This window comes from Micromonospora sp. NBC_01699, from assembly GCF_036250065.1.
Classification (GTDB): Bacteria; Actinomycetota; Actinomycetes; order Mycobacteriales; family Micromonosporaceae; genus Micromonospora_G.
In genome coordinates this window covers 1,610,840-1,726,182 of sequence record NZ_CP109199.1, presented here as the reverse complement: position 1 = coordinate 1,726,182, position 115,343 = coordinate 1,610,840, and the positions used below count along the sequence as shown (strand labels likewise).

The window sequence follows — 115,343 nt, the reverse complement described above, 5'->3', positions numbered from 1 at the left end:
ACCTGCCCTGCCTGGCCGACCTGGGGCTGCGACCGCGCCGGCTGTTCGACACCGAGTTGGCCGCGAGGCTGGCCGGTTTCGAACGCGTCGGACTGGCCGCGCTGACCGAGCAGTTGCTCGGTTACACCCTGGAGAAACATCATTCGGCCGCCGACTGGTCGAGTCGACCGCTGCCGGACTCCTGGCTGACCTACGCCGCGCTGGACGTGGAACTGCTCACCAACCTGCGCGACAGTCTCGCCCTCGAACTGGAGCAGCAGGGCAAACAGGAGTGGGCGGCGGAGGAGTTCGCCTCGCTGGTGCTCTGGGGGGCGCAGCCGCTTCGGCCACGGCCCGACCCGTGGCGCCGTACCTCCGGTATCCACCGGGTCCGGGGCGCGCGCGCCCAGGCCCGGGTCCGGTCGATGTGGTATGCCCGGGACGCGATCGCGTCCCGGCGCGACTCGGCGCCGGGACGGGTCCTGCCGGACGCGGCGATCATCGCCGCGGCCGAGATGGATCCGAAGGACGAGCGGACCCTGCTGATGCTGCCCGGGTTCGGTGGTCGTTCGGTCCGCCGGCTCGCCCGGACCTGGCTGGAGGCGCTGGCCGAGGCTCGGACGCTGCCCGACGACGCGCTGCCGGTCAGCCCGGCGGTCGACGGGCCACCGCCACCGCACCGGTGGGCCGAGCGGGACCCGACGGCGGCGGCCCGGCTGGCCCGCTGCCGGGAGGTGGTGACCCGGATCGCGGCCGAGCACAACCTGCCGCCGGAAAACCTGATCACGCCGGACTCGGTCCGTCGGTTGGCCTGGACGCCGCCGGACGAGATCAGCGAGGCGACCGTGGTCGAGACGCTGTACGGCTACGGCGCCCGGCACTGGCAGGTCAACCTGATCGGCGGGGAACTGACCCTGGCTCTGCCCGAGCCGGCCTGACGCACCGCCACCGCCCCACGTACGCCGGGGCGGTGGCGGCCTTCTTCTCAGTCGTCGAGTACGTCGTCGCGGCGGGCGGCCCACTGGAGCGAGTGCCGGATGCCGTCCTCCAGGGTCAGTTCCGGCTTCCAGTCGAGCAACTGCCGGGCCCGCCCGGTACGGGTGTAGGAGCCGGCCGAGTCACCCGGCCGGCGGCCGGTTTCGCGTACCCGCAGGGGGCGGTCGCTGACCGCGTTGAAGGCGGTGACGAACTCCTTGACCGTGGTGCCGTTGCCGGTGCCGAGGTTGATCACCTCGGCCGTCCGGGCGGCGCCGACCGGCAGGATGTCGTCGAACCGGCGCAGCGCCTGTACGTGCGCCCGCGCCAGGTCCCAGACGTGGATGTAGTCGCGGATCCCGGAACCGTCGCGGGTCGGCCAGTCGACACCGGTGACCGTGAACTCGTTGTCGCTCTCCAGCGCGCTGATCATCATCCCGAGCGCGTGGCTGGGCCGGCGCAGCTGCAACCCGGTACGCATGGTCGGGTCGGCCCCGATCGGGTTGAAGTAGCGCAGCGACAGCGCCCGCAGTCCGCTGGCGGCGGCGGTGTCGGCGAGGATCGTCTCCAGCATCGCCTTGGTCCGGCCGTACGGGCTGGTCGGCTCCAGGGCGGAGTCCTCGTCGACGGAGAAGTCATCGCCGGGGCGGTAGATCGCGGCCGAGGAGCTGAACAGGATCCGTTGGCAGCCGTTGCGCAGCAGGTGGTCGAGGAAGTCGACCGACTTGGCGACGTTCTCCCGGTAGTAGCGCAGCGGTTGGGCGACCGACTCGGGCACCACGATCAGCGCGGCGGCGTGCACCACGGCGTCGATGTCCGGGTGCTCGGCGAAGATCCGGTCGATCAGCGGCCCGTCGGCGATGTCGCCCTGGTAGAAGATCCGGTCGCGGGTGAACTCCCGCCGGCCGGTGTTCAGGTTGTCCAGGACCACCGGCACCAGGCCGTCGTCCAGGCAGGCCGACACCACCGTGCTGCCGATGAACCCCGCACCGCCCGCTACCAGTACCTTCAACGCCGCCTCCGTATCGCCCCATCCGGTCCCGATCAACCTACCGGACCGGGATGAACCGCCGGACGGGCGCGGTGTGGCCCGGACCACAGACAGCGCACTGACAGCCCTAGTTACCGGCGAGTAGCATCCGGGGTACACGCCCCGCCGCCAAGGAGGCTCAAGTGCCCCGAGAAGTCAGGGAAGTCGTCTTCGTCGACGGCGTCCGTACCCCGTTCGGCAAGGCGGGTGGGATGTACGCCAACACCCGTGCCGACGACCTGGTCATCCGCTGCATCCGTGAACTGCTGCGACGCAACCCGCAACTGCCACCGGAGCGGGTCGACGAGGTGGCCATCGCCGCCACCACCCAGATCGGTGACCAGGGGCTGACCATCGGCCGTACCGCCGCGCTCCTGGCCGGGCTGCCGAAGACCGTACCGGGCTACGCCATCGACCGGATGTGCGCCGGTGCGATGACCGCGGTGACCACGGTGGCCGGCGGCATCGCCATGGGCGCGTACGACGTGGCCATCGCCGGCGGGGTCGAGCACATGGGCCGGCACCCGATGGGCGAGGGCGTGGACCCCAACCCGCGCATCCTGGCCGAGAAGCTGGTCGACCCGTCCGCCCTGGTGATGGGCTCCACCGCGGAGAACCTGCACGACCGGGTCCCGCACGTCACCAAGGAGCGCTCGGACGCCTTCGCGCTCGCCTCCCAGCAGAAGACCGCCAAGGCGTACGCCAACGGCAAGCTCCAGGACGACCTGGTGACCGTCGCGATCCGCGACCCGGAGACCGGCTGGGCCCTGGCATGCGTGGACGAGGCGCCCCGCGACACCTCACTGGAGAAGCTCGCCGGGCTGAAGACCCCGTTCCGCCCGCACGGCAGGGTCACCGCCGGCAACGCCGCCGGACTCAACGACGGCGCCACCGCCAGCCTGCTCGCCGCCGAGGAGGTGGCCCGCGAGCTCGGCCTGCCGATCGGCATGCGCCTGGTGTCGTACGGCTTCGTCGGGGTCGAGCCGGAGGTGATGGGGATCGGCCCGATCCCGTCCACCGAGAAGGCGCTGCGGATCGCCGGGCTGACCATCGACGACATCGGCCTGTTCGAGCTGAACGAGGCGTTCGCGGTCCAGGTGCTCACCTTCCTCGACCACTTCGGCATCGGCGACGACGACCCCCGGGTCAACCAGTGGGGCGGGGCGATCGCCGTCGGCCACCCGCTCGCCTCCTCCGGCGTACGGCTGATGACCCAGCTCTCCCGGCAGTTCGCCGAGCAGCCGCAGGTGCGCTACGGCCTCACCGCCATGTGCATCGGCATCGGCATGGGCGGCACCGTGATCTGGGAGAACCCGAACTGGAACGGGGCAGCGTGAGCGCGAGGAGTGAGCCGATCTTGCGAGCCCCGCAGTCGGGAACGAAAGGTGTGACAGCACAATGACTTTGCAGAATCCGGACGAGGTTGTCACGAAGGCGCTGTTGCGGCTGGTGAACGTACCGGGGCTGGATCGGCCGGCGGCGCTGATCACGCTCGACAACGGCTTCGACCACAGGAAGCCGAACAGCCTCGGGCCGGCCGGACTGGCCAGCCTGGACGAGGCGATCACCGCCGCGCTGGCCGCCGAGCCGGCGCTGGTCGCGGTGACCGGGAAGCCGTACATCTTCTGCGTCGGCGCGGACGTGACCGGCATCCCGCTGGTCACCGACCGGGAGCAGGCGCTCGACATCGGCCGGCTCGGCCACCGGGTCTTCGCCCGGCTGCGCGACAGCACGGTGCCGACCTTCGCCTTCGTCAACGGCGCGGCGCTGGGCGGCGGCCTGGAGTTGGCCCTGCACTGCCACTACCGGACGCTCTCCGGCGGCGCGGGAGCGCTGGCGCTGCCCGAGGTCTCGCTGGGCCTGGTGCCCGGCTGGGGCGGTACGCAGTTGCTGCCGAACCTGATCGGCATCGCGGCGGCCACCCAGGTGATCATTTCGAACCCGCTGATGCAGAACCGGATGCTCAAGCCGAAGCAGGCGGCCGAGCTGGGCATCGCCGACGTACTGCTCGAACCGGCCGACTTCCTGGAGCGGTCGCTGGAGTGGGCGGCCGGTGTGGTCTGCGGCACCGTCACGGTGACCCGCCCCGAGGTCGACCGGGAGATGTGGGACGGGGTGATGTTCTTCGCCCGGCAGACGCTCGACCAGCGGCTGCACGGTGCGGTGCCGTCCGCGTACCGGGCGTTGGAACTGCTCGGCCTGGCCGGCGAGGCGTCGTTCGAGGACGGTACGGCGGCCGAGGACGAGGCCCTGGCGGACCTGATCCTGAGCGAGGAACTGCGCAGCGGCCTGTACGCGTTCGACCTGGTCCAGCGCCGGGCCCGCAAGCCGGTCGGTGCTCCCCCGGCGACGCTGGCCCGTCCGGTGACGAAGGTCGGCATCGTCGGCGCCGGCCTGATGGCCTCCCAGTTGGCGCTGCTGTTCGCCCGCCGGTTGCAGGTGCCGGTGGTGCTCACCGACCTCGACCAGAACCGGGTCGACAAGGGCGTCGCCTACGTGCACGGCGAGATCGAGAAGCTGCTCGGCAAGGGTCGGCTGGACGTCGGTACGGCCGCCAAGCTGCGCGGCCTGGTCACCGGTTCGGTGGACAAGTCCGTCTTCGCCGACGCCGACTTCGTGATCGAGGCGGTGTTCGAGGACCTCGGCGTGAAGAAGCAGGTCTGGGCCGAACTGGAAAAGATCGTCTCACCGGAGACGGTGCTCGCCACGAACACCTCGTCACTGTCGATCGGTGCGATGGCCGCCGACCTGGAGCACCCGGAGCGGGTGGTCGGCTTCCACTTCTTCAACCCGGTCGCGGTGCTCCCGCTGTTGGAGATCATCCGGGGCGAGCGGACCGACGACGCCACCCTGGCCACCGCGTTCGCGGTCGGCAAGGAGCTGCGCAAGTCCTGCGTACTGGTCTCCGACGCACCGGCGTTCGTGGTCAACCGGCTGCTCACCCGCTTCCTCGGGGAGATCTTCGCGGCGGTCGACGCGGGCACCCCGCTGGAGGTGGCCGACAGCGCGCTGGACCCGCTCGGGCTGCCAATGCGCCCGCTGGCCCTGCTGCAACTGGTCGGACCGGCGGTGGCGTACCACACCGGGGCGACGCTGCACGCCGCCTTCCCGGACCGGTTCGGCCTGAGCGAGAACCTGAAGCGGCTCGCCGACGCCGGTCGGCCGCTGCTGGTCGACGACGAGATCGACCCCGAGGTCGCGGCCCTGCTCCAGGTCGGCGACCAGCCACTCGACACCGAACAGGTACGCCAGCGCGCACTGGACGCACTGGCCGGGGAGATCCGGCTGATGCTGGACGAGGGCGTGGTCGCCGCCGCGCCGGACATCGACCTGTGCCTGATCCTGGGCGCCGGCTGGCCCTTCCACCTGGGCGGCATCACCCCGTACCTGGACCGAACCGGCACCTCCGACCGAGTCACCGCCCAACGCTTCCTCCCGTACGGCATAGCCAGCCTCCCCGCCTGACCCCATAACCCCCCACCTCCCGCTCACCCTCCCGCTCACCCTCCGCTCACCCTCCCGCGATCTAGGGCAAATGGTGGTAATTGGAGATCCACTAGCACGTATTTGGCCTAGATCGCGGGCGGGTGGGGGGCGGGGGGCGGGGGGCTAGGCGGCGGTGCGTTCGGCGGCGCTGCGTTCGACGCAGAACTCGTTGCCCTCCGGGTCGGCGAGGGTCACCCAGCCGGCGCCGTCCGGCCGGCGGTGGTCGGCGACCTGGGTGGCGCCGAGCCCGATCAGCCGGAGGACCTCCTCGTCCCGGCTGCGGTCGCTCGGTTGTAGGTCGAGGTGGAGCCGGTTCTTGACCGTCTTGCCCTCGGGGACCCGGATGAAGAGCAGGCTCGGGCCGGCCCCGTCCGGTGCCTGGGCGATCGCCTCCGGGTCGCCGGGGTGGTCGTCGGTGCTGCGGGGGTAGCCGAGCGCCTCGGCCCAGAATCCGGCCAGGGTGTAGGTGTCGGCACAGTCGACGGTGATGTGATTGATGCGGGAACTCACTGGGTGTCCTCCAGGACGGCTGTGCGCCCCGCGACCGGACGGGTCAGCGGGAACCGGGACGGGGCGCGGGAAGGTTCGAGTAACTCATCGACCGCACCTCCCTCCCACCGCTGGCTGACCGGAAACGAGCCTGCCACACACCGACGGATCGAACAACACCATTTCGGCCTACCGCCCCGGCGGGTTCGAGCCGTCCGCCGGCCCACTCTCCGACGGGGACGCCACGGTCGGGGTCGGGGTCGGCGGCGCGGCCGGCACCGTGACCGGGGCGGGCAGCACCACGGCCGAGGCCGCCACCACCGGGGTCGCGTCGGCGGCCGGCAATGTCACGGTCACCTCCAGCCCACCGCCGGGCTGGGCCACCGCGGTCACCGCCCCGCCGTGCGCGTCACAGACCGCCGAGACGATCGACAGCCCGAGCCCGGAGCCGCGCGCCCCGGTCCGTTCCCGGCCGCCGCGCCGGAACGCCTCGAACAGCCCCGGTACGTCGGCCTGGTCCACCTCGAAGCCGGTGTTGCCGACCACCAACCGGACCTGCGCCGCGTCCGAACTGGTACGCACCCACAGCCGGCCGTGCAGGTGGTTGTAGCGGACCGCGTTCTCGATCAGGTTTCCGGCCAGCCGCTCCAGCAGGCTCGGGTCACCGACCACCGGTGCCGACTGGAGCGACGCGCTCACGTCCAGCCCGAGCCGTTTCATCTCCGCGCCCATCGCGGACAGCGCGGCGGCGGCCCCGTCGGCCAGATCGGTGGGCGCCTTGCGACTGAGCCGGCGCCCCGACTGGGCCTCGCTGCGGGCCAGCACCAGGAGCGAGTCGACCAGCCCGTTCGCCCGTTCGGAGGCGTCCCGGACCACGGTCGCCATCCGGCGGTACTCGGCCACGTCCGCGTCCGGGTCGGCCATCGTCACGTCGATCTCCGTACGCATCACCGCCAGCGGCGTACGCAGCTCGTGCGAGGCGTTAGCGACGAAGCGTTTCTGCGCCTCGAACGCGCCGCCGATCCGGTCCAGCATCGCGTCGAAGGTCCCGGCCAGCTCGGCCACCTCGTCGTCCGCCCCGGAGTAGCGGATCCGCTGGTCGAGGGTGGCCTCGCCGAGCCGGCGGGCGGTGGAGGTGACCTGGTGCAGCGGGCGCAGCGCCCGACCGGCGACCGCGTACGCGCCGGCCACCCCGACCACGCTGATCGCCAGCAGCGCGACCAGCCCCTTGGCGAGCAGTTGCCGGGTGGCGTCGGAGGCCATCTGCTCCTGCCACCGTACGGCGTCCATCCGGGTGTTGTCGGCGAGCACCACGGTGGTGCCGGGCAGCAGGTCGTCGGTGGGCCGCAGTGCGGCGGTGACCAGCAGCCAGGCCAGCACCAGCAGGATCGCCCCGGCGCCGATCAGCAGCACCCCGTTGAGCAGGGTCAGTCGCAGCCGCAGCGTGGGGCGCAGCCGGGCCCGTCGGCGGGTCAGGTAGACGGTCACGCGCCGACCTGCTCGGGCAGGTAGCGCTCCGGCACCCGGTAACCGGCGCCGACGACGGTCTCGATCAGCGGCGGATCACCGAGCTTCTTGCGCAGGGTCATCACGGTGACCCGGACGGTGGTGGTGAACGGGTCGGTGTTGGCGTCCCAGACCCGCTCCAGCAGCTCCTCGCTCGACACCACCGCGCCCCGGGCCTTGAGCAACTCCTCCAGCACCCCGAACTCCTTGCGGGTCAGGTCCACCGGCGCGCCCGCCCGGGTGGCCACCCGGCGGGCCGGGTCGACCACCAGGTCGGCGACGGTGAGCACCGGGGGTGCGGCCGGGGTGGCCCGCCGGCCGAGCGCCTGCACCCGGGCGACGAGTTCGTCGAAGGCGAACGGCTTGGGCAGGTAGTCGTCGGCGCCGAGTTGCAGCCCCTCCACCCGGTCGGCGACCGTACCGCTCGCGGTGAGCATGAGCACCCTGGTCAGCGCCCCCGACTCGACCAGGTCGGCGCAGATCTGGTCACCGTGCACGCCGGGCAGGTCCCGGTCGAGCACGACCACGTCGTACCGGGTGATCATCGCCATCTCGTGCCCGGCGGTGCCGTCGTAGGCCACGTCCACCGCCATGCCCTGGCGGCGCAGCCCGCGAACGATCGCGTCGGCCAGATTCCGCTCGTCCTCCACCACCAGTACCCGCACCGCGACCTCCCGACCCTCGACCGTTCCCGGTGTCTGGAAACAACCTAGCCGCGCCGACCAAACCGCAGCTCAGCCCGACCCTCGCCGGGCCCGGCCGGGTCAGCCCGGCAGCCGCCAGACGCCGATCGCGCCGGTGAGCCGGCGGCAGACCAGCAGGCCGGCCACGGTCTGGCAGTCACCCGACACGTCGGGCAGCACGGCCAGCCGCCGGGCCGAACCCGACGCCGGGTCGAGGTCGGCGACCCAGGCCCGGCCGTCCGAACCGATCCGTACGCCGATCAGCCGGGTGCCACCGGCCGGCTGCCGGTGACCGGTCCCGGTCTCGCCGTCCGGCGAGCGCCCGAGCACCTGCCAGGAGCCGAGGTCGCCGAGCACCCGACCGGTGGCCGGGTCGAGCACGCTCAGCCCGGCGGCCAGCATCGGCCGGGCCTCGCCGCTGCCGAGCAGGTACGGCCCGACCGGCAGCAGGCTGCTCCACCGGGGATCGCTCCAGCGGATCGCCCCGGTGTCCCGGTCCAGCACCCGTACGCCGCCCTGTGGGCGGAACGTGCAGAGCAGTCGGCCGCACGGCTGCGGCCAGGGTTCCCGGTCGACGTCCCAGTCGATCGTCCAGCGCCGGTCGAAGGAGTCCAACCCGTACGCGGTGAGGCTCTGCGCGCCGTCGGGGACCAGCAGCAGGTTGCCGACGACCTGGGGTGGCCACTGCCCGCTGCCGAGCGTCGGCGGGCGGGGCAGGTTGGCCGACCGGACCACCGCACCGGAGGTCAGGTCGCGTACCTCGATCCGGCCGGTCGGCCCGCGGGTCACCACCGCCTCCGGCAGCGGTCCCTCGGGTCCGGGGTCGGTCGGCGCGTCGGGTCCGGCGTAGCCGCGTACGGCGCCGGCCGGCAGGGCGAGCGACCAGCGCACCGCGCCGGTGTCCGGGGCCACCGCCTCCAGGGTTCCGGGGGACAGCACACCCCAGCCGTTCGGGGAGTCGTCCCAGCCGGGCTCACCGGCCCCGACGTCGGTGTCCTGCACCCAGAGCAGGACGTCGCCGTCGGCGCTGGCGGTCTCGTAGCTGGCGGTACGCAGCCAGGAGACGGCTCCGGTGGCGGTGTCCACCCCGACCGTGCGACGGGGTGCCACCGACCCCCAGTCGGAGGTGAGCACCAGCGTGTGTCCGATCAGGGTGTGCCCGCCCAGCGGTCCCGGCACCGGCATCCGGACCCGCCACAGCGGCGCGCCGTCGGGCAGCCGGTAGGCGCTGACCTGCTGTCGGGGCTCCGCTGTCGGGTCGACGGGGTCGATCACGAAGATCCGGTCGGTGCCGGTCACCACCGACGCGCCCAGCCGGGCCGGGATGGTCGCCGCCGACAGCCGGGGCGGCCCGACGCCGGCCGCGGTCATGGTGGCGAGCAGCACCGCCAGTACGGCGGCGATCCGCACCCAGCGGGCGGTGAACCAGGTACGGACCAGCGGCCGTTCCCCGACCGGCGGTTCGGTGAGCCGGTCCCCCAGCTCGATCTCGATCACCGGCCACTCCCTCGTCCGCGCCCCGTGCCGCCGTCCGGGGCGGTCGTCTTACCGGCGGTCGGATCCGTGGTCCGCGAGTCCATTCTCAACCGGCTGACCCGGATCGCTCCGGCGCTCGCCTGTACGATGTCGCGTCGTGGCAATCCCGGTAGTAAATAACAATTCGGACACGGGTTCCGCGTCGGAGGTACGCACCGGCACGGAGGTCGCCCCCGCACCGGCGGCATCCGACCCACCGCGCGTACGCCGACCGTACCGGAAGCCGGCCCGCGCCGACCTGCTCGCCATCGGCGCGTACGTGCTGCTCGGCATCCTGGTCTGCGCCAACTACTGGGTGGACATCCAGCACCGGGTGTCGTCGCACCTGCCGACCGACCACAGCTGGTTCGAGTGGCTGCTGTCACACGGCGCCTACTCGGTCCGACACTGGGAGAACCCGCTCTTCTCGGCCCGGCAGAACGCCCCGGCCGGGGTCAACATGATGGCGAACACCTCGGTGCTCGGCATCAGCCTGCCACTGGCGCCGCTGACCATGCTGCTCGGCCCCCAGGTCACGTACGCGATCTACCTCGGCGGGGCGCTCGCGGCCACCGCCGCCACCTCGTACTGGATGCTCTCCCGGCACCTGGTCACCTCGCGCGGGGCGGCGTTCGCCGGCGGTGCGTTCCTCGGCTTCGCGCCGGGCATCGTGCACCACGCCAACGGCCAGCCGAACTTCGTCTCGAACTTCCTGCTCCCGCTGATCGTGGTCCGGGTGCTGCGGCTCGGCGAGCCCGGCCGCTGGCTGCGCAACGGGCTCGTACTCGGGCTGCTGGTCGCGTACCAGATCTTCATCAACGAGGAGATGCTGCTGCTCACCGCGCTCGCCATGATCGTGGTCGTGGCCGCGTTCGCGGTGCAGCGGTGGTCGGCGACCAGGGCGCAGGTGGTCCCGTTCCTGCTCTCGATCGGCGTCGGCGGCGGGCTCGCCCTGCTGCTCGCCGGCTACCCGATCTGGTACCAGTTCAATGGCCCGCAGTCCTACCGGGGCTTGCAGGGTGGCGTGTTCCACAGCTGGGGCGAGGACCTGTCCGCGTTCGTCACCTACTCGCGGGACACCATTGCCGGCTCGGAGGCGGTGGAGAAGACCATCGGCATGACCGAGCAGAACACCTGGTTCGGCTGGCCGCTGGTCGGCCTCGCCCTGCTGGTGATCGTGCTGCTCTGGCGTACCTCGCTGGTGGCGCGCACGGCCGCCGTACTCGCCCTGGTGTTCGGCGTCGCCTCGATCGGGCCGTTCGTCCGGCTCGACGGGGTCGAGACCGAGGTCAAGGGCCCGTGGAGCTACATACCGGACGACCTGCCGCTGGTCGAGATGATGATGCCGACCCGGCTGAGCCTGGTCGTCGCGGCCGTGGTCGGCGTGCTGATCGCGCTCGCCTGGGACGCGGTGGCGACCACCGCCGCCGGCGACGGGCCGCACCGACGGAAGGTCAGGATCATGGCGTACGCGGCGATCGCGCTCGCGCTGCTGCCGCTGGTGCCCAAACCGCTGCCGGCGAAGCACATCGACCCGCCGCCGACGTTCATCACCGGCGACCGGTGGCGGCCCTACGTGCCGGCCGGGCGCACCCTGGTCCCGGTGCCGGTGCCCAGCAACGTGCACGGCCTGTCGACGCTGCGCTGGAGCGCGCTGACCGGCCACGCGTTCCCGGTGCCCGGCGGCTACTTCATCGGCCCGGACGCGGAGGGCAACGGGGTGTTCGGCGCGTCGACCCGCCCGACCGCCATGCTGATGTACGTCACGATCGACACCGGCGAGGTCCCCGCCATCACCCCGGAGCAGCGCACCCAGGCCCTCGACGACCTGCGGTTCTGGCGTGCCTCGGTGGTGGTGCTCGGCGACCACCCACGGGTGGAGCAGCTACGGGCCCTGATGACCGCGCTGATCGGGCCGCCGCAGCGGGTGGACGACGTCTGGCTCTGGGACGTACGCACCCTGGTCGGCTGAGCGTCCGTCGGGTCGGGCCGCCATCCCGGTGCCCCGACCCGGCGTCCGGCTGTTCCACGCGTCGGCGTGAGGCTAGGGCACCCGGTCGCGGACGTCCCAGACCCAGGCGCCGGAGATCATCTGCCCCGGCCCGAGCAGCAGGTCGACGGTTTCCTTGACCGGGCCGCCCCGGTGCAGGCCGCCCTGTACCACCACCGCGGCCCGCCAGTGCCGCAGGTCCTCGATCGCCTGCCGCCGCTGCTCGTCGCCGATCGGCGGCACCTGCCCGGTGAACGCCACCCCGTCCAGCAGTACGGCGGTCGGCCGGTCCGGTGCGCCCCACCGGGCCTGCCGGTCGTCCGGGGTGGTCGGGCCGATGAAGTAGCCGCCCGGCGCGGTGAAGGCCAACCCGGTCCGGGCCGACCAGTACATCCCGGCGGTCGCCTCGGCGCCCCGGGTCGGCGGCACCGGCACCAGGGTCCGCCCCGGCGGCACCCAGGACCGCCACTCCCCGGTCGCCACGAACTCCGGCACCGGCCAGGCCGGCACCGTACGCAGCGGCAGCGGCGCTACCGGCAGCGCCACCGCGACCAGTGCCCCGGTCCAGAGCAGCCGCACCGGCAGCCCATCGGTCCGGGTCGCCGGACCCCGGCGGAACACCTCGTCGGTGGCCAGCGCCAGCAGGACCGCCAGCATCGGCAGGCAGACCAGCGGGAACCGGGCCGGCACCGCCAGGTCGAGCAACGGCAGGTCGGCGACGAGCCGGTACGGCCCGGTCAGCCCGGTCAGCCGGCCGTCCAGCCGGATCTCGTCGCCGAGCGACAGGGTGGCGAAGACGAGCACCCCGACGGCCAGCGCCTTCACCGCCGGCCGGCGCCACAGCCAGAGCACCACCACGGCGCAGAGGACCAGCAGCGGCAGCCCGAAGAACGAGTTCTCCTCGGTCGGGTTCGGTGACAGCAGCCCCGGCACCGAGTCGTGCCCGGTCAGCGACTGGCGGGCGGACGAGGTGAACGAGCCGACGTCCAGCGCGTACGCGCCGGGGTCGAACGGCAGGCCGCGATAGTGCCCCGGACCGAGGAACTGGAACCAGAGCGGGTACGCCAGCAGCACCCCCGCGACCAGCGCACCGGTCCCGAGCCGACCGAGAAAGGCCGGGCCGAGCCGGCGTACGGCGGTCGGGCTCGCCCCGGCGTAGCCGACCGTGAACAGGCCGCAGGCCAGCACCAGGAAGACCAGCACCTCCTCGCCGAGGAACACCTGGTACGCGACCAGCGGCCCGAGCAGCACGCCGCGCCGGAGCACCCGGTCGGTCGCCGGGGTGAACACCAGCGCGAGGATCGCCGGGACCAGGAACTGGGAGATCATGTGCAGGTGGCCGGTGGCCTGGGAGATCATGCCGGGGGCGAAGCCGCAGAGCAGCCCGCCGACGCAGGCGGCGAACCGGGAGCGGACCAACCGGCGGGAGAGGAAGAGATACCACGCGGCGGCGGTGCCGGCGAGCGAGCCGACGATCGCCAGCAGGAACGTGGTGTGCGAGCCGAACAGCAGGGTCACCGGGGTGAGCGGCAGGCCGAGGCCGAGCACCGAGGTGTTGGCCATCAGGTTGACCCCGTCCGGGGCGTTGAGCGCGCTGCTGTAGAGCGGGTTCTCCAGGTGGGTGACCGCGTGTGCGGCGCGGGCCAGCATCCACTCGAAGAGCATCTGGTCGTTGCCGGCCCGGGTGGTGTGGTCCGGATTCAGCCAGAGCCGACCGGTGACGTAACCGGCGGCGAGCAGGTAGCCGACCACCACCGCCAGGTCGACCGGCCATCGGCGGCCCCGCCACGCGGCGGTGATCCGGGCACCCGTACGGCCGCCACCGGCCGGGGTCGGGTCGGCGGTGGGGGCGTCGGCGGTCGGCGTACCGGGAGAGGTGTCCTCGACCGCGGTGACCACCGCGGTCCGGGCCGGTTCCGCTCCCCCGGTCGGATTCATCCGACCGGTACCGGTGTTCCGCCGCCGGCCCAGCCGGCCCCGGTCCGCCGCATCAGCTGGTCGGGGCGGTCAGGGTACGGATGTCCCACAGCCACACGTCGTCCACCCGCCGGCCGGGGCCGACGATCTGCTCCACGGTCCGGCGCAGCGGCTCGGCGTGGTGCTCCCGGACCGGCAGCACCAGGATCGCCGCCTGCCAGTGCCGCAGCTCGTCCATGGACCGGCGCCGCTCGCGGTCGGTCAGGGTGAGCACCCGGCCGGTGGTCGACACCTCGTCCAACAGTTCGCTGACCCCGCTCGGGCGCCCGCCGAACCGGCCCGGATCGCCGGTGTTGCCGTTGCGCGGGGCCAGGAAGTAGCCGCCGGGGATCTTGAAGTCGAGGTCGGTCGAGGCGGCCCAGCGCATGCCGTTGGTGTGCCCCATCGCCGGCACCGGCACCGGCACCAGCGACTGGTCCGGGCCGACGAACTGCCGCCAGTGGCCGGACGAGATGAAGTTCGGTACGGGCGGCCGGGAGCTCATCTTCAACGGCAGCGGGACCAGCGGCAGCAGCACGACGGCCAGCGCGGTGACCACCCCGACCCGGCGGACCCGGCGGTCGACGCTCTCCAGGGACCAGGCCCGGTCGACGGCCAGGGCCAGCAGCAGGCCGATCGCCACGGTCGTGATCAGACCGAACCGGGTCGGCACCACCGCGTCCAGCAGCGGCAGCTTGACCAGCCACTCCCACGGACCCCAGAACAGGTCCCGGTTCCAGTAGGAGACCCGTTCGCCGAGCGACAGGACGGCGAAGATCAGGCCGGTCGCGGCGAGCGCCCGGACGATCACCTCGCGCCGCAGCCAGATCACGATGCCCAGGGTGAGCAGGGCCAGTCCCCAGCCGAAGAACGCGTTCTCCTCGGAGTAGTTGGGGGCCAGGTTGGCGTTGGCCCGCTCGTTGCCGCCGAGGGTCGGCGAGCCCGGACTGACGAACGCGGCCAGGTCGTTGCCGTAGTCGCGGACCGCGTCGCTGAGCCCGTGGTACGCCTGCCGCCCGGCGAACTGGACGTAGAGCGGGTACGCGAGCAGGGCGACGGCGAGCACGGCGCAGACCGCCAACCCGCCGGCCAGTGGCCGCCACGCCGTACGGAACCTGCCCGGCTGCTGGACCAGCACGGCGGCCAGGAAGACGCCGCAGGCCAGGGCGGTGAAGAGCAGGATCTCCTCGTTGATGAACGCCTGGTAGCTGACCAGCAGCGCGAGGATGATCCCGTCCCGGACGACCCGGGTGGACCGGGTCAGCAGGATGACCCGCCAGACGATGAACGGCAGCAGGAACTGGGAGATGATGTTCGGGTGCCAACTGGCGTGCGAGAGCAGCGCCGGGGAGAACCCGCAGAACCAACCGCCGACGATCGCCGCGATCGGGTTGCGGACGACGTACCGCGAGAGCACGAAGTACCAGGCCGAGGCGGTGCCGGCGAGGCCGAGCGTCACCAGGACCACGAAGGACACCGCCGGCCCGAACAGCAGTGTCACCGGGATCATCGGGATGCCCAGCCCCAGGACGGCGGTGTTCGCCATCAGGTTGACCCCGTCAGGATAGTTCAACCGGTCGGTGAAGAACGGGTATTCGCCGTGCAACACCACCCGTACGGAGTGGGCCAGGAAGAACTGCACCTGGGCCGGGTCGCTGCTGTAGAGCGACGCCACCCGACCGGCCGGGTCGAGCCAGATCTGGCTGGTCACCCAGAACGCCGCGAGCAGGAACGCGCCGAACACCAGCAGGTCCCGGCGGCGGGTCGGCCAGCGGCGCACGGGCGTACCCGGATCGCCGGACCGGTCCACGGTGCCCTGGTCCGAACCGGAGGGCGGCGGTGTCCGTCGCGTACCGGCGCCATCGTCCGGCCCGACGGACCCGCCGCCGGCATCGACGGAAACCGGGCCCTGCTCACCGGTCGGATCAATGGCAGCGGGCCCGCCGGACCCGGGAGCCTCCGGATCCGGCATGGTTTCGAGACGTGGCTCGGCAAGCGTCACAGTCGGCGGAGTCTACCGGAGCGTCACGGACGTATCGGACGGCACGTACGGGTTTGCGCAACGAGATCCGTACGCCAGGCGTGGGCCGCCAAAAGCTGGGACGGCTTTGCGAGGTGACGCCCGAGCCCCGCCCGAGATCTCGTAAGATGTGGCTTCCGCAGCACGCCGACGGGATCGGGGGCTTACAGGTGGTTTCGGTCCGTCGTGGCGGTGTACTGGCTGCGGTGCTGACATTGGCCCTGGTCAGCACGGGTTGCGGCCCGAGCACGGTGGAGCCGTCCGACCCGCTGAGGGTCGGTGCCGACTCCCGCGACGGCGCGTTGGAGACCTGGCCGGCCCGGGGCGGTCTGGTCACGGATCCACAAGCGACCGCCGCCGTCACCCGCGCGGTGGCGCGCTGGCGCTCCCCGGTCGACGACCGGGTGCACATCTCCTCGTCCGGCATCCTCTGGCTCGGGCAGCTCGAAGGTGGCGGCCCGCTGGCCCTGGTCGCCGCAGACGTGCCCGGTGACGCGGCCTCCTGGTTGCTCCAGCTCACCGGGCGGGGCGCGGAGTTCGAGGTCACCAACGCCGTCGACTACTCCGATCCGGGCTACCTGATCTATTCCGACGTGCTGCCGGTGGTGGTGCCGGAGGGCCGGCGCTACCTGACCTCCACCCGGGTCGAGCGGCTACTCGGCCCGAACGGCAAGCCGCTGCCGGTGACCGACGGGGTCAGCGCGCCGGTCGCCGTACCGCGCTGCGGTGCGGTGCCGATCACCGCCCGGCTGCGCAGCACCGAGTCGCTGCCCCAGGGCAGGGCGAACGACCGGCTGCTCGACCTGGGCACCGGGATCGCCGGGCCGCGCTATCCGCTGGTGGTCGACGAGTCCGGGTCCGGGCTGAGCGCCCTGGAGGGTCTGGACACCTGTGTGCTGGCCACCGCCACGGGTCCGTTCGGCAGCGTTCCGCGCCGGATCCACGACCGGGACCACCTCGGCTCCGTACCGACCTCGTGGCCGGCCGACCGGGTCGCCACCAAGCCACTCGGTCAGGTCCGCTTCGGTACGGAGAAAGCCGGTCGCCTCGACCAGCTCTCCTGGCACACCGACGCGGGCATGATGAACGCCGTCGTGCTGCGGCCGGCACAGGGCGACCCGGTGGTCTCCGAGGCGGACCGGGTGAACCCGTTGCAGGCGTACGAGCTGCCCACCCCGGACCGGAACCTGGTGGTGCTGGTCTGGCGGGCCAACTCGGAGACCAGCCTGGCCCTGCCGGCCGGGGTGACCCGCCTGGTGGACCGGCCGGGTCTGGCCGTGGTCGAGAAGCCGGCCACCCGCGTGACGTTCACCCTCAACTCCGCCGACAAGTCCTACCAGCGCCAGATGGGCGGTCAGTAGGCGCGCATCGCGCGTCACCCGCACGGCACCGGCGAACGAGACGAACCACCGGGGAGACGACCGGCGCACAACACGAACCGCCGGCGGGAACGACCGGTGACCGGTCATCCCGCCGGCGGCGGAGTTTGCGCTCGTCAGGAGCGGCTGCTGTGGCCCTTGGTGCGCTCGCCGGTGGCCGGCCGGTCGCCGCTTCCGGCGGAGATCCGGACCGGCTCGATCGGCGCGTCCAGGCGGGACACCCAACCGGTGACGTCGCGGGCCACGTCCTGGGCGGTCAGCCCGAGGTCGGCCAGGATCTGCGCGCGGGTGCCGTGCGGCTGGAAGACCGGCGGGACCCCGAGGTCGCGCAGCGGCACCAGCAGGTCGGCGTCGCGCATCGCCTTGGCCAGCGCGTCACCCACCCCACCGGCGCGTACGCCGTCCTCGACGGTCACCACCAGGCGGTGTGAGCCGGCGAGCGTCACCAGGTCCTCGGGGATCGGACGGATCCAGCGCGGGTCGACCACGGTCACGCCGTAGCCCTGCTCGGCCACCCGGGTCGCGACCTCGACGCCGAGCGGTGCGAACGCGCCCACGGCGACCAGCAGCACGTCCTTGCGTGCCGACTCGGCCAGCACGTCAACGGTGCCGAACCGGCGCACCGCCGGCAGGTCCTTGGCGATCGAACCGGTCGGGAAACGCAGGATGGTCGGGCCGTCGTCGACGGCGACCGCCTCGCGCAGTTCCGCGCGCAGCGTGGCGGCGTCGCGGGGGGCGGCGATCCGCAGGCCGGGCACCACCCCGAAGACGGACATGTCCCAGATGCCGTAGTGGCTCGGCCCGTCCGGGCCGGTGATGCCGGCCCGGTCCAGCACGAAGGTGACCGGCAGCTTGTGCATCGCCACGTCGAGCAGGACCTGGTCGAAGGCGCGGTTGAGGAAGGTCGCGTAGACCGCCACCACCGGGTGCAGGCCACCGAGCGCGAGCCCGGCCGCCGAGGTGGCCGCGTGCTGTTCGGCGATGCCGACGTCGTAGACCCGCTCCGGGTACTTGCGGGCCAGCGAGGCGATGCCGGTCGGCTCGGCCATGGCGGCGGTGATGCCGACCACGTCGGGCCGCTCGTCGGCGATCGCCACCAGCTCGTCGGCGAAGACGTGGGTCCACTTCACCGACGGCGCGGCGAGCAGCTTGCCGGTTGCCACGTCGAACGCGCTGCTCGGGCCGTGCAGGCAGTCCGCCTCGTCCTCTTCGGCCGGCCGGTAGCCGTAGCCCTTGCGGGTGACCGCGTGCACGATCACCGGACCGCCGAAGCCCCGCGCCCGGCGCAGGGCCGACTCGACTGCGGCCACATCGTGCCCGTCGACCGGGCCGACGTACTTGATGCCGAGGTCCTCGAACATGGCCTGCGGCGTGACCGCGTCCTTGATGCCCTTCTTGACCGCGTGCAGCACCTCGTACATCGGACGGCCGACCAGCGGCGTCGAGCCGAGGGCGTCCTTGACCACGTCGAGCACCCGCTCGTAGCCGGGGTTGAGCCGCAGCGTGGAGAGGTGGTCGGCCAGGCCGCCGATGGTGGGCGCGTACGACCGGCCGTTGTCGTTGACCACGATGACCAGTGGGTTGCGGGCGGCGGCGATGTTGTTCAGCGCTTCCCAGCACATGCCCCCGGTGAGCGCGCCGTCGCCGACCACGGCGACCACGTCGCGGCGTTCACCGCGCAGGGCGTATGCCTTGGCCAGCCCGTCCGCGTAGGAGAGCGCGGTGGAGGCGTGCGAGTTCTCGATCAGGTCGTGCTCGCTCTCGGCCTGGCTCGGGTAGCCGGAGAGCCCGCCGCGCTGGCGGAGATTGTCGAAGCCGTCCTGCCGGCCGGTCACCATCTTGTGCACGTACGCCTGGTGCCCGGTGTCGAACAGGAACCGGTCCCGGGGCGAGTCGAAGACCCGGTGCATGGCGAGGGTCAGCTCGACCACGCCGAGGTTGGGGCCGAGATGGCCACCGGTGCGGGACACCTTGGCGACCAGAAAGTCCCGGATCTCGGCGGCGAGCAGGTCGAGTTCCTCGGCCGACATCCGCTTGACGTCCTGGGGGCTGCGGACGGTAGCCAGCAGCCGACCAGGGGTGGCCGCACCCTCTTCAACTCTCATGACCGGAGAGTCTATCGGCCCCGGCGGCTACCGCAGCCCGGGCCGAGATCGTGCTCGGAGATTCGTCCGAGGGCGGGAGCGCTGCCGTCCGGGTCGGCCCGTACGCCGATCAGGCAGCGCCTTCCACCGGATCGGCGACAACCACGGGCAGTAATGACACAGGCACTCCGAGCAGGGACGACGTTAATATGGCGGTAACACCCTCCTCTGTCAGAGGTGTTACAGATGTCGCCTCCCGGTAGTCACCCGCACTGGTCCGGCCCGAACGCCCGGCCGAGCCGGATGTCCGGCCGGTACGCCACCGGCCAACTCCTGGCACTGATCGTCGTCGTCCTGGTCGGCCTGCCGCTGCTTCCCCTGCTCCTGGTGATCATCGCCTGGATCCGGCTCAGGGACCGGACCCAGGCCCGCGCCGAACGGCGGGCCGCCGGCAGCCCGGCCGCTCCCGTACACCACCTGCTGCCGCACTGAGCCACCGCGCGGCAGCGGATCCGATTCGACCGGTCAGGCCGGGGTGAACAGCCCGACACACTCCACGTGCTGGGTCATCGGGAACATGTCGTACCCGCGCAGCGCCACCAGCCGCCAGCCGGCCTCGGCGAAGATCCGTACGTCGCGGGCGAACGCCGCCGGGTCGCAGGCCACGTACGCGATCGCCCGTGCGCCGACGCCGGTCAACGCCCGGACCACCTCGGCCCCCGCACCGGTCCGCGGCGGGTCCAGCACCACCAGGTCCACCGGTCCGGTGATCCGGCGGCGGGCCAGTGCGGTCTCCACCTTCGCCGACACCACCTCGACCTGCCCGAGGTCGGTCAGGTTCTCCCGGGCCGCCGCGACGCCGGACGGCGCCGCCTCGACCATGGTGACCCGCCCGGTCGGCCCGACCCGGCCGGCGAGCGCGGCGGCGAACAACCCCGCGCCGCCGTAGAGATCCCAGGCCCGTTCACCGGTACGCGGTTCGAGCAGTTCCAGCACCGTGTCGACCAGGGTGTCCGCGGCGGCCGGGTGGACCTGCCAGAACGCGTCCGGTGGCAGTTGCCACTCCCGTCCGGCGGCCAGCTCGCGGACCGTCGCCGGCCCCCGCTCGGCGACCGGGGTGCCGTCCACCACTGTCTGCACGGCGACGTCACCGCCGGTGGAGGCGACCGTCTCCACCGCCTCGGCGGTCGGCCACCGCTGCCCGTCGGTCGAGAGCACCGGCAGGAGTTGGATCGCGGGGTGGGCGATCAGGCACCGGTCGACCGGCACCACCTCGTGCGAGCGGTGCTTGAGCAGACCGGCCCGACCCGCGGCGTCGACCGCGTACCGGACCCGCGACCGCCAGCCGAGCGGTCCGCCGGGCAGTGTCTCGACCCGTACGCCCAGGGCGTCGATCTCCTCCGGGGTGAGCCGACCGAGCCGGCGCAACTGCTCGCGTACGACGTCGGCCTTCCAGTCGAGCTGGGCGCTCGGCTCGACGTGTTGCAGGTCGCAGCCACCACACCGGTTCGGACCCGCGTACGGACACGGCGGGGTGACCCGAGACGCCGAGGGTTCGAGCACGGTCACCGCGTCGGCCCGCAGGTATCCCCGGTTCACCTCGGTGATCTCTGCGATCACCCGCTCGCCGGGGAGCGCGTGCCGGACGAAGACGATCTGACCGTCGAGCCGGCCCACGCAGTGCCCGCCCGGCGCCACCGCGTCGATGGTCAACTCGACCAGCTCCGCCTCGCCCGGACCGGAGTCCGCCGCCCGGCTCCCGGCCACGCCCGACTCAGCCTGCTCCACCCGCTCCGCCTGGTCCACGAACTCCACCCGCCTTACCCGCTCCGCCGAATCCGTTTGGTCCACGAACACCACGAACTCCGCCCGCTCCACCGACTCCGTCTGGTCCGGTGCCGCGCCGGTCGGCGCCTCGGTCCGGCTCATCGGGGCCGCTCCGTCGGGTCGGGATCGGTCAGCGTCGGCGCGACCGCCGGCGGCTGGGCCGGGGCCGGGGTCAGCGGGGCATGGCCGACACTGGCACCGCGCGGGCCACGGGCCGGGCCACGGCTGAGCGTGGCGTCGTACCGGTCCAGGTCCTTGGTCGCGGTCGAGGCGAGCTGCCACGGCACGCTGGTCACCATCACGCCGGGCTCGTAGAGCAGGCGGCCCTTGAGCCGCAACGCGCTCTGGTTGTGCAACAGGTTCTCCCACCATCGGCCGACGACGTACTCGGGAATGAAGACGGTGACCACGTCGCGGGGTGCGTCGCGACGCACCGAGGCGACGAAGTCGAGGATCGGCCGGGTGATCTCCCGGTACGGCGAGTCGATCACGGTCAGCGGGACCGGCACCTCACGCCGCTCCCACTCGTCCTGGATCGCCCGGGTGTCCTTCTCGTCGACGTTGACCGTGACCGCGGTCAGCGTGTCCGGTCGAGTCGCCTGAGCGTACGCGACCGCCCGCAGGGTGGGTTGGTGCACCTTGCTGACCAGCACGATGGCGTGGTTGCGGGCGGGCAGCATGGGCCGCCCCTCGGCCGGGGTCAGCTCGGCCGCGACGGTGTCGTAGTGCTTGCGGATGCCGAGCATGAGCAGGTAGATCACGGCCATCGCGGCGATCGCGATCCAGGCACCGAGCAGGAACTTGGTGATCAGCACGATCACCAGTACGACGCCGGTCAGCCCCATGCCGAAGCCGTTGATTCCCCGGGACCGGATCATCTTCCGGCGCCGCTCCGGATCGCGTTCCACCCGCAGCAGCCGGTTCCAGTGCCGGATCATGCCGGCCTGGGAGAGGGTGAAGGAGACGAAGACGCCGACGATGTAGAGCTGGATCAGTCGGGTGATCTCGGCCTGGAAGCCGACGATCAGCACGATCGCGGCGACGGAGAGGAAGACGATGCCGTTGGAGAAGGCCAGCCGGTCGCCCCGGGTGTGCAGTTGCCGGGGCAGGTAGCGGTCCTGGGCCAGGATCGAGCCGAGCACCGGGAACCCGTTGAAGGCGGTGTTGGCGGCCAGGAAGAGGATCAGCGCGGTGACCCCGGCGACGATGTAGAGCAGGAACGAGCCGCTGCCGAAGACCGTCTCACCGAGCTGGGTGGTGACCGTCTTCTGCACGTACCCCTCGGGTCCGCCGATGATCTGCCGGGCCGGGTCCTCGACGAACTGCAAATGGGTCAGGTGGGCCAACGTGACGATGCCGACCAGCATGGTGATCGCGACGATCCCGAGCCACAGCAGTGTAGAGGCCGCGTTCTTGCTCTTCGGCGGCTTGAACGCCGGTACGCCGTTGGAGATCGCCTCCACCCCGGTCAGCGCGGCGGCGCCGGAGGAGAACGTCCGCAGCAGCAGGAAGATCAGGGCGAAACCGGTCACGCTGTGCTCGGCCTGGATCTGCAACCCGGCGCTGGGCGCCTGTAGGTCGTGACCGAGCACGAAGATCCGGATCAGACCGGTGAGCACCATCCCGATGATGACGATCATGAAGCCGTAGGTCGGGATGGCGAAGGCCGTACCCGATTCACGCAGGCCACGCAGGTTGATCGCGGTCAGGATCACCACCGCCGCCACCGCGACGCCGACCTTGTGGGTGGCCACGAACGGCACCACCGAGCCCAGGTTCGCCACCCCCGAGGAAACCGACACCGCGACCGTCAGCACGTAGTCGACCAGCAGCGCGCTGGCCACCCCCACCCCGAACTTCGGGCCCAGGTTGACCGTGGCCACCTCGTAGTCGCCACCACCCGACGGATATGCGTGCACGTTCTGCCGGTAACTCGCCACCACGGTGAGCATGACCACGACGACGGCCAGCGCCACCCACGGCGAGAAGACGAACGCCGAGGCACCGGCGATCGACAGGGTCAGCAGGATCTCGTCCGGCGCGTAGGCCACGCTGGAGAGCGCGTCGGAGGCGAAGACGGGCAGAGCTATGCGCTTGGGTAGGAGGGTGTGCTGCAACCTGTCGGACCGGAACGGTCGACCGAGCAGCAGCCGCTTCATCAGAGAGGTGGGACTGGCCACAACCGGTAAGAGTACGACCGGGACCGGCTCATCGGCATCGGGTGGCGATCAACCTCTCCCCCCGGCGAACCGGTACGGTCGGGCGGCGTGAGCTGCCACCGGCATGGCACGCTCTGGGAGTCCCCCGGCCGCCGGGTGGAGCACACGGTTCACGCCAGGAGGAAGCACCGTGCACATCGTGATCATGGGGTGTGGGCGGGTCGGCTCGACGCTCGCCCACAGTCTGGAGTCCCGCGGTCATTCGGTGGCCGTGATCGACCAGAACTCGGACAGCTTCCGCCGGCTCGGCCCCGACTTCGGCGGGATCACGGTCACCGGGATCGGGTTCGACGGCGACGTCCTGCGCCAGGCCGGCATCGAGCGGGCCGACGCCTTCGCCGCGGTCTCCAGCGGCGACAACTCCAACATCATCTCGGCCCGGTTGGCCCGGGAGACGTTCGGGGTGTCGCGGGTGGCGGCCCGGATCTACGACCAGAAGCGGGCCCAGGTCTACGAGCGGCTCGGCATCCCCACCGTCGCCACCGTCCGGTGGACCGCCGACCGGATGATCCGCCACCTGGTGCCGGAGGGGAACGTGGAGATCTTCCGCGACCCCACCAGCACGGTGTCGATCATCGAGGTGCCGGTGCACAAGGACTGGATCGGCCGCCCGATAAAGGCGATCGAACAGGCGACCGGCGCCCGCGCCGCGTACGTCATGCGGTTCGGCATCGGCACGCTGCCCACCGCGTCCAGCGTTCTACAGGAGGGTGACCAGCTCTTCATGCTGGTCACCGACGACATGGCCGGCGGGGTCACGACGGTGGCCGGCGCGCCGCCCGAAGGGGGACAGTGACATGCGGGTCGCCATCGCCGGTGCCGGCAACGTGGGCCGGTCCATCGCCCAGGAGCTGATCGACAACGGCCACCAGGTGATGCTGGTGGAACGCCAGCCGAGGATGCTGCGCCCGGAACGGGTGCCCGCCGCCGAGTGGGTGCTCGCCGACGCGTGCGAGCTGGCCAGCCTGGAGGAGGCCGACCTGGCCAGCTGCGACGTGGTGGTCGCGGCGACCGGTGACGACCAGGTCAACCTGGTGGTGTCGCTGCTGGCGAAGACCGAGTTCGCGGTGCCCCGGGTGGTGGCCCGGGTGAACCGGGCGGAGAACGAGTGGCTCTTCACCGACCAGTGGGGGGTCGACGTGGCGGTGAGCAAGCCCCGGGTGATGGCCGCGCTGGTCGAGGAGGCGGTCACGGTCGGCGACCTGGTCCGGCTGATGACCTTCCGCCAGGGCGAGGCGAACCTGGTCGAGATCACCCTGCCGAAGGCCGCGCCCTACGTCGGGCACCCGATCCACGCCGTACCGCTGCCCCGCGACGCCGCCCTGGTCGCCATCCTGCGCGGGCGACGGGTGCTGGTGCCGAGCCCGGACGACCCGCTTGAGGCGGGCGACGAGCTGATCTTCGTCTGCACCACCGAGGTGGAGGACGCGGTCCGCGAGGTCATCCTCGGCCCCGACAGCGTCGAACGGACCCGGGCGGAAGGCTGACCGGCAGAACCGGAACCGCGGTCAGCTCGGGCTGGCCGCGGTGGCCGTACCGGCCGGCGGCGAATCCCGGGTCACCCGGCGCACCGTCCAGACCGTGATCGCCAGCAGCAGCAGGTACGGCGGGTAGCCCAGGGCCAGCCGGGCCACCCCGAGCGCGGTCTCCTGGTCGGCGAGGTACAGCGCCGCCTGAACGCCGACCTTGGCCAGCCAGACCACACCCCAGAGCACGGTGAGCCAGGTGAAGGTACGCACCAGCCGGGCGTCGTGCCGCCACTCCGACTTGCCCTTGGCCACCAGCACCGACCAGATCCAGCCGACCAGCGGCTGCCGGATCGCGGCCGACGCCAGCAGCGCCAGGCCGTACGCGATGCCGTAGAGGATGCCGGGCAGGTAGAAGTCCTTCGAGTCACCGCTGCGGAAGGCGATGAAGGCGCCGACGCCGATGCCGAACAGGCCGTTGACCGCGTGCCGGATCGGCCGCCGCTGCACCAGCCGCAGCACCGCGATGGCGACCGCGACGGCCAGCGAGGCGATCAGCGCGGGGCGCAGCTCGGCGAGCACGTTGACCAGGACGAAGACGAGCACCGGAACGCTCGACTCGACCATCCCTCGCCAGCCGCCGAGCTGCTCGGCCACCTGCTCGGCCATGCTGGGCAGCGGGGCTTCGTCCGCCGGGTCGGCGTCGACCTTGGCGGCCGGCTGTGGTCCAGTCGTCATCTGCGCGTCTTCCGTTCGGGGCGGCGGCTGCCCGGCCTCGTACTCAACGGGGCAGTTCCAACTCGTAGTGCGGGTTGTAGATGACTTTACGGTCATCCCGGATCGCCACGCGACCACGAACGGTCAATTGCCGCCCCGGCTCGATGCCGATGATGTGCCGACGCCCCAGCCAGACCAGGGTCACCACGTCGGTGCCGTCGTAGAGGTCGGCCTCCAGGGTGGGCAGGTTCGTCCGTGGGGTGTACACCACCGTACGGAGCCGCCCGGAGATCGACACCAGCTCGCCCCGACGGCAGAGCCCGGCCGGTGTGGCCCCGCACTGCGCGCTCTCCCGGCGCAGCTCCTGCGCCTCGATCTCGGCCTCGCTCGCGGTCAGCCGCTGTAGGAGGTTGCGCAGCGACCCCCGACCCTCGTCGGTCGCCATGACCCCGTGCCACCCTCCTCGAACCGCCCCGGATCATCCGGTCGCGGCCAGTTCCAGCCGGTCCCGACGGGGACCGTGCCTTCAGCGTACGCCGCCGTGCCGGACCGCCGCGGACCGGCGGAACACCGCTCAGGCCGACCCGCGCGGCCTCGGTGAGGGCTTGCCCCGGCGGGCCTGTGGCTGGTCCGGGCCGCTGCCGTTGACCCGCGCCACGGGCGTCGCGCCGGCCCCGTCCGGGCCACCGCCGTCCGCCCGGATCACGGATTCGCCGCCCGGTGCGGTACCGGCCGCGGCGGCCTCCGCCGCCTGCCGCTCGGCGATCTCCTTGGGCAGACGCAGCGGCAGCGGCTCACGGACCGGCTTGGCCTCCTGGCCACGGTCCACCACGAGACCGTGCAGGCAGTCGGCGAGCGGACCGGCGGCGTCCGGGTCGCTGGCCACCCGGCCCTGGTAGACACCGCGGACCATCCAGCGCGGCCCGTCGATGCCGACGAACCGCAGGTCGGTCAAACCCTCCGGGGTACGGACCCGGGCCCGCAGCTCGACGCCGTACTCGCCGTCGCTCTCCTCGACCGCGGTGCCCTCCTTGAACAGCGACTCGCGGATCTCCTGGCGCACCTCGTCCCAGATGCCCTCGGACCGGGGCGCGGCGAAGACGCCGAGCTGCAACGCGTTCTCCCCGTGCAGCAGCACCACCTGTTGGACCACGCCCTCCGGGTCCGCCTGGACCCGGATCTCGACGTCGGCGATCGCGGGGATCTTCAAGCTGCCCAGGTCGAGTCGCTCCACCCCGGACGGGGCCTCGGAGACGTCGTACGGGCCCCCGGCGCGGACCGGGGCGTCGGACAGGTCGTCCACGGGCTGGTCGACCGACGCCGGCTCGGACCCACCGGCCCGCTCGTCACGCGCGTGCCGTCCGCCGCGTCCTCGGGAAAAGATCACCGTGCCGACCTTTCGTTCGCGACTGCGGGGCTCGCAAGCTCACTCCTCGCGCTCACCGTGCCGACCTTTCGTTCGCGACTGCGGGGCTCGCAAGCTCACTCCTCGCGCTCACCGTGCCGACCTTTCGTTCGCGACTGCGGGGCTCGCAAGCTCTACTCGCATTCCGGCGCAGCCGCGTCCCACGCGGGCCGCCCCGGAACGCTCGCTCCTCGTGCTCACCGTGCCGACCTCTCTGCCTGCTGCTCGCTTGCGTCGCGTGGCGGGACCAGACCCGCGTGCCCGCCCGTCGAACCGTGTCCATTCTCGCCCCGCGCGGTGGCGGGAAGTTCGTCGACGGGATGGAAGCGGACGTGTTCCACCCGCTGCACCACGAGTTGCGCGATCCGGTCGCCACGAGAGATCTTGGCAGGGTTCTCCCGGTCATGGTTGATCAGGTTCACCAGGATCTCGCCGCGGTAGCCGGCGTCGACCGTACCGGGCGCGTTGAGCACCGTCACGCCCAGCCTGGCGGCCAGCCCCGAGCGCGGGTGGACCAGCCCGACGAAGCCGTCCGGCAGGGCGATCGCGATCCCGGTGGGTACCAGCGCCCGAGCCCCCGGTGCGAGCTCCACGTCCCGCGCCGCCAGCAGGTCGGCACCGGCGTCGCCGGGATGGGCGTACGCCGGCAGCGGTAGTTCCGGGTCGAGCTGTCGGACGGGTACGGGCACGGCCTGGGTCACGGTGTCACTCTTTCCGATCCGTCGGGTGCGTGGCGCTGGCCTCTATCCTGCCGGGTCACCCCGCCGCGCCGCGCCGTACCCTCACACTGTGGCACCAACTCGTCTCACCTCCGCCGCCGCGCCGGCCCTGACGGACGCCGACGGCTATCGCGAACGGCTCCTCCTGCCCTGGTGGGGGTGGCTGGCCGGGATGGTGGCCGGCGCCCTGCTCGCGATGGAGATCTGGATGGGCTCGGACGGCGCACGGGCCTGGGTCCCGTTCGCCGTACTACTGCCGTTGATCGCGCTCGGGCTCTGGCGGGTGGGGCGGATCACGATCCGGGTACGCGACGGCGAGCTGCTGGTCGACGACGCCCGGCTGCCGGTCGGGTACGTCAGCGACGCGATCGCCCTGGACGCGCAGGGACGCCGCGAGGTCCTCGGTGTCGGCGCGGACCCGCTCGCCTTCGTGGTGCAACGCCCCTGGGTGGCGGGTGCCGTCCAGGTGGTTCTCGACGACCCGGCCGATCCCACCCCGTACTGGGTGGTGAGTTCCCGGTACCCGGTGCGGCTCGCCGAGGCGATCCTGGCCGCTCGTGGCCCCGCCGGGACGACCGCCCCGGTGGCTCGTGGCCCGGCCGGCACGACCGACCCGGTGGCTGGTGACCCGGCCCGGACGGCCGATCGGTCCGACGCCGGTAGCGCCACCAACACCGCGCCGGCGGCCGGTTAGGCCCCGCCCGGCTCAGCCCCGCCCGGCCGGTCCGGTGCCGATTCGGGTCGGTCGCCGATGGCCAGCTCCGGCGGGCCGGTGATGGCCCGGAACTGCTTGCGCAGGTCGGTCCGGATCGCGTCGCCGAGCTGGAGGGTCGCCCGCCGGTTGAGATAGCCGGCCACCGCGGCGCCGGTCAGGAACGGGGCGAGGGTGGTCAGGTTGCGGCCGAACCGCCGCAGCAACGTCTCCCGGAGCTGCTTGCGCACCGCCGGGCCGAGTACGGCGCTCACCCCCATGCCGGGCAGGAACGGGTTCACCCCGCGCCGGCTCGCCCAGGACTGGATCATGGCGCTGGCCCGCTGGGTGGTGCTCCCGGCCAGCCGCACCCCGTACGCCTCGTGCAGCTCGCCGATCAGCTTGATCTCGATGGTCACCACCGCGACCGTCTCGGCGGCCAGCAGCACCGGTGCGGAGAGCAGAGTCGGCGTGACCGCCCACTCCACCGCCGCCACCCCACCGCCGGCCGCACCCACCCCGGCGGTGGCCCGAGCCGCGTTACGGATCAACCGCTCGGCGAGCGCGTCGCCGTCGAGGCCGTCGTAGTGCCGCCGGAGCGTGTCCCGATCCCGGATCGGGATGTGCGGGACCACCTCACCGACCACGTCGCTCATCCAGCGGATCGCCGCCCTGGGCCGGAACAGGTCGCCCAGACCGCGGGCACGAACCTGGCCGACGAGCCGGCCCAGCAGCCGGCGGCGCCGCGCCGGACCGATGTCGTCCTCGGCCAACGCGGCGATGGTCGCACCGAGGTCACCCTCGGCGCTCTCCAACTCGGTGTCCGGTGGATTGCCCACCGGACCGGTCCCCCCAGTCGGCGCCGGCACCCCCGCAGGGGTTTCCGGCGCCTGCTCGGAGCGGGTCATGCGCTGACCTCCAGCCGTGGCGATCCGTCCAACGTCGAGTCGGTCGGATCGAGTCAAGCAGGTCGGTGCCACCCGCGCATCTCGAATCGAACGCGGCCTACCCTTGCCGCGTTCCCGTACCGCCGCCCCCCGGCGTCGGTGTCCAGCTCAGGCGCACTCGCGGCAGATCAGCTCGCCGTTGCGCTCCACGGCGAGTTGACTGCGGTGGTGTACGAGGAAGCAGCGAGCGCAGCGGAACTCGTCCGACTGCATCGGCAGCACCTTGACCGTGAGCTCCTCGTCGGCCAGGTCGGCACCCGGAAGCTCGAAGCTCTCGGCGACTTCGGCCTCGTCGACGTCCACGGCGCCCGACTGTGAGTCGACGCGCCGGGCCTTCAGCTCTTCCAGGCTGTCCTCGCCGAGGTCGACCTCGTCGCGACGCGGGGCGTCGTAGTCGGTGGCCATCGGTTTCACTCTCCCATATCGATATAGTCGCTTCCGGTTGTAACGCCGGAAGACACTGTTTCGGTTCCCGCTGGCCGGTCATCTTTTTCCGGTCGCCGACCCCGGCTCGGTGCCCGGGCCACGGCCGCCAGGAGAACACCCCTGGCGAGCGCGGTACCTTACCCCCCATCGGGCGAGGCATGTATACCGCCCTCGCGGCATGCATGTACGCCCGAGCGGCCAGAGTTGTTCCCAATGTGACTCAGGCGACACGAAGATAGGGGTAGCGGTAGGCCGAACGGCGTCGGCACGCCGGCAGGTTTGCCGGTTTCCGCGCCGGGCCGGACAACGGCTAGCCTCACCGGCATACTCGGTAGCCGACGGCGGCCGGTTCTCACCAGCCGACCGGCACCACGGACCACACCTGTACGGGAGCCAACCAGATGAGTTTTGCCCGGGTGCGCGCACTTGTCGTCGTCGGGGTGCTGGCGGTGCTCGCCCTGGTCTTCGTCGGTACCGCCCTGCTCCGTGACACGCAGCGGGGCTCCGCCGCCGACGATGCCTGCCCGGCCGGCTTCAAGCGGGCCAACATCGCGCTCCGCGAGGCCAAGGACGTCAAGATCGCTGTCTACAATGCGACCGACACCCCCGCCCTGGCCGCCAACGTCGCGACGGACTTCAAGAACCGCAAGTTCCAGGTCGTCAAGCAGGGCAACGACAGCAAGCCGGTCGAGGGGGTGGCGGTGCTGCGGTACGGCCCCAAGGGGATCGCCTCGGCGCACCTGCTGAAGGCGTACTTCCTGGACGAGGCCGAGCCGGAGTACGACCCCAACCGCGAGGACGACACGGTCGACGTGGTGATCGGCAACAGCTACACCCAGCTCGCCACGAGCACCGAGGTCAACCAGGCCCTGACCGGGCTCGGCTCGCCGAAGCTGGAGCCGGGTACCTGCCCGGCGAAGGAAGACGCGAGCTGATCCGGCCGTACCGACCGGAACCGGCCCCGCCCCCGCGACCAGCGGGAGTGGGGCCGGTTCGGTTTCCACCGAAGGGGTGGATCGGTTTCATCCGAACAGATGGATTCGTCCACCCGGCAGGGCACGCTCCGCTCCGCGGGTCACGGTCCCCCGGCGGCGTCGAGCCGGGCCAGCCGCTCGTGCAGCGGCTCGAACAGGGCCGGCGGCGCGGCGATGACCAGATCCGGTCCGGGCGCCGCACCGGCCAGCCCGGCCACCCGCAGCCCCGCCTCGGCGGCGATCAACCCACCGGCCGCGTGGTCCCAGTGGTTGAGCCCCTTCTCGTAGTACGCGTCGACGGCGCCCTCGGCGGCCAGGCAGAGGTCCAGGGCGGCCGCACCGAACCGGCGGACGTCGCGTACGGCGGTGATCAGTCCGGCCAGCACCCCGGCCTGGTGGGCGCGGCGGGCCGGGTCGTAGCCGAATCCGGTGGCGACCAGCGCCTGACCGAGATCGGTTTCGGTCGAGCCGCCCAGCCGGCGGCCGTCCCGCCAGGCCCCACCGCCCAGGGTCGCGGTCCACTCGTCCCCGGTCGCGGCGTTGCGCACCACTCCCGCGACGATCTCGCCGTCGACCTCCGCGGCCAGCGACACGGCGTAGTGGGGCAGGCCGTACAGGTAGTTCACGGTGCCGTCGATGGGATCCAAGATCCACCGGACGCCACCCGGGCCCGTTCCGGCGGGACCGGCGGCGGCGCCGTACTCCTCGCCGAGCACCGCGTCGTCCGGCCGTGCCGCCCGCAGGGCCGCGACGACCTGCCGTTCCACCGCCCGGTCGGCGGCGGTGACCACGTCGGTCGCGGTGCTCTTGGTGGCCACCGCGGAGACCCCCTCGGCGCGCATCCGGCGGGCCGTACCGGCGGCCGCCCGGGCCACCTCCAGCGCCAGCTCCAGCAGTTCTTCGGCGGTCGGTCGGCTGCTACCCATCGCGTCCCCTTCTCGCACGGCTGCGACGTCCGCGCCGGACACGAGTATCATCCTTACAAAGTCCACATGCGCTCCGAGTCGGCGGCCTCCAGCCGCCGTTTCGGCGTGCGGCGCGGGAGGAACCCCGCAGACGGCGTTACAATTCACGCCTGCCCACGCGCCACGGACCGCCGACACCGGCCGGCCCGGGACTCGGGGGTCCCTCAACCACATCGGTCCGGCACGACGCCTAGCGCTGCGCTGGCCGAATCGGCCGTGCTCGCTCATCGCCTCCGGAAGGTCATTCGTGACAGAACCCCGCCACACCGGCGCCGACGTACGCTCCCTCACCGACACCCTGATCGCCCATGCGCAAAACGCCGGCGGCCAGCTCACGTCGGCTGAGCTGGCGCGCACGGTCGAGTCCGCTGAGGTGACTCCGGCCCAGGCCAAGAAGATCCTACGGGCGCTCTCCGACGCGGGCGTGACCGTCGTGGTCGACGGCTCCGCGAGCACCCGCCGCCGGGTCGCCGCGGCCCGATCGGCCACCCCCGCCTCGCGGGCCACCACCGCCAAGGCCACGGCCAAGAAGGCGGCGCCCGCCCCCAAGCAGGCCGCGGGCTCGGACGAGGCCACCCCGGCCCGCAAGGCGGCTGCCGCCCCCCGCGCCGCCGGTGAGGCCGGAAAACCCGCTGAGACGGCCGCCAGGCCCGCAGCGCGGGTGGGTAGGGCCACGAAGGCGGCCGGCGCCGCCACGGGCGCCACCGGGGCCGCGAAGGCCACCAAAACCGCGGTCAAGCCGAAGTCGGCCGAGGACGGCGGGGTCGACGGCGAGATCGATCCCGAGGCGCTCGCCGCCGAGATCGAGGATGTCGTCGTCGAGGAGCCGGCCGAGCTGGCCCAGGCGGCCGAGACGGACGCGGCCAGTGCCGCCACCGACAACGACTTCGAGTGGGACGACGAGGAGTCCGAGGCGCTCAAGCAGGCTCGGCGCGACGCCGAGCTGACCGCCTCCGCCGACTCGGTCCGGGCGTACCTCAAGCAGATCGGCAAGGTCCCGCTGCTCAACGCCGAGCAGGAGGTCGAGCTCGCCAAGCGGATCGAGGCCGGCCTCTACGCCGCCGAGCGCCTGCGCGCGGCCGAGGAGGGCGAGGAGAAGCTCGTCGTCCAGATGACCCGCGACCTCGGCTGGATCTCCCGCGACGGGGAACGGGCGAAGAACCACCTGCTGGAGGCGAACCTCCGACTGGTGGTCTCGCTGGCCAAGCGTTACACCGGGCGCGGCATGGCCTTCCTCGACCTGATCCAGGAGGGCAACCTCGGCCTCATCCGCGCCGTCGAGAAGTTCGACTACACCAAGGGCTACAAGTTCTCCACCTACGCCACCTGGTGGATCCGCCAGGCCATCACCCGCGCCATGGCCGACCAGGCCCGCACCATCCGCATCCCGGTGCACATGGTCGAAGTGATCAACAAGCTGGGCCGGATCCAGCGCGAGCTCCTCCAGGACCTGGGCCGCGAGCCCACCCCGGAGGAACTGGCGAAAGAGATGGACATCACACCTGAGAAGGTGTTGGAGATCCAGCAGTACGCGCGGGAGCCGATCTCACTCGACCAGACCATCGGTGACGAGGGCGACAGCCAGCTCGGCGACTTCATCGAGGACTCCGAAGCGGTCGTCGCGGTCGACGCGGTTTCCTTCTCACTGCTACAGGACCAGCTCCAGCAGGTGCTCCAGACCCTCTCCGAGCGGGAGGCCGGGGTGGTGCGGTTGCGCTTCGGACTCACCGACGGACAGCCCCGCACCCTGGACGAAATCGGACAGGTGTACGGCGTCACCCGCGAGCGGATCCGGCAGATCGAGTCGAAGACGATGTCGAAACTGCGCCATCCGTCCCGTTCCCAGGTCCTCCGGGACTATCTTGACTGACCCAAAACGTCAACTAGTTGTGTCGCTTTGATCACCAGGTGTACAACACCCGATAGCGATCGGCCGGTTTCCCGGTTGTGATCGTTGACGTGGCACCCTTGGTGCACGGCACACTGTCTCTACCACGTGTGACCTCGGTCCCCCGCGGGCACACTGGGAAGGCCACACCCCGCCAGGGTGTTGCAGGATAGGTGAGCAACGACCGAAGAGAGTGTTCATCGGTGACGACCCGAGGAGGAAGGCGATGAACCCGACCCTCACGCCGCCGCCCGCAACGGCGGCTCCCCCAGCCGCCGATGAACGGTGCGACCGCTGCAACGCCGCCGGCAAGCTCCGGATCACCCTCGCGGGTGGGAGCGAGCTGGTGTTCTGTGGACATCACGCGAACAAGTACGCCGAAGATCTGGTGAAGATCACGGTCCGGTTCGCGGCTGACCCAGATTTCACGTGGCGTGGCGCCGATCTGATGGCGAACTGATACGAAACCCCATATAGACGACCGGAGGGGCCCCTGACGGGCACCTCCGGTCGTCTATCTCATCCCGATCCCCTGCCGGTGCCACCGGCACGAACGGGACACCAGGCCCAGCGGCGTTCGTACCACCCGATCGGGTGGTGGGACGGTCAGAGGGTCTGGATCGTGGCGATCCGCTCTTCCAGCTGCTCGATGGTGGCCTGGGCGCTCGGCGGGCCGCCACAGAGCCGGCGCAATTCTGCGTGGATCTTTCCGTGCGGCAGGTTGGTCCGGTGGTGGTGCGCCGCGACCAGGGTGTTGAGCTGTCGCCGCAGCGCGACCCGTCGCTCCGCCGCGCTGCTCGGGCGGGACGGCTCGCGGGGCGCTGGCACCGGCTCGTTCGCCGCCTGGCGCCGCTTGGCGGCCAACTGTTCGGCCTGACGCTTGTTCAGCAGTACCGACACCTGGTCGGCGGTGAGCAGGCCGGGCAGGCCCAGATACTCCTCCTCCTCCGGCGTACCGGCCTGGGCGGTGGTGCCGAACGACGCACCATCGAAGATCACCTGGTCCAGGTGGGCGGTCGCCTCCAGCACCTCGAACCGCTTGTCCAGCTCACCGCTGGCCTTCTCCTCGCGCTGGGCCCGTTCGAGCAGGTCGTCCTCGAAGCCCTCCCGCTTCTTCGGCTCGCCGATCACGTGGTCCCGCTCGGCCTCCAACTCGCTGGCCAGCCCCAGCAGGTGCGGCACGCTCGGCAGGAAGACCGAGGCCGTCTCCCCCGGCCGGCGGGCCCGGACGAACCGGCCGATCGCCTGGGCGAAGTAGAGCGGGGTCGAGGCGCTGGTCGCGTACACGCCGACGGCGAGGCGGGGAATGTCGACCCCCTCCGACACCATCCGTACGGCGACCATCCAGCGCTGGTCCGACTCGGCGAAGGAGGCGATCCGGGCCGACGAACCCACGTCGTCGGAGAGGACCACCACTGCCTTCTCCCCGGTGATCCGCTCGATCAGCCGGGCGTACGCCCGAGCCGCCTGCTGGTCGGTGGCGATCACCAGCCCGCCCGCGTCGGCCATCCCGCCGGCCCGGAGCACCTGAAGCCGGGCGTCGGCGGCCCGCAGCACCTGCGGCATCCAGTCACCGGCCGGGTCCAGCACCGTCCGCCACGCCTGCGCGATCAGGTCCGGGGTCATCGGGTCGCCCAGGCGGGCGGCCAGTTCGTCGCCCGCGTTGGTACGCCACCGGGTCTCGCCCGAGTAGGCAAGAAAGATCACCGGGCGCACCACGCCGTCGCGCAGCGCGTCGGCGTACCCGTAGATCGAGTCGGCCCGGGAGCGGGGCAGCCCGTCACCGCCGCGCTCGTAGGTCACGAACGGGATCGGGTTGTCGTCGGAGCGGAACGGCGTACCGGTGAGCATCAACCGGCGTACGGCCGGCTCGAAGGCCGCCTTGACCCCGTCGCCCCAGGTCCGGGAGTCCCCGGCGTGGTGCACCTCGTCCAGGATGACCAGGCTGCGCCGGGTCATCGTCCGCCGCCGGTGCACCTGCGGCGCCATGCCCACCTGCGCGTACGTCACCACGGCGCCGTGGAAGTCGGTGGCGGAGTGCAGGTCGGCGTTGCGGAACGCGGAGTCGAGCTGGATCCCGACCCGTGCGGCGGCCTGCGACCACTGGGTCTTCAGGTGCTCGGTCGGGGCGACCACGGTGACCGCCTCGACCGTGCCGTCGGCGAGCAGCTCGGCGGCGATCCGCAGGGCGAAGGTGGTCTTGCCGGCGCCGGGCGTCGCCACCGCCATGAAGTCCTCGGACCGCCGTCGCAGGTATCCCACCAGCGCCTTGCGCTGCCAGTCCCGCAGCGCCGGGAAGGTGTCGATCGCCGGCAGTCGGGCACCCACGCGAGAATCTCCCCTTCGGCTACCGGGACCGCGCTCTCGCGGGCCGGAGGGCCGCGGCGCGGCGGTGGCAGCGATGACGGTGGACCATGAAAACGCCTCCGCGACCCAGGTGGCGCGCGAAGGCCGTCCCAGCATAACCAGCGGAGGCGGGCCGCCCCAGGCGACACCACCGCACCGTTGGTCACACTCCCCGGCGCTCGCCTCCGCGCTCCGACGACGGCCGGATGGTGTCACCGGTTCCCGGATCGTCGACCAGTGGGACCGGCGCCGACCAGCGCCGACGCAGTGCCACCAGGCGCAGGCCGAAGATCAGCACCACCGCCGCGACCAGGGGCAGTGGTCCGGTCACCCCGGCGTAGTCCAGGGCGACCACCACGATCGACCCGGCCAGCGCCGCCACCGCGTAGATCTCCCGCCGCAGCACCACCGGGATCTCCCCGGTGAGCAGGTCCCGGCCCAGCCCGCCGCCGATCGCGGTGAGCATGCCGATCAGCACCGCACCCACCGGCGGCACGTCGGCCGCGAGCGCCTTGAGCGTGCCGGTGACGGTGAACAGGCCGAGGCCGGCCGCGTCGAGGACCAGGACCGCCGTACGCAGCCGCGCCAGTTGCGGGTGCAGCCAGAAGACCGCCGCCGCGGTGAGCGCGGCGGTGACCGCGTACCGCCAGTCGGCGAAGGCCAGTGGTGGGACCTCGTCGATCACCAGGTCACGGAAGATCCCACCGCCCAGCGCGGCGACGAAGCCGACGAAGACCACTCCGAACAGGTCGAGCCGCTTCACCACCGCGGCCGACGCCCCGGACGCGGCGAACACGGCCACGCCGGTGAGATCGGCCAGCAACAGGGCGGTCGCGGTGGTCACCGCAGAATGTTACGCGCTCGGGTGGATCCCGTCGGCGGGTCAGGCACGCATCGACTCGTAGATCTCCTTGCACTGCGGGCAGACCGGTGAACCCGGCTTGGCCGCCTTGGTCACGGGGAACGTCTCGCCGCAGAGGGCGATCACGAAGGTCCCCATGACCGCACTTTCAGCGATCTTCTCTTTCCGGACATAATGAAACATCTCCGGCCCGGTGTCCGCGTCCTTCAACTCCGGACGTTCGAGAACCTCGGTGCTCACGTCGGCATTACCTCCCAGAATGACCCCGCAACTTTCCAGTTTGGCAGGTCACTGCCCCAGGGTCCACCGGAACGCCCGCCGGTCGGCCCCGTACGGTGATCAACGTGACCAAGTTCAACATCCGCTACGGCGCCGAGGTGGCCGACGCCCGACGCGACGGGCGCCCGATCGTGGCGCTGGAGAGCACCATCGTCTCGCACGGGCTGCCCCGGCCCGACAACCTCCGGGTCGCCCGGGAGATCGAAGCGGCCGTACGGGCCACCGGTGCCGTACCCGCCACCATCGGCATGGTCGAGGGCGCACTGGTGGTCGGCCTGGACGACGCCCAGCTCACCCGACTGGCCAGCACCGACGGGGTGGCCAAACTCTCCGTACGCGATCTCGCCGTGGCCGCCGCGATCGGCGCCGACGGCGCCACCACGGTCGCCGCGACCAGCGCGGTCGCCGCCGCCGCCGGGATCGGCGTCTTCGCCACCGGCGGGCTCGGCGGGGTGCACCGCGAGGCGGCACAGACCTTCGACGAGTCGGCCGACCTGACCGCGCTGGCCCGGACCCCGATCGCGGTGGTCTGCGCCGGGGTGAAGTCGATCCTCGACGTCGGCGCCACCCTGGAACGACTCGAAACGCTCGGCGTCACCGTGCTCGGCTACCGGACCCTCCGCTTCCCCGGCTTCTTCATCACCGACAGCGGGTTCGACCTGGACTGGTCGGTGCAGACGCCGGAACAGATCGCCGCGGTCCTGGCCGCGCGGGCGGACCACGGCGTACAACCCGGCGGGGTGATCGTGGCGAACCCGCTGCCGGTCGACGAACAACTCGACCCGGACCTGCACGACCGCACCCTGGCCGACGGGCTGGCCCGGATGGCCCGCGACGGGGTGACCGGCAAGGCCGTGACGCCGTTCCTGCTCTCCCACTTCCACTCCTCCACCGGCGGCGCCAGCCTGGCGGTGAACGTACGGATCATCCTGCGCAACGCGACGCTCGCCGGCCGGATCGCGGTGGCGGCGACCCGCGACGGCAGCACCGCCGGATGAGCGGGGCGGCACGGATCATCGCGGTCGGCGACATCGTCACCGACGTGCTCGCGGTGCTCTCCGGGCCGCTGGCGACCGGCTCGGACACCCCGGCCGGCATCCGCCTCACCGGCGGCGGCCAGGCCGCCAACACGGCGGCCTGGCTGGCCGCGCGCGGCCACCCGGTGACCCTGGTCGCCGTCGTCGGCGACGACGAAACCGGGCGTACGCGGGTGGCCGAGCTGGCCGCCGTCGGGGTCGACTGCGCCGTACGCCGCTGCGCCGACGCGCCGACCGGCACGGTGATCGTGCTCGCCGGTGCCGACGAGCGGACGATGGTCAGCGAACGGGGCGCCAACCTGCGACTGGCACCGGCCGACCTGGACGCCGCCCTGGCCGGCGCACCCGACGCCCGGCACCTGCACCTGTCCGCGTACACCCTGTTGGACGCCGGGTCCCGCGACGCCGGCCGGCACGCGCTGGCCGCCGCCCGCGAGCGCGGCCTCACCACCAGCGTCGACGCGGCCTCCGCCGAGCCGCTGCGGCAAGTCGGCGCGGCGGCCTTCCTGGACTGGGTACGCGACGTCGACCTGCTCCTCGCCAACGCGGACGAGGCGGCGGTGCTCGCCGGCCCGGCGGGTCCCCATGCCCAGGCCGAAGCGTTGACCACGGTGGTACGGCACGCGGTGGTGAAACGGGGCGGGGACGGAGCGGTCTGGGCTTCGCGGGGCGGCCCGACGGTCGAGGCGGCCGCCCGACGGGTGCTGGTGCTGGACGCGACCGGGGCGGGGGATGCCTTCGCGGCCGGTCTGCTCGCTGCCTGGACGGGCGGGGCGGGGGCGGCGGAGGCGCTGGCCTCGGGTGGCGAGGTTGGCGCTTTGGCGGTATCCCTTGTTGGTGCGCGGCCGGTTCATTGAGTCTTGGGTTTCGGGGGCGGCGTGGGGGGTTTCGGGGGCGGCGTGCCCCGCTCTGGGCGGTCAGGCTTGATCCCGACGCGGGGCACGCCGCCCCCGAAACCAGACACCCGCACTCTTTCAGTGAGTGAGTGGTTATCCCGTCCGGGATAGCCACTCTTTCTCTGTATTAGTGGTCTGTGTGGGTGGGGTGTCGGGGGTGCGAGGTTTTTGGGGTTGATCGACTCGGGTCGGGGGTCGGTTGGCGGAATGTTGGCGGGGTCGGGTCGGTTATACATCGCGTACGACCGGAGCAGCGCCGGGGCATGATCCCCCCGCCTCGTGTGTGCTGTGGCCTCGTACTTCTCACCTGAGCGCAGGCGCCTTTCCCCTTGTGGGCGCGCGTCGGGTACCCCCGAATGAAAGGTGAACCATCGTGAAGACGACTTTCACCACTTTTGCTGAGACTTCGTTTGTTCGTAAGACTGCTCTGGGTGTTGCCGGCCTGGCCTTTATCGGTGGTGCTGTTGCGGGGCCGGTGGGCCACGCGTTCGCGTCTCCGGCGGAGCGTGCCGCCCCGGCGATGACCACGGTCGCGCAGGTGACCTCGGACAAGCCGGGCATGGACAAGCTCGTGCCGCACGGTACGCAGGGTGCGCAGTCGAACATCAGCCTGAGCAAGGACCAGCGTGATAACGCCAAGGCGATCACGGATACGGCGAAGAAGCTGGGTATGGGTGAGCGTGGTGCGGTGATCGCGGTCGCTACTTCGATGCAGGAGTCGAAGTTGGAGAACCTGGGTCATCTGGGTGACATGAACGACCACGACTCGCTGGGCCTGTTCCAGCAGCGGCCGAGTTCGGGTTGGGGTACGCCGGAGCAGATCACGGACCCGGCCTACGCTACGACCGCGTTCCTGAAGAATCTGAAGCAGGTTGATGGTTGGCAGGATATGCCGTTGACGGATGCGGCGCAGAAGGTTCAGGTGTCGGCGTTCCCGGATGCGTACGCGCAGTGGGAGAACCAGGCCGCGCACATCGTGCAGGACGTCTGGACCAAGTAAGTAATACGAACAGCGAATACGGAAGCCGGGTCCCCGAGAGGGGGCCCGGCTTTTGTCGTGGTCGGGTCAGGGTTCGACGTCGATGACGGGGTGCGGACGCTCGGCGGGGAGGCTGCGCGGCGGGGTGTCGTCCAGGTGGCGCAGGCGGCGGCGGGCGCCGAAGCGGTGCTCTTCCTTGGGCGGCCGGTCGTTGGCGAGCAGCACGGCCAGCCACGGTACGAGGACCATGCCGACGGCGCAGAGCGGCAGCCAGAGCCAGAGCAGGGGTGCCTTGACACCGACCAGGACGGCACCGGCGACGATGCAGACCACCCGGATCGACATCATCACGACGTAGCGCACCTGGCGGCTGTGCAATTGGTCCTGCTGGCTCTGTGAGGCGTCGGTGATCAGGATCGGCTGGTACGCCTGGTGCTTCACCACGGTCCTCCTCCGCATGGGATGCCTGCCCATCCTCGCACTTCGCCGGCGGTGTCGGCGAAAAGCGAATGGACTCGTCCGTGTTACGTACGTGGTACGCTCCCCCGCGTGGGCAGCAGGTTCAGCTTCACCGACGAGGCGTTGGGCAACCTGAGGGTCTACGGCGTCACCCCCGGCGAGGTCTGGGAGGCCCTGCACAGTTCGCGGCGGGTCATCCGGCACCTCGGCGACGACGTGATGGTCATGTACGCGACCGCACGTCGCGGGCGCCGGTTGGCCATCCTGCTGGCCGAGGCCGACCACAGCGACAACGACTGGGACATCCTCTCCGCACGCGACCTCAGCGACAGCGAGTCCAAGCGCTACGACGAGGCGATCCGGGGATGGCGACGATGAGGGGGCGATGACGATGAACCGACACGACGCGACCAAGTACTTCCACGAGGGCGGCGACCGGCTCGCGGACCTGATCGACGAGAGCCAACCGGTCGAGTTGCCCACGCCCGACACCGATGTGCCGATGGTCAGCCGGTCCGTACGGCTGCCGTTGGACACCTACGAGCGGGTCCGTGCCGCCGCCGACGCGCGGGGCATCGGGGTCACCACCCTGATGCGGCAGTGGATCGAGGCCGGGCTGGCCGACCTGGACGACTCGGCGACGGTGTCGCTGGCCGACGTACGCCGGGCGTTGGCGGCGCTCGCCCACCCGACCGCAGCCTGAGCCACCACCGGACGGGTCGAGGTCAGACCTTGGCGGCGGCCTTCATCTCCTTCTTGTAGGCGCGCACCTTCGCCAGCGACTCGTCGTCGACGATGTCCGCGACCGAGCGGTACGCGCCTTCCTCGCCGTAGCCGCCGGCCGCCTCGCGCCAACCGGCGGGCTGTACGCCGTACTGCTTGCCGAGCAGGGCGACGAAGATCTGCGCCTTCTGCTTGCCGAAGCCGGGCAGGGCCAGGATCCGCTTGAACAGTTCCGCACCGTCGGCCGCGTCCCGCCACAGGGCGGCGGGGTCACCGCCGTACTGCTCGGAGATGACCCGGCACACCTCCTGGACCCGGGCGGCCATCGCCTTCGGAAAGCGGTGCAGGGCCGGTGGCGTCGCGAAGATCGTGAGCAGTTCGTCCGGGTCGAAGTCGGCCAGCTCGGCCGCGGTCGGCTCGTGCCCGAGCCGCTGCACCAGTACGTGCGGCGAGGTGAACGCCTTCTCCATGGTCACCTGTTGGTCGAGGGTCAGCCCGATCAGCACCGCCAGTGGATCCCGGTCAAGCAGCGCGTTCGCCTCCGGGGCGATCGGCAACGAGAAGCTCATGCCACCATCATGCCGGTTGTGACCCCGGCCGCAGGTGACCGGGCCGGGGCGGTACCGGTCGGGCGGCGGTGCGCACCAGGCGCGCCGTCGGACTCGTCCACCGCCCGGCCCCGCTCCTCGCCACGTTCCGGCCGCGCCACGGTCCCGGTTCGGCCCCCGCCGGCTAACCTCGGGACGGCCGGTCGCCGCTACCCCGACCGGTTCGTCCGCCACCCGGTCCGCTGCCGGACCCGCGCCAACCCGGTCCGGCGCCGGACCCGCACCGGCCGGGCCGTGGCGGACGGTAGTCGTACCGGAGGAGGAGACCGACCCGTGACCACGCCGTCCCGGCCCGACCTGGCCGCGTTGCTCGACCTTTCACCCCACCCCGAGGGTGGCTGGTTCCGCGAAACCTGGCGGTCCGCGCACAGTTTCCACCCCGAGGGGTACGCCGCGGCGCGCAACGCGGCCACCGCGATCCACTTCCTGCTCGCTCCGGGTGAGGAGTCCCGCTGGCACCTGGTCCGCTCGGACGAGCTGTGGTTCTGGCACTCCGGCGGACCGCTGACGCTGCGCTTCGGCGGCACCGGGGCGGAGCCGGCGGCCGACCCGGACGAGGTGCTGCTCGGTGCCGACGTGGCCGCCGGCCAGCGGCCGCAGGTGCTGATTCCCGGCGGGGTGTGGCAGGCCGCGGTGCCGGCCGGCGACGAGCCGGTGCTGGTGAGCTGCGTGGTGGCGCCGGGCTTCGACTTCGCCGACTTCCAGTTGCGCTGACCGGCGGAGACCGCCCTCGGGCCGGACGGCCGGCGACCCGCCGGTACGGGTTCTGCCGGGGTTGCGCCCGGCCGACTCGGGCCCAACCGGCAGGATGGCGGGGTGGACGAAAACGAGATGCTCCTCTCCGCGGCCGGCGTCGACCAGCTCCGCACGGCACTGACCAACGCCGGTTACACGTCCAGCGGCATCGCCGGGCGACTCGGTCCGCAGGCGACCAGCGGGATGGCCCGCAATGACTTCCGGGCGGCGCTGCGGATCACTGCCGACCGGGACCCGCTCGGCACGCTGATCAGGCTGTTCGTCTGTGCGCAGACCGAACCGGAGGCGGCGGTCGCGGCGGCCCTGGCCCCGCTGCCGCTGGCCGACGCCCTCGCCGCCGGCCTGGTCGAGCGCGCCGACGGCGGCCTGCGCCAGGGCATCGACCTGGAGCCGTACGGGGACGCCTGGTGGGCGCTGTCCGACGTGCCGGCGAGCGCCCGGCCGGGCCGCCCGCTGGCCGCCGACCATGTGCTGGGCATCGGTGGCGCGTCGACCACGCTGGTCGGCGCCACCCTCCGGCGGCCGGTCGACACCGCCCTCGACCTCGGCACCGGCTCCGGGGTGCAGGCGCTGCACCTGGCCACCCACGCCGGCCGGGTGACCGCCACCGACGTCTCTCCCCGTTCGCTGCGGTTCGCCGCGACCACCGCGGCCCTGAACGGCCAGCGCTGGGAGCTGTTGCACGGCGACATGACCGCGCCGGTCGCCGGTCGCCGGTTCGACCTGGTGGTGAGCAACCCGCCGTTCGTGGTCGGGCCGGGCACCACCACGCACAGCTACCGTGACTCGGGCCGGGTCGGTGACGGGATCGCGGCGGAACTGGCCGCCGCCGCGCCGGACCTGCTGACCGAGGGCGGCACCATGCAGTACCTCGCCAACTGGGTGCACGTCGCCGGGGAGGACTGGGGCGAGCGGGTCGCCGGCTGGTTCGCCGGCACCGGGCTGGACGCCTGGGTGATCCAGCGTGAGGTGGCCGACCCGATGGCGTACGTCGACCTGTGGCTGGCCGACGCCAGCGAGGCGACCGACCCGCACCGGATCGCGGCCTGGCTGGACTGGTTCGACTCGCAGAAGGTGGAGGCGGTCGGCTTCGGGGTGATCAACCTGCGCCGGGCCGGGCACGACCACCCGGTGGTCCGGGTCGAGGACCTGCGCCAGCCGGTGCAGCCGCCGATGGGCGACCAGATCGCCGCCTGGTTCGACCGTCAGGACTGGCTCCGGGCGCAGGATGCCGAGGCGCTGCTGGCGACCCGCTACCGGATCGCGGAGGGCCTGCAACTGCGCCAGGAGGCGACCATGGGTCCGGACGGTTGGGCGGTGGACCGTCAGGTGCTCGCCAACCCGCACGGGCTGCGCTGGAGCGAGGAGGTGGACCCGCTGGTGCTGGCCCTGGTCAGCGGCGCGGACGGGCGGGTGCCGCTGCGCGAGCAGCTCGCGGTGCTGGCCATCGCGCACGAGGTGCCGGCCGAGGATCTCGCCGAGGCGGCCGGGCCGATTATCGAGCACCTGGTGGAGCGGGGTCTGATCGCTCCCGAGACGGACTGACCGTCCCCCGGACGGTCCTGCCGGACCGCTGAGCGGTCCCGGCCCCGTCCCGCCCGGCAAACGGCGGGCGGGACGGGCGGGGCGTGCGCGCGGTTAGAAGAACAGGCCGCGCTGGCTCATCGACTGGCGCAGCCAGCCGTCGAGCTGGGTGACCCAGTCGGTCCGGTCGGCGGTGGCGTAGTCGACCGTGAACCGGCCGAACGCGTCGCGTCCCTCGGTGAAGACGCCACCCCGCTTGTCGATCTCCAGGACGAGCTGGAGGTGCTGGGGCGTACCGATGAAGGTCAGTTCGAGCTGGTTGATGGCGCGGGCGTACTGCGGCGCCGGGTAGAACTCGATCTCCTGGTAGAACGGCAGCGTCTGCTGCACCCCGTAGATCCGGCCGCGCTCGACGTCGGCCCGGGTGAAGCGGAAGCCGAGCCGCAGCAGGGCGTCCAGGATGCGCTCCTGCGCCGGCAACGGATGTACGGCAACCGCGTCGAGGTCGCCCTTGTCCACCGCGCGGGCCACCTCCAGCTCGGTCCGCAGCCCCATCGTCATGCCGTGCAGGTGCTGGCCGTAGACCTCGGTGATCGGCGTCTCCCAGGGCACCTCGAAGCGGAACGGGATCTCGTGCCGTTGCCCGCCCTCCAGCCGGAACGCGCCGGTGGCGCGCTGGCGCTGGAACTCCTGCGTGGTGTCGTACTCGCCGTCGCCGCTCTCCACCTCGACCCGGGTGACGAGACCGAGCGCGACGTACTCGATGTCGACCGGGTGGTCGCCCCCGCTGATCTGGATACGTCCCTCAAGCTGGCCGCCCGGACGGCAGTTCGGGTTGTTCAGCACGGTTTCCACGGATGGGCCGCCCACACCCATCGCCTGCATGAGTCTTTTGAAGACCACGCCGTCCTCCTGGCTTTCGTTCGCGTTCGTCGGTGGCCCGGTGGCCAATCGGTGGCACAGTAACCGGCCCCGGCAAGCCCCGGTTACCGACCGAACGCCCAGAACATTATCGACTTAAGCCATCAAAACCGGTAAGCCACCGCCCACAACTCCCGGTTTCATGCCACGTGGACGATCGCCTCACCTCCGCTTCACGCCCCGCCCGCCAAGCTGTTCCCATCGGCGCCACACGGCCGCCGGTACGCGCCACTTAGTCGACGCGGGGAGGCGACTGAAGATGGTCCTTGAGATGATCCAGAACGAACTGCACCCGGCCGCCGTCATCGGGCCCGATAACAGCAAGATTGCCGACAGCCCGGTTGTCGACAGCACCACCACCGACGTGCTGGTCGACCTGGACGCCACCGACGAGCGGGGCGTCTCGGCCGACCTGGTCCGCGCCTACCTCAACGGCATCGGCCGGACCAAGCTGCTCACCGCCGTACAGGAAGTCGATCTCGCCAAGCGGATCGAGGCCGGCCTCTACGCCGAGGAGAAGCTCACCGGCGACCTGCCGGTGGCACTGCGACGGGACCTCGAAACCGTGGCCACGCAGGGCCGGCTGGCCAAGAACCACCTGCTGGAGGCGAACCTCCGGCTCGTCGTCAGCATCGCCAAGCGCTACACCGGGCGCGGCATGGCCTTCCTCGACCTGATCCAGGAGGGCAACCTCGGCCTCATCCGCGCCGTCGAGAAGTTCGACTACACCAAGGGCTACAAGTTCTCCACCTACGCCACCTGGTGGATCCGCCAGGCCATCACCCGCGCCATGGCCGACCAGGCCCGCACCATCCGCATCCCGGTGCACATGGTCGAGCAGGTCAACCGGATGGTCCGGGCCCGCCGCGACCTGGCCACCACGCTCGGCCGCGAACCCAGCGTCGCCGAGGTCGCGGTCGCGCTGGGCGTACCGGAGTTCCAGGTGATCGAACTGATCTCGTACGACCGGGAGCCGGTCAGCCTCGACCAGGCCGTCGGCGAGGACGGCGAGAGCGCCCTCGGGGACTTCGTCGCCTCGGTCGACCCGCGCGAGGAACCGGGGGACGCGGTCTCCCGGGGCCAGTTGCGCAACGAGGTGGAGATCGTACTGGCCACCCTGTCGCAGCGGGAGGAGGCGGTGATCCGGCTCCGGTTCGGGCTCGACGACGGCCGGCAGCGCACCCTGGACGAGGTGGGACGGGAATTCGGTCTGTCCCGCGAACGGATCCGGCAGATCGAGAAGGTGACCCTGCTCAAGCTGCGCGACCCGTCCCGCGCCGACCGCCTGGAGGCGTACGCGAGCTGACGTCACGGCGTGTGGAAGGACCTTCGGTCGACAGCGGTTCGCGTCGACCGGGGGTCCTTCGCTCGTCCGGGTGCACCGACCGGGGCCGTTGTCCGGGGACGGGGTGAGAGAGTTCGGGAATGAGAATCGCCAACCTCTGCCTGCGATTCCTGCTCGAACTCTGCGCGCTGGTCGCACTCGCCTACGGCGGCTGGCTGGCCGGCGGGCCCCAGCTGTGGCAACGGCTGCTGCTGGCCGTGCTGTTCCCGGTCGCCGCCGCGCTGATCTGGGGCCGCTGGGTCGCACCACGATCGGACCGGAAGCTGGCCGACCCGGCGCGCCTCATCCCGGAGTGGGTGGTCTTCGGCGGCGCGACCGCCGTACTGGTCGCCAGCGGTCACCCGTACCTGGGGGCCGCCCTGGCGGTGCTCGCCGCCGGCAACCGGCTCCTGCTGTGGCGACTGGGCAGCGACACCGACGGCCGGGTGGTCCGCTGAGCCGGTGACCCTCCGGGGCCGGTCAGCGGCGGTGGAGCGGTCAGAGGCGGCGGGGGCCGGTGTCGGGGCGGATGGTTGTATCGCCGAGCCGGACCTCGGCGTGCAGGACCGCCACCCCGTCGGGGCGCGCCAGCACCGGGTTGAGGCGCAGCGTGCGTACCCGTGGTTGTTCGTCCACCAGCCGGCCCACCCGCTGGAGCAGGTCGACCAGCGCGGCCCGGTCGACCGGCGCCGCCCCCCGGTAGCCGTGCAGCAGCGGCGCCGCCCGTGGCCCGTCGATCAGCGCGGCGGCATCCCGGTCGGTCAGCGGCGCCGCCCGCCAGGCCCGGTCACCGAGCAACTCGGTCGCCACCCCGCCGAGCCCGAACCCGACCACCGGGCCGAACACGGCATCCTCGGTCGCCTCGACCACGCAGGCCACCCCCGGCGCCACCATCGGCTGGACCAGCACCCGGTCCCCGAACGGCGCCGCGATCTCCCGGTACGCCCGGCGCACCGCCTCCTCGTCGGCCAGGTCCAGCCGGACCGCGCCCAGGTCGAGCCGGTGCCGCAGCCCCTCGGTGGCCGACTTCAGCACGACGGGGTAACCCCGGACGTCCGCCGCCGTCACGGCCGCCCGCTCGGAGCCGACCACCGTCGACGGCACGACCGGGATCCCGTACGCGGCGAGCAGCCGCTCGGCCAGGTCCGGCCCGTCGTCGTGCAGGGCGTCACGTGCCGCGTCCCGGTCGACACCGGCCGGTTCGGCCAGCTCACCCATGGGCTCGCGTAACCAGTCGGCGTAACCGATCATCCGGGCCAGCGCCCGTACCGCCTCCTCCACCGACGGGTACGACGGCACCCCGTCCGGCGGGCGGCCGACCGGGAAGGTCACCACCGTCGGCCGGTCCCCGGCCAGCGCCACGCTCGCCACCGCCGAGGTGAAGTCGGCGTCGTCGCCGACGAGCTGACCCGGCAGCGGCGGGGCGAAGTGCACCAGCAGGGCGTCCACCGCCGGGTCGACCGCGACGTCGGCGAGCGCGTCGGCGAAGTCGTGCGCGGTGGCCTGCGGCTCGACGTTGCGCGGGTAGCCGGCGGCAACCGTGAGCCCGTACGCCCGGCAGGCGATCGCGGCGAGGTCGGCCAGGGCGGTGGAGTTGCCGACGATCCCGATCCGGCGGCCGGCCGGCAGCGGTTGCTGCGCCAGCAGCACCCCGACGTCGAAGAGTTCCGCGACGGTGTCCACCCGGATCACGCCGGACTGGGCGTACAGGGCGGTGACCGCGGCAACGTCCGGACCGGTGGGGACGGGGTCGGGGTCGGGCACCCCGGTCGACGGTGGCACGGGCAGCCGGGCCGACGAGGCGAGCGCCACCACCGGTTTGGTCCGGCCGATCCGGCGGGCCAGCCGGGCGAACTTGCGCGGATTGCCGAAGGTCTCCAGGTAGAGCAGGATCACGTCGGTGCCGGGATCGTCCTGCCAGTACTGCAACAGGTCGTTGCCGGAGACGTCGGCCCGGTTGCCGGCCGAGACGAAACTCGACAGGCCCAGCCCACGGCGTTCGGCCTCGGCCAGCAACGCCACCCCGAGCACGCCGGACTGGCTGAAGAAGCCGACCCGACCGGGCGACGGCAGCCGGGGCGCGAGGGTGGCGTTGAGGCGTACCCGCTCGTCGGTGTTGGCCACGCCCAGGCAGTTCGGCCCGACCACCCGCATACCGGCGGCGTGCGCGGCCCGGATCAGGTCACGCTCGGCGGCGGCGCCGGTCGGCCCGGACTCGGCGAACCCGGCCGAGACCACCACCAGGCCGTGCAGCCCGGCACCGGCCGCGTCGGCCAGCACATCGGGTACGGCCTCCGGCGGCACCGCGACGACGGCCAGGTCCAGCGGTACGCCCGCCTGCGCCGCCGCCGGGTACGCGGGCAGCCCGCCGACCGTCGCCGCGCTCGGGTGCACCGGTACGAGATGTCCGGTGAAACCGCCGTCGCGCAGGTGCCCGAGGATGGCGGCGCCGATGCCCTGCCCGGTGGCGCTGGCCCCGTACACGGCGATGCCGGTCGGGGCGAGCAGGCGGGCAATCGACCGGGCCTCGGTCAGGTGCTCGCGGCCCCACTGCACCCGCAGCGACTCACGGGTGGGGGCGATCGGGAAGCTGAGGTGGACCACGCCGTCGGCGTACCGGCGCGCGACCTGGTAGCCGAAGTCGGAGAAGACCCGCAGCATGGTGGCGTTGGACGGCAGCACCTCGGCGACGAACCGGGTGATCCCCTCCCGGCGGGCCGCCTCGGCGAGGTGCTCCAGCAGCACCGGCCCGATGCCGCGCCCCTGGTGGGCGTCCTCGACCACGAACGCGACCTCGGCGTCGGTGGCTCCCGGCCCGAGCTTGTCGAACCGGCCGACGGCCAGGATCCGCTCCCCCGCGACGACCACGAACGCCTCCCGGTCGTGGTGGTCGACGGTGACGAACCGGTTCAGGTCCCGCTCCGGGATCCTCGGGTACGGCGAGAAGTAGCGCAGGTAGCGGGTCCGGTCGGAGAACCGGGAGTGCATGGCGACGATGCCGTCCGCGTCGTCTGACCGGATCGGTCGCAGGTGGACGGTGGTGCCGTCGCGCAGCAGCACGTCCGCCGAGCGGTCCGGTGGGCCGTCGACCACTGCGCGCTCGCCTCCGATCACTGCGGGCTCGCCTCCGATCACTGCCTCGGGTGTCAGTCCCTGGGGTCGTGCGGGTCCAGCCCGTGCAGCGGGAAGACCGCCTTGCGGGTGGCCAGGATGGACCGGTCCACCCCGTCCGGTTCGCCGGTCGGCTGCCACGGCTCGTACGCCGGGTCGACGTCGTCGGTCATCCGCAGCGGCACGTCCCGCTCGGGTCGCCGGGTCTTCGCCAACGCCCGCCAGGCCGGCGGGGTGAGCGCGGCCGGTGCGATCGGCTCCCCGGTGGCGATCGCCAGCAGGTGGGTCCAGGCCCTAGGCACGACCTCGACCAGGGCGTACCCGCCGCCGCCGGTGGCCACCCAGCGGCCCTCGCAGAGTTCGTCGGCGAGCGCCCGCAGGGCCAGGTAGCTGGCCCGCTGCCCGTCCACGGACAGCCGCAGGTCGGCAAGCGGGTCCAGCCGGTGGCTGTCCGCGCCGCACTGGGTGACCAGGATCTGCGGCCGGAACGCCCGCAGCACCGACGGCACGATCGCGTGGAACGCGCGCAGCCAGCCGGCGTCACCGGTGCCCGGCGGCAGCGGCACGTTGACCGCGCTGCCCCTGGCCGCCGGACCCCCGGTCTCGTCGGAGAAGCCGGTGCCCGGGAAGAGCGCCAGTGGGGTCTCGTGCAGGCTGACCGTGAGCACCCGTGGGTCGTCGGCGAAGATCTCCTGCACCCCGTCGCCGTGGTGTACGTCGACGTCGACGTAGCCGACCCGCTCGGCGCCGAGGTCGAGCAGCCGGGCGATGGCGACCGCCGGATCGTTGTAGACGCAGAACCCGGCGGCCCGGCCGGCCATGGCGTGGTGCAGGCCACCGGCGACGTTGACCGCCCGCCGGGCCTCGCCACGCCAGACCGCCTCGGCAGCGGCCAGGGTGGCTCCGGCGATCAGGGCGCTGGACTCGTGCATGCCGTCGAAGATCGGGTTGTCCGGGGTGCCGAGGCCATACCCGGAGAAGAACGGGTCGTCCGGTGCGGCCCGGACCGCGTCCAGGTAGTCCGGCCGGTGCACCCGGGTCAGTGCCGCCTCGTCGGCCGGGGTCGGGGCGACCACCCGGACACCGGCCCGGTCGAGGATGCCCAGCTCTCGCGCCAACGCGACGGTCAGCTCGACCCGGACCGGATCGAGCGGGTGCTCACCCAGGTCGTAGGCGAGCAGGGACTCATCCCACACCACCACCGTGCCATCCGACATGGCGCCATCGTCGCATGCGGCGGGGCCCGCTCCCAGACTCAACCGCCCTCGGCGAGGGTGGACCGGGCCCCGGCCGACGGTGGGATCAGGTGCCGGCGCCGGTGGCCACCGGGCGGTCCGGGTCGGTCACCCACTGGCTCCACGAGCCGACGTAGAGGGCGGCGTCGGGGTGCCCGGCGAGGTGCAGGGCGAACACCGTGTGCGCGGCGGTCACCCCGGACCCGCAGTACGCGCCGACGCGTACGCCGGGCTCGACGCCGGCCTGTGCGAACCGCGACCGGAGGGTGGCGGCGGCCCGCAGCCTGCCGTCCGGGGCGATGTGCTCGGTGGTCGGCAGATTGACCGCGCCGGGTACGTGCCCGGCGACCGGGTCGACCGGCTCGGTCTCGCCCCGGTAGCGCGGCGCGGCCCGGACGTCGAACAGCACGCCGGCTCCGGCGGCGAGTTCGGCCGCCGCGTCGGCGTCGAGCACCGGCAGACCACCGGGTACGACGGTGACGTCCCCCGGCGGTGGGGTCGGCACCTCGGCGGTGACCGGCTGCCCGGCGCTGACCCAGGCCGCGAATCCGCCGTCGAGCACCCGGACGGATTCGTGTCCGGCCCAGCGCAGGGTCCACCAGGCGCGGGCGGCGGGCAGACCGTCGCCGCCGTCGTAGACCACCACCGGGTGACCGGTACGCACCCCGGCGGCGCGCAGGACCCGCTGGAGCGCGGCCGGGTCGGGCAGCGGATGCCGCCCCTCGGGGCCGGGGGCACCGCACAGCTCGGCGTCGAGATCGACAAAAACCGCTCCGGGCAGGTGCCCGGCGGCGTAGTCCTCCCGCGCGGGTGGGCCGGCGAGCCGCCAGCGAACATCCAGTACGGTTGGTGCGGCCGGCTCAGGGTCGGCCAGTTCCCCGGCGAGGGTGGCTACGTCGACCAGTAGATCGTCTGTGGCGGACATGACGCTCAGTCAACACCATCGCGTTCGATCGGCACCACTGCGCAACACCCCCGTTCGGCTACGGCTCCGGGTCGGTGACTGGAGGATTGGCCCACCGGAGGGCGGCTGACGTGAACGGTCTGTCGTCTACGCCCCGATGCCGAGCCGTTCGCAGAGGCCGCGAAGCTCGGTCCAGCCGGTGCCTCGCTTCGACCGCTCCAGCAGGCCCCGCACTGTCTCCGTGATGATCGGCGAGCGCATCCGCTGAGGACTCAACCGCTCGGCGGTCAGCAACATCCGCAGGGCCTCCCGGTCGCGGCGCAGGTGCGCCAGCGCGCGGCCGGTATCCGCGTAGAACGCGAACTGCCGGGACGGGGACTCGACCGCCGCCGGCTGAGTCTCGCGTGCGATCTCGACGGCCGCGCCTGGGTCACCGTCTGAGAGCATGCTGACCTTCCAGAACCGGATGTTTGTCGGCCCGAAGGCCAGGTTCAGGGCCCCGCTCTCGCCGGTCTGCTCGGCAATCCGCACCGCCTCGGCAACCAGTTCGGTCGTGTCGGCCAGGTCGCGACCCTGGGCGTAGATCGCAAACGCCTGCAACATCAGCAGTTGCCCGAACATCTCCAGCGCGTCCGGCTCGCCGGTGTGCGGCTGGAGTTCGGTCGCAGCTCGTTGCGCCACCTGTAGCGCCCGTGGATACAGACCCATGCCGGTTGCCGCGTGCCCCCGCGACCAAGCCGCGAGGCCGAGCATCACCGGATCATCGAGCCGTTCGGCCGCCTGGTGCGCGCGGTCGGCGACCAGGCAAGCCGAGCCGGGGTGACCGGCATAGCGGATCACGAACGATGTCATGTCCTCGGCGATGACGAGACCACGCAGGGCACGCTCCCGTTCCTGGCCGTACGCGGCGGCGTGCAACCCCCGGATCAGATTCGGGATCCTGTTCGCCGCAGCGATGTAGTCGCACCTGATCCGCAGCCCCCGGACCAACTCCAGCTCCCGGCCCAGGGCATCGAGCGCGACCGGTTCGGAGTCGGGCGGATAGTCCAGATCGGCGCCGATGACGGCTTGCAGCGCCTCGTGGACGGCGCCGCCGGCCTCGGCCTGGTCCCGGTCGGCGGGCGCGGCGGGTAGCCCGGTCAGGTCTGTGACGGGACAGCGCAATGCCTCGGCGATGTCCGCCAGGGTGAAGCGGTTGTCGGCGCTGATCTCGCCACGTTCGATGCGCGAGAGGGTGGTGTGGCTGATGCCGGCCCGATCGGCGGCGACGCGGAGTGTGAGTTTCAGCAGCGTACGGCGGTCGCGGATGCGCTGACCGATGGCAGTGTCTCGTGTAGCCCTGCGCGCCATGTAGCCCTCCGTCGAGGGGTGCCCTGCTACCTACGGTACGGCCAATGGTCCGGGTAAAAGGCCCTGGCCACCCGATGAGGGCAGGCCAGGGCCTTTCTTGTGCCGGCTAGGACTGGCGAGCGAAGCCGACGAACGCGCTCCACGCCGCCGACTCGAAGGCCAGGGTGCCGCCGTCGCGATCCTTGGTGTCCCGGACGAGCACACGTCCGGGCAGGTTGTCGGCCACCTCTACACAGGCGCCGCCTTGTCCGTTGCTTCGGCTGGACTTCCGCCAGCGCGGCACATCGTTCAGCTCCAGGACTCCGCCGTTTCCATAGGAGTTCCAAGGACGACTGTCCGGGTAGAGCGTACTCACGGACAACTTCCCAGACCTCCTCAAGGGCAACGACCCATCTGGACCCTTGGTCACCTGCCCGCCCAGCAGTCCATCCATGAACGCCACGTTCCGCCGGTCCGAGGTCGCGATGGTCAACGGACTGTCCCAGGGCTCAGGTACTCATGAAAAAGGCCCTGGCCACCCGATGAGGGCAGGCCAGGGCCTTTTCTGTGCCGGCTAGGGCTGGCGAGCGAAGCCGACGAACGCGCTCCACGCCGCCGGCTCGAAGGCCAGGGTGCCGCCGTCGCGGTCCTTGGTGTCCCGAACGAGCACGCGGCCGGGCAGGTTGTCGGATACCTCCACGCACGCCCCACCGTTGGTGGACGAGCGGGTCGACTTACGCCACTGGGCGCCGGTCATGTCCATGATTTCGCCGCTTCCTTCAGAAGTTCTACGGTCTGGCTGCGTGGCAGCGCCTCGTCTCGGACTGCATCCCACGACACTCCGAGGCTAGCAATGTCTTCCGCGCGCTCAACGATCTGCGCGGTTAGCTGGTTGTCAACGTAGCCAACCTTGTGAGCCTCCGGCAGGTCGGCCAGGATGAATGCCCCGGCGAGCCCCGAGTACATCCCGAGCGACATGGGGATGACCTGCAAGTGAATCTTGGGGTTGTCCGCACAGGCCAGCAGATGCTCCACCTGTTCGACCATGACCTGGCCGGAGCCGGCCATGCGCTTGATCACCATGGCGTCGATCACGACGAACAGCTCCGGCGGGTCATCCATAGTCAGGATGGTCTGGCGCTCCAACCGGGAGGCAACCTGCTGCTCCACCTCGTTGGCCGGCAGCCGATGGGATGCCGAGAAGATCGCCCGCATGTATGCCTCCGTCTGCAACAGCCCAGGGACGAAGGCGTGCTCGTACCAGCGCAGCACCCTCGCCTCGCGCTCAATCGCAAGCCACTCCCGCAGCCAGACCGGCGCGTCAGCGTCCTTGACCAGTTCCTCCCACATCACCTCGAAGTGGTCGCCGAGGTTAAGCGCCTGGTCGACCAGCTTCAGGTACGCCAGAGTTACGGGCTTGCCACCCGTCTCCATGGCGCTGACCTGAGTATCGGAATAGTGGATCAGCTCCCCGAGCTGGGCCTGGGTCAACCCTGCCTTTAGCCGTTTCCGCTTCAGATCGCGAATCATGTACTCCGAAGCTGAGATTCCCACGTGTTCCCCAACCTTTCCTCAAATTAGAGATCGGCGCTTTGCTGCCCAGGTCCGAGTGCGCACACTCCCCGAAGTGGACTTATGTGTTCCGAGAGTAGGGGTTCCGACAGCAGAGTGTCACCTAGCAGAACCGCTCGAATCTACGAATCTCGTTCCCCGAAAGACGGGCGGAACTGCGCGGGGTCGTTCCGTCCCCATCGGAGCGACCCCGCTTCCAACGTTCGAGTTGAAGGAGGAGCACTGTGCACGACGAACAAAGCAACGCGATCACTCCCGAGTCCCCGGTCCCCGGCCAGGGGGTGGCCGACATGCCGCCGGCTCCCGGTACACGGCGGCGCATGCCCAACGAGGGCCGGTACGACAAGAATCAAGAGGCCCTTCCGACGGAGCTGTTCTCGATCGGGATGTCCGGACGCATCCGGCGCGCCCCCACGGCGTGACCGATGAGTGGGGAACTGAGCCTCGACACGTTGAAGTGGATCGCTCGCGAGGAGATCACCAGACACCGACGATCCCGCCTCTGGCGACCGGTCTGCCTCCACTGCACCCAGTACGGATGCCCGTACATGGATCGCGCGATCGAGTTCCTACAGGCGCTCGCACGGGGCACACGGATTCAGGCGCAGGACGGTGCCGGGGATGGAGAGTCATGAGCCGACAGGACGAGCCGCTGACGAAAGCGGCGATCTGGGAAGCGGCCGATCTGACCCGGCGGCAACACCAGCCGGGCCGGTACCCGTGGCAGACGGGCACCTGCCGGCAGTGCACCCCGGACGGGTGCCCGCAGTTGGACTGGGCCCACCGGAGCCTGGCGGTGATCGCGGGTGGATGAACTACCGATCGGGCGCCGCGTCGCGTACTGGCGCGGTCGACGGAAGCTGTCCCAGCAGATCTTCGCCGACCGGCTCGGCAAGTCCAAAAGCTGGGTCGACAAGATCGAACGCGGAGTGCGACGGCTGGACAAGTTCTCCGTCCTCTACGAGATCGCCGACGTGCTCACCATCGACGTGCAGCTACTGCGCGGCAAAGACCCGCAACGGCGTACCGACACGGCGAGCCACCTCGATGAGGTGGAAGTCGAGGAGATCCGGGCCGCCCTGGAGCGATACGTGGGGGTAAGCAGATACCTCGACGCACAGATCATGACACCCGTCCTGACCGAGTTCCGCAAGGCGGTCAACCACGCCTGGCTGACCTACCAGTACGCCCGCTACACGGTGCTGACCAGGGCGCTACCGAAGCTGCTGCGCGACGCCCAGGCGGCCGACGCCTATCACACCGGCGACGATGGACAACTCGCCGCGAACCTGCTCGGACAGGTCTACCGATCGCCTCCTCGGCCCTGTGCAAACTCGGTGAGTACGACCTGGCCCGGCTCGCCGCCGACCGCTCGATGACCGTCTCCGTACGCGCCGACGACCCCTTACTCGTCGGAGCCGCCACCTACCGGGTCGGCAACGCCCTACTCGCCCTCGGCCGAGCCCGCTCCGCACTGGAAGTCAACATCAACATCGCCAACCGGCTCGCACCGGGCGACACCAACGACGCCGCCCCGGACCGGCTCTCCTTCTACGGAACGCTGCTACTCCAAGCCGCGATGGCCGCCGCCCGACTCGGCGACAGCGCCACCGTACGAGACCTGACCCGAGCAGCCCACGAGCCCGCCACCGCCCTCGGCTCGGACCAGAACCACTACTGGACCAGCTTCGGCCCCACCAACCTCGAAGTACACCGGGCAGCCGCAGCGGTCGAACTGGGCGAGGGCCGAAAGGCGGTGGACACCCACGAACAGCGGATCGACAAGCGCAAATTCGCCGCCCTGCCACCCGAACGGAGAGCCAACCACCTGCTCGACATCGCCAGGGGCTACGCCCAGATCGGCGACGTACACAACGCCGGCGAGATGCTGGTCGACGGCGACCGACTCGCCCCCTCGGAGATCCGCTGCCGGCCGATCGCCCACGAGGTCATGTCCGACATCCTCCGCCGCACCTCCGGCACACCACCCCCGCCGATCGCCGACCTGGCCCAGCACATGGGCGTGAGCGTATGACCACCGGCCCTGAGCCGGACCGATCGACGCTGACGAAGATCACGGTCAACCTGGCGCCGCGCGCGGTCGACGCACTCGCCTCGGCGCGCGCCCGCACACGGGACACGAAGACCGACACGATCAACCGGGCCCTGGTCGCCTACAACCTGGTACTCGACCTGATCGACCACGGGAACGGAAGCCTCACCCTGCGGAATCCCGACGGGTCCCTCGAACGAGTACACCTGATCTAGGTTCCGTCCCCCGGATCGCGATGGTCGGGGGCGTTGCATGGCGGCTCCCATGATCCCGGAAAGTTCGGCTCGCCAGAACCGGCCAAGCTCTTCGCAACGTGAGCAGCAAACAGCAAGAAAACGACGGCGGTGCACCAGGGCGATTTATGGGCTGAGATGCACCGATCTACCCCCGCGTGACCTGCCCGGACAGCACAAAGCCTGGAAGACGGCCTACCAACCCCCCGACGACAGGATCCACGAGACAAGACCCAGCCGGAGGTGACAAACCATGGAGTACGACCAGCCACCCGAAGGCCAGGGCGCCCTACACCGACCCAACGAAGACTGGTACTGCACCGACGACGGCCAGGAATGGCCGTGCCCGATCTACATCCGCCGCATGTGGTCCTGGTACCCACGCCCACAGGACCGCCACCGACTACACCTGATCATGACCAGCTTCCGCGACAGCGCCCTCGGCGGCGGCATGTCCCGCCCCATCGCCGACGCACGATTCCTGAACTGGATCGACGGCCCACCCCTCCGACAGATCAAACGATCCATCTGACCGCCCGCCCCGAGGATGTCGTCTTCCCCCGTGGTCGACAGTCTCGGGGCGGGCCTTCCGGCGCGCTCGGCCCGACCGGGTGGGCCGGCGAGCCGCCGGTGCACATCCAGTACCGTTGGTACGGCCGTGGCAGCCGGCTCCGGGTCGGCTAGTTTCCGGCGAGGGTGGCTACGTCAACCAGAAGATCATCTGTGGCGGGCACGACACCCGGTCAACACCATCACGTGTGGTGGGTACCAGCGCGAGACGCCCCGTTCGGGCTGCGGCTCCGTGTCGGTGACTCGGGGTAGCATTGACCACCGGGAGGGCGGCTGACGTGAACGATCTGGTCGATACGACTGAGATGTACCTGCGCACCATTCTCGAACTCGAAGAAGAGGGTGTGCCGGCCCTGCGTGCGCGGATCGCCGAGCGGCTGCACCAGAGCGGGCCGACCGTGAGCCAGACCGTGGCCCGGATGGAACGCGACGGGCTGCTGACCCTGGAGGACGACCGGCACCTGCGGCTCACCGCGTCCGGCCGGGGCCTCGCGATCGCCGTCATGCGCAAGCACCGACTCGCCGAACTGCTCCTGGTCAACGTCATCGGCATGCCCTACGAGGAGGCCCACGAGGAGGCCTGCCGCTGGGAGCACGTGATGAGCGACGCGGTCGAGCAGAAGGTCTACGACCTGCTGAACCGGCCCACCCGATCGCCGTACGGCAATCCGATTCCGGGGCTGGAGGCGCTCGGCAGCGCCCTGGAGTCGTCCGCCGTGGAGAGCCCGGACGCGGAACGCAACCTCGCCTTCCCCGGTCTGACCGGCCCGGTCGTGGTCCGGCGCATCTGCGAGAGCGTGCAGACCGACGGTGACGTCCTGCGTCAGCTCCACGCCGCCGGGGTCGACCCGGGCGCCACGGTGACCGTGGCGCAGGAGCGCGACGGCGTCACCATCGACCGCTCCGGTGACAAGATCCGGCTGCCGCGCGAGGTGGCCTCGCGAGTCTTCGTCGCCGCTTCCTGAACACCCCCCCACCCCCTTCCCCCCCCCGCACACCAGACGACGTGACGATCTTGCAGTTGTGGTGGCGAACAAATCCGGATGAAGGCCCTAATCCGGGCGCCACAAGTGCAAGATCGTCGACGAGATCGGTGCCGGTCACCGTTGGGTGGCCGGCATGTTTGGCGGCTCCGGCGCGGGGCGGTCAGGGTTTGGTGGCGTCGGGTTTGGCGGCGTCGATCGCCTTGGCCAGGGTGACCAGTTTGCCGGCGAGGGCGTCCGCCGCCGGCTTACCCTCGCCGGCCGCGAGGGTGTAACGGAGGTTGATCATCCGGCCGTCCGCGGAGAGCCAGGACACCTCCACCCCCGCGCCGTGGTCCTCGCCCACGGGCAGCGTCAGCCGGTACGCCGACTTTCCCAGACCCTTCACGCTCTGCCCACCGTTGGGCATCTCACCGGCGAAGACCGCCGAGTCAGCGGTGGTCGGCGTCACCGACAGCGCCAGATCCGGGCGGCTCGCCTCCTCGGACTGGAGCACGCAGGTGTTCGTCCGGCCCGAGGCGGTGGCGGCCGACACGTCGAACCGGGTGCCGATGGACTCCTCGATCGCCGGGTAGTCCAGCAGCACGCAGACGCCCCCGGCGGCCGACGCCGGCAGCTTGACCACCGGCGGGATGGGCAGCGGAGGATCATCGCGGGTCACGGCGGCCGACTCACCACAGCCGGAGAGCACCAGCAGTCCCGCACCGATCAGTAACAGCCGCCCGCGCACAGTGACCTCCCGCTCGCCCCGGCCGGGGGCGGCCGGTCAGTCCGTCGGACACCGTACGGGGTCGGGCACCAGCGGCGAAACCCCCCACTCGGTCGAGGCGCTCGGCGGATGGAAATTCGTCCACGGTGAGCTGCGAAACTACTCCGGCAGCCGGGCCACTATGTGCTTCGCGATCTCCAACGAGCTCGTCGCGGCCGGCGACGGCGCGTTGAGTACGTGCACCTGACGGCGTTGCGCCACGATGAGGAAGTCGTCGACCAGTGACCCGTCCCGGGCGATCGCCTGGGCGCGTACGCCGGCCGCGCTCGGCACCAGGTCCCGTTCGGTCAGCTCCGGCACCAGTCGGGCCAGGCTGGCGGCGAACAGTCGCCGGGACAGCGAGCGGCGTACCTCGGTCAGCCCGTACCCGAAATGTTTTCGGGCCAGTCGCCACAGGCCCGGATAGCCGACCGCGTCGGCCAGCTCCGGCAGGTTGATCCGCCCCCACGAGTAGCCCTCGCGGGCCAGTGCCAGCACCGCGTTCGGACCGGCGTGCACGCTGCCGTCGATCATCCGGGTCAGGTGTACGCCGAGGAACGGGAACTGTGGATCGGGCACCGGGTAGATCAGCCCCCGGACCAGGTCCCGCCGCTCCGGCCGCAGCTCGTAGTACTCGCCCCGGAACGGGACGATCCGCGCCGACGGGGTGACCCCGGCCAGCCGGGCCACCCGATCGGCGTGCAGCCCGGCGCAGTTGACCAGTACGTCCGCCACCACCTCGCCGGCCGTACTGGTCAGCACCAGTTCCTCGGCGCCGGCCGGGCCCCCTCGGCGGGTGGTGATGCCGGTGACCCGGGCACCGAGCCGGATCCGGGCGCCCGCCTTCCCCGCCAGGGTGGCCAGCGCGGTGCAGACCTCGGTGAAGTCGACGATGCCGGTGGACTCGACCCGCAGCGCCCCGACGCACCGGACCGCCGGCTCGTACTCGGCGGCCTGGGTGGGGGTGAGCAGGCGGACCGGCAGCCGGTTGGCGAGCGCCCGCTCGTGCAGCGCCCTCAGCCGGGGCAACTCCGCCTCGTCGGTGGCGACGATCAGCTTGCCGCACCGCTGCACCGGGATGTCGTGTTCGGCGCAGAAGTCCACCATGGACCGGCTACCGGCCCGGCAGAGTTCGGCCTTGAGACTGCCTGGTTTGTAGTAGACCCCGGCGTGGATCACCCCGGAGTTGTGGCCGGTCTGGTGGGCCGCCAGCCGCTGCTCCTTCTCCAGCACGGTCACCTCGGCGTCCGGCCGGTCCAGGAGTATCCGGTGGGCGGTTGCCAGCCCGACGATGCCGCCACCGACGACCACGTACCTCGACATGGGCGCAGACCCTACCGGGTGGCGGGGCCGCCGGGAGCCGGGTCACCGGCCGGCTCGTCGTCGACGTACGGACAGTGCCGGCACCCCCGGCCGCAGCACGTACCCCGGCGGGCCAGGAAGCCGGCGGTGAGCACGAAGAGTCCGGTCGCCGGGTCCGGGTAGCCGGCCTGCCCGGCGGCGAGGGCGGCCGCGTGCGCGGCCAGGATCGCCGTCCGGCGCGGGTGGTCCGGTGCCAGCCGGGACGGGTGCGGTCGCTCCAGCGGCCGGGGCGCCAGCGGCAGTCGCCGCCCCTGCTCACCCTCGCCCATCCCGCGAGGCTACGCCAGCGACGCCGGCACCCGGCACCCCGATCGCGGCGGGTCCGGCTCCCCCGAGCGAGCCGGACCCGCACCTGCCCCGAACCGGTCAGGGGGTGGCCCGGCGGATGGTCAGCAGGCCGCTGCCGGTCACGGGGTGGCCCGGCGGATGGTCAGCAGGCCGGCACCGGCCAGCAGCAGGGCGAGCAGTACCGGCCAGCCGGCGAAGAGGGAGAGCGCCGACTGGTCGCCGAGCCAGCGCCCGACCGCCAGCCACCACCCCTGCCAGGTGATCAGTACGCCGAGCAGGCCGAACAGGAGCAGCAGCGCGATGCTCAGGACGTACAGGCCGCTGACGCCCCAGCGTCGCAGCACCAGGGCCAGGAAGATCCCGACGAAGCCGAGCACCAGGAACGGCACCGTGTAGATCAGGATCTGCGCCACCGGGTTGTCGGTGGTGATGAACGACGGGGCAAAGAAGCGCAGGGAGATGCCCCACCCGTCGGTCGCCCGCTCGACCAGCTGGAACAGGTAGAGCACGGTCCCGAAGAGCACGGACTCGCCGAGCAGCAGCAGCGAGATGGCGGCGTAGAAGGTCCGCCGGGTCAGGCTCAGCCCCAGGGCGAGCGGGAAGAACTGGGAGACCGACTGGGCGGCGCTGATCATCGTGACGATGTAGATGCTGACCAGGCCGCCAGTCTGCGGTCCGCCCGGGATCTCGTCGCCGATCACGCTGAACAGGGCCAGGTTGATCACGAAGCTGGAGAGCAGGATGCCCCACGGCCAGGCGACCAGGGTCGGCCAGGTGATGAGATGGATCCGGGTCGCGGGAATGACGCGGTTCATCGGATGTCCCCCTTGCCTACCGTACGGACGTTCCCGGCGCCGTTCGACGTGCTGGTGAGCCGGACCACCAGTTCCTGTAGCGGGACCGGGGTCAGCTCCAGTCCGAGGCCGGTGATCCGGTCGCGGGTGGCCGGGTCGAGCGGCCCCCGCAGGGTGACCCGGGCGAGGTTGCCCAGCCGCTCGCGGTGCAGTTCCTGCGCGTACGCGGCCGCCTGTTCCACCGCCGCCACCGGCCCGGAGACCGTCACCAGCTCGGTACGCAGCGCCTCCGCGCTCTCGTCCAGCAGGATCCGCCCCCGGTCGATCAGCAACACGTGCTCGATCAGGTTGCTGACCTCGTCGATGAGGTGGGTGGAGAGCACTATCGTGCGCGGATACTCGGCATAGTCGGCGAGCAGTCGGTCGTAGAAGATCTGCCGGGCGGTGGCGTCCAGCCCGAGGTACGGCTCGTCGAAGAAGGTGAGCGGTGCGCGGGCGGCGAGTCCGATGGTGACGCCGAGCGCGGAGAGCATGCCCCGGGAGAGCTTGCGCACCTGTCGCCGGGGCGGCAGCTGGAAGTCGTCGATCAGGGAGGCGGCGAACTCCCCGTCCCAGTGCGGGAAGAGCAGCCGGGCCGCGGCCAGCGCGTGCCGTACCTGGAAGTTCTGGGGGTAGGTCTGGCTCTCCTTGATGAAGCAGATCCCGGTCAGGATCCCGCTGTTCTCGTACGGGTGCTGGCCGAGCACCGACAGCTCGCCGGCGGTGGCGAAGTTCTGCCCGGTGAGGATCTGCATCAGGGTGGTCTTGCCCGCGCCGTTGCGGCCGAGCAGGCCGTGGATGGTGTTCTCGGCCAGGGAGAAGCTGACGTTGTCGAGCGCGGTCGTCGGACCGAATCGCTTGGACAGGCCCCGTGCGGTCACCACCGGGTTCATCGGTCCCCCTCCCGGAGGTCGATCATCGACTTGAGTTCCTCGGCATCGATGCCGAGCTTGCGCGCCTCGGCGAGCAGGGGTCGGACGTACTGGTTGGCGAACTCTTCACGGCGCCGTTCCCGCAGCCGGGTGCGGGCGCCGGTGGAGACGAACATCCCGATTCCTCGTTTCTTGTACAGAACGCCGTCGTCGACAAGCTGGTTGACGCCCTTCGCGGCGGTGGCGGGGTTGATCCGGTGGAAGGCGGCCAGTTCGTTGGTCGAGGGGACCTGGGCCTCCTCGGCGAGGCTGCCGTCGATGATCGCGGTCTCCAGCAGCTCCGCGACCTGGAGGAAGATCGGTCGGCCTTCCTCCATCACCCGCACCCACCGAGGTGGAGGCCGAGCCGGTCAAGGTTAGCCGGTTCATTACTCATGTAACTAACCATGTAACCAGGCCGGCCGGATGTCAAGGCCGGATCCCGCCCACCCCCGGTGACCGTCGCCACCCCGACACTCCGCTCTGGTCATCAATGCCGGCCGGGGCGGGCGGGGTGGGCAAATTACGGTGCGGCGCTCGTGGGGCCGTCGGTAGGGTGCCAGCGGACCCGAGAGATCGACGGGACGGCCATCTCCCCGCACAGATCGGCAACCGGTGACACGACAACTGGCACCAGCCACGGCAACCAGCCCGGTCGAGCCGCCGTCGCTCTGGCGCAGCAGGAACTTCCTGCTGCTCTGGAGTGGACAGACGGTCAGTGAGCTGGGCACCCGGATCGCCGGCATCGCGGTCCCACTGCTCGCCGCCGACGAACTCGACGCCAGCGTGTTCCAGATCAGCCTGCTGACCTTCCTCGCCTGGCTGCCGTACCTGCTGTTCTCGCTGCCCGCCGGGATCCTCGCCGACCGGGTCGACCAGCGACGATTGATGATCGCCTGCGACCTGGGCCGGATGGCGCTGATGCTGTCGCTGCCGCTGGTCGCGTACGCCGGGAAGCTGACCCTGTGGTACCTCTACCTCGTCGTGGGGCTCGGCGGGGTGCTCACCGTCCTGTTTACCGTCGCCTACCGCAGCCAACTCCCCCGGCTCGTCGTCGCCGACCAGCTCGTCGACGCCAACGCCAAACTCGGGATGAGCCAGGAGTTCGCCGAACTTGTCGGCGCGAGCGTCGGCGGCGCGCTGGTCGGACTCGTCGGCGCGACCCGGACCTTCCTCAGCAACGGACTCGCCTTCCTGCTCAGCGCGCTGTCACTGTGGCTGATCCGGGAGACACCGGCGCAACGGCAGCCGGCCGAACCCGAGGGCCGGGTCCCGCTGCGGGTCGCGATGACCGACGGGTTGGCCTTCATCCGCCGCCAGCCGGTCCTGCGCCAAATCCTGGCCTGCACCACCACGTCCAACTTCTTTGTCATGGCGTCGGCCTCCGTCGAGGTCACCTTCATGGTCCGCGAGCTGCACGCGTCGCCGCCACTGGTCGGAGCCGTCTTCAGCCTCAGCGCCCTCGGCGGCCTGGTGGCCGGCGCGTACGCGAGCCGGCTGTCCCGGTGGATCGGATCCGCGCGGATCATCTGGGTGGCGATGGCCGCGCCCGGTCCGCTGTACCTGCTCATGCCGCTGGCCCAACCGGGCTGGGGCGTGCTGCTCTACGGCATCGGCCTGGCCGCGTTCTCCGCCAACTCGGTCCTGTTCAACGTGGCGGCGATGACGTACCGGCAGCGGATCACCCCGGCCGGACTGCTCGGCCGGGTGAACGCGTCGTTCCTGTGGATCTGTCTCGGAGCGGTGCCGCTCGGCGCCCTGTTCGGCGGTCTGCTCGGCAGTCAGCTGGGCCTGCGTCCGACACTGCTGATCTGCGTACTCGGGACCTGGAGTGCGGCCCTGTTCGTCTACTTCTCGCCGCTGCGCCGGATGCGGGACATGCCGACGGACTGACTCTACTGTCTATCTCGGCGATGCCAGCCCGAGGTCGTCACCCGAACCAGGTCATCGCCTGCCCGTGCGCGCGGGTCCAGGCCAGCGGTCTGCCGTCCAACGCCAGCAGGTTGTGCCGCGCCTCGCCGGGCGGCTCCGGCAGCCCGTCGTGGGGCAGCACGTCCGACGCCTCGTTCGAGACCCAGTGACCGGGCAGGGCGCGTACCAGCTCGACGAACGCCTCCCGACGCGGCTTCGGCACCTGGTACAGCACCGAGGTGTGGAACACCACCAGCGTCGCGTCGGCCGGTGCCCGCGCGGCCAGCGCCGGCAGGTCGTCCACCAGATCACCGCGTACGAGTATCGGCGGTTGCGCCGCGGCGACGGCGACCGCGGCCCGGAGTCGGTCCCGGCGGTGCGTCTGCTCCGGCCAGATGAGCGAGTCGAGCCATCCGACGTCGGCGGGATCGGTCACGTCGAGCGGGTTCAGGTCCAGGCCCGCCCGCCACACCACCTCGGGCAGGTCGGTCGGTAGCGGTGCTCCGGTCGCCGCACAGTCGAGCAGCGGCTCGCCCGTACCGAGCACCCGGTCGCCGTAGCGGTAGGCGTACCTGTCCGGGTAGAGGCACAGTCCGGCGGACGCGCCGACCTCGATCAGCGCGAGCGGCTGCGGCAGCGCGGCGAGCACCGGCAGCAGTACGGCACACCGGCCGACCTCGTTGGTCTGGGTCGCCCGGACGAGGATCCCCGCCTCGATCGATGGCCAGTTGCCCAGCGCGTACTCGTGGAACGCGGCGGGATCCTCGACCGGTCCACCGAGGGACCGTACGACACCGAACAGCAGGTTCGGCTGCTGCTTGGCCGGCGGCAGCGTACGGAGCAGCGCCAGCAGTTCGTCGTCGCGGGACACCGCCAGGGACAACCGCTCGTACGCGGGAGACTCCCCGCGCGCCTCGCGTACGCCGAAGGCGGCGTAGCTCTCGGAGATCGTCATGCCCCGATGATCGCAGGAACCCGCCCACCCCCACCCGCCGTAAACCGCCCCGACCCACTCCCACCCGCCGCACACCAAACGGCGCGACGATCTTGCACTTGTGGTGGTGAACAAATCCGGATGAGGGCCCTAATCCGGGCGCCACAAGTGCAAGATCGTCGATGGTCGGGCCCCTGCTGAAGGGGTGCACCACACGTGAAAGGGGTGGCCCCGGTCCGGAACTGGAGCCACCCCACTGAACGCGCGTCGGCACGTACGCCGACTCCAGCTTTCGTCGAAGCCCCCCGACCCGGGCAGGCCGGGGGGCTTCACCCTCAACTGTGGATAACACGACGTTGGAGACCGCACGGGAGCCGAACCCCGGTAGACCGCCTCACGACCGCGGAACGCCGGGCTTCAGTCGTTGCCCATCGAACAACTTGACGTTGCAGCTAACGCACTTTGTCCGGGCTCAGCTGCACCCCGAGGTGGAGCCGCAGCCCTCGCAGACGTAGCAGCTACCGGCCGGGCGCATCTTCGTGCCGCAGGTGAAGCAGAGCGGTGCGTCCGCCGCCTTGCCGAGCACCGATTCCAGCAGCTCGGTCGAGGACCCGATCCGGACCCCCAGCTGCTTGGTCCCGATCACCTCGGGCTCGGCCACGGCCGCCACCGGCACGACGGCAGCGGCGGCCGGTTCCGGCTTCACCTCGGCCGGTGTCGCCACCGGGGCGGACGTGGCCATCACGGCCAACTCCAGGTTGTTCTCCGCCTCGGCCTCGGCCCGCAGTTGCGCGGCCCGCTCGCTCGCGGTGAAGATGCCCAGCTCGGCCCGACGCTCGTACGGCAGGAAGTCCAGGGCCAGCCGACGGAAGATGTAGTCCATCACCGAGGCGGCCATCCGGATGTCCGGGTCGTCGGTCATCCCGGCCGGCTCGAACCGCATGTTGGTGAACTTGCTGACGTACGTCTCCAGCGGGACGCCGTACTGCAAGCCGATCGAGATGGCCACCGAGAACGCGTCCATCACCCCGGCGAGGGTGGAGCCCTGCTTGGACATCTTGAGGAAGACCTCGCCCAGCCCGTCGTCCGGGTACGACGACGCGGTGAGGTAGCCCTCGGCACCGCCGACCGAGAAGGAGACCGTCTCCGACGGGCGCTTCTTCGGCAGCCGCTTGCGTACCGGGCGGTACTCGATGACCTTCTCGACAACCTTCTCCGCGCTGACCGGCGTCACCTCGGCCGGGGCGGCTCCGGTGGCCTTGTTCGGCTTGGCCACCGAGAGCGGCTGGCCGACCTTGCAGTTGTCGCGGTAGATCGCCAGCGCCTTGAGGCCGAGCTTCCAGCCCTCGAAGTAGATCTCCTCAACGTCGGCGACGGTGGCCGCCTCCGGCATGTTGACCGTCTTGGAGATCGCGCCGGAGATGAACGGCTGTACGGCGGCCATCATCCGGACGTGACCCATCGGGGCGATCGAACGCTCGCCCATGGCGCAGTCGAAGACGGCGTAGTGCTCCGGCTTGAGGCCGGGCGCGTCCACAACGTGGCCGTGGTCGGCGATGTGCTCGACGATCGCCTCGACCTGCTCCTCGGGGTAGCCGAGGCTGCGCAGGGCGCGCGGGACGGTCTGGTTGACGATCTGCATCGAGCCGCCGCCGACCAGCTTCTTGAACTTGACCAGCGCCAGGTCGGGCTCGACCCCGGTGGTGTCGCAGTCCATCATCAGGCCGATGGTGCCGGTCGGGGCGAGCACCGACGCCTGGGCGTTGCGCCAGCCGTTGCGGTCGCCGAGCTTGTTGCCCTGCGTCCACTGCTTGGTCGCCTCGCGGACGATCGCGGTGGCGACCGTACCGGATGGCTTGATCTCGTCGTTGGCGGCGGCGTGCTTGCGCATGACCCGCTTGTGCGGCTCGGCGTTGCGGGCGTACCCGTCGTAGGCGCCGACCACCCCGGCCAGCTCGGCCGAGCGGCGGTACGCGGTGCCGTTCATCAGCGAGGTGATCGCGGCGGCGACCGAGCGCCCGGTCTCCGAGTCGTACGGGTGGCCGGTGGCCATCAGCAGCGCGCCGAGGTTGGCGTAGCCGATGCCGAGCTGCCGGTAGGCCCTGGTGGTCTCGCCGATCTTCTCGGTCGGGAAGTCGGCGAAGCAGATCGAGATGTCCATCGCGGTGATCACGAGCTCGACCGAGCGGACGAACTTCTCCACCTCGAAGCCGCCGTCGGCGCGGAGGAACTTCATCAGGTTGAGCGAGGCCAGGTTGCACGAGGAGTTGTCCAGGTGCAGGTACTCCGAGCACGGGTTGGAGGCGGTGATCCGCCCGGTCTCCGGGCTGGTGTGCCAGTCGTTGATGGTGTCGTCGTACTGGAGGCCGGGGTCGGCGCACTCCCAGGCGGCCTGGGCGATGGTCCGGAACAGGCTCTTGGCGTCGATGGTGTCGATCACCGCGCCGTCGAGTCGGCCGCGCAGGTCGAACGTGCCGGCGCCCTCGACCGCCCGCATGAACTCGTCGGTGACCCGGACCGAGTTGTTGGCGTTCTGGTACTGCACGCTGACGATGTCGGAGCCGCCGAGGTCCATGTCGAACCCGGCGTCACGCAGGGCACGGATCTTGTGCTCCTCGCGTGCCTTGGTGGTGACGAACTCCTCGATGTCGGGGTGATCGACGTCGAGGATGACCATCTTGGCCGCGCGCCGGGTGGCGCCGCCGGACTTGATGGTGCCGGCGCTGGCGTCCGCGCCGCGCATGAAGCTGACCGGGCCGGAGGCGGTGCCGCCGCTGGAGAGCAGTTCCCGCGAGGAGCGGATCCGGGACAGGTTGACGCCGGAGCCGGAGCCGCCCTTGAAGATCAGCCCCTCTTCCTTGTACCAGTCGAGGATCGAGTCCATCGAGTCGTCGACGGCCAGGATGAAGCAGGCGCTGACCTGCTGCGGCGAGGCGGTGCCGACGTTGAACCAGACCGGCGAGTTGAAGCTGAACACCTGGTGCAGCAGCATCCAGGCCAGCTCGTGCTCGAAGATCTCGGCGTCACCCTCGGTGGCGAAGTAGCCGTGCTGCTCCCCCGCGGCCCGGTACGTCTTCACCACCCGGTCGATGAGCTGCTTGAGCGACCACTCCCGCTCCGGGGTGCCGACGGCACCGCGGAAGTACTTGGTGGTCACGATGTTGGCCGCGTTGACGCTCCACGAGTCGGGGTACTCGACCCCGCGCTGCTCGAAGTTGATCGAGCCGTCGCGCCAGTTCGTCATGACGACGTCCCGGCGTTCCCAGGTCACCTCGTCGTAGGGGTGCACCCCCTCGGTGGTCCAGACCCGCTCGATCTTCAGTCCGGTCGTGGTAGCCGCCCGTGACCTGCTCTTGTTCGCTGTCATACCTTCCCCCGCCATCTCATCCGCCCCCTTACCGGCACGGTCCGCCGCCGCGCCAACGACATGATCAAAAACCAAGAAGCTAACCGGTACGGCCGCCGGCCGGTTCCGCCTCGGCCGGGGTCGTCGACCCCGGTGCGGCGTCGGTCCGCGCCGCCGTCCGGGCGGCCGCCGCCGCGCGCAGTGACTCGATCTCGCGCTCGAAGTCCCCCAGGGAGTCGAACGAGCGGTAGACGCTGGCGAAGCGGAGGTAGGCCACCTCGTCCAGTTCCCGCAGCGGGCCGAGGATGGCCAGGCCGACCTCGTTGCTCGGGATCTCGGCGGCGCCCTTGGCCCGGACGGTCTCCTCCACCCGCTGGGCGAGCAGGGCGATCCTGTCCTCGTCGACCGGGCGGCCCTGGCACGCCTTACGCACCCCACCGATGATCTTCGTACGGCTGAACGGCTCGGTCACCCCGCTGCGCTTGACGACCGCCAGGACGGCCTCCTCGACCGTGGTGAACCGCTTGCCGCACTCCGGGCACGACCGCCGACGGCGGATCAACTGGCCGTCGTCGGCCTCACGCGAGTCAACGACCCGGGAGTCGGCGTGCCGGCAGTATGGACACCGCATAGCCGACCTCCTTTCACCGCACTGTGGGGCGCCCGTCATTTCCCGGACACCAGGACAGCCGGCGGGAGCCACGGTGAAGTGGCCGTCGCCGTGCTGGTGAAAGGGAAGCTGCGGGTAGCCGAACCCAACCTGTGGGCGACTCACACCCATGTCACTACTACATCTAGGGGTCGACCGTATGCCGCGGAGCGGCCGTGGTCAAGTTGACGGGCGGGTCTCGCGCGTCGCCGTTATCTTCCCAACAGTGCGGGTCGGCCAGCGGTTACCGGCCCCCGACGGACGGTCAGACGATCACGGTGTGTCGCCCCCGAAACCCCGGACAGTCACCGCTCGCGCGGCAGGGTCAACCGCTGCCCGGCATGGATGGTGTATCCGTCGATCCCGTTGAGCCGACGGATCTCGTCGATCACCCGGAACGGCCGCCGACCCGGTCGGTGCCGCTCGGCGACCGACCAGAGCGTGTCACCGGGAAGCACCACCGCGGTGGGCGCCGGACCGGGCGGGTCGGCCGCCCGGGAGGAGGGCGCGAGCGCCACCGCCAGCCCGGCCACGAGCACCAGGAAGAAAACGACCAGCACCACCCGACCCCGCCGGGTCAGCCGTAGTCGACCATGCCGCGAGGGCTGGGAAATGACCGGTGCACCCACGCTGACCTCCAAGATCGTACGCCAGTTCGATAGAACAGACGTACGATGGTGTATCAGAACAGGCGTACGGATGTCGAGCGTGCGGGCACGACACGCCGACGCCACGTCGTACAGATGTTTGAAACTGTCTGATCTCACCTATACGGTCGTGAACAACCGATCCCGGCCGACGCACGGTCGCGCGGGATCCGGGCCCATGCGCACCACGTGCCACACCGGCACCACCGCCGAGCAGGGAGGACGGACGTGTCGACCGACGACCGGACGAACCGGCAGCAACACCCGAAAGAGGCCGTCGCCGGATCCGGCGCCCCCTCGGCCCGCCGCCGCGGCCCGGCCCGCTCCCGCGCGGCCGAGCAGCCCACCCTGCGCGCCGTCACCTCAGTGGTGAGTCACTTCCCCGACCTGGTCAGCGCCGACCTGACCACCCGGCAGCGGCGGATCCTGGAGTTCATCCGGGACTGGGTGGAGCGCTACGGCTACCCGCCGAGCGTGCGCGAGATCGGCGAGGCGGTCGGCCTGGTCTCCCCGTCGAGCGTCGCCTACCAGCTCAAGGAACTGGAGCGGAAGGGCTTCCTGCGCCGGGACCCGAACCGTCCCCGCGCGGTGGACGTACGCCCACCCAACGACCTGGTGGACGACGAGGCGGCCCGCGCCCAGCGCCCCACCCCGGCGTACGTGCCGATGCTGGGTCGGATCGCGGCCGGTGGTCCGATCCTGGCCGAGCAGGCCGTGGAGGACATCTTCCCGCTGCCCCGCGAGCTGGTCGGCGAGGGCGAGGTCTTCATGCTCAAGGTCAAGGGCGACTCGATGCTCGACGCGGCGATCTGCGACGGCGACTGGGTGGTGGTCCGCCAGCAGCCGACCGCCGACTCGGGCGAGATCGTGGCCGCGATGCTGGACGGCGAGGCGACGGTGAAGACCTACCGCCGGCGGGACGGGCACGTCTGGCTGATGCCGGCGAACTCGGCGTTCGACCCGATCCCCGGCGACAGCGCCTCGATCATGGGCCGGGTGGTGGCCGTACTCCGCCGGATCTAGCCCCGATCCGGCAGCACGCGAACAGCCGTCGCGGCGCACTCGGGCCACACTCGCCCGTGCCGCGACGGCTTCGACGTCTCCGGCTGCCGGGACGGCTTCGACCTGTCCGGCTGCCGGCTCAGCGCCGGCCCTGGTCCGGGTAGCCCTGCTCGGGATAGCCCTGCTCCGGGTAGCCCTGGGGCGCGGGCCGTCCCGGCCCGTACTGCTGCCCGCCGCGCGGCGGGACGTGGCCGTTCACCGGCTGCTGGCCGTTGCGGCGGTCGCCACCCTGGCGATGCGGGTCGCCTCCCTGGCGGTGCGGATCGGCGGGCGGGTAGCCACCCCGGCCGCCACCGTAGACCGGACCCGACGGGGTGCCACCGCCGGGCGCCCGCGACCCGGCACCGCCGTACACGCCCGGGGCGGGGCCACCGGCCGGGGGCCGGGGCGTACCGCCGTAGACCGCGCCGCCGCCCTGCTGACCGCCGCCCTGCTGACCGCCGTAGACCCCGGCCTGGGGACGACCGGACGGCTCGTACTCTCCGCCGGGGTGCGGGTAACCGTTCGCGCCGGGGCCGCTGGGCTGTCCGGTCCAACCGCCGTCCTGGGCGCCGCCGCCGTAGGTGGTGCCGCGCGCCTGGCCCGACTGGTCCGGTGGCAGGTCAGCGGCGCCCTGGCGGCCACCCCTCGGCCCGTTGCCGTCGTCGGGCCAGCCGGGCTCCGCCGGCTCGGCCGCCCGCCGGCGCCGGGACCGGAGGATGCCGAAGATCCCCAACCCGACCAGCAGGGCACCGAGCACCCCCACGGCCGCGATCAGGTACGTGATGTCGGACAGGGTGAGCTGGGAGGTCCAGGACTTGCCGCTCTCGGTCGCGCCACTGGCCTCGCCGTCGGCCGCGGCCGGCGCCTCGGCGGTCTTCGCCGACGGTACGTAGCTCTGGATGACCACCTCGGCATCGTCGGCGAGGCTGCCGACGTCCGAGACGGTGACGAAGGACTTGCCGTCCGGGGTGTACGAGATCGACTCGCCGAAGGCGTCGGCCAGCGGCGTCATCCGGGGCTTGCCGGTGGTCAGCGCCTTGACGATGTCGCCGTCCGACACGTCCCACTCGAACGCGTCGGCGTAGGTGCGCAGCGCCACCCGGCTACCGTCCGGAGACCGGGCCGCACCGGTGATCATCAGCCGGCCGGTGACCGTGAGCAGGTTCTCCGTCGTGCTCTTCGGCAGGGCGATCTCACCGGCCAGCTCCATCGGCACGCCGGTGGCGTTGTCCTTCGGCAGCGGCGCCGGCGCCCGGTAGATCTCGCTCTTCTCGGTGCCGGTCTTGGTGATCACGTAGGCCGCACCGTCGTCGCCCATCAGCAGCGCCTCGGCGTCGTGCGGCTTGCCGCCCGGATAGGCAAGCCGGTGCAGCACCGGCTTGCCGGTCCCGTCCGCCGGCAGGCTCCACAGCACCACGCTGGTACGCCGTTCGGCGGCGTCGGCGTTGTCCCCGATGTCGGCGACCCAGAGGGTCTTACCGTCCGCGGAGACCGCCAGGTCCTCCGGATCGCGCGAGCCCTTGCCCGTGTACGGGATCGCCTTGGTCACCGCGCACTTGCTGCTCAGGACGAAGATCTGGTCGTGGCTCTGCACGTCGGTGCTGTCGTTGATCACGACGTAGCCGGTCTTCGTCGCGACCATGCCGGAGAGTTCGTTCGTCCGGCTGTCGTCGATGGTGCAGACCTTGGCCGGTGCGGCGAGCGCCGGGGCGCCGGTCAGCCCCAGACACCCGCCGACCACACCACCGACAACCACGACCGAGGAGAGGACACGCCGCATCGGCCAAGTGTCGCACGTCGCAGAGACACGGTGGGAAGGCCGTGATCCTTCGCCCCGAAGCCGCCTTTTCGGGCGGTTTCGGGGCTACTCGCCGACGGCCCGATATGGGGTTAATTCAGCCGCCAACGCCTCGTCGACCCGCACGTGCAGCAGCGTCCCCTCGGCGAGGTGTGTGGTACCGAGCACCTCACCGCGCCGATGCACCCGGGCGACCAGGTCACCCCGCGCGTACGGCAGCACCGCCCGCAGCTCGACCGCCGGTCTCGGCAACCGGGCCTCGATCGTCGCGCGAAGCTCGTCCATGCCCCGCCCGGCCCACGCGGAGACGAAAATGGCATCCGGCCACTCCCGCTTGAGCCGCAGCAGCGTCTCCTCCTCGGCGGCGTCGGTCTTGTTCACCACCAGCAGCTCGGGCAGCTTGTCCGCGCCCACCTCGGCGAGCACCTCACGGACCGCGCGTACCTGCTCCTCCGGGTCCGGGTGCGCCCCGTCCACCACGTGGACGACCAGGTCGGCGTCGGCCACCTCCTCCAGCGTCGAACGGAACGCCTCGACGATCTGGTGCGGCAGGTGCCGGACGAAGCCGACCGTGTCGGAGAGGGTGTAGACCCGCCCGTCGGCGGCTTCCGTCCGGCGGGTGGTCGGGTCCAGGGTGGCGAAGAGGGCGTCCTCGACCAGGACTCCCGCCCCGGTCAACCGGTTGAGGATGCTGGACTTGCCAGCGTTGGTGTAACCGGCGATGGCGATCGCCGGAACGGCGTTGCGGCTGCGCCGGGCGCGCTTGGTCTGGCGTACGGTGCGCATCGCCTTGATCTCCCGCCGCAGGCGGTAGATGCGGTGGCGGATCCGGCGCCGGTCGGTCTCCAGCTTGGTCTCGCCGGGACCTCGGGTGCCGACACCGCCACCGGCGCCGCCGCCGCGACCACTGCCGCCGGCCTGCCGGGACAGGCTCTCACCCCAACCACGCAGCCGGGGCAGCAGATATTCGAGCTGGGCCAGCTCGACCTGCGCCTTGCCCTCCTTGCTCTTCGCGTGCTGGGCGAAGATGTCCAGGATCAGCGCGGTCCGGTCGACGACCTTGACCTTGGTGCGCTGTTCGAGGTTGCGCAACTGGGACGGGGAGAGCTCCCCGTCGCAGATCACCGTGTCCGCACCGGAGGCGAGCACCTCGGCGGCGAGATCCTCGACCTTGCCCCGACCGATGTACGTGGCCGGATCGGGTCGGGTACGCCGCTGGATCAGCCCCTCAAGCACCTCGGAGCCGGCGGTCTCGGCGAGCGCGGCCAGCTCGGCGAGCGAGTTCTCCGCGTCGGTCATGGTGCCGTCGGTCCAAACCCCGACCAGGACCACCCGCTCCAACCGGAGTTGCCGGTACTCGACCTCGGTGACGTCGGTGAGCTCGGTGGAGAGCCCGGCCACCCGGCGCAGTGCCGCGCGGTCCTCCCGCTCCATCTCACCGGTGGTGACCTCCTCGCCGAGCAGGGCGTCGAGGTCCTGGTCGGTCAGCGGAGCGAAGCTTTCCTGATTTCGCAAGCGGGTCTCCTGTCCGTTTGATCCCTGACCTCAATCGTGACACGCTCCGGCACCGATCGCACCGCCATAATCCGTCACCCCGGCTGATCGGTTCGTCCGGCCCGACGGGCGGCTCATCGGTCGAAAAGGGTCGTTTGTGTGCTGAGGAGGGTCGTTTACGACACCTACCGGGGATGCGCCGGAAGCGGCGCCGAGCCGAACGGGTAAGAATGCGAATGCGGCGGCCGACCGGTCGCACCCGCCAACGACGGAGGGACCCCGTGACCACCACCCGCCTGCCGAGTGCCGGATTCTCGATCACTATCCGGATCGGCGTCACCGCTGACGCCTCGGCCATCGGCCGGCTCACCACCTGTGTCGGCGAAGCCGGCGCGATCGTCACCGCCCTGGACGTGGTCGACTCCGACCCGACCACGGTCATCGTCGACCTCACCTGCGACACGGCCGACGCGAACCACGCCGACCAGGTGGTCAAGTCGCTGACCGCGCTCGACGGCGTCGACGTCCGCAAGGTGTCCGACCGTACGTTCCTGCTGCACCTCGGGGGCAAGATCGAGGTCACCCCGAAGGTCGCGCTGCGCAACCGCGACGAGCTGTCCCGCGCGTACACGCCGGGGGTGGCCCGGGTCTGCCTGGCGATCGCGGAGAACCCGGCCGACGCCCGTCGGCTCACCATCAAGCGCAACACCGTCGCCGTGGTCACCGACGGGTCGGCCGTACTCGGCCTGGGCAACCTCGGGCCGGCCGCCTCGCTGCCGGTGATGGAGGGCAAGGCCGCTCTGTTCAAGCGCTTCGGCGGGGTGGACGCCTGGCCGGTGGTGCTGGACACCCAGGACGTGGACGAGATCGTCTCGATCGTACGGGCGATCGCTCCCGCGTACGGCGGGATCAACCTGGAGGACATCGCCGCCCCGCGCTGCTTCGAGATCGAGGCCAAACTGCGCGACCTGCTCGACATCCCGGTCTTCCACGACGACCAGCACGGCACCGCGATCGTGGTGCTCGCCGCGCTGACCAACGCCCTGCGCGTCGTGGGCAAGCGGCTCGCCGACGTCAAGGTGGTCGTCTCCGGAGCAGGTGCCGCCGGTACGGCGATCATGAAGCTGCTGCTGCGCCAGGGCGTCGGCGACATCATCGCGTACGACCGGGCGGGCGCCCTGCACCGTGGGTTGGCCGACACCAACCCGGCCTGGCGGTGGCTGGCCGAGAACACCAACAAGGAGAACTACAGCGGCGACCTGCCCGGCGCGATCCGGGGCGCCGACGTCTTCATCGGGGTGAGCGCGCCGAACCTGCTCACCGGCGACGACATCGCCGGCATGGCGAAGGACTCGATCGTCTTCGCGCTGGCCAACCCGGACCCGGAGGTCGACCCGCGGGAGGCCCGCAAGTACGCCGCCGTGGTCGCCACCGGCCGCTCCGACCAGCCGAACCAGATCAACAACGTGCTCGCCTTCCCCGGCGTGTTCCGCGGCATGCTCGACGCGCACGCCGAGGAGTTCACCGAGGAGATGGCGCTCGCGGCCGCTCGGGCGATCGCCGACGTGGTCGGCGAAGACAAGATCAACCCGTCGGTGATCGTGCCCAGCGTCTTCGACTCCCGGGTCGCCACCGCCGTCGCCACCGCCGTACGCGCCGCAGCCCAGCACCCCACCCCGGCCCCCGCCGCCGACCCCGGCCCCGCCGACCTCCCCGAGATCGCCGCCACCGCCGCCGCCCCCACCGCCCCCCCAGCCACCACAAACTAACCCCCACCCCACCCCCGCCCCCACCCCCCGCCCCCTCCCCCGCGCGCCGCGCACGCCCCGCACGCCGTCGATCTAGGGCAAATACAGGCTAGTTGATCTCCAACAGCCACCATTTGCCCTAGATCGACGAGGCTGGGGGTGCGCGCGTGCGCGCTCGGGGGGGGGGGGAGGGGGGGAGGGGGTTACGGGAGGAGGGTGCCTTGGGCTGTGAGGAGGGCGGGGCCGGCTAGCCAGGCGCTGTCGGGGGCGAGGGTGATGGTGAGGCGGCCACCGGGTACGTCCACCGCGACCACGCCCTCGGTCAGGCCGGCGTCGCGCAGTGCCACCGCGGCCACCGCCACCGCACCGGAGCCGCAGGAGAGAGTTTCCGCCGAACCGCGCTCGTAGACCCGCATCAGCACGTGCAGGTCGGTGCCGGCCACCGGCTCGGCCGCGGTGACGAACTCGACGTTGACCCCGGTCGGGAAGAAGTCGGGATCGAATCCGGGTGCCCGGGTCAGGTCCAGCGCGGACAGTTCCACCCCGGCCGGCAGCACGCACACCAGGTGCGGATTCCCGCAGTCCACCGCCGTGCCGGCCAGGGTCAGCCGGCGGGAACCAAGCAGCCCGTCGGATCCAACCGGCCCGGCGGAGCCGGTAGAGCCATCAGCGCCGGTAGAGGCATCGGTACCGATCGGCTGGGTCAGGGTAGCGGTGCTGTGGCCGTACAGTCGGGGGGCGCCGAGGTCAACGGAGATCTCCCGGTCGGCGACCACCATGCGCCCGACGGCGGCCGGACCGACCACCGCCCGGACCACGCCGGATCGGGTGGCGACCGGCAGTCCGCCGTCGGCCGGTTCGGCGAGACCGCTGTCGAGCAGGTAGCGGGTGAAGACCCGGACCCCGTTGCCGCACATCTCGGCGATCGAGCCGTCGGAGTTCCAGTAGTCCATGAACCACTCGGCCTCGCCCGCGTACGCGGCGCCGTCCGGATGCTTCGCCGCCCGGATCACCCGCAGTACGCCGTCCGCCCCGATCCCGCGCCGCCGGTCGCAGAGCGCGGCGACCAGGGCCGGGGTGAGCGGAAGCTCGCCGTCCGGATCGGCGAGGATGACAAAATCGTTGCCGGTGCCATGACCCTTTGTGAACTGCACCAACCCATCATTCCCGATGATCCGCGCGATCATTCCCGACCCCGCTCCCGAGCCGCCTCCACCACCTTGGTCCCCGCTTCGAGCAGGTCCGAGCGGCCGGCGTCGAGCCAGGTTATCCGGGGGTCGCGGCGGAACCACTTGCGCTGGCGGCGGACGAACCGCCGGGTCGCCTGGACCGTCTCGGCCCGCGCCTGCTCCTCACTCAGCTCCCCGTCGAGCTGGCGCAGCACCTGCTGGTAGCCGAGCGCCCGGCCGGCGGTCCGGCCCTCGCGCAGGCCCCGCCGGGCCAGTTCGCGTACCTCGTCGACGAGTCCGGCGGCCCACATCAGGTCGACCCGGGTGGCGATCCGCTCGTCCAGCGGTGTGGTGTCCCGGTCGACGCCGAGCTGCACCGATTCGTACCAGGGTTTCGGTTCCGGGAGGGCGGCGGTGAACGGGCCGCCGGTCAGTTCGATCACCTCCAGGGCGCGGACGATCCGCCGGCCGTTGCCGGGCAGGATGCCGGCCGCCGCCGCCGGGTCGACCGCCCGCAGCCGGGCGTACAGCGGGGCCGGGCCGGTGTCGGCCAGTTCCGCCTCCAGCCGGGCCCGCAGGTCCGGGTCGGTGCCGGGGAACTCGAACTCCTCCAGCACCGCGCGGACGTACAGGCCGGAGCCGCCGACCAGCAGCGGCACCCGGCCACGGGCGAGGATGTCGTCGATCGCGGCGCGGGCCAGCCGCTGGTACTCGGCCACGCTCGCCGGCTCGGTGACGTCCCAGATGTCGAGCAGGTGGTGCGGCACCCCGGCCCGCTCGGCCGGGGTGAGCTTGGCGGTGCCGATGTCCATGCCCCGGTAGAGCTGCATCGAGTCGGCGTTGACCACCTCGCCGCCGAGCGCCTCGGCCAGGCCGATGCTCAGCGCCGACTTGCCGGCCGCGGTGGGGCCGACGACGGCGACGACCAGGCTCATCGCCGCCCCTCCCGCGCCCAGTTGGCCACCAGGTAGCCCACGCCGTAGGGAGCCGCGTGGTAGGTCAGCTCACCGGTCCAGTCGGCCCCGGACCCGGCCGCGCCGGCGAGCACCTGCCACGGCGCCCGCCCGGCCACCCGCAACTCGGCGGAGACCACCGGGTCGAGGTCGAGCAGCGCGTCGGGGTCCGCGCCGGCCAGGGCCACGGCAACCCCCTCGTCGTACGCGCCCGCGCGCGGGTCGTCGTAGCCGGGTGCCTTCTCCCCCCGGCAGGCCGACCCGTCCCCGAGTACCAGCAGCGCGACCCTCGGCCGGCGCTCGGCGAGTGCGGCGCCGAGTGCGGCGCAGTCCCCGGTGGGCGCGGCGCCGTCGACGCAGTCCAGACCGATCTCCGTCGTGCCGAGGTCGTGCCGGCTGAGCAGCCAGCCACCGACGAGCAGGCTGAGCGCCTCGATCCGCCGCTGCGACCGGTCGCCGAGCGGAGTTGACCGGTCGCCGAGCGCGGTTGACCGGTCGCCGACGCGGAATCCGGCGCCCGCTCCCCAGGCCGCGAAACTGCCGGCGTACGGGGCGGGCAGGGTTTCGGTGCGAGCGCCGCCGCCGAGGACGAGCAGCAGATCGGGGGCGACGGACAGTAGCCGTGCGATCGCGTTGTCCACGGCGTACCGTAGGTCGTCGAGTTCGACGGCGGCCAAACCGGCGATCTCGGGCACGATCATCGGCGGGTGCGGGCAGACGGCGGCGGCGATCAGAGACACGCCACCACCGTAGCTGGGTTCGGACCTTACACCCGCTTGCACACCGATCGGCCAATGGTCAAGGACACCGTATGGTCACGGTCGACCACAGGCGCTCGACGCGGACCCGGTGGGACCTGTGACAATGCCGGGGAGAAACTTCGCTGCAATATGACTGCGCCGTGGCGGCGACCCCGGGGGACCCCTCTCTTCGGTGGCGCCGGGAGAACGAGGATGGGCACATGAGCGACTGGACGGCCTTCGGACGGGTGGACGCGGACGGCACGGTCTACGTCAAGACGGCCGAGGGCGAGCGGGTGGTCGGTTCCTGGCAGGCCGGGGCACCGGAGGAGGGGCTGGCGCACTTCGCCCGCCGCTTCGCCGACCTGGTGACCGAGGTGGACCTGATCGAGGCGCGGCTCAACTCCGGCGCCGCTGACGCGGCGCACTCACTGGCGAGCGTACGGCGGCTGCGGGGCTCGCTGGCCGAGGCGCACGTGGTGGGTGACATCGACGCGCTCGGCGCCCGGCTGGACAAGTTGGCCGGTGTCGCCGACGAGAAGGCGGGCGAGGCCCGGGCGGCCCGCGAGACGGCCCGGACCGAGGCGCTGGCCCGCAAGACCGCGCTGGTCGAGGAGGCGGAGAAGCTGGCCGCCGAGTCGACCGGCTGGAAGACCGCCGGTGACCGGCTCAAGGAGATCCTGGACGAGTGGAAGGCCATTCGCGGGGTCGACAAGAAGACCGACGGTGAGCTGTGGAAGCGGTTCGCCGCCGCGCGGGACGGGTTCACCCGTCGTCGCGGCGCCCACTTCGCCACCCTGGACGCCCAGCGCAAGCAGGCCCAGGGCGCCAAGGAGGACCTGGTCACCGAGGCCGAGACGCTGGCCGAGTCGACCGACTGGGCGGTCACCGCTAACCGGCTCAAGGACCTGATGACGCAGTGGAAGGCGGCCCCGCGTGCCTCGAAGGAGGCCGAGCAGAAGCTCTGGGACCGGTTCCGGGCCGCTCAGGACGCCTTCTTCTCCCGCCGGAGCGAGGTCTTCTCGGCGCGGGACAACGAGCAGCGCGGAAACCTGGAGCGCAAGCAGGCGCTGCTGACCGAGGCCGAGGCGCTGGACGTGGACGGCGACCCGCGGGCCGCACAGGCCAAGCTGCGGGAGATCCAGGGGGCGTGGCACGACGCCGGCCGGGTGCCGCGCGAGGCGGCCGCCGGGCTGGACCGCCGGCTGCGGGTTGTCGACGAGAAGGTACGGCAGGCGATGGACTCGGCGTGGCGGCGTACGGAGCCGTCGGCGAACCCGTTGCTGGTGCAGATGCGTGACCAGGTGGCCGAGGCCGAGCAGCGGCTCGCCCGTGCCCAGGCGGCCGGGGACGCCAAGCGGGTTCGCGAGGCCGAGTCCGCACTCGCCGCCAAGCGGCAGTTCCTCCAGTTGGCGGAACAGGCGAGCTGATCGGGGAAGCCCGGCGCAGAGCCGGGCAGGCAGGGCCTCCTCCCACCGATTCCGGTGTCGAGGGGGCCCTTTCGCCTGTTCGGTCCGAGGTGAGGCTTTACATCGATTCATATCCATGGTTGCATCAGGAAAGCGCTTGCCTCGGGCATGCGGGCGCGGGAGCCAGACACTTCGACCACGGTTCGATCCGTACGGCGGGAAGCCGGACGACGTCGACCCGGCGGATCACCGGCGCCGCCCAGGGCACGGCCACCGGAGGTGAACCGCCGCCCCGGCGCCGCTTCCCCGCCAGTGACCAAGGAGTGCAACCATGCTCGCACCACGGCGCCGGATGGCGCTGTTCAGCACCACCGCCGCAGCCACCCTCGTCCTCGCCGCGACCGGAGTCGTCACCGCCGTCAACGCCAACGCCGCCGCCGGCTGCCAGGTCGGCTACTCGGTCGGCGGGCAGTGGCCCGGAGGCTTCAGCGGCAACGTCACCGTCACCAACCTCGGCGACCCGCTCGCCGGCTGGACCCTGCGCTGGACGTTCGGGGCCGGGCAGCAGGTGACCCAGGCGTGGAGCGCCACCGTCACCCAGAGCGGTGCCCAGGTCAGCGCCGCCAACGTCGACTACAACGCCAACCTCGCCACCAACGCCAGCGTGTCGATCGGCTTCAACGGCACCTGGAACAACTCCAGCAACCCGGCGCCGACCGGCTTCAGCCTGAACAACGTGGCCTGCACCGGCAGCGTCGGCCCGACCACCCCCGGCACCAACCCGACCACGCCGGGGCCGAACCCGACCACTCCCCGACCGACCACACCGCCGCCGACCACCGGCCCGACCCTGCCGCCGCAGACCGGGCTGGTCGGCTGGGCCACCCAGAACGGCGGCACCTCCGGCGGCGGCAACGCCTCCCCGACCACGGTCTCCGACGCGGGCGCACTGACCACCGCGCTCGGCTCGACCAGCGCGGCGGTGATCCGGGTCTCCGGCACCATCTCCTGCTCCGGGATGCTCCGGGTGCGGTCGAACAAGACCATCCTCGGCGTCGGTTCGGGTGCCACCATCTCCGGCTGCGGCTTCAACATCAGCGGTGACCGTAACGTCATCATCCGGAACCTGAACTTCCGCGGTTGGGACGACGACGCGATCAACGTCCAGGAATCGGCCACCAACATCTGGGTCGACCACAACAGCTTCACCGACGGGTACGACGGTGCCGTCGACGTCAAGCGCGGTTCCGACTTCGTCACCGTCTCCTGGAACCGGGTCTACGGCCACGACAAGTCGATGTTGCTCGGCCACAGCGACGACAACGCGAGCCAGGACGTCGGCCACCTGCGTGTCAGCTACCACCACAACTGGTTCGACGGCTCGGGCCAGCGGCACCCCCGGGTCCGGTTCGGCAACCCGGTGCACGTCTACAACAACTACTACAACAACGTCGGCGGGTACGGCGTCGCCTCCACCGAGAACGCCGGTGTGCTGGTCGAGGGGAACTACTTCGAGAACACCGACGACCCGTTCCACCGGGGCGAGGGCGACTCCGGTCCGGGCAGCCTGGTGGCCCGGAACAACCACTTCGTGAACTCCGGTACGGGTGACGCGGGCGGCAGCGTGGCCGGCATCCCGTACGCGTACCAGCTCGACTCGGCGAGCAGCGTCAAGTCCATCGTCACCGGGGGCGCCGGCACCGGCCGGATCGGCCTGTAGACAGTTGGTCGGCGAGGGCCGCTCCGGCTGCCGGAGGGGCCCTCGCCCATCGCTTACTCGGCTACCGTTCAGCGGTCGCAGGCGCTGGCGACCGGTGCGAGCGGCGGGGCGCCGATCGTCGGCAGGCCGAGCGACACCGCCGAGGTACGCGGAACCCGACCCGCCTCGTACGCGTCACCGGCCCGCGTCCGGCGGTGGTGAAGCGGCGCCCCGTCGGCGTTGAGGTGGTGCGGCGCCGCGTAGGTCACGACGGTGTGCACGATGTCGCCGGGGCGGACCGTGGCCGCGTCCGGGCCGGCGTCGAAGTGCACCAGCCGGCCGTCGCGGGCCCGTCCGGACATCCGCCCGGTGCGCTCGTCCTTGCGTCCCTCACCGACCGCGACCAGCAGCTCGACCGGCTCGCCGACCAGCTTCTTGTTCTCCGCCCAGGTGATCTCCTCGACCACCGCGATCAGCCGCTCGTAGCGCTCCTGCACCACCTGTTTCGGCAACTGGCCGTCCATCGTCGCGGCCGGGGTGCCGGGCCGCTTCGAATACTGGAAAGTGAAGGCGGAGGAGAACCGGGCCTCGCGGACCACGTCCAGGGTGCGGACGAAGTCGGCCTCGGTCTCGCCGGGGAAGCCCACGATGATGTCGGTGGTGATCGCCGCGTCGGGCATGGCCGCCCGGACCTTCTCGATGATCCCCAGGTAACGGTCCGACCGGTACGAGCGCCGCATCGCCTTGAGCACGTCGTCGGAGCCCGACTGCAACGGCATGTGCAGCGAGTGGCAGACGTTGGGCGTCTCGGCCATCGCCGCGATCACGTCGTCGGTGAAGTCCTTCGGGTGCGGGCTGGTGAACCGGACCCGCTCCAGCCCGTCGATCTCGCCGGTGGCGCGCAGCAGCTTGCCGAAGGCGAGCCGGTCACCGAACTCGACCCCGTACGAGTTGACGTTCTGCCCGAGCAGCGTCACCTCAAGTACGCCCTCGGCGACCAGGGCGCGCACCTCGGCGAGCACGTCGCCTGGGCGCCGGTCCTTCTCCTTGCCGCGCAGCGCGGGCACTATGCAGAAGGTGCAGGTGTTGTTGCAGCCGACCGAGATCGACACCCAGCCGGCGTAGGTCGACTCGCGCCGGGCCGGCAGGGTGGACGGGAAGACGTCCAGCGACTCCAGGATCTCCACCTCGGCACTGGAGTTGTGCCGGGCCCGCTCCAGCAGCACCGGGAGCGAGCCGATGTTGTGGGTGCCGAAGACGACGTCGACCCAGGGCGCCTTGCGGACGATTTCGCTGCGGTCCTTCTGCGCCAGGCAGCCGCCGACCGCGATCTGCATGCCGGGGCGTTTGTCCTTCACCGGACGGAGATGGCCGAGGTTGCCATAGAGCCGGTTGTCGGCATTCTCGCGTACGGCGCAGGTGTTGAAAACCACCACGTCCGGCTCGTCGACCTCGGCGGCGCGCACGTAGCCGGCCTGCTCCAACAGGCCGGAGATCCGCTCCGAGTCGTGCACGTTCATCTGGCAGCCGTAGGTCACGACCTGGTAGCTCTTCGACACTGTCGCCCACCCCTCTCCCACGGCCACCAAGCGTAGCCGTCCACCTCGTCCCGGCCGGGTCGGGTGGGGCCGGGGCCGACCCGGTGCGGGACCGACCCGCCGGGAGGGGTCGCGGGGCCGCCGTGCGCCGGCGTCGGTGGCAGAGTGAACGGGGCAGCCGCGATCGGCCGACCGACCGACGCCAGCACCCGGATCCGGCGCAGCCGGACTCCACCAATCGGGACCGGGAGAAACCATGTGCCGCAGCATCAAGACCCTGCGTGAGCCGTACGCCGAGGAGGTCACGGTGGCCGACATCGAGGCGGCGGCGTTGCAGTACGTCCGCAAGATCTCCGGATTCCGTACGCCGGCGGCGCACAACGCGGCGGCGTTCCAGGCGGCGGTCGCCGCGGTGTCGGAGGCCACCCGGACCCTGCTCGACCAACTGGTGGTCCGGGGTAGCGGGGCAGCCCAGGCCGGCGCCGGTGATGCCCGCACCGCGACGAGCGCCGGCTGACCGGCCACTGTCCCGGCCCACGGGTCCGCGGCCGACCGGCCGGCGCGTCGGTCAGGCCGCGGCGAGTGCCGGGACGACCGAGTCCGGCCCCCACTCGGACTGGTGGCACTGCGACCAGGCCCGGCACAGCGGGTCGTGCGCGCTGCACAACCGCAGGTTGTCGAGGACGTCGCCGTCGTCGTCCTCGGTGACGTCGAGGTGCACCGGACGGATCGTGCCGTCCGACCCGACCAGCAGGTGTCGCCCCGGGTCGAGGGTGTCGTCCGCGACCAGGCACGGTCGGCCCAGCCGGCGGGCGAAGGACGCGATCACGGTCATCTCGGGCAGCCCGTCCGGGATCCCGTAGCAGTCCACCGAGGTCGGGAACTCCCCCGGCCTGAGCCACACGTCGCACACCACCGCGTCGTGCGGCAACCGGGCCGGGTCGGCCGCGCTCAGCGGCACCACCGCCAGCCCGAGTACGTCGCCAAGCGCGGAGCAGACCTCCGCGACGGTCACTCGGTCATCGATCTTCCAGTTCCACAGCTCGGTCACGCCGCCTCCTCGCTGTGCGCAGCCACGGCCGCAGCAACGGCCCCTACTGACGATGGTGACCGGCAGCCGACGCCACGCGGGGCTAAGTTACCGGTCTGTGACCATATCTGCCGAAATCCGCCTATCCCACTACCTACCGTAATCGAGTGGTGACACTCTACCGCTCCGAGTGTTCGGCCGCACTCACTTAGCGTATTCCAGTGGCCGCAGTAGGTTTGCCGACACTTGGCGGGGTCGCACCCGAGCCGACCGGAGCGACCTTTCATCGCACGAAAACCGAAGCTGGAACTGATGGCGCGCGGCGGCGGAAGCCTGACCATGGTGCAGCCGGACGGCAGCACCGAACGGATACACCTGCTGTGACCGGTCCGGCCGGCGGCAACCGGTCCCGGACAGCAGGATGCCGGCTCGGACCATCGCGGTCCGGGCCGGCGCGGCAGCCTCCGTTCCTGAAAGCCGAGACTGTGATCAGGGCAGGAGCTAGAGTGCCGGGGATGGAGGCGGGCGGGTGCCTGGTGGTCCTCTCGGTCTTCAAAACCGAAGCGGTCGAGCAACTCGGCCGGGCGGGTTCGATTCCCGTACGCCTCCGCCAAGCGTCTTCGCAGGCCAAACCCCGTACGCCGGTTGTCTGAAGCTGGCCGGACGGGCGGACCCGGCCCCCCGGACGGCCAGTGCGCGTTACCGCCTCGTGACCAGATCGTTTGCGTCGCCGCACGTCAGGTCCCCTACAGTTGCGTAACCAAAGCAGACTGGGGCCCGTACAGAAGGCCACAGACCAGACGGGTGGGGGCATGACCGCGGCGACCGACCAACCGCTCATCAAGCTTGACGGGGTCAACAAATGGTTCGGCCCGCTCCATGTGCTGCACGACGTGAACCTCGCCGTCAACCGTGGTGAGGTGGTCGTCGTGATCGGGCCGTCCGGCTCGGGCAAGTCGACGCTCTGTCGCGCGATCAACCGCCTGGAGCCGATCAACTCGGGCACCATCGTCTTCGACGGCCAGCCGCTGCCGGCCGAGGGCAAGGCCCTGGCCCGCCTGCGCAGCGAGGTCGGCATGGTGTTCCAGTCGTTCAACCTCTTCGCGCACAAGACGATCTTGCAGAACGTCACCCTCGGTCCGATCAAGGTACGCGGAGAGAAGCCGGCCGCCGCGCGGGAGCGCGCTCTGGCGTTGCTGGACCGGGTCGGCATCGCCAACCAGGCCGACAAGTACCCCGCCCAGCTCTCCGGTGGGCAGCAGCAGCGCGTGGCCATCGCCCGCGCCCTGGCGATGCAGCCCAAGGCGATGCTCTTCGACGAGCCGACCAGCGCACTGGACCCGGAGATGGTCGGCGAGGTGCTCGACGTGATGACCTCGTTGGCCCGCGACGGCATGACGATGGTCGTGGTGACCCACGAGATGGGCTTCGCCCGGCACGCGGCGAACCGGGTCATCTTCATGGCCGACGGGCAGCTCGTCGAGGACGCTCCGCCGGAGGAGTTCTTCGCCAACCCCCGCAGTGAGCGAGCCAAGGACTTTCTGTCCAAGATCTTGACGCACTAGGCGTCCAGTGTGGAGCGCCCCGGCCGGGGGCGACCTCTTCGTCGAAGAAGGAGATGTAGATGCGTATCTCGCGAGTGGCCACGCTGGCCGCCGTCGCGGCCCTGACGCTGGGTGTTGCCGCGTGCGGTGGCGACGACAGCGACGGCACCGGTACGGCGCCCGAGAGCAAGAGCTTCGCCGCCGGCACCACGATGGAGAAGCTGAACAAGGCCCAGAAGATCATCGTCGGCACCAAGTTCGACCAGCCCGGCTTCGGTCTCAAGGGCCTGGACAACAAGCCGGCCGGCTTCGACGTGGAGATCGCCAAGATCATCGCGACCGAGCTCGGCATCCCGGAGAGCAAGATCGAGTACATCGAGACCCCGTCGGCAGTCCGCGAAGAGGTGTTGGAGCAGGGCAAGGCCGACATCGTGGCGGCGACGTACACGATCAACGACAAGCGCAAGGAGCGGATCGACTTCGCCGGTCCGTACTACGTCGCCGGTCAGCACATCATGGTCAAGGCTGACGACTCCAGCATCACCGGTCCGGACTCGTTCAAGGCCGGCGGCAAGAAGGTCTGCTCGGTCGCGGGTTCGACCCCGGCCAAGAACATCGAGAAGTACCTGGCCGACCAGGTCGCCCAGCTCGTGGTCTTCGACGTCTACCAGAAGTGCGTGGACGCCCTGACCGGCGGCCAGGTCGACGCCGTCACCACCGACAACGTGATCCTCACCGGCTTCATCGCCAAGAACGAGGGCAAGTTCAAGCTCGCCGGCCAGAAGTTCACCGACGAGCCGTACGGCATCGGGGTCAAGAAGGGCGACACCGCCTTCCGCGACTTCATCAACGACACCCTGGAGAAGATCTACGCCGACGGCCGGTACGCCAAGGCGTGGACCGAGACCGCGGGCAAGTTCGACTCGGCCGTGCCGACCGGACCGAGCATCAACCGGTACTGAGTTCTAACTGGAGCTGGAGGGTGACCATGAAAGAGGCCTGTCCGTGAGTGTGCTCGTCGACAACTTCGACGTCTTCGCCGGAGGACTCTGGGTCACTCTCCAGCTCTGTGTGTTCGCCGCGATCGGTGCCCTGCTGATCGGCACCCTCGTGGCGGTCCTGCGGATCTCGCCGGTGCCGCCCCTACAGTGGATCGGCACGGCGTACGTGACGGTGTTCCGCAACTGTCCGCTGACGATCGTGCTCTTCTTCTCCGCCTTCGTACTGCCGGCGCTGGGGTCGAACGCCGACTTTCTCCGGATTCCGGGACTCAGCTCGATCTCCACCCGGCTCGGCAACGAACTGCCGTACTTCCGGTTCGTGATCATCGCGCTGAGCCTCTACACCGCCGCCTTCGTCTGCGAGGCGATCCGCAGCGGCATCAACGCGGTCTCGCCCGGCCAGGCCGAGGCCGCTCGGGCGATCGGCCTGACCTTCACCCAGAACCTGCGCCTGGTGGTCCTGCCGCAGGCGTGGAAGTCGGCGATCGTGCCGCTGGGCAGCGTCATCATCGCAATGATCAAGAATTCCGCGCTGGCCGGCTTCTTCGGCGTGGTCGGCGACCTCACCAGTTCCGGCACGAACCTGACCAGTCAGGGCGGCGAGGCGATCATCCCGGTGTTCGTTGGCATCAGCCTCGGCTTCCTGCTGCTGACCGTACCGCTCGGCCTCCTGCTGGACCGGGTCGAGCGACGACGGGCGGTCGGGGTCCGATGAACGAGCGAAACATCGAGCGGTACGCGACGCACGGCGAGGACGCGGCATGAACCAGCAGCAGTCGGTGCTCTACGACAACCCCGGCCCACGCGCCCGGCGGTTGACCCTGATCGGCAGCGTGATCGCCGTCATCGGCGTCGTCGCCTTCGCCTACTTCCTCGTCTACCGGCCGCTGGACGAGAGCGGCCAGTTCACGATGGAAAAGTGGGGACCGCTGGTCGACCCGGACAACGAGGTCTTCTCCCTGGTCTGGGCCCGGATCCGGGACGGCTTCGTCGCCACCCTCACCGCCGCCGGCCTGGCGATCGTCGGCTCGCTGGTCGTCGGCCTCGCACTGGCCGTCCTGCGGGTCCAGCTCAAGGCACTGCGCGAGCGGCGCTTCGTCGGCCTCCCCGCCCCGGCCGCGCTCGGACTGCGGGTGCTGAGTTGGCTGCTCAACACGATCACCCGGTTCTGCGTCGAGGTCTTCCGGGGCCTCCCGGTCGTGATCACCATCTTCTTCGTGGCGACCGCCCTGCCCGATCTCGGCGTCGACCTCGGCGACCGACTCTGGTACCTGGTGATCGGCCTGACCATCTACAACAGCGTGGTGATCGGTGAGATCATGCGCTCCGGGATGGAGGGGCTGCCCGGCGGCCAACGCGAGGCGGCCCTGGCCTGCGGCCTCAGCTCGTTCCAGATCACCCGCATGATCCTGCTGCCCCAGGCGCTGCGGATCATGCTGCCGGCGCTGATCAGCCAACTGGTGGTGGTCCTCAAGGACACCTCACTCGGCTTCATCATCGGCTACGAGGAGGTGCTCCGGGTCAGTGCATTCCTCATCGGAAACCTGGAGAACCCGATCCAGGTGTACGCCGTGGTCGGCGCCATCTACATCCTGCTGAACTACCTGCTCTCCAAGCTCGCCGAGTACGTCCAGCGTCGGCTCGCCCGGGGGCGCAAGACCAAGGGCCTCCCGCCGATCGCCGTCATGACGCCGGCCCGTGCCGGCGCCGACGGAAGCGGCGCCGCCTGAACGGCGATCCATCCGCACCGACCGAACCCGGGTCCATCCCCACCGGCTGTGACCCGGGTTCCTTCGTATCCGGGTGGTTCCCCGGTCAGCGGGCGATCTCGGTGACCCGGGACTCGCGTACGACGGTGACCCGGATCTGACCCGGATAGGTCAGCTCCTCCTCGATCTGCTTGGCCACGTCACGGGCCAGCACCGCCGCACCGATGTCGTCGACGTCGTCCGGCTTCACCATCACCCGGATCTCCCGACCCGCCTGCATGGCGAAGACCTTCTCCACCCCGGACTTGTTACCGGCGATCTCCTCGATCCGCTCCAGCCGCTTGACGTACGCCTCCAGGCTCTCCCGGCGCGCGCCCGGCCGACCACCGGAACAGGCGTCCGACGCCTGGGTCAGCACCGCCTCGATGGTCTGCGGCTGCACCTCGTTGTGGTGCGCCTCGATCGCGTGCACCACCTCGTCGGACTCCCCGTACTTGCGGGCCAGGTCGGCGCCGATCAGCGCGTGGCTACCCTCGACCTCGTGGGTGAGCGCCTTGCCGATGTCGTGCAGGAACGCACACCGCTTGATCGTCGGGGCGTCCAACCGCAACTCCGCCGCCATGATCCCGGCGATGTGCGCGGTCTCGACCAGGTGCTTGAGCACGTTCTGCCCGTACGACGTCCGGTAGCGCAGCCGACCGAGCAGGGTGACCAGCTCGGGGTGGATCTCGGTGATACCGACCTCGACCAGGGCATCCTCGGCGGCCCGCTGGCAGAGCCGCTCCACCTCGTGCTTGGCGGTCTCGAAGACCTCCTCGATCCGGTGCGGGTGGATCCGGCCGTCCAGCACCAGCTTCTCCAGGGTGAGCCGGCCGATCTCCCGGCGTACCGGGTCGAAGCAGGAGAGCAGTACCGCCTCGGGGGTGTCGTCGATGATCAGGTTGACCCCGGTGACGGATTCGAAGGCGCGGATGTTGCGCCCCTCGCGGCCGATGATCCGGCCCTTCATCTCGTCGCCGGGCAGGTGCAGCACGCTGACCACGCTCTCCGCGGTCTGCTCGCTGGCCACCCGCTGGATCGCGTCCACCACTATGTGCCGGGCCCGCTGGTCGGCGGTGTTACGCGCGTCGGCCTCGATGTCCCGGACCAGGAGCGCCGCCTCGCGCTTGGCCTGACCCTCGATCGCCTCGACCAGCTCGCCACGGGCCGCGTCGGCGGTCAGGCCGGCCACCCGTTCCAGCTCCCGCCTGCGCAGCTCCTCGGCCTCGACCAGGGCCGCCTCCCGGACGGCCAGGGCGGCCTCCCGCTCGGTCAGCTCGGTCGCCGCCGCGGTCAGCCGGCGTTCCCGCTCGGTGAGCCGCTCGACCTCCTCGGTGTGCAGCCGCTCCCGCTCGTCCATCCTGGCCGCCCGCCGTTCGAGCTCGACGGCCTGTTCCTTGATCGTGGCGGCGAGGGAGGCGATCTCCCGCTCACCGCTGCGCCGGGCCGCGGTCCGTACCTGCTCGGCGTCGGTCTCGGCCTGACGGTGTGCCCGGTCGAGCACGGTGTCCGCCTCGACCCGGGCCGCGTCCAGCACCCGACGGGCCTCGGCTCGGGCCGCGCTCGCCTCGGCCTTCGCGGCGGCGGCCTCGGCCCGCGCGGCGGCAGCGGCCGACTTGGCCGTGTCCACCGTCGTGTACGCCTCGTCGGCGGCGGACCGCAGCGCCGCGAGCGACTGCTCCTGGCGGTCCTTCTCCGCGACGAAGGCGGAGTCGTCCGACGCCGGGCCGGTCCCGGTGAGACCGATCCTGCGCAGCGCCCGCGCGCCCAGCACCAGAGCGACCAGTACGAGGGCGGCCAACACGGCGATCGCGGTGAGCAACCCCCACTCAAGCGCGCTCATGCCGACGCTCCACAGCGACTCGTCCCGATGTCCCTGCGCCGCCCGGTCATGGCCGCCTCCCCTCACCGCCCGGCGCCGGAGGGTCGCCCTCCTGTGACGCGCCCCACGGCTGTCGATACGCCCGACCGAGGCGGCTGGCCGAGGATAGGTTCCATCGGCGGTGTGTTGGGACACCGCCGAAGGCCGGGAACCGTGTTCGTGACGTCACCGAATCGGCCTGTCCGGTGACGCGCTATCTGGCCCCTGAACTGGCCAAAGTGATGCCGTACTGTTACGCGATCTATGTTGTGCGTTTAGCCTGCGATGGTCGGGCAGTCTCACCTGTAACGCGAGGCTAGGTCGCGAGGTGCCCTTCGGTCAAGGACTCATGATCCAGCATGAGTCGGACGTACGGCACACGGATGCCTACCCGCAGCTCATGACGGGTGGGGCATACCCGGACGAGCCGGCCGGCGAGAAGTGGTCGGGTGCCCGGCCCGGCGGTTGCCGCCGCCGGGCGGGACGTCCCGTGTCGCTACTGGCCCGCGCGGCCGTCCCGTGGCGCTACTGGCCCGCGCGGCCGTCCCGGTCGAGTTCCGACTCGGCGTCGGCGAGCGCGTCCGGGTCGATGTGCTCGGCGAACTCGGCCGCCTCGGCGCTCTGCGCCGCCAGCGCGTCCTTGACCGCCCGGATCGCCACGCCGGGCGGATAGCCCTTGCGGGCGAGCATCGCCACCAGCCGGCGGAACACCGCGTCCGGCGTGCCCCGTGCGGTCCTCAGTTTGCGATCCACCAGGGTGCGGGCGGTCTCGCCCTCGGTCGTCTCGTCCAGTTCGCCGAGCGCCTCGGTGGCGATGTCGCTGTCGACACCCCGTTGCCGCAGCTCGTTGGCCAGCGCCCGGCGGGCCAGACCCCGCCCCTGGTGGCGACTGGTGACCCAGGCCCGCGCGAAGGCGGCGTCGTCGATGATGCCGACCTCGTCATACCGGTCGAGCACCTGGTGGGCGACCTCTTCACTGATGCCCCGTCGGGCGAGCGCGGTCGCCAGCTCGGCCCGGGTACGCGGGCGCACGGCGAGTTGGCGCAGGCAGATCTCCCGGGCCAGTTCGCCCTCGTCGCGTGGCGGCCCGGCAACGGCGGCGTCCCCACCACGGCCGCGCCGTCGACCGCCGGCCCCGGCCGGCTGCTCCGAGCCGGACCCGACACCGTCGGTGTGGCCCGGCGACGTCGAGGCGCCCGCCGGCCAGCCCTGGTCCTCCTCGGACCAGCCCTGATTGCCTTCGGACCGGCCCTGATTGTTCTCGGACCGGCCCCGATTGTCCTCGGACCAGCCCTGATCGTCTCCTGGCCGGCCCGGCGGACCGGCGTCACCGGGCGGTCCGAAGCCACCGGTCGGATCGGCGTTCGCGGCACGGCCCCGCCGCGAACGCCCCACTGTGCCACCACCCGATCGGGGCGGTGCGGCATCCCAGCCGCGCCCCGAGCGGGCTCCACGTCGTCCAGCCATGATGCAGAGGAAGAATCGGCGACCGGTCAGAAGTCCACCGGCGGCAGCTCCGGGCCGCCCGCGGCGTCGCTAGTGCTGACCCCGACACCGAGCTTCTCCAGGATCTTCTTCTCGATCTCGGCGGCCACGTCCGGGTTCTCCTTGAGGAACTCCCGGGCCTTCTCCTTGCCCTGGCCGAGCTGGTCACCGTCGTAGGTGTACCAGGCACCGGACTTGCGGATGATCGTCTGCTCCACGCCGACGTCGATCAGCGAGCCCTCGCGGGAGATGCCCTTGCCGTACATGATGTCGAACTCGGCCTGTTTGAACGGCGCGGCGACCTTGTTCTTCACCACCTTGACCCTGGTCCGGTTACCGACCACGTCGGTGCCGTCCTTGAGGCTCTCGATCCGGCGTACGTCGAGACGGACCGACGCGTAGAACTTCAGCGCCCGACCACCGGTGGTGGTCTCCGGGCTGCCGAACATCACGCCGATCTTCTCCCGGAGCTGGTTGATGAAGATCGCGGTGGTGTTGGTGTTGCTGAGCACACCGGTGATCTTCCGCAGCGCCTGGCTCATCAGCCGGGCCTGGAGGCCCACGTGGCTGTCGCCCATCTCGCCCTCGATCTCGGCCCGGGGCACCAGTGCGGCCACCGAGTCGATCACGATGATGTCCAGCGCGCCGGAGCGGATCAGCATGTCCGCGATCTCCAGCGCCTGCTCACCGGTGTCCGGCTGGGAGACCAGCATCGCGTCGGTGTCGACCCCGAGCGCCTTGGCGTATTCCGGGTCGAGCGCGTGCTCGGCGTCGATGAAGGCCGCGATACCGCCGGCCCGCTGGGCGCTCGCCACCGCGTGCAGCGCCACGGTGGTCTTACCGCTGCTCTCCGGGCCGTAGATCTCGACCACCCGGCCCCTGGGCAGACCGCCCACGCCGAGTGCCACATCGAGTGCGATCGAGCCGGTCGGGATAACGGCCATCTGGATCTGCGGCCGTTCGCCCAGCCGCATCACCGAGCCCTTACCGAACTGCTTGTCGATCTGAGCGAGAGCAAGGTCTAGTGCCTTCTCCCGGTCAGGTCCTGGCGCCATGGTTGCCACCCCTGCCTTCGCCGGCGTCTTTGCTGAACTTTTCGTCACGCGGACACGCTAGGCGCTAGGTCCGACAGAAAACAGCCGACCGGCCGTGAGCTGTGGACGAGCACCCCGCTGTGGACAATAGCCGAACAGGTGTACGACAACGTCCACGACACGCCACAAGGCAATAACGGCAGCTCAGCGTAGTCGGGCGGGCACTCGATCGGGGTACGCCGCAACCACCGCGCGCCAGACGACCACCGTCGCCTCACCCTCGGCGAGCGCCTGCGTGACCGTTCGGCCACCCAACTGGGACAGCACCTGATCGGCGGCGATGCTGGTCGCGTACGCCGAGCCGAACACCTGCTCCAGCCGCGTCCAGAAATCCGTCAGCCGCACCGGCCCAACCCCCTCGCATCCGCCCGACCCGGCGCGCGTGGCCGGGTCGCCGCGCCATCATCCGCCCGACGCCGACCGCCAACGCTAGCGCCACCGGCACCACCACCGCGAACGGGCACAACCCCGGTTACCGGCGCAGCGGGCTTGCTCAGGCTTACCGGCGCAGCGGGCTTGCTCAGGCCAGTGCCCCGGCGGCCACGGTCAGGTCGGCGACCAGGCCGGCGTACGCGGTGTCCCGGTCGTCGGAGCGCAGCACCGCCGAGGGGTGGATGGTGGCCAGCAGACGGGTCGGCTCGACCGGCCCGTTCGCGGTGCTCGATCGCCGGGTGAAGTCCTCCGGGCGCTGGGCGGACTCCGGCCACGGCAGCAGCACCCCGCGCTCGCGGGTGACCCGGAACGCCGGGCCGAGCAGCGCCTTCGCGGCGATCGCGCCGAGCACCACGACAACCTCCGGGCGCAGTACGGCGAACTCGGCGACCAGCCAGGGCCGGCAGGCGACGATGTGGGTCTGGTCCGGGGTCTGGTGCAGCCGCCGCTTGCCGCGCACCGTGTGCCGGAAGTGCTTGACAGCGTTCGTGAGATAGAGCTGTGCCGGGTCCAGGCCGGCGTCGTCAACCGCCCGGCGCAGCACCCTGCCCGCCGGACCGACGAACGGCACCCCTTCGCGGTCTTCCACGTCGCCGGGCTGCTCACCGACCATGACCACCCGAGCGTGGGCGGCACCCCGGCCGAAGACCGTCTGGTTCGCCTCGGCGTACAGGTCGCAGCCCTCGCAGGAGGCCGCTGCCGTACGCAGTGCGGTCAGGCTCCTCGCGCCGGGCGGGATGAACTCCTGTGCGCCGGGGGCGGTCCGGGTCTGCGCCATGGAACCACTTCTACCCCGGCCGACCGTGCTCATGCGCCGGGTCCCGCACACCCTGGGCGGGTCAGGCGCCGAACGGGGTGGGTGCGCCGGTCTCGGTCACCCGCAGCAGCGCGTCGGCCAGCGGTTCGATGTCGCCGTCGGTGAGCGGGCTGATGGTGATCCGGACGGCCGGTCCGGTGGCGAGCCGGTAGAGCGAGCCGGGCGCGACCGCGTAACCGGCGTCGCGCAGCCCGGTCACCGCGCGGATCTCGTCCGGCACCGGCAGCCAGACGTTGATCCCGCTGCGGCCGTGGGCGGTCAGGCCCCGCCGGGCCAGCGCCGCCCGCAGGCCCTCCCGCCGTCGCTGGTAGCTCTCGCCGGCGGCGGCCACCCCGGCGGCCACCTCCGGGTCGCTCCAGAGCCGGATGGCGAGCCGTTGCAGCATGGTGGAGACCCAACCGGCACCGACCCGCATCCGGCCGGCGACCCGGGCCACCGTCGCCTCGTCCCCGGCGAGCACCGCGAGGCGCAGGTCCGGGCCGTAGGGCTTGCTGGCCGAACGGACGAAGGCCCAGCTCCGGGTCACCCCGGCCAGGCTGTGCAGCGGCAGCGCGGCGAGTTCGGCGGCGTGGTCGTCCTCGATCAACAGCAGGTCGTGATGGGCGCCGAGCAGGTCGCGCAGGATCGCCGCCCGGTCGGCGGTCACCGCGGCCCCGGTCGGGTTCTGCGCCCGGCTGGTGACCACCAGCGCCCGTACGCCGACGGCCAGCGCGGCCCGTACGCCGGCCGGGGTGGGGCCGTCGTCGTCGACCCGTACGCCGACCGGTTGGAAGCCCAGCGCGGCGACCAGGTCGAGCAGGTTGGCCCAGCCGGGGTCCTCGACGCCGACCGGGTCACCGGGGCGCAGGTGGGCGGTGAGCAGTCGTTCGATGCCGTCGAGCGCGCCGCTGGTGACGGTGATCGCGTCGGCCGGCACCCCGTCGGCGGTCAGTCGGCGCCCGGCGAGGTCGACCAGTTCGGGCAGCACCCCGGCGTCGCCGTAGCCGATCGGGGCGCCGCCGGTGTGGGCGAGGGCGGCCAGGTGCGGCGCGAACGCGGGCAACAGCCGGTGGTCGGGTTCGCCGGTGGACAGGTCGAGCGCACCGGCCACCGGGGGCAGCCGCAGCGCCGAGCGGGCGGCGGCGACCGGTGGTCGGGGCCGAATCCGCGTGCCGTTGCGCCCGGCGGTCTCGACCAGCCCGCGCTGGCGCAGCGTCTGGTACGCCTTGGCCACCGTTGCCGGGCTGACGGCGAGCTGTCCGGCCAGGCCCCGGACCGATGGCAGCGTCGCCCCCGCGGGCAGGGCGCCGACGCGTACGCCGGTTTCGACGCTGGCCGAAATCTCGGCTGCCGTACCACCCTCGATCTGATAATGTGCTGCCACAGTTTTGAGATTGTACTAGAACGATCGGGGAGGCGCCAGGTGTACCAGCCGACGCAACAGACCACCGCCAACCGAGGCCGCAACCGGATGAGCTACCAGCGGGACACCGCGCACGCGATCCTGGACGAGGCGTACCACTGCACCCTCGCCTTCACCGTCGACGGCGAACCGAGACTGCTGCCCACCCTGCACGTACGCGTCGACGACACGGTCTACCTGCACGGCTCCACCGGCGGCCGGCCACTGCTCGCCGCCCGTGGACCGGACGGGCTGCCGGTCTGCCTCGGCGTCACCCTGCTCGACGGCCTGGTCTACGGCCGGTCCCAGTTCCACCACAGCGCCAACTACCGCTCGGTGGTCGCGCACGGCACCGCCCACCTGGTCACCGAAGCCGCCGAGAAACTCGCCGCGATGACCGCACTGGTGGAGAAGGTGGGCCGGGGTCGGGCCGCCGACAGCCGCCCGCCGACCCGCAGGGAACTGGCCGAGACGGCGGTACTGGCGCTGCCGCTGCGGGAGGTGTCGGTCCGGGCCCGGACCGGGCCGGTGATCGACGAGGCCGAGGACTACGCCCTGCCGCACTGGGCCGGGGTGCTGCCGCTGCGGCAGGTCGCCGGCCCGCCCGAGCCGGACGCCGGGGTCACCGCGCCGGTCCCCGACTACCTGCTCCCGCCGCGCTCCCCCTGGCTCACCGCCGCCCCGATGGCCGGCGCGCACGTACGACTGGAGCCACTGGACCTCGCCCACGCCGACGAGTTGTACGCGGCCACCGACGACGCCGAGGTCTGGCGCGACCTGACCAGCCCGCGCCCGGCACACCCCGACGACCTGCGCGTGATCATCGCCGAGGCGCTGCGCTCCCAGCACGCCGGTACCCGGGTGCCCTGGGTGCAGCGCGACGCCCGGACCGGCCGGGTCGTCGGCAGCACCTCCTACTACGAGGTGGACGAGGCCCGGCGGACGGTGGCGATCGGGCACACCTTCCTCGGGCCGGCGAGCTGGCGTACCGGGATCAACACCGAGGCCAAACTGCTCCTGCTCGGCCGGGCCTTCGACGTACTGGGCGCGGAACGGGTGGTCTGGCACACCGATCTCCGCAACGAGCGCTCGCAGCGGGCGATCGAACGGCTCGGCGCCCGGCGCGAAGGCGTGCTGCGTCGGCACCGGCAGCGGCCGGACGGCTCGTGGCGGGACACCGTGCTCTACGCCATGATCGCCGACGAGTGGCCAAAGGCACAGCTCACGCTCCGGAATTCGCTTCGTCCGACGGTACCGCCGGGGCGATGATGACGCCCGTGCTGGGGATCACCGACATCTGGACCTACGTGCTGGGCACCGTCGCCATCGTGCTGCTGCCCGGACCGAACTCGCTCTTCGTCCTCTCCACCGCCGCCAAACGCGGTGTACGCGTCGGCTACCAGGCGGCGGCCGGGGTGTTCCTCGGCGACACCGTACTGATGGTGCTCTCCGCCGCCGGGGTGGCGTCGCTGCTCAAGGCGTACCCGCCGATCTTCATGGTGATCAAGTACGGCGGTGCGGCGTACCTCGGTTATGTGGGGTTGACCATGCTGCGCGGGGCCTGGCGGCGCTGGCGGACCCGCAACGAACCGGGCACGCCGCGGCTGATCGACGGCGCCGGACCGACCCCGGAGCGCAACCCGTTCCGGCGCGCGGCCGTGATCAGTTTGCTCAACCCGAAGGCGATCCTGTTCTTCATCTCCTTCTTCATCCAGTTCGTCGACCCGACCTACCCCTACCCGGCACTGTCGTTCCTGCTGCTCGGGGTGATCGCGCAGGTCGCCAGCGTGCTCTACCTGACCGTGCTGATCCTCACCGGCACCTACCTGGCCGCCCAGTTCCGCCAACGCCGCCGCCTGGCCGCCGCCACAACCACCGGCATCGCCGTCCTCTTCCTCGGCTTCAGCCTCAAACTAGCCACCGCCACCGCCGGCTAACCCCCTCCCTCCCCCTCCTCCCTCCCTCCCCCTCCCCCTCCCCCTCCCCCTCCACCCCATCACCTCGTCGATCTTGCAGTTGTGGCGCCCGATAGAACACATTCGCGGCTTTTGTCCACCACCACAACTGCAAGATCGCCGGCTTGGGGGCGGGGGGAGGGGGCGGGGTGGGGGCGGAGGGCGGGGCGGGGGGGGAGGGGGCGGGGTTAGATGCCGCCCTCGCCGCCGGCGGTGCCGGTGATGCCTTCGCCCTCGGGGGGTAGGTCTGGGGGGCGGTTGGTGTTTACCGACTCGGACAGGGCGGGGCCCTCGCGGGCGCCGGAGCGGACGGCGGCGTGCCGGGCCACCGCGTGCCGGACCCAGCTGTCCACCACCTCCACCCAGTTGAGGTGGTCTACGTCGGTGTGCGGGACCCGGAAGCGGGTCAGGCTGTAGTGGCTGGCGCCGGCGAGCGCCAGCCGCCGGTCCAGCGCGAAGACCACCTCCAGCGCCCGCGGACCGGCCAGGAAGGTCAGCTCGATCTCGGTGAACGGGCCGGCGTAGAGCGGCGCCGCCCAGTAACCGATCTTCTGGTGAAACGGCAGGGTCTGCCGCACCCCCGGCAACCGGCCCTGTTGCAGACCGACCTGACGCAGCGTGAAACCCAGGCTGTCGAAGGTCGACATGATCCGCTCCTGGGACGGCAGCGGATGGACGAAGACCCCGGTCAGGCCGCCCCGGTCCAGGTCCGGGCCGAGCGCCACCTCGGTCCGCAGCGCCATCGGCAGGTTGAGCCGGGGAAGCCCGTTCACCACCGTCACCGGAAGTTCCCAGGGCATCGGTACGGCGAACGCGACGTCCCGCCGCTCCCCCGGCTCCAGCACCACCGCCCCGGCGACCCGTACCCGGGCGAACTCGAACTCCAGGTAACCGTCGCTCCCGTCGGCCGGCTCGACCCGGGTCACCAGTCCGAGCACCACGTGCCCGACCGGCACCGGAAACTCGCCCCCGACCATCCGTACCCGCCCCGGCAGGTCGAGCCCCGGCCGGGTGCTCGGATTGGTCAGCACGGTACGGACGGCGAAGCCCGTACCGGGTGACTCTCCGCCGAACAGCACCGTCGGCCGTCCCTCCACGCTGGGGCCCTGCCCTGCCGATCCTGCCCCAACGCGAGCGGGCGGGGCGGCCGATTCGACCACCCCGCCCGGCTCACGTCCAGGGTTGCGGATCAGCGCAGTCGACGCCCGCGCGGAACCTGGTCGGTCTCGTCGTCGAACTCCCCGATGACCTCTTCCAGCAGGTCCTCCAGGGCCACGAAGCCGACCGCCCGGCCGACCCCGACCCGGTCGGTGACCAGGGCCAGCTGTGCCTGGCGGGCCCGCATCGCGGCCACCGCCTCGGTGACCGTGGCGGTCGCGGCCAGGCTGAACACCGGGGTCATCAGCTCCTCCGCGGTGGCCGTACGGCCCGCCGTGGTGGCCCGTACGGCCTCGCGTACGTGCACCATGCCGGCCACGGTGCCGGCGCCCTCCAGCACGGCCAGCCGGGACCGGCCGCTGTCCCGGCTCACCGCCTCGATCCGGTCGGCGGTGTCCTCCCGGTGGACCGAGATGATCGTCTCCACCGGCTCCATCACGTCGGCCACCGTGGTGCCCTGCAACTCCAGCATGCTGGTCAGCAACTGCTGCTGGTCGGCGGCGAGCAGCCCGTGCTCGGCGGACTGTTCCAGCAGCATCCGCAGCTCCTCCGGGCCGTGTGCCTGGGCCAACTGGTCCTGCGGTCGTACGTTGACCAGTCGCAGGATCACGTTGGCCAGGCCGTTGAGCGCGGTGAGCAGCGGCCGGGCCACCCGGGCGAAGGCCCGGAACGGCAGTGCCAGCAGCACCGCCGAGCGTTCGGCGTCGGTGATCGCCCAGGACTTGGGGGCCATCTCGCCGACGACCAGGTGCAGGAACGTCACCAGCAGCAGCGCGAACAGCAGGGCGATCACGTGACTGGCCGCCTCGGGCAGCCCGACCGCGTGCAGCACCGGGCTGGCCAGGTGTTCGATCGCGGGTTCGGCGAGGGCACCGAGCCCCAGCGTGCAGACGGTGATGCCGAGCTGCGCGCCGGCCAGCATCAGGCCGAGTTCGCGTACCCCGTCCAGGGCCGCCTTGGCCGCCCGGCCACCGTTGGCGGCGGCCTGTTCCAGCCGGTACCGCTTGCTCGCCACCAGGGCGAACTCGGCCGCCACGAAGAAGCCGTTCAGGGCGAGCAGGAGCAGCGAGACGAGCAGCGCCCAGGTCGTACTCATGCGGTCACCTCGGGGTGTTCGGACCCGGCGCCCGCGTTCTGGCCGACCAGGGCGAGCCGGACCGAGTCGGCGACGTGCCGGTCCACCGCGAGCACCTCGACCAGGGCCTTCGGGTGCGGCCGGGGAAGTTCGGACTCGGCCGAGAGGTTGATCTCCAGCCGGTCGCCGACCTCCGGCACCCGGCCCAGCTCGCGCATGACGAGCCCGGACAGGGTGTCGTACTCGGGTGCCTCGGGCAGCGCGATGCCGGTGCTGTCGGCGACCTCGTCGATCCGCCAGCGGGCGGGCACCACCCAGGAGCCGTCCGGCTGCCGGATCGGGGTCGGCTCGGGCGGGTCGTCCTCGTCCCGGATCGGGCCGACCAGTTCCTCGGCGATGTCCTCCAGCGTGATCACCCCGGCGAACCCGCCGTACTCGTCGACCACGCAGGCGAGTTGGCGGTGCCCGGCCCGCAGCCGGTCCAGCACCGTCGGCAGCGGCAAGGTCGTGGGCACAAGCAACGGGGGTACGGCGACCTCGGCGACCCGTACGATCGACCGCCGCTCCGGCGGCACCCCGAGTACGTCGGCGATGCCGGCGACCCCGATCACGTCGTCCACGCCCTCGGTCCCGCGTACGGGAAAGCGGGAGTGGCCGGTGTCGAGCAGTTCCACCAGCCGGCTCACCGGATCGTCGGCCTGCACGGTGTGCACCGCCACCCGTGGCACCATCGCCTCGGCGGCGGTGAGCTGCCGGAAGTCGAGCCCCCGGTCGAGCAGGGTGGACATGGCGATGTCGAGCTGCCCCTCCTCGCGCGACTCGGCGATGATCTGTTCCAGGTCCTCCGGGGTGGCGCCGCTGGGCAGTTCCTCGATCGGTTCGATGCCGACCCGGCGCAGCAGCCGGGTGGCGGCGGCGTCGAAGAGGCGGATCACCGGGGCGGCCACGGTCAGGTAGATCAGGGTCGACCGGCTGAGTTTCATCGCCAGCATCTCGGCGCGGGCGATGGCGAGGTTCTTCGGTGCCAGTTCGCCGAGCACCATCTGCACGACGGTCGCGATGACCAGCGACAGCGCGATGGACAGCGGCATGGTGATGCCCTCGGGCACCCCGGCCACGCCGAACAGGTCGGCGAGGCCGTCGCCGAGGAACGGCTCGGCGACGTACCCGACGAGCAGGGCGGTCAGGGTGATGCCGAGTTGGGCGCCGGAGAGCATGAAGGAGAGCCGTCCGGTGACCTTCAGGGCGCGTTGGGCGGCGGGATCGCCGTCGTCGGCGAGTTGTTTGAGTTTGCCGCGGTCGACGGCGACGTAGCCGAACTCCTGGGCCACGAAGTAACCCGTCGCGGCCGTGAGCACGATGATCAGAAGGAGGCCGATCGCGATCAACACGGAGGGCTCAGGGCTCCCCGGTTCGTCGGTCGGTTGCAGGGGCGCCGGGTCGTACCCGGCTGGCTACTACTGCCCTCCTGGGCAGAGGAGTCGATCATGCCGACAGTTTATCCGGAGGTACCGGGGATTCGGCCGAACCCTCGCCACTCCGTCCCGAACCCCGACCAGTACGGAAGGGCCCCTCGTAATGGCGTTTTGTGCGGGAAGGGGCCCTTCTCTCCGTTCTGGTCAGGTTCGGCGCTGGGTGATCTTCACCGTGTCGACCGCCTCGACCGGGACCGGTTCCCCGGACGGGAACGCGGCCCGCCCGCCCCGCTCAACGTTCCGGTCCGGTCCCGGACAGGTCGGCGAGCTCGTCCACCACCAGCAGGTCGGGACGGTGCCGGCGGTCGCGGTACGCGGCCCGCCCGACCATCTGCGCGGCCACCGGCGCGGTCGCCAGCTGGAACACCCCGACCAGGACCAGGGTCGCGATGTCCGCCCCGGTACGCAGCCGCAGTCCCACCCCGATCAGGATCAGCAGCAGCCCGAGGATCTGTGGCTTGGTCGCCGCGTGCATCCGGGAGAGCACGTCGGGAAAACGCACCACGCCGATGCCGGCGGCGAGACTGAGCAGCGCACCGGCGATCAGGAAGCCGGCCGAGAGCAGGTCGGCGACGCCGGTCACGAGTCCTCCCGGGCGGCGAACCGGACGATGCCCACCGAGGCGACGAAGCCCAGGATGGCGAGCACCACCAGGATCGGCAGCGTGGTGGCGTGCCGGTTGACCGCCGCCTCGGTGCCGACCGCGCCGACCAGGACGGCCAGCAGCAGGTCGGTGGCGACGACCCGGTCCAGCAGGGACGGACCACGGACGATGCGGTACAGGGCCAGCAGCGCCGCCACCGACAGCAGCGCGGTGACGATCACGATCACGACGTTCATTCGGATGCTCCTTCGTCGGTACGGGTGGACGGGGGCGACCCGTCGGTGGTGGACGACGGCGGCCCGTCGGCGGGGGACGGGGGCTGGTCGGACGCGGACGGGCCGGGTCCGGCGAGCAGGCGCAGTTCGGCGGCGGAACCGGTGGCCCGGACGATCCGCTCCTCGACCGCGAGGACGTCCCGTCGGGCCCGGTCCACGTCGGCGGGGCCGCGTACGTCGAGCACGTGCACGTAGAGCGTGCCGGTGTCGCGTACCGCCTCGACGATGAGCGTGCCGGGGACCAGCGACAGCGCCTCGGCGGTCAGGGTCAGGTTCAGGTCCGAGCGCACCCGCAGCGGTACGGCGATGATCGCGCTGTGCCGTACGCCGTCCGGGCGCAGCGCGATCCAGGCCACCTGCACGCTCGCGGTGACCAGTTCGGCGACGAACCGGGCGGCGAACCGGAGCAGCCCCAGCGGCCGGATCCGGCCGTCGAAGGTCACCCTCGGCAGCGGGAAGAAGACCAGGACCAGCAGCGCGACCAGCGTTCCGCCGAGCACGTTGCCCCAGGTGAACTCGCCCCAGAGCAGGTTCCAGACCAGCACCAGCCAGATCACGGTGACCAGCTGGTCGCGCCACCGTCCCCGGCTCGTCACGGGTCGGCTGGTGGTGGCCGGCGACGGCCCGGTCACGGCTGGCCCACCGGGAAGACGGCCTCCACGTACGGCGTACGTTGGCGCAGGTCCTCGGCGGCGTCGCCGCTGAGTTGGTAGAGCGGCCCGGCGACCACGGTCAGCCCGATCCCGAGGGCGACCAGGGCGAGGGTGGCGCCGACCATGATCGGGGAGAGTCCGGGTGGGGCGTGCGGGTCGGCCAGCTTCGGTGCCCGCCAGAAGGCCAGGTTCCAGACCTTCATGGTGGCGTAGAGGGTGAGCAGGCTGGTCACGGTGCCGCCGATGACAAGCAGCCAGGGCAGCGCCCCGCCCTGGGCCACCCCGGCCTGGAGCAGGCCGAGCTTGCCGAGGAACCCGGAGAACGGCGGGATGCCGGCCAGGTTGAGCGCGGGTACGAGGAACAGGATGCCGAGCAGCGGCGCCACCCGGGCCAGCCCGCCGAGCCGGTCCAGGTTGGTGCTGCCGCCCCGGCGTTCGACCAGCCCGGTGGCGAGGAACAGGGTGGTCTGCACGGTGATGTGGTGCACCACGTAGAAGATCGCCCCGGAGAGTCCGGCCAGCGAGGTCAGCGCCACCCCGAAGATCATGTAGCCGATGTGGCTGAGCAGGGTGAACGACAGCAGCCGTTTGATGTCGGACTGGGCGACCGCGCCGAGAATGCCGATCACCATGGTGAGCAGCGCGACGATCAGCAGCAGGTTGTCGACCTGACCACCGGGGAAGAGCAGCGTCTCGGTACGGATGATGGCGTACACGCCGACCTTGGTGAGCAGGCCAGCGAAGACCGCGGTGACCGGTGCCGGTGCGGTCGGGTAGCTGTCCGGCAGCCAGGCCGACAGTGGGAAGACCGCCGCCTTGATGCCGAAGGCCAGCAGCAGCATCAGGTGCAGGACCAGCCGGAGTTGCGGCGGCAGCGCGTCGAGCCGGCCGGCGAGTTGGGCCAGGTTGAGCGTGCCGGTGGCCGCGTAGATCAGCCCGATCGCACTGAGGAAGATCATCGAGGAGAGCAGGCTGACCACCACGTACGTCGTACCGCCGCGGATCCGTACCCCGGTGCCGCTCAGGGTGATGAGCACGTAGCTCGCGGCGAGCAGCATCTCGAAGCCCACGAACAGGTTGAACAGGTCGCCGGAGAGGAACGCGTTGGTCACGCCCGCGGTCAGCACCAGATAGGTGGGGTGGTAGATGGTCACCGGCGTGGCGTCCGAACCGTCCGCCCGGCCCTCGCCGATCGAGTAGAGCAGCACGCACAGGGTCACCGCGGCGGAGACGACCAGCATCAACGCCGAGAGCTGATCGGCGACCAGCACGATGCCGACCGGTGCCGGCCAGCCGCCGACGTAGACGACCAGCGGGCCCTCCCGGCTCGCCTGCACCAGCAGCGCGACCGCGACGCCGAGGGTGCCGGTCAGCGCGCCGACGCTGACCAGCCGCTGGACGACCGGGTACCGGGCCAGCACCAGCGTCAACGCGGCCGCCAGCAGCGGGATCACGACGGGCAGCGGGACCAGGTACCTCATCCGGCACCGCCCCGACCGCCGCGAGCCGTCCCACCGTCCGGGCGGGTGAACGGGCCGGCCGGACCCGGCACCTGTTCCGGGTCGTCGCCGTCGTCGGTGTGCTCGTCAGCCTGCTCGTCGCCGCGGGTCACCTCGTCCCGTTCGGCGAGCACCATGATCCGCTGGTCTTCGAGGTCGTCCTGTACCTCGTCGTGGCCGAACAACTGCCAGCTCCGGTAGCCGACGGCGAGCAGGAACGCGGTGATGCCGAGGGTGATGACGATCGCGGTGAGCACCATCGCCTGGGGCAGCGGGTCGCTCATGTCGGCCTCCGCCGTGACGCCGACGATCGGCGCGGCGCCGGCCCGGCCGCCGAGCAGAATCATCAGGTTGACCCCGTTGCCGAGCATGATCACCCCAAGCAGCACCCGGGTCAGGCTGCGTTCCAGCAGCAGGGTGACGCCGGCGCCGACGAGCACGCCGACGGTCACCGCCTGGACCAGGTTCGGGGTCATGTCAGCTCCCGCTCGGGTTGGGGGGTCATGTCAGTTCCCGCTCTCGCAACGGTTCGAGTTCGATCTCGGGTCCCTCGCCGGCCTCGATCTGCCGGTCCACCTCGGCGCCGAGGCTGCGCAGGATGTCCAGCACCAAACCGACCACGATCAGGTACACCCCGACGTCGAAGAAGATCGACGTGACCAGGTGCACCTCGCCGATCACCGGCAGATCCACGTCGAGTACGCCGCTCTGCAACACCTCCGCCCCGGCCAGCAGGGCCAGCGCGCCGGCGCCGACCGACACGAACAGTCCGGCGCCCAGCACCAGCCCGGCGTCGACCGGGGCCGCCTCGTCCAGCTCGTACCGGCCACCGGCGAGGTAGCGCACGGCCAGCGCCAGCCCGGCCACCAGCCCGCCACTGAACCCGCCGCCGGGTGCGTTGTGTCCGGAGAAGACCAGGTACAGGGAGAACAGCACGATGGTGTGGAAGATCAGCCGGGTGACCACCTCGAAGACGATCGAACGGCGCCGGTCGCGCAGGGTCGGTCCGGCCCGCAGCCAGACCCGTTCCCGGCGGCGTTCCGGCCGGCTCCGGCGACCGACGTTCGGCCGACGGGGGCCGGGACCGGCCCGGGGGCGCTGGAAGATCAGGCTGGCCACCCCGGTCGCCGCCACCACCAGCACCGCGATCTCGCCCATGGTGTCCCAGGCCCGGATGTCGACCAGCGTGACGTTGACGATGTTGCGGCCGTGGCCGTACGAGACGGCGAGTTCGGCGAAGTCGACCGAGATCGGCACCGCCTGCCGGCCACCGGCGGCGGCGAGCGCGAGCCCGGCCACGACCACCCCGACGGCGGTGCCGATGGCGAGCCGCAACCACCGGCTGCGACGCAGTGGGCGGGCCGAGAAGTTGGCCGGCAACCGACGCAGGACCAGCACGAACATCACGATCGAGACGGTCTCGACGAGAAACTGGGTGAGCGCCAGGTCGGGTGCGCCGTTGAGGACGAACATCATCGCCGTGCCGTAGCCGGTGACCCCGACCAGCACCATCGCGGTGAGCCGGCGACGGGCCCGTACGGTGAGCACCGCGGCGGTGGCGAGCACCACCGCGACCACCAGTTGCACCGGGTTGTGCCAGAGCGCGACCCGGTCCGGCCAGGGCCAGCCGACCAGCAGCGCGCCGCCCGGCACCACCACCAGGACCACCAGGATGGTGCCCAGGTACTGCGGCAGCGATCCGCGCTGGGTGGCGCCGGTGACCTCGACCGCCGCCCGGTCCAGCCAGTAGGTCACCCGTTCGTAGGCGGTCCCGCCGTCGAACGGGGCGCGCAGCCGCTCGACCACGCGGGCCATCCGGTCGCGTTGGGCGAACAGCAGTCCGCCGCCGGCCAGCGCGACCAGGGACAGCCCGACCGCCAGGCCGGGCCCGTGCCAGAGCGCCAGGTGATACCCACCCGGTCCGAACTGCCCGGCGTACGGGACCAGCAGGTCGTCCACCGGCCGGGCCAGTACGCCGAGCGCCAGCCCGGCCACCGCCAGCAGGCCGACCGGGGCGAGCATGGCGACCGCCACCGGCTCGGTCGGTGTCGCCGGCAGGGCCGGTTTGGTGCCGAACGCCCCCCAGAGGAAGCGCAGGCTGTACGCCACGGTCAGGGTGGAGCCGACGACCAGAATGGTGAGCAGCAGCGGGTCGTGCCGGAACGCCTCGAACACCGCTTCCTTGGCTACGAAGCCGAGCAGTGGCGGCAGCCCGGCCATGGACGCCACGGCGAGTACGGCGGCGGCGAAGACCAGGGGCATCCGCCGCCACAGCCCGGACAGCGCGGGCAGTTCACGGGTGCCGGCGCTGTGGTCGACGATGCCGACGACGAGGAAGAGCGCGGACTTGAACAGGGCGTGGGCGAGCAGCATGGTGAGGCCGGCGAGTTCGGCGTCACGGGTGCCGGCGCCGGTGAGTACGAACAGCAGCCCCAGTTGGCTGACCGTGCCGTACGCCAGCAGCAGCTTCAGGTCGGTCTGGCGCAGTGCGGCCCAGCCGCCGAGCAGCATGGTGACCGCCCCGGCGACGAGGAGCAGTGGCCGCCACGGCTGGTCGTCGGCGAACAGCGGGGCGAACAGTGCGACCAGGTAGACCCCGGCCTTCACCATCGCCGCCGCGTGCAGGTACGCGCTGACCGGGGTGGGGGCGGCCATCGCGGCGGGCAGCCAGAAGCTGACCGGGAAGATCGCCGACTTGGTGACCGCGCCGACCAGGAGCAGCACGACCAGCGTGGCGAGGTAGCCGTCGGTGGGCAGCGGCGCGGTCGCCAGTTCGGAGATCCGGTACGTCCCGGCCCGCTGGCCGAGCATGATCAGGCCGATCAGCATGGCCAGCCCGCCGACGGTGGTGACGACGAGAGCCTGGGCGGCGGCCCGCCGGCTGGCCCACTTCTCCGGGTTCTGGCCGATCAGCAGGTAGGAGCAGACCGTGGTCAGTTCCCAGAACACGTAGAGCAGGATCAGGTTGTCGGCGACGACGAGGCCGAACATGGCCCCGGCGAAGCCGACGAAGGTGGCGGCGAAGCGGCCGAGGCCGGGGTCGTCGGCGGCGAAGTAGTGGGCGCAGTAGACCAGCACCAGGGCGCCGACCCCGCCGACCAGCAGCGCCATCAGCCAGGACAGCGTGGTGACCCGGAACGCCAGGTCGAGGTGCACCTGCGGGACCCAGCCGTACGTCTCGGCCACCTGGCCGCCGGCGCGGACCGTACCGGTCTGGGCGACCGCCCAGGCGAAGATGGCCGCCGGGGCGAGCGCCAGCGGGTAGCAGGCGCGGCGACCCCACCAACGGACGAGCAGTGGCGCGATCAGCGCCAGCGCGAGGTGGAGGCTCAGCAGCACCAGCATGCGTTCTCCAGGTAGGTGTCATCGCAGGCCCTTGTCCAGGGTCTGTGGCTACGGGGAATCAGGCGGCATAAACGTCGATAATGCCGACAAATAACGGAAGTCGGACTAAAGCCCCTCCATGGCCGCGACATCGGGCCACCGGGCCGGGTGGCCGGGCGGCACGACGTACGACGGTCTGACGAGGGTGGGCGGGCCGGACCGCGACCGGTCGGCGCGGATCAGCCGGTGGCGCGGTGGCGCCGGCGCGGGCTCAGGCCGGCGGAGCGCGGCTGGACGGCCCGGATCCGGGCCGCGTCCGCGGCTCCGCCCGAGGTCCGGGGATCGGCGCGGAATCCGCTACCGGTACGGCCGCCGGCGCGATCGCCCGCACCGGCAGGGCGACGAGTTCCGGGGCGGGCGGACGCAGTTCCGACCCGGCCGCCACCCGGTCGGCGGACCGGCCGGAGCCGGCCTCCGCCTCGGCCCGGCCGTGCACCGAGTGCGGGTGGTGCAGCGCGGCGCCGATCGACGCGTGTGGTGTGGCCAGGGCGCCGGCCGGCGTGTCGGCGGAACTGGCGCCGTGTACGGCGGTGAGCGCGAGCAGGGTGAGCAGGACCGCGACGACCAGCCGGCCGATCGGCCGGCGGATCAGGCGTCCGTCCCACATCGCGTGTCGCCCCCGTCCCGGTCGGCATTCCCGTCGTCGGCCACGTCCCGCGCGGCGTCGAGCCTGTCGGCGGGTGCAGTCTACCGGGCGCCGCCGGACCGGTCGCTCAGTCCGACTACCGGGCGCCGCCGGACCGGTCGCTCAGTCCGACTACCGGGCGCCGCCGGACCGGTCGCTCAGTCCGACTACCGGGCGCCGCCGGACCGGTCGCTCAGTCCGATGTGGACCGGACCAGCAGGTCGGGCCGGCCGAGCTGGATGACGACCCGGTTGACCAGGTGTTGGGCCGCGGCGAGCGAGCGCACCGGGACGAGTTTGCCGCGCCCCTCGCGGCGCAGCACGAAGTAGTGCACGGCGGCCCGGACCCGGGCCCGGTCGGCGGCGCTGGCCTGGGCGGTGTCGAGCACCAGTACGCGCAGGCAGGCGCCGACCCGTTCGGCGAGTTCGAGGTCGGCGCCGCGCAGCCCGAGTCGGAGCGCGGCCAGGTGCCCGTCGACCTTGCGGATGAGTACGTCGGTGCCGCGCTCGCCGCGCTCCTGTCCGACACTGCGATGCTGCTCGGCGGTGCGATGCTGGTCGACGGAGCGGTGCTGGTCGACGGAGCGGTGCTGCTCGGCGGAGCGGTTCTGGTCGACGGAGCGATGTTGCTCGGCGGTGCGGTGCTGCTCGGCGGTCATCCGGCCCCCTCCGTACCGACCTCGGACTGCCGGAGAAGTTACTTTATGTCGCACTACATCAGCAAGCAGTTAAGTGACACTTAACGTAGGAACCAGCCTTTAAGGCTACAAGCCTGGCATTCCGCCACGGCGGCCCGCCGATTGTCGTAACCGCGGGGCAGGATTGGCGCCATGGCGGACGTACTGGAGCGGTTCGGGGTGGCGACCCGGGAGTGGTTCGCCGCCGCCTTCGCCGCGCCCACCGCCGCCCAGACCGGCGCCTGGCAGTCGATCGGCGCCGGCCACAACGCCCTCGTCGTCGCGCCGACCGGATCCGGCAAGACCCTCGCCGCCTTCCTCTGGTCGCTGGACCGGCTCGCCCACGAGCCCCGCCCGGCAGATCCGAAGCACCGCTGCCGGGTGCTCTACGTCAGCCCGTTGAAGGCGCTCGCCGTCGACGTCGAACGCAACCTGCGCGCCCCGCTCACCGGCATCCGGCAGGCGTCCGCCCGGCTCGGGCTGCCGCCACCGGAGATCACCGTCGGGATGCGCACCGGGGACACCCCGGCCGACGAGCGGCGGGCGTTCACCCGTACCCCGCCGGACATCCTGATCACCACGCCCGAGTCGCTGTTCCTGCTGCTCACCTCGGCCGCCCGGGAGTCACTGCGCGGGGTGGAGTCGGTGATCGTCGACGAGGTGCACGCGGTCGCCGCCACCAAACGCGGCGCCCACCTGGCCCTCTCCCTCGAACGCCTGGACGAGCTGCTGCCCCGGCCGGCGCAGCGGATCGGCCTGTCCGCCACCGTACGGCCGGTCGACGCCACCGCCCGCTTCCTCGCCGGGGCCCGACCGGTGGACGTGGTCCAGCCACGCACCCCGAAGACCATCGAGGTCAGCGTCGAGGTGCCGGTGGAGGACATGACCCGGCTCGACGAACGGAACCCACCCGCCGACGACGAGCTGAGCACCCCGCGCCGCGCCTCCATCTGGCCGGCGGTCGAGGAACGCGTCTTCCAGCTCATCCGGGAGCACCGGTCGACCATCGTGTTCACCAACTCCCGACGCGGTGCCGAACGCTTCTGCGCCCGGCTCAACGAACTCGCCGCCGACGAGCAGGCCGGCATTGCCGCCGCCCTCGAAACCGGGCCGGCCGCCGCCCTCGAAACCCCACGGGCCGTACCGGCCGAACGGCTGCCGGCCGAGATCATGGCCCAGTCCGGCGCGGCCAGCGGCGCCCCACCGGTGATCGCGCGGGCGCACCACGGCAGCGTCTCCCGCGAGGAACGCAAGCACATCGAGGAGGCGCTGAAATCCGGCCAGCTCCCCGCCGTGGTCGCCACCTCCAGCCTCGAACTCGGCATCGACATGGGCGCGGTCGACCTGGTGGTGCAGATCGAGGCCCCGCCGAGCGTCGCCGCCGGCCTGCAACGGGTCGGCCGGGCCGGACACCAGGTCGGCGCGATCTCCCGGGGCGTCGTCTTCCCCAAGCACCGGGGCGACCTGATCTCCTGCGCGGTGGTCGCCGAACGGATGAGCGACGGGGCGATCGAGGAGCTGCACTACCCGCGCAACCCGCTCGACGTACTGGCGCAGCAGATCATCGCGATGGTCGCGCTGGACGAGTGGCGGGTGCCCGACCTCGCCGCACTGGTCCGCCGGGCCGCGCCCTTCGCCGAACTGCCCGACTCGGCCCTGCACGCGGTGCTGGACATGCTCTCCGGCCGCTACCCGTCGACCGCCTTCGCCGAACTGCGCCCCCGGCTGGTCTGGGACCGGGGGACCGACCTGCTCACCGGCCGGGCCGGCGCCCAGCGCCTCGCCGTCACCAGCGGCGGCACCATCCCCGACCGGGGACTGTTCGGTGTCTTCCTCGCCGGGGCGACCCGATCCGCCCGGGTCGGCGAGCTGGACGAGGAGATGGTCTACGAGTCCCGGATCGGCGACGTCTTCCTGCTCGGCTCCTCGTCCTGGCGGATCGAGGACATCACCCCGGACCGGGTGCTGGTCTCCCCCGCCCCCGGCCAGGCGGCCCGGATGCCGTTCTGGAAGGGCGACAGCCTCGGCCGCCCGATCGAGCTGGGCCGGGCCATCGGCGCCCGGCTGCGCACCCTGGTGAAGCAGGACGACGAGGCGGCCACCGAGGCACTGCGCCACGGCGGGCTGGACGCCTGGGCGGCTGGCAACCTGGTCGCGTACCTGCGCGAACAGCGGGAGGCGACCCGGTCGTTGCCGGACGACCGGACCGTGGTGGTCGAGCGCTTCCGCGACGAGTTGGGCGACTGGCGGCTGGCCGTGCACTCGGTCCTCGGGGCCCGGGTCAACGGCCCCTGGGCGTTGGCCATCGGCCGCCGGCTGGCCGAACGGTACGGGGTGGATGCGCAGGTCGTACCGAGCGACGACGGCATAGTGGTGCGGCTGCCGGACACCGCCGACGAGCCGCCCGGCGCGGATCTGGTCGGCTTCGACCCCGACGAGATCGCCCAGATCGTGCAGGAGGCGGTGGGCGGCTCGGCGATGTTCGCCGCCCGGTTCCGCGAGTGCGCCGCCCGTGCCCTGCTGCTGCCCCGACGCGATCCCCGGCGCCGCCAACCGCTCTGGCAGCAGCGCCAACGCGCCGCCCAACTGCTCGACGTCGCCCGCGAGTACGCCGACTTCCCGATCACCCTGGAGGCGGCCCGCGAGTGCCTCCAGGACGTCTTCGACGTACCGGCGCTGGTCGGGCTGATGGGCGATCTCGCCGCCCGGAAGATCCGACTGGTCGAGGTGGAGACCAACCACCCGTCGCCGTTCGCCCGCTCGCTGCTCTTCGGCTATGTCGGCGCCTTCCTCTACGAGGGCGACGCCCCGCTGGCCGAACGCCGGGCCGCCGCGCTCGCCCTCGACTCGGCCCTGCTCGGCGAGTTGCTCGGCCGGGTCGACCTGCGCGAACTGCTGGACCCGGCGGTGGTCGCCGAGACCGAGCGGCAGTTGCAGTGGCTGACCGAGCAGCGCCGCCCGCGCGACGCCGAGGACGTGGTCGAGCTGCTCCGGCTGCTCGGCGACCGGACCGAGGCGGAACTGGTCGAACGCGGCGCCCGCTCGGAATGGCTGACCGACCTGGAGGCCGGCCGGCGGATCCTGCGGGTCCGGATCGCCGGGCAGGAGCGCTGGATCGGGGTCGAGGACGCCGGCAGGTTCTCCGACGCGCTCGGGGTCGCGCTGCCGGTCGGCGTCGCGCAGGCGTACCTGGAGCCGGTGGCCGACCCGCTCGGCGACCTGGTGGCCCGCTTCGCCCGTACGCACGGGCCGTTTCCGGCGGCCACCTGCGCCGCCCGGTTCGGGCTCGGGGTGTTCGTGGTGGAACAGGCGCTGCGTCGGCTCGCCGCCACCGGTCAGGTGGTCTCCGGTGAGTTCTCGCCCGCCGGCACCGGCACCGAGTGGTGCGGTACGGAGGTGCTGCGCCTGCTCCGCCGCCGTTCACTCGCCGCGCTGCGCCGGGAGATCGAGCCGGTGCCGCCGCAGACGCTGGCCACCTTCCTGCCCCGCTGGCAGCAGGTCGGCGGCAACGCCAGGGGCATCGAGGCGGTGGCCGCCGCGATCGAGCAGTTGCAGGGCGTGGCCGTGCCCGCATCCGCCCTGGAGAGCCTGATCCTGCCGGCCAGGGTGGCCGACTACTCCCCCGCGTACCTGGACGAGCTCTGCGCCAGCGGCGAGGTGACCTGGGCCGGCACCGGCGCGATCGGCGCGGCCGACGGCTGGGTCAGCCTCGCGTACGCCGACTCCGCGCCGCTGCTGCTGCCGCCGCCCGATCCGGCGCTCGCCCTCACCCCGCTGCACCAGTCGGTGCTGGACGCGCTCGGCGACGGGCAGGCGCTGTTCTTCCGGGCGCTGGCCGACCGGGTCGGCTCGACCGAGGACGATCCCCTGGTCGGCGCCGTCTGGGAGCTGGCCTGGGGCGGCTGGTTGACCAACGACACCATCGCCCCGCTGCGGGCGCTGCTCGGCGGCCGGGGTGCGCACCGGGCCCGGCCCGGCGCTCCGCGTACCCGCTACCGGCGTCCCGGTCGACCGGCGCTGCCGGCTCGGGGTGGGCCACCGGCGGTCGCCGGTCGCTGGTCCCGGTTGCCGGATCGGGACCTCGACCCGACCCGGCGGGCCGCCGCCCTGGCCGACCTGCTGCTCGAACGGCACGGGCTGGTCACCCGGGGTGCGGTTGCCGCCGAGGGGGTGGTCGGCGGGTTCGCGGGGGTGTATCCGGTGCTGGTGGCAATGGAGGAACGCGGTGCCGCCCGGCGGGGCTACTTCGTCGAGGGGCTGGGCGCCGCGCAGTTCGCCGTACCGGGGGCGGTGGACCGGCTGCGCGCGCTGGCCGAGCCGGACGACGGCCGGCGGCGTACGGGCAGCGCGCTGGTGCTCGCCGCAACGGACCCGGCGAACCCGTACGGTGCCGCGCTGCCCTGGCCGGAGCGGGTGGTCGACTCCGGTGACGGCGAGCGCGGGGTGAGCGGCCATCGGGCCGGTCGCAAGGCCGGCGCCTTGGTGATCCTGGTCAACGGCGGCCTGACCCTGTACGTCGAACGCGGCGGTCGCACCCTGCTCTCCTTCGTGGACGACGAAGATGCCCTGGTCCTGGCAGCCAAGGCCCTGGCCGACGCCGTCCACTCCGACGCCCTGGGCCCCCTCTCGGTAGAACGCGCCGACGGCGACCCAGTCCACTCCTCACCCCTGGCCGCGGCCCTCACCACCGCCGGCTTCCGCCCCACCCCCCGCGGCCTCCGCCTCCCCCGATCACCTCGTTGATCATGAAGTTAACAACCGATTCCCGCCCGGAAACCGTCGCTAACCTCATGGTCAACCGGAGGTTTCGGGGTTGGCGGGGGCGAGGAGGACGGTGCCGGTGGGGGTGACGGACCAGCCGGGGTTGTGGGCGATCTCCCAGAGCAGGCCGTTCGGGTCGGCGAAGTGGCCGTGGTAGCCGCCAAAGGAGGCCGGCTGGCCGGGTTTGCGGATGGCGGCACCGGCGGCCGCCGCCGCGGCGAGCACCCGGTCGACCTCCTGCGGGCTGGACACGTTGTGCGACAGGGTGAAGCCGCGCGGTGTGACGTCGGCCGGGGCGCCGAGGTGGGCCGCGCCGAGATCACCCGGACCGAGATCGGCGGTGAACTGCGCCGCGTCGAACAGGCCCAGCATGATCCCCGGTCCGATCTGGAAGAAGAGGATCTCACCGGGCACGTCGAGCGTCGGGCTCCAGTCGAGTCCGTCGACATAGAACCGCCGGGCGGCGTCGAGGTCGGCGGTCGCCACCGTCACGAAATGCACCTGTTGCTCCATGCCGACGGATTCTCCACCAGCGGAGCCCGACGCCCCGGCATTGGGCCCGGAAGCCGGCGAACACGCCGCTTCCTCTTGCCGGCTTTCGGCACGTGTGCCTACGTTCGCAAGCATGGCGGTTACTTTCCGTGATCCTTTGCCCCCACCCGAAGCCGGGGCGGACCGGTGACCGGGGCGGTGGAACACCCACTGGCCGACGAACTCGTCGCCCGGATGGATCGTGACCAGGAGGCTCGGGACGGGGTAGTGGGCCGTACGTCCGACCCGGCCGTCCGGGACCGGGTCGCCGCCGTCGACGCCGAGAACACCGGTTGGCTGAGGTCGGTGTTGGACCGGCACGGCTGGCCGTTGCGCAGTGTGGTCGGCGAGCAGGCGGCTGGCGCCGCCTGGCTGCTGGCCCAGCACGCCGACCGCGACCCGGCATTCCAGCGTGACTGCCTGGCCCTCCTCGCAGGCGCGGTGAGCGACGGCGAGGCGAGCCCGGCCCACCTGGCCTACCTCACCGACCGGGTCCGTCGAGCAGAAGGCAAACCCCAGTTGTACGGCACCCAGTTCTGGTACGGCCCCGACGGCACGGGCGAACTGACTCCCCAACCGATCGAAGACCTTCCCGGACTGGACGAACGACGTCGGACGGCGGGCCTCGGACCGTTCGCCGAGTACGAGGCGCACATGCGTCGACGCGAAACCGACGACGAGCCCGACTGAGTCCACTGCCGGGGCGACCGTCACGCCCGACGGGTCATGATCCGCAGGGTGACCGCGAGCCCGACCACGCACCAGACGGCGCGGCCGGGACGAGCCGGGGCGACTCCGCCGCCGGCCCGTCGCGCCCGGCTAGTCGCCCGTTGCCCGCTCGCCGTCGCGCTGGGCGGGTACGCACACCGTGATGGCGGACGGCACCACCCGCACCTTCAACCGCTTGTCGGTGCCGCACGCACCACCGTCGACCTCGTACGTCTGGGGCGTGCCGAACCGGACGTCGACCTTCCGCCCCTGAGTGATCTCCACCAACGGCGAGTTCTCGGATCGGCCG

At 71.5% G+C, this 115,343-nt stretch carries 103 protein-coding genes, 1 tRNA gene and 3 pseudogenes (2 of these 107 running past the window's edge); 41 read left to right on the top strand and 66 right to left on the bottom strand.

The window, feature by feature from the left end; genetic code table 11:
* A protein-coding gene (locus tag OG792_RS07820; RefSeq protein ID WP_329108551.1) for a ribonuclease D crosses the window boundary here: on the top strand, window positions 1-917 show its 3' portion. It extends 403 nt beyond the left edge of the window; the window shows 917 of its 1,320 coding nt (coding positions 404-1,320); its start codon lies off the left edge, out of view; the stop codon is at window positions 915-917.
* Window positions 918-964: 47 nt separating this feature from the next.
* Here the strand turns inward: OG792_RS07820 and galE are convergent, their stop codons facing one another.
* Entirely contained in the window at window positions 965-1,966 is a 1,002-nt protein-coding gene (galE, locus tag OG792_RS07815; RefSeq protein WP_329108550.1) for a UDP-glucose 4-epimerase GalE, read from the bottom strand.
* Window positions 1,967-2,127: 161 nt separating this feature from the next.
* Between galE and OG792_RS07810 the strand changes: the two genes are divergently transcribed.
* Both OG792_RS07810 and OG792_RS07805 read left to right on the top strand, forming a co-directional pair.
* Window positions 2,128-3,321 carry a thiolase family protein gene (locus OG792_RS07810; RefSeq protein ID WP_329108549.1) on the top strand — a complete coding sequence of 398 codons (1,194 nt, stop codon included), beginning with the start codon at window positions 2,128-2,130 and terminating at the stop codon, window positions 3,319-3,321.
* Window positions 3,322-3,382: 61 nt separating this feature from the next.
* On the top strand, window positions 3,383-5,449 hold the full coding sequence (locus OG792_RS07805) for a 3-hydroxyacyl-CoA dehydrogenase NAD-binding domain-containing protein (RefSeq protein ID WP_329108548.1): 2,067 nt from the start codon (window positions 3,383-3,385) through the stop codon (window positions 5,447-5,449).
* A gap of 144 nt (window positions 5,450-5,593) precedes the next feature.
* On the opposite strand, the gene OG792_RS07800 is transcribed toward OG792_RS07805, so the two are convergent.
* The 4 genes and pseudogenes from OG792_RS07800 to OG792_RS07785 form a co-directional block, all read right to left on the bottom strand.
* Window positions 5,594-5,980 carry a VOC family protein gene (locus OG792_RS07800; RefSeq protein ID WP_329108547.1) on the bottom strand — a complete coding sequence of 129 codons (387 nt, stop codon included), beginning with the start codon at window positions 5,978-5,980 and terminating at the stop codon, window positions 5,594-5,596.
* A gap of 288 nt (window positions 5,981-6,268) precedes the next feature.
* Window positions 6,269-7,435 (bottom strand): annotated as a pseudogene (locus tag OG792_RS07795) (sensor histidine kinase); the annotation flags it as partial.
* An 8-nt stretch (window positions 7,436-7,443) separates the two neighbouring features.
* Window positions 7,444-8,130: a response regulator transcription factor gene (locus OG792_RS07790; protein ID WP_329108546.1), complete on the bottom strand. Its 687-nt coding sequence runs from the start codon at window positions 8,128-8,130 to the stop codon at window positions 7,444-7,446.
* Between the two features lie 99 nt (window positions 8,131-8,229).
* The gene (locus OG792_RS07785; RefSeq protein WP_329108545.1) at window positions 8,230-9,645 is read right to left on the bottom strand and encodes an outer membrane protein assembly factor BamB family protein; all 1,416 of its coding nucleotides are present in this window, start codon (window positions 9,643-9,645) and stop codon (window positions 8,230-8,232) included.
* Window positions 9,646-9,787: 142 nt separating this feature from the next.
* Here OG792_RS07785 and OG792_RS07780 point away from each other — a divergent pair, with 142 nt between their 5' ends.
* Complete coding sequence (locus OG792_RS07780) at window positions 9,788-11,635, top strand: hypothetical protein (protein WP_442932450.1); 1,848 nt, start codon at window positions 9,788-9,790, stop codon at window positions 11,633-11,635.
* A gap of 72 nt (window positions 11,636-11,707) precedes the next feature.
* On the opposite strand, the gene OG792_RS07775 is transcribed toward OG792_RS07780, so the two are convergent.
* Both OG792_RS07775 and OG792_RS07770 read right to left on the bottom strand, forming a co-directional pair.
* The gene (locus OG792_RS07775; protein WP_329108543.1) at window positions 11,708-13,591 is read right to left on the bottom strand and encodes a hypothetical protein; all 1,884 of its coding nucleotides are present in this window, start codon (window positions 13,589-13,591) and stop codon (window positions 11,708-11,710) included.
* Between the two features lie 52 nt (window positions 13,592-13,643).
* A complete protein-coding gene (locus OG792_RS07770) occupies window positions 13,644-15,581 on the bottom strand; it encodes a hypothetical protein (RefSeq protein ID WP_329111153.1) in 1,938 nt (645 codons plus the stop codon).
* A 218-nt stretch (window positions 15,582-15,799) separates the two neighbouring features.
* Between OG792_RS07770 and OG792_RS07765 the strand changes: the two genes are divergently transcribed.
* Complete coding sequence (locus OG792_RS07765; RefSeq protein WP_442932390.1) at window positions 15,800-16,990, top strand: hypothetical protein; 1,191 nt, start codon at window positions 15,800-15,802, stop codon at window positions 16,988-16,990.
* Window positions 16,991-17,124: 134 nt separating this feature from the next.
* On the opposite strand, the gene dxs is transcribed toward OG792_RS07765, so the two are convergent.
* Window positions 17,125-19,113 carry a 1-deoxy-D-xylulose-5-phosphate synthase gene (gene dxs / locus OG792_RS07760; RefSeq protein WP_329108541.1) on the bottom strand — a complete coding sequence of 663 codons (1,989 nt, stop codon included), beginning with the start codon at window positions 19,111-19,113 and terminating at the stop codon, window positions 17,125-17,127.
* A gap of 225 nt (window positions 19,114-19,338) precedes the next feature.
* On the opposite strand from dxs, the gene OG792_RS07755 reads away from it, so the two are divergent.
* Window positions 19,339-19,584, top strand: coding sequence for a hypothetical protein (locus tag OG792_RS07755; RefSeq protein ID WP_329108540.1), 246 nt, complete (start codon window positions 19,339-19,341; stop codon window positions 19,582-19,584).
* Between the two features lie 33 nt (window positions 19,585-19,617).
* On the opposite strand, the gene OG792_RS07750 is transcribed toward OG792_RS07755, so the two are convergent.
* Window positions 19,618-21,021 (bottom strand): class I SAM-dependent RNA methyltransferase, encoded by a 1,404-nt coding sequence (locus tag OG792_RS07750; protein ID WP_329108539.1) that lies wholly within the window; start codon window positions 21,019-21,021, stop codon window positions 19,618-19,620.
* Window positions 21,018-23,099, bottom strand: coding sequence for an APC family permease (locus OG792_RS07745; protein ID WP_329108538.1), 2,082 nt, complete (start codon window positions 23,097-23,099; stop codon window positions 21,018-21,020). The genes OG792_RS07750 and OG792_RS07745 overlap by 4 nt, the downstream gene beginning before the upstream one ends.
* 169 nt (window positions 23,100-23,268) lie before the next feature.
* On the opposite strand from OG792_RS07745, the gene OG792_RS07740 reads away from it, so the two are divergent.
* Window positions 23,269-23,934, top strand: a complete 666-nt coding sequence (locus OG792_RS07740) for a potassium channel family protein (RefSeq protein ID WP_329108537.1) — start codon at window positions 23,269-23,271, stop codon at window positions 23,932-23,934.
* A gap of 1 nt (window position 23,935) precedes the next feature.
* Entirely contained in the window at window positions 23,936-24,625 is a 690-nt protein-coding gene (locus OG792_RS07735) for a potassium channel family protein (protein WP_329108536.1), read from the top strand.
* A 21-nt stretch (window positions 24,626-24,646) separates the two neighbouring features.
* On the opposite strand, the gene OG792_RS07730 is transcribed toward OG792_RS07735, so the two are convergent.
* The 4 genes and pseudogenes from OG792_RS07730 to dut all read right to left on the bottom strand — a co-directional run bounded on the left by OG792_RS07730 (window position 24,647) and on the right by dut (window position 27,427).
* Window positions 24,647-25,342: a DUF3159 domain-containing protein gene (locus OG792_RS07730; protein WP_329108535.1), complete on the bottom strand. Its 696-nt coding sequence runs from the start codon at window positions 25,340-25,342 to the stop codon at window positions 24,647-24,649.
* A gap of 43 nt (window positions 25,343-25,385) precedes the next feature.
* A complete protein-coding gene (locus tag OG792_RS07725; RefSeq protein WP_329108534.1) occupies window positions 25,386-25,766 on the bottom strand; it encodes an OB-fold nucleic acid binding domain-containing protein in 381 nt (126 codons plus the stop codon).
* A gap of 282 nt (window positions 25,767-26,048) precedes the next feature.
* A pseudogene (locus OG792_RS07720) lies at window positions 26,049-26,708 on the bottom strand (DUF3710 domain-containing protein); the annotation flags it as partial.
* Window positions 26,709-26,923: 215 nt separating this feature from the next.
* Window positions 26,924-27,427, bottom strand: coding sequence for a dUTP diphosphatase (dut, locus tag OG792_RS07715; protein WP_329108533.1), 504 nt, complete (start codon window positions 27,425-27,427; stop codon window positions 26,924-26,926).
* A 127-nt stretch (window positions 27,428-27,554) separates the two neighbouring features.
* On the opposite strand from dut, the gene OG792_RS07710 reads away from it, so the two are divergent.
* Window positions 27,555-28,139: a DUF3093 domain-containing protein gene (locus OG792_RS07710; RefSeq protein ID WP_329111152.1), complete on the top strand. Its 585-nt coding sequence runs from the start codon at window positions 27,555-27,557 to the stop codon at window positions 28,137-28,139.
* Here OG792_RS07710 and OG792_RS07705 read toward each other — a convergent pair.
* Together OG792_RS07705 and OG792_RS07700 are read right to left on the bottom strand one after the other, a co-directional pair.
* Entirely contained in the window at window positions 28,136-29,044 is a 909-nt protein-coding gene (locus OG792_RS07705; RefSeq protein ID WP_442932389.1) for a hypothetical protein, read from the bottom strand. The two genes, OG792_RS07710 and OG792_RS07705, sit on opposite strands and share 4 nt — an antisense overlap.
* Window positions 29,045-29,191: 147 nt before the next feature.
* Entirely contained in the window at window positions 29,192-29,488 is a 297-nt protein-coding gene (locus OG792_RS07700; protein ID WP_121159124.1) for a DUF4193 domain-containing protein, read from the bottom strand.
* Between the two features lie 437 nt (window positions 29,489-29,925).
* Here OG792_RS07700 and OG792_RS07695 point away from each other — a divergent pair, with 437 nt between their 5' ends.
* Entirely contained in the window at window positions 29,926-30,444 is a 519-nt protein-coding gene (locus OG792_RS07695; RefSeq protein WP_329111151.1) for a LytR C-terminal domain-containing protein, read from the top strand.
* Between the two features lie 140 nt (window positions 30,445-30,584).
* Here the strand turns inward: OG792_RS07695 and OG792_RS07690 are convergent, their stop codons facing one another.
* Entirely contained in the window at window positions 30,585-31,409 is an 825-nt protein-coding gene (locus tag OG792_RS07690; RefSeq protein ID WP_329108531.1) for an inositol monophosphatase family protein, read from the bottom strand.
* Between the two features lie 286 nt (window positions 31,410-31,695).
* Between OG792_RS07690 and OG792_RS07685 the strand changes: the two genes are divergently transcribed.
* On the top strand, window positions 31,696-33,318 hold the full coding sequence (locus OG792_RS07685) for an RNA polymerase sigma factor (RefSeq protein ID WP_329108530.1): 1,623 nt from the start codon (window positions 31,696-31,698) through the stop codon (window positions 33,316-33,318).
* Window positions 33,319-33,562: 244 nt separating this feature from the next.
* Window positions 33,563-33,796 (top strand): DUF7455 domain-containing protein, encoded by a 234-nt coding sequence (locus OG792_RS07680; RefSeq protein WP_329108529.1) that lies wholly within the window; start codon window positions 33,563-33,565, stop codon window positions 33,794-33,796.
* A 146-nt stretch (window positions 33,797-33,942) separates the two neighbouring features.
* Here the strand turns inward: OG792_RS07680 and OG792_RS07675 are convergent, their stop codons facing one another.
* The 3 genes from OG792_RS07675 to OG792_RS07665 form a co-directional block, all read right to left on the bottom strand.
* Window positions 33,943-35,664 (bottom strand): DEAD/DEAH box helicase, encoded by a 1,722-nt coding sequence (locus tag OG792_RS07675; protein WP_329108528.1) that lies wholly within the window; start codon window positions 35,662-35,664, stop codon window positions 33,943-33,945.
* Window positions 35,665-35,845: 181 nt separating this feature from the next.
* Window positions 35,846-36,526, bottom strand: a complete 681-nt coding sequence (locus OG792_RS07670; protein WP_329108527.1) for a trimeric intracellular cation channel family protein — start codon at window positions 36,524-36,526, stop codon at window positions 35,846-35,848.
* 39 nt (window positions 36,527-36,565) lie between these two features.
* Window positions 36,566-36,784: a DUF3039 domain-containing protein gene (locus tag OG792_RS07665; RefSeq protein ID WP_329108526.1), complete on the bottom strand. Its 219-nt coding sequence runs from the start codon at window positions 36,782-36,784 to the stop codon at window positions 36,566-36,568.
* Window positions 36,785-36,888: 104 nt separating this feature from the next.
* Between OG792_RS07665 and OG792_RS07660 the strand changes: the two genes are divergently transcribed.
* The 3 genes from OG792_RS07660 to OG792_RS07650 all read left to right on the top strand — a co-directional run bounded on the left by OG792_RS07660 (window position 36,889) and on the right by OG792_RS07650 (window position 39,756).
* Window positions 36,889-37,821: a pseudouridine-5'-phosphate glycosidase gene (locus tag OG792_RS07660; protein ID WP_329108525.1), complete on the top strand. Its 933-nt coding sequence runs from the start codon at window positions 36,889-36,891 to the stop codon at window positions 37,819-37,821.
* A complete protein-coding gene (locus OG792_RS07655; RefSeq protein WP_329108524.1) occupies window positions 37,818-38,717 on the top strand; it encodes a carbohydrate kinase family protein in 900 nt (299 codons plus the stop codon). Before OG792_RS07660 ends, OG792_RS07655 begins: the two co-directional genes overlap by 4 nt.
* Before the next feature lie 412 nt (window positions 38,718-39,129).
* Window positions 39,130-39,756 carry a hypothetical protein gene (locus OG792_RS07650; RefSeq protein ID WP_329108523.1) on the top strand — a complete coding sequence of 209 codons (627 nt, stop codon included), beginning with the start codon at window positions 39,130-39,132 and terminating at the stop codon, window positions 39,754-39,756.
* Window positions 39,757-39,822: 66 nt separating this feature from the next.
* Here OG792_RS07650 and OG792_RS07645 read toward each other — a convergent pair whose 3' ends face one another.
* Window positions 39,823-40,179 (bottom strand): DUF3099 domain-containing protein, encoded by a 357-nt coding sequence (locus OG792_RS07645; RefSeq protein ID WP_329108522.1) that lies wholly within the window; start codon window positions 40,177-40,179, stop codon window positions 39,823-39,825.
* Between the two features lie 105 nt (window positions 40,180-40,284).
* Here OG792_RS07645 and OG792_RS07640 point away from each other — a divergent pair, with 105 nt between their 5' ends.
* Window positions 40,285-40,572 carry a hypothetical protein gene (locus OG792_RS07640; protein WP_329108521.1) on the top strand — a complete coding sequence of 96 codons (288 nt, stop codon included), beginning with the start codon at window positions 40,285-40,287 and terminating at the stop codon, window positions 40,570-40,572.
* A 7-nt stretch (window positions 40,573-40,579) separates the two neighbouring features.
* A complete protein-coding gene (locus OG792_RS07635; RefSeq protein ID WP_329108520.1) occupies window positions 40,580-40,897 on the top strand; it encodes a hypothetical protein in 318 nt (105 codons plus the stop codon).
* A gap of 22 nt (window positions 40,898-40,919) precedes the next feature.
* Here the strand turns inward: OG792_RS07635 and OG792_RS07630 are convergent, their stop codons facing one another.
* Complete coding sequence (locus OG792_RS07630) at window positions 40,920-41,486, bottom strand: HhH-GPD-type base excision DNA repair protein (RefSeq protein ID WP_329108519.1); 567 nt, start codon at window positions 41,484-41,486, stop codon at window positions 40,920-40,922.
* 312 nt (window positions 41,487-41,798) lie between these two features.
* On the opposite strand from OG792_RS07630, the gene OG792_RS07625 reads away from it, so the two are divergent.
* Window positions 41,799-42,239 (top strand): cupin domain-containing protein, encoded by a 441-nt coding sequence (locus tag OG792_RS07625; RefSeq protein ID WP_329108518.1) that lies wholly within the window; start codon window positions 41,799-41,801, stop codon window positions 42,237-42,239.
* A 102-nt stretch (window positions 42,240-42,341) separates the two neighbouring features.
* Window positions 42,342-43,826 (top strand): DUF7782 domain-containing protein, encoded by a 1,485-nt coding sequence (locus OG792_RS07620; protein WP_329108517.1) that lies wholly within the window; start codon window positions 42,342-42,344, stop codon window positions 43,824-43,826.
* A 93-nt stretch (window positions 43,827-43,919) separates the two neighbouring features.
* Here the strand turns inward: OG792_RS07620 and OG792_RS07615 are convergent, their stop codons facing one another.
* Complete coding sequence (locus OG792_RS07615) at window positions 43,920-44,708, bottom strand: sporulation protein (RefSeq protein WP_329108516.1); 789 nt, start codon at window positions 44,706-44,708, stop codon at window positions 43,920-43,922.
* 277 nt (window positions 44,709-44,985) lie between these two features.
* On the opposite strand from OG792_RS07615, the gene sigB reads away from it, so the two are divergent.
* On the top strand, window positions 44,986-46,032 hold the full coding sequence (gene sigB / locus OG792_RS07610; protein WP_329108515.1) for an RNA polymerase sigma factor SigB: 1,047 nt from the start codon (window positions 44,986-44,988) through the stop codon (window positions 46,030-46,032).
* Between the two features lie 119 nt (window positions 46,033-46,151).
* Entirely contained in the window at window positions 46,152-46,508 is a 357-nt protein-coding gene (locus OG792_RS07605; RefSeq protein ID WP_329108514.1) for a YrdB family protein, read from the top strand.
* Between the two features lie 40 nt (window positions 46,509-46,548).
* On the opposite strand, the gene OG792_RS07600 is transcribed toward OG792_RS07605, so the two are convergent.
* The 7 genes from OG792_RS07600 to OG792_RS07570 form a co-directional block, all read right to left on the bottom strand.
* The gene (locus OG792_RS07600) at window positions 46,549-49,164 is read right to left on the bottom strand and encodes a bifunctional acetate--CoA ligase family protein/GNAT family N-acetyltransferase (protein WP_329108513.1); all 2,616 of its coding nucleotides are present in this window, start codon (window positions 49,162-49,164) and stop codon (window positions 46,549-46,551) included.
* A gap of 32 nt (window positions 49,165-49,196) precedes the next feature.
* On the bottom strand, window positions 49,197-50,378 hold the full coding sequence (locus OG792_RS07595; protein ID WP_329108512.1) for an acetoin utilization protein AcuC: 1,182 nt from the start codon (window positions 50,376-50,378) through the stop codon (window positions 49,197-49,199).
* An 85-nt stretch (window positions 50,379-50,463) separates the two neighbouring features.
* A complete protein-coding gene (locus OG792_RS07590; protein WP_329108511.1) occupies window positions 50,464-51,321 on the bottom strand; it encodes a sulfurtransferase in 858 nt (285 codons plus the stop codon).
* 126 nt (window positions 51,322-51,447) lie between these two features.
* Complete coding sequence (locus tag OG792_RS07585; protein WP_329108510.1) at window positions 51,448-52,650, bottom strand: helix-turn-helix domain-containing protein; 1,203 nt, start codon at window positions 52,648-52,650, stop codon at window positions 51,448-51,450.
* 106 nt (window positions 52,651-52,756) lie between these two features.
* A complete protein-coding gene (locus tag OG792_RS07580) occupies window positions 52,757-52,933 on the bottom strand; it encodes a DUF397 domain-containing protein (RefSeq protein WP_442932449.1) in 177 nt (58 codons plus the stop codon).
* Window positions 52,934-53,203: 270 nt separating this feature from the next.
* The gene (locus OG792_RS07575) at window positions 53,204-53,386 is read right to left on the bottom strand and encodes a DUF397 domain-containing protein (protein ID WP_329111149.1); all 183 of its coding nucleotides are present in this window, start codon (window positions 53,384-53,386) and stop codon (window positions 53,204-53,206) included.
* Window positions 53,383-54,159, bottom strand: a complete 777-nt coding sequence (locus OG792_RS07570; RefSeq protein ID WP_329108509.1) for a helix-turn-helix domain-containing protein — start codon at window positions 54,157-54,159, stop codon at window positions 53,383-53,385. The genes OG792_RS07575 and OG792_RS07570 overlap by 4 nt, the downstream gene beginning before the upstream one ends.
* 673 nt (window positions 54,160-54,832) lie before the next feature.
* Between OG792_RS07570 and OG792_RS07565 the strand changes: the two genes are divergently transcribed.
* The 5 genes and pseudogenes from OG792_RS07565 (at window position 54,833) to OG792_RS07545 (ending at window position 58,022) form a co-directional block, all read left to right on the top strand.
* Window positions 54,833-55,015, top strand: a complete 183-nt coding sequence (locus tag OG792_RS07565) for a hypothetical protein (protein ID WP_329108508.1) — start codon at window positions 54,833-54,835, stop codon at window positions 55,013-55,015.
* A pseudogene (locus OG792_RS07560) lies at window positions 55,008-56,236 on the top strand (helix-turn-helix domain-containing protein). The gene OG792_RS07565 and the pseudogene OG792_RS07560 overlap by 8 nt, the downstream one beginning before the upstream one ends.
* On the top strand, window positions 56,233-56,469 hold the full coding sequence (locus tag OG792_RS07555; protein WP_329108507.1) for a hypothetical protein: 237 nt from the start codon (window positions 56,233-56,235) through the stop codon (window positions 56,467-56,469). The pseudogene OG792_RS07560 and the gene OG792_RS07555 overlap by 4 nt, the downstream one beginning before the upstream one ends.
* 271 nt (window positions 56,470-56,740) lie before the next feature.
* Window positions 56,741-57,019 (top strand): hypothetical protein, encoded by a 279-nt coding sequence (locus tag OG792_RS07550; protein ID WP_329108506.1) that lies wholly within the window; start codon window positions 56,741-56,743, stop codon window positions 57,017-57,019.
* 316 nt (window positions 57,020-57,335) lie between these two features.
* Entirely contained in the window at window positions 57,336-58,022 is a 687-nt protein-coding gene (locus OG792_RS07545; RefSeq protein WP_329108505.1) for a metal-dependent transcriptional regulator, read from the top strand.
* 181 nt (window positions 58,023-58,203) lie between these two features.
* Here the strand turns inward: OG792_RS07545 and OG792_RS07540 are convergent, their stop codons facing one another.
* The 6 genes from OG792_RS07540 to OG792_RS07515 form a co-directional block, all read right to left on the bottom strand.
* Window positions 58,204-58,770, bottom strand: a complete 567-nt coding sequence (locus OG792_RS07540; RefSeq protein ID WP_329108504.1) for a hypothetical protein — start codon at window positions 58,768-58,770, stop codon at window positions 58,204-58,206.
* A 138-nt stretch (window positions 58,771-58,908) separates the two neighbouring features.
* On the bottom strand, window positions 58,909-60,111 hold the full coding sequence (lhgO, locus tag OG792_RS07535; RefSeq protein ID WP_329108503.1) for an L-2-hydroxyglutarate oxidase: 1,203 nt from the start codon (window positions 60,109-60,111) through the stop codon (window positions 58,909-58,911).
* Between the two features lie 11 nt (window positions 60,112-60,122).
* Entirely contained in the window at window positions 60,123-60,419 is a 297-nt protein-coding gene (locus OG792_RS07530; RefSeq protein ID WP_329108502.1) for a DUF5522 domain-containing protein, read from the bottom strand.
* Window positions 60,420-60,557: 138 nt separating this feature from the next.
* Window positions 60,558-61,253 (bottom strand): ABC transporter permease, encoded by a 696-nt coding sequence (locus tag OG792_RS07525; protein WP_329108501.1) that lies wholly within the window; start codon window positions 61,251-61,253, stop codon window positions 60,558-60,560.
* Window positions 61,250-62,164, bottom strand: a complete 915-nt coding sequence (locus OG792_RS07520) for an ABC transporter ATP-binding protein (RefSeq protein WP_329108500.1) — start codon at window positions 62,162-62,164, stop codon at window positions 61,250-61,252. Before OG792_RS07520 ends, OG792_RS07525 begins: the two co-directional genes overlap by 4 nt.
* Complete coding sequence (locus tag OG792_RS07515) at window positions 62,161-62,520, bottom strand: GntR family transcriptional regulator (protein WP_329108499.1); 360 nt, start codon at window positions 62,518-62,520, stop codon at window positions 62,161-62,163. Before OG792_RS07515 ends, OG792_RS07520 begins: the two co-directional genes overlap by 4 nt.
* A 277-nt stretch (window positions 62,521-62,797) precedes the next feature.
* Here OG792_RS07515 and OG792_RS07510 point away from each other — a divergent pair, with 277 nt between their 5' ends.
* A complete protein-coding gene (locus tag OG792_RS07510; protein WP_329108498.1) occupies window positions 62,798-64,075 on the top strand; it encodes an MFS transporter in 1,278 nt (425 codons plus the stop codon).
* 37 nt (window positions 64,076-64,112) lie between these two features.
* Here the strand turns inward: OG792_RS07510 and OG792_RS07505 are convergent, their stop codons facing one another.
* From OG792_RS07505 to OG792_RS07490, 4 genes are all read right to left on the bottom strand, one after another.
* Window positions 64,113-65,048, bottom strand: a complete 936-nt coding sequence (locus OG792_RS07505; protein ID WP_329108497.1) for a DUF2332 domain-containing protein — start codon at window positions 65,046-65,048, stop codon at window positions 64,113-64,115.
* A 451-nt stretch (window positions 65,049-65,499) separates the two neighbouring features.
* Complete coding sequence (locus OG792_RS07500) at window positions 65,500-68,394, bottom strand: vitamin B12-dependent ribonucleotide reductase (protein WP_442932388.1); 2,895 nt, start codon at window positions 68,392-68,394, stop codon at window positions 65,500-65,502.
* 79 nt (window positions 68,395-68,473) lie between these two features.
* Window positions 68,474-69,004 (bottom strand): transcriptional regulator NrdR, encoded by a 531-nt coding sequence (gene nrdR / locus OG792_RS07495; protein WP_329108495.1) that lies wholly within the window; start codon window positions 69,002-69,004, stop codon window positions 68,474-68,476.
* Window positions 69,005-69,327: 323 nt separating this feature from the next.
* Window positions 69,328-69,651 carry a LysM peptidoglycan-binding domain-containing protein gene (locus OG792_RS07490; protein WP_329108494.1) on the bottom strand — a complete coding sequence of 108 codons (324 nt, stop codon included), beginning with the start codon at window positions 69,649-69,651 and terminating at the stop codon, window positions 69,328-69,330.
* 246 nt (window positions 69,652-69,897) lie between these two features.
* Between OG792_RS07490 and lexA the strand changes: the two genes are divergently transcribed.
* On the top strand, window positions 69,898-70,692 hold the full coding sequence (gene lexA, locus OG792_RS07485; RefSeq protein WP_329108493.1) for a transcriptional repressor LexA: 795 nt from the start codon (window positions 69,898-69,900) through the stop codon (window positions 70,690-70,692).
* A 118-nt stretch (window positions 70,693-70,810) separates the two neighbouring features.
* On the opposite strand, the gene OG792_RS07480 is transcribed toward lexA, so the two are convergent.
* The gene (locus tag OG792_RS07480) at window positions 70,811-72,493 is read right to left on the bottom strand and encodes a hypothetical protein (RefSeq protein WP_329108492.1); all 1,683 of its coding nucleotides are present in this window, start codon (window positions 72,491-72,493) and stop codon (window positions 70,811-70,813) included.
* A gap of 84 nt (window positions 72,494-72,577) precedes the next feature.
* Window positions 72,578-74,026 (bottom strand): GTPase HflX, encoded by a 1,449-nt coding sequence (gene hflX / locus OG792_RS07475; RefSeq protein ID WP_442932387.1) that lies wholly within the window; start codon window positions 74,024-74,026, stop codon window positions 72,578-72,580.
* A gap of 215 nt (window positions 74,027-74,241) precedes the next feature.
* On the opposite strand from hflX, the gene OG792_RS07470 reads away from it, so the two are divergent.
* Entirely contained in the window at window positions 74,242-75,774 is a 1,533-nt protein-coding gene (locus OG792_RS07470) for an NAD-dependent malic enzyme (protein ID WP_329108491.1), read from the top strand.
* Window positions 75,775-75,956: 182 nt separating this feature from the next.
* On the opposite strand, the gene dapF is transcribed toward OG792_RS07470, so the two are convergent.
* From dapF to OG792_RS07455, 3 genes are read right to left on the bottom strand one after another with little or no spacing between them, the layout of a single operon-like run.
* Window positions 75,957-76,907 (bottom strand): diaminopimelate epimerase, encoded by a 951-nt coding sequence (gene dapF, locus OG792_RS07465; protein WP_329108490.1) that lies wholly within the window; start codon window positions 76,905-76,907, stop codon window positions 75,957-75,959.
* 29 nt (window positions 76,908-76,936) lie between these two features.
* Complete coding sequence (gene miaA, locus OG792_RS07460) at window positions 76,937-77,857, bottom strand: tRNA (adenosine(37)-N6)-dimethylallyltransferase MiaA (protein ID WP_329108489.1); 921 nt, start codon at window positions 77,855-77,857, stop codon at window positions 76,937-76,939.
* Window positions 77,854-78,576 (bottom strand): hypothetical protein, encoded by a 723-nt coding sequence (locus tag OG792_RS07455; protein WP_329111147.1) that lies wholly within the window; start codon window positions 78,574-78,576, stop codon window positions 77,854-77,856. The genes miaA and OG792_RS07455 overlap by 4 nt, the downstream gene beginning before the upstream one ends.
* Window positions 78,577-78,836: 260 nt before the next feature.
* On the opposite strand from OG792_RS07455, the gene OG792_RS07450 reads away from it, so the two are divergent.
* The gene (locus OG792_RS07450) at window positions 78,837-80,045 is read left to right on the top strand and encodes a DUF349 domain-containing protein (RefSeq protein WP_329108488.1); all 1,209 of its coding nucleotides are present in this window, start codon (window positions 78,837-78,839) and stop codon (window positions 80,043-80,045) included.
* Between the two features lie 310 nt (window positions 80,046-80,355).
* Window positions 80,356-81,744, top strand: a complete 1,389-nt coding sequence (locus OG792_RS07445) for a pectate lyase family protein (protein WP_329108487.1) — start codon at window positions 80,356-80,358, stop codon at window positions 81,742-81,744.
* 68 nt (window positions 81,745-81,812) lie between these two features.
* On the opposite strand, the gene miaB is transcribed toward OG792_RS07445, so the two are convergent.
* Entirely contained in the window at window positions 81,813-83,303 is a 1,491-nt protein-coding gene (miaB, locus tag OG792_RS07440; protein ID WP_329108486.1) for a tRNA (N6-isopentenyl adenosine(37)-C2)-methylthiotransferase MiaB, read from the bottom strand.
* Window positions 83,304-83,517: 214 nt separating this feature from the next.
* Between miaB and OG792_RS07435 the strand changes: the two genes are divergently transcribed.
* Window positions 83,518-83,778, top strand: coding sequence for a DUF2277 family protein (locus tag OG792_RS07435; RefSeq protein WP_329108485.1), 261 nt, complete (start codon window positions 83,518-83,520; stop codon window positions 83,776-83,778).
* A 51-nt stretch (window positions 83,779-83,829) separates the two neighbouring features.
* On the opposite strand, the gene OG792_RS07430 is transcribed toward OG792_RS07435, so the two are convergent.
* Window positions 83,830-84,312, bottom strand: coding sequence for a hypothetical protein (locus OG792_RS07430; protein WP_329108484.1), 483 nt, complete (start codon window positions 84,310-84,312; stop codon window positions 83,830-83,832).
* 496 nt (window positions 84,313-84,808) lie between these two features.
* On the opposite strand from OG792_RS07430, the gene OG792_RS07425 reads away from it, so the two are divergent.
* The 5 genes from OG792_RS07425 to OG792_RS07405 all read left to right on the top strand — a co-directional run bounded on the left by OG792_RS07425 (window position 84,809) and on the right by OG792_RS07405 (window position 88,566).
* Window positions 84,809-84,904 (top strand) — tRNA-Sec (locus tag OG792_RS07425).
* Window positions 84,905-85,103: 199 nt separating this feature from the next.
* Window positions 85,104-85,856, top strand: a complete 753-nt coding sequence (locus OG792_RS07420) for an amino acid ABC transporter ATP-binding protein (protein WP_329108483.1) — start codon at window positions 85,104-85,106, stop codon at window positions 85,854-85,856.
* 59 nt (window positions 85,857-85,915) lie between these two features.
* Entirely contained in the window at window positions 85,916-86,797 is an 882-nt protein-coding gene (locus tag OG792_RS07415; protein WP_329108482.1) for a glutamate ABC transporter substrate-binding protein, read from the top strand.
* Window positions 86,798-86,840: 43 nt separating this feature from the next.
* Entirely contained in the window at window positions 86,841-87,551 is a 711-nt protein-coding gene (locus OG792_RS07410; protein ID WP_329108481.1) for an amino acid ABC transporter permease, read from the top strand.
* A gap of 46 nt (window positions 87,552-87,597) precedes the next feature.
* Window positions 87,598-88,566 (top strand): amino acid ABC transporter permease, encoded by a 969-nt coding sequence (locus tag OG792_RS07405; protein ID WP_329108480.1) that lies wholly within the window; start codon window positions 87,598-87,600, stop codon window positions 88,564-88,566.
* A gap of 85 nt (window positions 88,567-88,651) precedes the next feature.
* Here the strand turns inward: OG792_RS07405 and rny are convergent, their stop codons facing one another.
* The 6 genes from rny to OG792_RS07375 form a co-directional block, all read right to left on the bottom strand.
* Window positions 88,652-90,427, bottom strand: coding sequence for a ribonuclease Y (gene rny / locus OG792_RS07400; protein WP_329108479.1), 1,776 nt, complete (start codon window positions 90,425-90,427; stop codon window positions 88,652-88,654).
* A gap of 543 nt (window positions 90,428-90,970) precedes the next feature.
* Window positions 90,971-91,840: a regulatory protein RecX gene (locus tag OG792_RS07395; RefSeq protein ID WP_329108478.1), complete on the bottom strand. Its 870-nt coding sequence runs from the start codon at window positions 91,838-91,840 to the stop codon at window positions 90,971-90,973.
* Between the two features lie 98 nt (window positions 91,841-91,938).
* Complete coding sequence (recA, locus tag OG792_RS07390; RefSeq protein WP_329108477.1) at window positions 91,939-92,985, bottom strand: recombinase RecA; 1,047 nt, start codon at window positions 92,983-92,985, stop codon at window positions 91,939-91,941.
* Window positions 92,986-93,168: 183 nt separating this feature from the next.
* Entirely contained in the window at window positions 93,169-93,369 is a 201-nt protein-coding gene (locus OG792_RS07385) for a DUF3046 domain-containing protein (RefSeq protein WP_329108476.1), read from the bottom strand.
* A gap of 175 nt (window positions 93,370-93,544) precedes the next feature.
* Complete coding sequence (locus OG792_RS07380; RefSeq protein WP_329108475.1) at window positions 93,545-94,234, bottom strand: UdgX family uracil-DNA binding protein; 690 nt, start codon at window positions 94,232-94,234, stop codon at window positions 93,545-93,547.
* 61 nt (window positions 94,235-94,295) lie between these two features.
* Window positions 94,296-95,636: an aminotransferase class I/II-fold pyridoxal phosphate-dependent enzyme gene (locus OG792_RS07375; RefSeq protein ID WP_329108474.1), complete on the bottom strand. Its 1,341-nt coding sequence runs from the start codon at window positions 95,634-95,636 to the stop codon at window positions 94,296-94,298.
* A 39-nt stretch (window positions 95,637-95,675) separates the two neighbouring features.
* Here OG792_RS07375 and OG792_RS07370 point away from each other — a divergent pair, with 39 nt between their 5' ends.
* Window positions 95,676-96,923 (top strand): bifunctional pyridoxamine 5'-phosphate oxidase family protein/GNAT family N-acetyltransferase, encoded by a 1,248-nt coding sequence (locus tag OG792_RS07370; RefSeq protein ID WP_329108473.1) that lies wholly within the window; start codon window positions 95,676-95,678, stop codon window positions 96,921-96,923.
* Window positions 96,920-97,591: a leucine efflux protein LeuE gene (gene leuE, locus OG792_RS07365; RefSeq protein WP_329108472.1), complete on the top strand. Its 672-nt coding sequence runs from the start codon at window positions 96,920-96,922 to the stop codon at window positions 97,589-97,591. The genes OG792_RS07370 and leuE overlap by 4 nt, the downstream gene beginning before the upstream one ends.
* 206 nt (window positions 97,592-97,797) lie before the next feature.
* Here the strand turns inward: leuE and OG792_RS07360 are convergent, their stop codons facing one another.
* The 11 genes from OG792_RS07360 to OG792_RS07310 all read right to left on the bottom strand — a co-directional run bounded on the left by OG792_RS07360 (window position 97,798) and on the right by OG792_RS07310 (window position 108,844).
* On the bottom strand, window positions 97,798-98,706 hold the full coding sequence (locus OG792_RS07360; protein WP_329108471.1) for a sporulation protein: 909 nt from the start codon (window positions 98,704-98,706) through the stop codon (window positions 97,798-97,800).
* 92 nt (window positions 98,707-98,798) lie between these two features.
* Entirely contained in the window at window positions 98,799-99,863 is a 1,065-nt protein-coding gene (locus tag OG792_RS07355) for a hemolysin family protein (protein WP_329108470.1), read from the bottom strand.
* Complete coding sequence (locus OG792_RS07350; RefSeq protein ID WP_329108469.1) at window positions 99,860-101,233, bottom strand: hemolysin family protein; 1,374 nt, start codon at window positions 101,231-101,233, stop codon at window positions 99,860-99,862. Before OG792_RS07350 ends, OG792_RS07355 begins: the two co-directional genes overlap by 4 nt.
* A 316-nt stretch (window positions 101,234-101,549) precedes the next feature.
* On the bottom strand, window positions 101,550-101,900 hold the full coding sequence (mnhG, locus tag OG792_RS07345) for a monovalent cation/H(+) antiporter subunit G (protein ID WP_329108468.1): 351 nt from the start codon (window positions 101,898-101,900) through the stop codon (window positions 101,550-101,552).
* Window positions 101,897-102,157, bottom strand: a complete 261-nt coding sequence (locus tag OG792_RS07340) for a monovalent cation/H+ antiporter complex subunit F (protein WP_329108467.1) — start codon at window positions 102,155-102,157, stop codon at window positions 101,897-101,899. Before OG792_RS07340 ends, mnhG begins: the two co-directional genes overlap by 4 nt.
* The gene (locus tag OG792_RS07335; protein ID WP_329108466.1) at window positions 102,154-102,828 is read right to left on the bottom strand and encodes a Na+/H+ antiporter subunit E; all 675 of its coding nucleotides are present in this window, start codon (window positions 102,826-102,828) and stop codon (window positions 102,154-102,156) included. Before OG792_RS07335 ends, OG792_RS07340 begins: the two co-directional genes overlap by 4 nt.
* Window positions 102,825-104,330, bottom strand: coding sequence for a Na+/H+ antiporter subunit D (locus tag OG792_RS07330; RefSeq protein ID WP_329108465.1), 1,506 nt, complete (start codon window positions 104,328-104,330; stop codon window positions 102,825-102,827). The genes OG792_RS07335 and OG792_RS07330 overlap by 4 nt, the downstream gene beginning before the upstream one ends.
* The gene (locus tag OG792_RS07325; protein WP_329108464.1) at window positions 104,327-104,824 is read right to left on the bottom strand and encodes a Na(+)/H(+) antiporter subunit C; all 498 of its coding nucleotides are present in this window, start codon (window positions 104,822-104,824) and stop codon (window positions 104,327-104,329) included. Before OG792_RS07325 ends, OG792_RS07330 begins: the two co-directional genes overlap by 4 nt.
* Before the next feature lie 25 nt (window positions 104,825-104,849).
* Complete coding sequence (locus tag OG792_RS07320; RefSeq protein WP_329108463.1) at window positions 104,850-107,693, bottom strand: Na+/H+ antiporter subunit A; 2,844 nt, start codon at window positions 107,691-107,693, stop codon at window positions 104,850-104,852.
* A gap of 250 nt (window positions 107,694-107,943) precedes the next feature.
* Complete coding sequence (locus OG792_RS07315) at window positions 107,944-108,339, bottom strand: hypothetical protein (RefSeq protein ID WP_329108462.1); 396 nt, start codon at window positions 108,337-108,339, stop codon at window positions 107,944-107,946.
* 211 nt (window positions 108,340-108,550) lie between these two features.
* Complete coding sequence (locus OG792_RS07310; protein ID WP_329111145.1) at window positions 108,551-108,844, bottom strand: hypothetical protein; 294 nt, start codon at window positions 108,842-108,844, stop codon at window positions 108,551-108,553.
* Window positions 108,845-109,186: 342 nt separating this feature from the next.
* Here OG792_RS07310 and OG792_RS07305 point away from each other — a divergent pair, with 342 nt between their 5' ends.
* The gene (locus OG792_RS07305) at window positions 109,187-113,776 is read left to right on the top strand and encodes an ATP-dependent helicase (RefSeq protein ID WP_329108461.1); all 4,590 of its coding nucleotides are present in this window, start codon (window positions 109,187-109,189) and stop codon (window positions 113,774-113,776) included.
* Between the two features lie 51 nt (window positions 113,777-113,827).
* Here the strand turns inward: OG792_RS07305 and OG792_RS07300 are convergent, their stop codons facing one another.
* On the bottom strand, window positions 113,828-114,307 hold the full coding sequence (locus OG792_RS07300; RefSeq protein WP_329108460.1) for a VOC family protein: 480 nt from the start codon (window positions 114,305-114,307) through the stop codon (window positions 113,828-113,830).
* A gap of 165 nt (window positions 114,308-114,472) precedes the next feature.
* Between OG792_RS07300 and OG792_RS07295 the strand changes: the two genes are divergently transcribed.
* A complete protein-coding gene (locus OG792_RS07295) occupies window positions 114,473-115,015 on the top strand; it encodes a DUF6624 domain-containing protein (RefSeq protein ID WP_329108459.1) in 543 nt (180 codons plus the stop codon).
* Window positions 115,016-115,144: 129 nt separating this feature from the next.
* On the opposite strand, the gene OG792_RS07290 is transcribed toward OG792_RS07295, so the two are convergent.
* Window positions 115,145-115,343: the 3' portion of a diacylglycerol/lipid kinase family protein gene (locus tag OG792_RS07290; RefSeq protein WP_329108458.1), read on the bottom strand. 707 nt of this gene lie beyond the right edge of the window; the window shows 199 of its 906 coding nt (coding positions 708-906); the start codon falls outside the window, past its right edge; its stop codon occupies window positions 115,145-115,147.

Coding starts and splice junctions, on each gene's coding strand:
- OG792_RS07805 (WP_329108548.1), top strand. CDS start 3,383: ATGACTTTGCAGAATCCGGACGAGGTTGTCACGAAGGCGCTGTTGCGG.
- OG792_RS07775 (WP_329108543.1), bottom strand. CDS start 13,591: ATGAATCCGACCGGGGGAGCGGAACCGGCCCGGACCGCGGTGGTCACC.
- OG792_RS07770 (WP_329111153.1), bottom strand. CDS start 15,581: ATGCCGGATCCGGAGGCTCCCGGGTCCGGCGGGCCCGCTGCCATTGAT.
- dxs (WP_329108541.1), bottom strand. CDS start 19,113: ATGAGAGTTGAAGAGGGTGCGGCCACCCCTGGTCGGCTGCTGGCTACC.
- OG792_RS07755 (WP_329108540.1), top strand. CDS start 19,339: ATGTCGCCTCCCGGTAGTCACCCGCACTGGTCCGGCCCGAACGCCCGG.
- OG792_RS07750 (WP_329108539.1), bottom strand. CDS start 21,021: ATGAGCCGGACCGAGGCGCCGACCGGCGCGGCACCGGACCAGACGGAG.
- OG792_RS07735 (WP_329108536.1), top strand. CDS start 23,936: ATGCGGGTCGCCATCGCCGGTGCCGGCAACGTGGGCCGGTCCATCGCC.
- OG792_RS07730 (WP_329108535.1), bottom strand. CDS start 25,342: ATGACGACTGGACCACAGCCGGCCGCCAAGGTCGACGCCGACCCGGCG.
- OG792_RS07725 (WP_329108534.1), bottom strand. CDS start 25,766: ATGGCGACCGACGAGGGTCGGGGGTCGCTGCGCAACCTCCTACAGCGG.
- OG792_RS07705 (WP_442932389.1), bottom strand. CDS start 29,044: ATGACCCGCTCCGAGCAGGCGCCGGAAACCCCTGCGGGGGTGCCGGCG.
- OG792_RS07700 (WP_121159124.1), bottom strand. CDS start 29,488: ATGGCCACCGACTACGACGCCCCGCGTCGCGACGAGGTCGACCTCGGC.
- OG792_RS07690 (WP_329108531.1), bottom strand. CDS start 31,409: ATGGGTAGCAGCCGACCGACCGCCGAAGAACTGCTGGAGCTGGCGCTG.
- OG792_RS07680 (WP_329108529.1), top strand. CDS start 33,563: ATGAACCCGACCCTCACGCCGCCGCCCGCAACGGCGGCTCCCCCAGCC.
- OG792_RS07655 (WP_329108524.1), top strand. CDS start 37,818: ATGAGCGGGGCGGCACGGATCATCGCGGTCGGCGACATCGTCACCGAC.
- OG792_RS07635 (WP_329108520.1), top strand. CDS start 40,580: ATGACGATGAACCGACACGACGCGACCAAGTACTTCCACGAGGGCGGC.
- OG792_RS07630 (WP_329108519.1), bottom strand. CDS start 41,486: ATGAGCTTCTCGTTGCCGATCGCCCCGGAGGCGAACGCGCTGCTTGAC.
- sigB (WP_329108515.1), top strand. CDS start 44,986: ATGGTCCTTGAGATGATCCAGAACGAACTGCACCCGGCCGCCGTCATC.
- OG792_RS07605 (WP_329108514.1), top strand. CDS start 46,152: ATGAGAATCGCCAACCTCTGCCTGCGATTCCTGCTCGAACTCTGCGCG.
- OG792_RS07595 (WP_329108512.1), bottom strand. CDS start 50,378: ATGTCGGATGGCACGGTGGTGGTGTGGGATGAGTCCCTGCTCGCCTAC.
- OG792_RS07590 (WP_329108511.1), bottom strand. CDS start 51,321: ATGTCCGCCACAGACGATCTACTGGTCGACGTAGCCACCCTCGCCGGG.
- OG792_RS07585 (WP_329108510.1), bottom strand. CDS start 52,650: ATGGCGCGCAGGGCTACACGAGACACTGCCATCGGTCAGCGCATCCGC.
- OG792_RS07575 (WP_329111149.1), bottom strand. CDS start 53,386: ATGACCGGCGCCCAGTGGCGTAAGTCGACCCGCTCGTCCACCAACGGT.
- OG792_RS07570 (WP_329108509.1), bottom strand. CDS start 54,159: ATGATTCGCGATCTGAAGCGGAAACGGCTAAAGGCAGGGTTGACCCAG.
- OG792_RS07565 (WP_329108508.1), top strand. CDS start 54,833: ATGAGCCGACAGGACGAGCCGCTGACGAAAGCGGCGATCTGGGAAGCG.
- OG792_RS07555 (WP_329108507.1), top strand. CDS start 56,233: ATGACCACCGGCCCTGAGCCGGACCGATCGACGCTGACGAAGATCACG.
- OG792_RS07550 (WP_329108506.1), top strand. CDS start 56,741: ATGGAGTACGACCAGCCACCCGAAGGCCAGGGCGCCCTACACCGACCC.
- lhgO (WP_329108503.1), bottom strand. CDS start 60,111: ATGTCGAGGTACGTGGTCGTCGGTGGCGGCATCGTCGGGCTGGCAACC.
- OG792_RS07530 (WP_329108502.1), bottom strand. CDS start 60,419: ATGGGCGAGGGTGAGCAGGGGCGGCGACTGCCGCTGGCGCCCCGGCCG.
- OG792_RS07525 (WP_329108501.1), bottom strand. CDS start 61,253: ATGAACCGCGTCATTCCCGCGACCCGGATCCATCTCATCACCTGGCCG.
- OG792_RS07520 (WP_329108500.1), bottom strand. CDS start 62,164: ATGAACCCGGTGGTGACCGCACGGGGCCTGTCCAAGCGATTCGGTCCG.
- OG792_RS07515 (WP_329108499.1), bottom strand. CDS start 62,520: ATGGAGGAAGGCCGACCGATCTTCCTCCAGGTCGCGGAGCTGCTGGAG.
- OG792_RS07505 (WP_329108497.1), bottom strand. CDS start 65,048: ATGACGATCTCCGAGAGCTACGCCGCCTTCGGCGTACGCGAGGCGCGC.
- OG792_RS07500 (WP_442932388.1), bottom strand. CDS start 68,394: ATGACAGCGAACAAGAGCAGGTCACGGGCGGCTACCACGACCGGACTG.
- nrdR (WP_329108495.1), bottom strand. CDS start 69,004: ATGCGGTGTCCATACTGCCGGCACGCCGACTCCCGGGTCGTTGACTCG.
- OG792_RS07480 (WP_329108492.1), bottom strand. CDS start 72,493: ATGCGGCGTGTCCTCTCCTCGGTCGTGGTTGTCGGTGGTGTGGTCGGC.
- OG792_RS07470 (WP_329108491.1), top strand. CDS start 74,242: ATGCGGCGGCCGACCGGTCGCACCCGCCAACGACGGAGGGACCCCGTG.
- miaA (WP_329108489.1), bottom strand. CDS start 77,857: ATGAGCCTGGTCGTCGCCGTCGTCGGCCCCACCGCGGCCGGCAAGTCG.
- OG792_RS07455 (WP_329111147.1), bottom strand. CDS start 78,576: ATGATCGTGCCCGAGATCGCCGGTTTGGCCGCCGTCGAACTCGACGAC.
- OG792_RS07450 (WP_329108488.1), top strand. CDS start 78,837: ATGAGCGACTGGACGGCCTTCGGACGGGTGGACGCGGACGGCACGGTC.
- OG792_RS07445 (WP_329108487.1), top strand. CDS start 80,356: ATGCTCGCACCACGGCGCCGGATGGCGCTGTTCAGCACCACCGCCGCA.
- OG792_RS07435 (WP_329108485.1), top strand. CDS start 83,518: ATGTGCCGCAGCATCAAGACCCTGCGTGAGCCGTACGCCGAGGAGGTC.
- OG792_RS07420 (WP_329108483.1), top strand. CDS start 85,104: ATGACCGCGGCGACCGACCAACCGCTCATCAAGCTTGACGGGGTCAAC.
- OG792_RS07415 (WP_329108482.1), top strand. CDS start 85,916: ATGCGTATCTCGCGAGTGGCCACGCTGGCCGCCGTCGCGGCCCTGACG.
- OG792_RS07405 (WP_329108480.1), top strand. CDS start 87,598: ATGAACCAGCAGCAGTCGGTGCTCTACGACAACCCCGGCCCACGCGCC.
- rny (WP_329108479.1), bottom strand. CDS start 90,427: ATGAGCGCGCTTGAGTGGGGGTTGCTCACCGCGATCGCCGTGTTGGCC.
- recA (WP_329108477.1), bottom strand. CDS start 92,985: ATGGCGCCAGGACCTGACCGGGAGAAGGCACTAGACCTTGCTCTCGCT.
- OG792_RS07380 (WP_329108475.1), bottom strand. CDS start 94,234: ATGGCGCAGACCCGGACCGCCCCCGGCGCACAGGAGTTCATCCCGCCC.
- leuE (WP_329108472.1), top strand. CDS start 96,920: ATGATGACGCCCGTGCTGGGGATCACCGACATCTGGACCTACGTGCTG.
- OG792_RS07355 (WP_329108470.1), bottom strand. CDS start 99,863: ATGAGTACGACCTGGGCGCTGCTCGTCTCGCTGCTCCTGCTCGCCCTG.
- OG792_RS07340 (WP_329108467.1), bottom strand. CDS start 102,157: ATGAACGTCGTGATCGTGATCGTCACCGCGCTGCTGTCGGTGGCGGCG.
- OG792_RS07330 (WP_329108465.1), bottom strand. CDS start 104,330: ATGAGGTACCTGGTCCCGCTGCCCGTCGTGATCCCGCTGCTGGCGGCC.
- OG792_RS07325 (WP_329108464.1), bottom strand. CDS start 104,824: ATGACCCCGAACCTGGTCCAGGCGGTGACCGTCGGCGTGCTCGTCGGC.
- OG792_RS07320 (WP_329108463.1), bottom strand. CDS start 107,693: ATGCTGGTGCTGCTGAGCCTCCACCTCGCGCTGGCGCTGATCGCGCCA.
- OG792_RS07315 (WP_329108462.1), bottom strand. CDS start 108,339: ATGTGGGACGGACGCCTGATCCGCCGGCCGATCGGCCGGCTGGTCGTC.
- OG792_RS07305 (WP_329108461.1), top strand. CDS start 109,187: ATGGCGGACGTACTGGAGCGGTTCGGGGTGGCGACCCGGGAGTGGTTC.
- OG792_RS07300 (WP_329108460.1), bottom strand. CDS start 114,307: ATGGAGCAACAGGTGCATTTCGTGACGGTGGCGACCGCCGACCTCGAC.